Origin of the sequence: Rathayibacter sp. PhB152 (assembly GCF_003751395.1) — a bacterium.
Taxonomy (GTDB): Bacteria; Actinomycetota; Actinomycetes; order Actinomycetales; family Microbacteriaceae; genus Rathayibacter; species Rathayibacter festucae.
In genome coordinates this window covers 171,790-287,132 of sequence record NZ_RJUT01000003.1, presented here as the reverse complement: position 1 = coordinate 287,132, position 115,343 = coordinate 171,790, and the positions used below count along the sequence as shown (strand labels likewise).

The window sequence follows — 115,343 nt, the reverse complement described above, 5'->3', positions numbered from 1 at the left end:
GCCGTCGCGCCGGACGCTCGACATCACGTCGACCGTCCCCTCGTGGTCGAGGGCGCCGCCGATCGAGCTCGGCCGGCTGATCGTCGCGATCTCCTCGACGTCGCCCGGCGTGAAGGTGAGGCCGGAGTCGGAGGGCACCAGGCCCGCCGCGTTCGCGACCGCCGCCATCTCGATCGCGGCCTTCGTGCCGTCGCGGAACGAGGTGTGCATGTACGGATTGAGCTGGCCGGAGTCGGTCAGCTCCTTGCTGAACTCCCAGTTCTCCCAGACGTTGTCGGGGTTCATCTGGTGGTAGTGCTCGAGGTACTTGGCGCCCTTGCCGGCGCAGACGACGTCGAAGCCGCTGGTGCGGGCCCAGTCGACGAGCTCCATGATCAGGGCCGGCTGGTCGCCGTAGGCCATCGAGTAGACGATGCCCGCGGCCTCGGCGCGCTTGGCGAGCGCGGGGCCGGCCAGCGCGTCGGCCTCGACGGTGACCATGATGATGTGCTTGCCGGTCTCGATCGCCCGGAGCGCGTGGTGCACGCCGACGATCGGATTGCCGGTCGCCTCGACGATGACGTCGATGTCGTGCTCGAAGAGGACGGCGGCGTTGTCGACGATGGTGGTCGTCCGGTTCGCGAGTGCCTCGGGGATGTCGGCGGCCATCGCCTCGGCCGGCCAGTCGACCAGCTCGAAGGCGCCGCGAGCCCGCGCGACGTTGACGTCGGCGATGGCGACCACGTGGACGCCGGGGATGTTGCGCGCCTGCGAGAGGTACATGGTGCCGTAGCGCCCGGCACCGATCAGCCCGATGCGAATGGGGCGGCCCTCTCGTTCGCGATCGCCGAGGAGTTTGTACAGGTTCACGGTGGCCTCTCTGGTCCGGGGGCGCACGGACGCAGAGGGCCGCCTCGGGGGCGGAGGACGTCGTCGTCGTGCGCAGTCTTCGTGGGGGAAGTGCTGCTCGCCGGCCTCAGTGGAACCGGTACCAGTTTTGTACCAGCAACGATTAGAGTGTGTCAACAGCGGGCGCGGCGGCCCGGTCCGGCGCCGATACGATTGCCCGACAGCTGGGGAGGAACCGTGCAGAAAGCACCGACGATCCGCGACGTCGCGCGCAGTGCGGGCGTCTCGGTGTCCGTGGTGTCGCGCGTGCTCAACGACGGGACCGGCCCGGTCGCCGTCGACACCCGGCGCCGTGTGGTCGAGGCGATCGAGCAGCTCGGCTTCCGGCCGCGCGCCGCGGCCCGCGAGCTGAGCCACGGTCAGACCCTGTCCATCGGTCTGGTCCTGCCCGACCTCACGAACCCGTTCTTCGCCCGCCTGGCCGACAGCGTCGTCTGGGAGGCGCGCGCCCGCGGCGCCCAGGTCCTCCTGATGACGACGCAGGAGGACTCGCACGTCGAGGGCGAGTCGCTCACCAGCCTGCTCGACCGCTCGGTCGGCGGCGTCATCGCGACCCCGTCCGGCGAGAACCTCGAGAAGTGGTCACGGCTGCGCCGGGCCGGGATCGACGTCGTCTTCGTCGACCGCACCACCCCCGGTCTCGACGACGTCGACGTGGTCAGCATCGGCAACTCCGCCTCCGCCGCCCGGGCGACCGATCACCTCCTCGCGCTCGGCCACCGCCGGATCGCGATCGTCTCGGGGCCGCTGCGCACCTCGACCGGCCAGGCGCGCGTCGCCGGCTACCGCGCCGCCCTCTCCGCCGCCGGTCTGCCGATCGACGGGACGCTGATCCGCGAGGTCCCGTTCCGCGGCGACATCGGCGGCGAGGCCGTCGCCGCGCTGCTCGCGCTTCCGGAGCCGCCGACCGCCCTGATCGTCGCCAACACAGCGCAGGTGCGCAGCGCCGTGCACCGCCTGTTCCAGCTCGGCGTCGCGATCCCCGAGGCGCTCTCCGTGGTCGTCTTCGACGACAACCCGTGGAGCGAGCTCGTCACCCCGCCGCTCAGCGTCGTCCGCCAGCCGATCGACATGCTCGCCCGGCACAGCGTCGACCTGGTGCTGGCCCGGATGCAGGGCCGGATCCCCGACACTCCCCAGCACATCGAGGTCCAGGCCGACCTCGTCATCCGCTCCAGCTGCGCCGCCCCGGCGCAGCGCTGACTCCGCCCCACCACCCCTCCACGAAAGGCACTGCCATGTCCGACCCCGTCGTCGTCACCGCGATCTTCACCCCCGCCGAGGGCAAGCGCGACGCCCTCGTCGCCGCCCTCTCCCCCGCCATCGCCGAGGTCCACGGCGAGGAGGGCTGCGAGCTCTACGCGATCCACGACTCCCCCGACGGCACCATCGTCATGCTGGAGAAGTGGACCAGCGCCGAGGCCCTCGACGCCCACGGCGCCGGCGACCCCGTCGTCCGCCTGAACGCCGCCATCAAGGGCCTCGTCGCCGCGCCCCCGGTCGTCACCCGCCTCTCCCCGATCCCCGCCGGCACCGCCACCCAGGGCGCCCTCTAGCCCGGACCCTCGCCGACTCGCCCGAGAAGGCTAGTTCTCCACCCCGAGAACGCGCCTTCTCGGGCGACTCAGCGCCGCACCACCATCAGCTCGGACGGCCCACCGAGGCGCGCTCGATCAGGCGCGTCTCGAGCTCGAGCCGCGTCGCGCTCGAGGACAGCGGCCGGGCCGCGCGGTGCGCCTGGTGCAGCATCCGGAAGGCCGCGGCGCCCATCTGGGCGATCGGCTGCTGGATCGTGGTCAGCGGCGGCGTCGCCCACGCCGACTCCTGCACGTCGTCGAAGCCGATCACGCTGAGGTCGTCCGGGATGCGCAGGCCTGCCAGGTCGGCCGCGTCGTAGACGCCGAGCGCCATGGTGTCCGAGAGCGCGAAGAGCGCCGTGGGCCGGATCAGCGCGTCCGCCAGCATCGCGGAGGCGACGACCCGCGAGCGGTCGCGGTTCCAGCCGCCGTAGACCACGCGCTCCCGCGGCAGCGGCACCCCCGCGTCGCGCAGCGCCGTGCTGAAGCCGTCGAGCCGGGCGCTGCTGTAGAGCTGCCCGCGAGCGCCGGCGATCACGCCGATGCGGGTGTGGCCCTGCGCGAGCAGGTGCTCCGCCGCCATCCGGCCGCCGTCCCAGTTGGTCGCGCCGACGCTCGCCACGTCGGCGGGCGGGCGGGTGATCGGATCCACGATCACCACGGGCAGCTCGGCCGTGGTGAGCAGGTGCAGCTGCGCCGCCGTGACGTCCACGAGGACGACGATCGCGCCGAGGGACGAGCGGCGCAGGAGCCGGTTGACCCATTCCCCGTCGGGTCGCGCGCGGGTGAGCACCAGGTCGACGCCGGCCGCCGCGGCCTCCTCCTCGATTCCGCCGAGCACGGGCCCGATCCAGGTGCCGTCGAGGTGGCCGACCACGACGTCGACGATGTGCGCGACGTGCGGGTCCTCCGCCGGCGGGCGCAGCCGCGGCCGGCGCCGGTAACCGAGCTCGTGCGCGGCCTCCATCACCCGCAGCCGGGTCGCCTCGGAGACGTCGGTGCCGCCGCTCAGCACCTTGGAGACCGTCGGCACGCTCGTCCCCGCGCGCTCGGCGATGCGCGCCATCGTCGGCCGGGGAGCGGCACCGCTGTCGTCCATGCCCCCACTGTAGAGCAGAACGAGTTGCGAAACCCAGCCGCGAGACGACCGCTGCAAGACCCCGGATCCCGCCTTGCCCACGACTCTCCGCAGGTGCAGACTGGACACACACGGGCGGCAACGGCAACAGAGTTGCGCAACTACCGTTCGATGACGAACCGCGGAGCGATCCGCCGAGCACCCCGAGGACACCGATGACCGACCTCCCCCCGTCCACTCCCGCCAAGAGGGCGCTCGTCGTCCGCGGCGGCTGGGACGGCCACCAGCCCGTCGAGGCGACCGAGCTGTTCCTCCCCTTCCTCGCCGAGAACGGATTCGAGGTGCGCGTCGAGGAGTCGACCGCCGTCTACGCCGACGAGGACTACCTGCGCACCGTCGACCTGATCGTGCAGTCCAACACCATGACCTCGATCGAATGGCCCGAGTTCCTCGGCCTGCGCGCGGCCGTCGAGCGCGGCACCGGCCTGGCCGGCTGGCACGGCGGCATCGCCGACTCGTACCGCAACAACTCCGACTACCTGCAGCTGATCGGCGGCCAGTTCGTCTCGCACCCGGGCAAGCACCCGGACGAGCGCACCGGCGAGCAGTCGGACAACTACGTCCCGCACACGATCGAGATGACGGCCCTCGCGGCCGACCACCCGATCACCCAGGGCATCGGCGACTTCGACCTCACCACCGAGCAGTACTGGGTGCTGCACGACGACTACAACGACGTGCTCGCGACCACCACGCAGGCCGTCCGCGAGTGGGACCCGTGGCACCGCCCGATCACCTCCCCCGCCGTCTGGACCCGCCACTGGGGCGAGGGCCGCATCTTCGTCTCGACCCCGGGTCACCGCGTCGAGATCCTCCAGGACGCCAACGTCCGCACCATCATCGAGAGGGGACTGCTGTGGGCCTCCCGCTGAGAGTCGGCATCATCGGAGTCGGCAAGATCAGCGAGCAGTACCTCGCGAACCTCCCGACCTTCCCCGGCCTCCGCCTCGTCGCGGTCGCCGACCTGAACACCGCGCGAGCACAGGAGGTCGCCGACGAGCAGGGCGTCCGCGCCCTCTCGGTCGACGAGCTGATCGCCGACCCCGAGGTCGACGCGGTGCTCAACCTGACCATTCCCGCCGCGCACGTCGAGATCGGCACCCGCGCGCTGAAGGCCGGCAAGCACGTCTTCGCGGAGAAGCCGCTCGGCCTGAACCCCGCCGAGGCCGCTCCGATGCTCGACCTGGCCGAGGAGCTGGGCCTGCGCTTCGGCAGCGCCCCCGACACCGTGCTCGGCACCGGCGTGCAGACCGCGCGGCAGACGCTCGACTCCGGAGTGATCGGCACGCCGATCGCCGCGCAGGTGCACTGGGCCGCGCCCGGCCACGAGCGCTGGCACCCGGCACCGGAGTTCTACTACCAGCCCGGCGGCGGCCCGCTGCTGGACATGGGCCCGTACTACCTGACCGCGCTGGTGCACTTCTTCGGCCCCGTCGTCCGGGTCACCGGTCTCGCGACCCGCTCGGACCGCCCGCGCACCATCGAGTCCGGCCCGCGCGCCGGCACGCCGATCCCCGTCTCGATCGACACGCACATCAGCGCGCTGCTCGAGCACGAGAACGGCGTCACCTCGACCGTGATGGTCAGCTTCGAGGTCTGGCGCACCCGCGCGCCGAAGTTCGAGATCTTCGGGACGGAGGGCACCATCGCCGTCCCCGACCCGAACATGTTCTCCGACCCCGTCGAGGTCGCGGTGCGCGATGAGGACTGGCGGGTCGTCCCCGACTCCGCCGGCGTCGTCGACACCGGGCGCGGTGTCGGTCTCGCCGACATCGCCGAGGCGATCGAGGAGGACCGGCCGCACCGCGCCTCCGGCCGCCTCGGGCTGCACGTCCTCGAGATCATGGACGCGATCCTCCGCTCGAGCGCCGAGAAGGCGGTCGTCGAGATCGAGTCCAGGGTGGAGCGGCCCGAGCTGCTCCCGCTGCGGACCGCCGCCGGCGAGCCGGTCGGCGAGCCCGTCCGCGCCTGACTCCGCCCGCGCCCGCAGGCACCACCCGAATCGACCCGCGCCGGCCGCGACCTCTCCCTGGTCGCGGCCGGCGCGCCCCTTCCGAGGAGACCCCCGATGACAGCACCCCTCCGCGTCGCCATGATCGGCCACGCCTTCATGGGCCGCGCTCACGCCCAGGCCTGGCGGACCGCCCCGCGCTTCTTCGACCTGCCGCTGCAGCCCGAGCTCGCCGTGGTCGTCGGCCGCGACGAGGGCCGCGCGCGGGCCGCCGCCGAGAACTTCGGCGCGGCCGAGTCCTCGATCGACTGGCGAGCGGTGATCGCCCGCGACGACATCGACCTGATCGACATCTGCACCCCGGGCGACCAGCACGCCGAGATCGCGATCGCCGCCCTCGAGGCCGGCAAGCACGTGCTCTGCGAGAAGCCGCTCGCGCGCTCCGTCCCCGAGGCGCGGACGATGACGGAGGCGGCCGCCGCGGCGACCGGCTTCGCGATGTGCGGCTTCAGCTACCGCCGCACCCCGGCGCTCGCGCTCGCCAAGCGCTTCCTCGAGGAGGGCCGGCTCGGCGAGATCCGGCACGTCCGCGCGCAGTACCTGCAGGACTGGCTGAGCGACTCCGAGGGACCGCTGACCTGGCGCCTCGACAAGGAGAGGGCCGGCTCCGGCGCCCTCGGCGACATCGGCGCGCACAGCATCGACACCGCGCAGTGGCTCACCGGGCAGACGATCGACGGCGTCTCGGCGATGCTGCGCACCTTCGTCACCGAGCGCCCGGTCCTCTCCGCGCAGGCCGGCCTCGGCGGTCGCGCCGAGGAGGGCGCCGAGCGCGGCCCGGTCACCGTCGACGACGCCGCGCTGTTCACCGCGACGCTGAGCGGAGGCGCCGTCGGCGTCTTCGAGTCGACCCGCGTCGCCACCGGCCGGAAGAACGCCAACCGCATCGAGATCAACGGCGAGACGGGCTCGATCGCCTTCGACTTCGAGCGGCTGAACGAGCTCGAGTACTACGACGCCCGCGACCCCGAGGACGCCCAGGGCTTCCGCACCATCCAGGTGACGGAGCCGGTGCACCCCTACGCCGCCGCCTGGTGGCCGACCGGGCACGGGCTCGGCTACGAGCACGTCTTCAGCCACCAGGTCGTCGACCTCGTCACGGCGATCGCCGAGGGCGTCCAGCCCACGCCGTCGTTCGCCGACGCCCTGCAGGTGCAGCAGGTGCTCGACGCCGTCGAGCGCAGTGCCGCGGACGGCTCCCGCCTCACGGCCGTCGCCTGACCGGGCGTCACGACCGGGGCGTCCTGACGGAGGCGTCCTGACCGGGCCGTCCTGACGGAGGAGTCCCGACGGAGACGCCTCGACGGAGACGCCTCCGCGGGCGGTGGCTCACGGGTCACCGCCCGCGGAGGTGCTCGATCGAGACGGCCGTCGCGGCCGCTCGAGGGCCGTGCGTCCTGCCGCGTCGGCCCTCCTCCGATTCCCGACACCGCCGCGGGCCCCTTTCGGGGGGAGGGACGCCGGAGGACCCCGTAAACTGGGGACCTGGGGGATGACGACGGTCCCCCGAGTGGGGGAGTGCTGCAGTGGGGATCGGTTTCCGGACCGCAGGAGAGCTGCGCGTCCTCGCGGGTGCTCGCCTGCACCCCGTCGTGGGCCCGGCCCTCAGCCGCTCCCGCGACCGCTCCCGGCTCTCGGCCGGGCTGTCGATGCCCAGCGGGCCCGGTCTCGTCCGGCCCTCGCCGCTGGCGCAGCCGTGGGAGGCGCCGCTCATCCGCCTGATCCGCGCGGGCGCCCCCGCCGCCGAGCTGCACGAGGCGACCGCCGCCTCCCCCGAGGGCTCGAAGCTCGCCGCCGTGATCGAGCTGGTCCGCGACGCGCTGTCGCGCCGGGAGGACGACCGCGCCCTCCGCCTCGCCGGCTGGCTGGTGCGGATGCGCTACGACCCGTCCGCCGACCCGTTCCTCCGCCGCTACGGGATCGTCCTCACGGCCCACCTGCCGCTCAGCGCCGGACTCGACATCGACGTCCCGCTCGACGCGACCGCGCTGCGCCTGCTCTTCGCCGAGCTCGCCGCCGCGGACGACCCGGCCGGCGCCACGGCCGCCGTCGAGACGCTCCCGCCGTCGACACTGGCCGCCTCGACGCTCGCCTCGCTCTACTCCGCCCGGCGGCGCTGGGGCGACATGGCGCAGTTCTCGGCGCCGGTGGTCAACGTCGACGCCCCGTCCGCCGCGGTCCTCATCCGCCGCGGCGTCGCCCTGCGCGAGCTCGGCCTGATCGAGAGCGCCCTCGAGGCCTTCGACCGCGTGGTGCGCCCGAACGTCACGACCGCCCGCCCCGTCGAGCTGCGGATCGAGGCCCTCTACGAGCGGGCCAGCACCCACCTCGCCGACGGCCGGCGCGCCCCGGCCCGCCGCGACCTCGAGCGCGTCCTCGCCCAGTACCCCGAGAGCCCCGAGGCCCACGAGCTGATGGCCGCCGTCGGCCGCTGACCCGCCCGTCGTCGCCCCCCCACTCCTCAAAAGTTGCGGTAGTCGCCAGGGAGTACCGCAACTTCTGCTGAATGGACTGCCGTCGCCGGATCATGCGGGCGAGAAGCCCGCAGCGGGCAGCACCCCCTGCTGATCGAGTAGCCCGCGCAGCGGGCGTATCGAGATCCCCCCACCGCGGCAGCGGAAAGGGGCGCCCCCGTCACCGGGAACGCCCCTCCACCTCCGATCGACCGGCTCAGCCCTCGGCCTTCGAGGGCTTGCCCTCGGCGGGCAGCACCTCGACCGGGGTGTCGCGCGGATCCTCGCCCTCGGCCTGCGAGGGCTTGTCGGCCTGGTCGTCCGGGTCCTCGACGGGGCTCGGGGTCTGGTCGCTCATCGCAGTCCCTCCGGCTCGTCCGAGGTGGCGGACGGCTCGGGGTGCGCCTCGAACTCCATCCAGGCCCGGTCGAGCGAGGCCTGCGCCGAGGCGGGCTCGCTCGCGAAGTAGCCGTCGTAGATGGCGCGTCCGCCGTGCTCCGGCAGGTCGCCGCGGCCGGCGTAGGTCTTGGCGAGCTCGCCGACCTCGTCGTCCCTCTTCTCCTGGTCCCGCAACCACGCGGGGAAGGTCTGCGTCATGGTGACACCTCTCTCTCCTCCGTCCAGACAATCCCTCCGACCGGCGGGCTGCAAGCCCTTGCCCCGGGCGTTCGCCCGCCGCGATCAGGGGCCGCGAGCACTGCGAGGATTCCGGTATGGACAGCAGCGAGCACCCCCGTCGCCCCGACGTCACCAGCGTCGACATCGTCGGCGGCGCCGAGCCGCTCGCGGTCGGACTGCACGCGTACGACGAGGGCTGGCCGGCGGCGTTCCGCGAGCACCAGCGGCGGATCGCGCAGGCCCTCGCCGCGCTGGACGTCGCGATCGAGCACATCGGCTCGACGTCCGTGCCCGGCCTCGCGGCGAAGCCGATCATCGACATCGCCATCGTGGTCCCCGACATCACCGCGGAGGAGGACTACCTCGCCCCGCTGCTCGCGGCCGGGTACGCGCTGCGGGTCCGCGAGCCCGGGCACCGCCTCGTCCGCACCCCGGACCGCGACGTCCACGTGCACCTCTACGCCCGGGGCGACGCCGCGATCGAGGAGTACCTCCTCCTCCGCGACCACCTCCGCCGCGACGCGGCCGACCGCACCCTCTACGAGGCGACCAAGCGCTCGCTGATGGAGCGGAGCTGGGCCGACATGAACGCCTACTCGGACGCCAAGACCGAGGTGATCGAGGCCGTCAAGGCGCGGGCGCGAGCTGCACGCGGCGACACAGCGACGTCGGGCTCGACGCCGGCCTGAGCCCCGGTGCGTCGCCTCGCGCCGGTTCGCCGAACGGCGTTGCCCGCCGCGCCGCCGTCGCGTGAGGCTGGACGGATGCATGCCGACGAGTACGTGTCCCCCGAGGAGCTCCCCGAGCCGCCGACGCTGGACGTCGTGACGCGGTTCTTCCGAGGCCCGCTCTTCACCCTCACGCCGCAGCCGTCCCTGGAGGAGTGGGTGTCCTCGGCCTCGGCGCGCGATGCGGGCGGGGAGATCCTCTTCGACGAGGCCTCGATCGGCTACACCTTCTGGCGCAACCCGGACGACCACGACGACCCCGCGAATCTCGAGAAGCTCGACGGCGAGCCGGGGCCCTCGCCCGACGCCTCGCCGACGCATCCCGTGCCCGAGTGGATGGCGGAGATCGCCGCCCGGATGCCGTACCCCCAGCTCTGGGACGCGGTTCGGACGAGCGTGGCGGAGGAGCACTCGCCGTGGCAGAGCATCGAGTTCGCGCTCCTCGAGCACGTGAACCACATCCTGAGGAGCCGCCTCCGCAGCGAGCGCGCCGGTGGGAGCGACCCCGGCGAGCTCCTCGGCCCCGCGATGGACCTCGGCGTCGAGCACGGCGTCCCGCTCCTCCTCGACGGCCGCCCGGTCCCCGGCATCCGGATCGACACCGACCCGCACGTCCTCGGCGTCGGCGCCCACCTCGGCGACCGCTTCCTGACGGCCGTCGTCGACCGCGACCGCCTCCCCTTCCTCGACTTCACCTTCGTCACCCGCCACGCCCCCGCCTGAGCACCGTTGCTGGTCGAGTAGCCCGCGCAGCGGGCGTATCGAGACCCACCATCACCACGAGCCGAGTCCGCAGAACTCAGGCGCTGACGGGGTCGGGTCTCGATACGCCCCTGCGGGGCTACTCGACCAGCATGCTTCCGCCGAGCACCGCGTCGAGAGACCCGCCCCCCTTGCTGGTCGAGTAGCCCGCTCCGCGGGCGTATCGAGACCCGCCATCGCCGGACCGCCGCTCGCCTCCCCCGCCCACCGCCGCTTCGCGCCGGGTCACCGCCCGCCGTTGCGCCCGCCGCGCCGCCGCGGCACCCTCGGAGGATGTTCTACGACGAGAGCGCCCGCCTCGAGGACGTCCCGGTCCCGCCGACCCTCGACGAGGTGGCGCGCGCCTTCCCGGGCCCGCTGTACGGCTTCGTTCCTCAGCCGTCGCTCGAGCCGTGGACGTCCGGAACGGCGTCGAGCACCTCCGGCGGACGCGTCGAGATCGAGTCCGTGGCGATCGGCTACACGCTCTGGCTGAACCCGGACGACCACGACGACCCCGCCAACCTCGCGGAGCTCGACGACGAGCTGCGCGCCTCGCTCGACGCCCCACCGGTGCGCCCGCTGCCCGACTGGATGACCGCGATCACCGCCCGGATGCGCTACCCGTGGCTGTGGGAGGCGGTGCGGACGACCGTCGCGCATGAGCCCGCCCCGCCGTGGCACTCCGTCGAGAGCGTCCTCGTGGAGCACGTGAACCACATCCTGAGGAACCGGTTCCGCGACGAGCGGGTCCGCGGCGGCTTCCCGGGCGACCTGCTCGGCCCCGCGACCGAGAAGTGCGTCGAGCACGACGTCCCGCTCCTCCTCGACGGCCGCCCGGTCCCCGGCATCCGGATCGACACCGACGCGCACGTCCTCGGCGTCGGCGCCCACCTCGGCGACCGCGTCCTGACGGCCGTCGTCGAGCGCGACCGCCTCCCCCTCCTCGACCTCGCCTTCGCCACCCACCGCGCCCCCGCCTGATCTCCCCTGCTGGTCGAGCAGCCCGCGCAGCGGCCCCCCTCTTCGCTGGTCGAGTAGCCCGCGCAGCGGGCGTATCGAGACCCACCCTCTCCAGGAGCCACGTCTGCAGAACGCACGTGCCGACGGGGCCGGGTCTCGAGACGCCCCTGCGGGGCTACTCGACCAGCATGCTTCCGCTGAGCACTCCCGCGGGAGACCCGGCCCCGTCACTGGCGAGCCGCTCGCGCAGCGGGTCCTTCTGCCGGTCGAGTAGCCCGCGCAGCGGGCGTATCGAGACCCCTGACCAGCACCGTTCGGCCAGGGATTCCCGATCAGGGCGCCGCGAGGTGGAGCCGGTCGTCGCACCAGCTCGCGATCGCGGGGTCGTGGGTCGCGACGACCACGCTCGCGCCGTGACCGGCCAGCTCGGTCAGCACGTCGAGCACGGTCTCGCTGTTCTCGGCGTCGAGGGCGCCGGTCGGCTCGTCGGCGAGGACCAGGGTCGGGGTCTTGACCAGCAGCCGGGCGAGCGCGACCCGCTGCTGCTCGCCGCCGCTCAGCCGGGCGACGCGCTCGCGTCCCCGCCCCGCCAGGCCGACGCGCTCGAGCGCGCGCTCGAACCGGTCGCTGCGTCCGCGCCGCTCGCCGAGCGCGATCGCGAGGTTCTGCTCGACGGTCGCGGTGTCGACGAGGGCGTAGCTCTGGAAGAGGTAGCCGAGCCGGTCCCGCCGGAAGCGCCGGCGGCCGTGCGCCCGGAGCCGGGTCAGCTCCTCGCCGTCGACCTCGATGGAGCCCGAGTCGGGGGCGTCGAGGAGCCCGAGGCAGTTGAGGAGCGTCGACTTGCCGCTGCCGCTCGCGCCGGTGAGGGCGAGGGTGCTGCCGGAGGCGACGGTCACATCGAGCCCGCTCCACAGCGTGCGCCGGCCGTAGCCCTTGGCGAGGTGGGTGGCGAGGATCACGGGAGGCCTTTCCGTTCGGTCGGGATGAAGGAGTGGAGCAGGGAGCGCATCAGGTGTCGACGACGGGCGAGCGGCTCGCCCTCCGGTGGGCGAGGGCCAGGCACGCGAGGAGGAGCGCAGCGCTGGCCGCGACCACGCCGATGTCCAGCGCCGTCTGCTCGAGCAGGAAGTTCTCGGTGTCGACCGTGCCGAGGTCGATCACCGTGCGGACGTCCTTCGGATCGCGGAACCACTGCGGGATGACGGCGAGCGCCAGCGTCGCCGTCAGCAGCACACCCTCCAGCAGGAGCCCGCTGCGGTGCGCGGTGAGCGGTCCGAGCCCGGACAGTCGATGCACGAACGCCCGCTTGCGGTCCTTCTCCACCAGCACCACCGCCGCGACGAGACCGGTGAGCAGCACGACGATCCCGCCGCTCACGAAGCCGATCACGTTGATCGCGTGCGCACCGAGCGCCCGCCGGTACTGCTCGTTCGCCTGGTACGCCACTGGAGTGATGGAGGCCACGAAGTGGGAGAGACCGCCCATCTCGATCGCGGCCGGGAGTGCCGCGGGTTCGGTGAAGATCACTCCGCCCTGGGTGATCACCGCGACCAGCTCGGAGGCGGCGAGCACCCCGACCGATGGCAGAACGACGACGATCGGATCGACGAGCTCGGGCTCCGGGCGGAAGCTGTGCTCACCGGAGCCCAGGGTGACGAGGGCCTGCCCCGACGGCACGACGTGCTCCGCGATGGGAAGACCGACGGTCGCGGGTGCCGGATCCGAGACGCTCGACTGCGTGTCCTGCCAGGAGTGCAAGTCGGCCAGCACGGACAGCCGGTACTCAGCAGACGTGTCCTCCGGCTCGAGGACAGTGAGGACGCCGTCGGGGACCTCGGTCATCCGGCGCCCGTCGTCGCCGAGCACCTCGACCCTCCGGAGGTATCCCTCATTGACGAGCAGCACGTTTCCCTGGTCGCTGAGTCCCGGCGTGACGAAGATCACCCCTCCGGAGGCTTCCTGCGAGACGGCCAGATCGGCCAGTCGCCGATCAGCGGCGTGGTACTCGGACGGGCTCAAGTACCCGCCGATGCCAATCGTGACCGCGTCTTGCGCGACACTCCGGAGCTCGCGGCTGCGCCCCTCGATGTCGGCGACCCGGGCGCTCTGACCGAGCGCGGCGACGATCGCGAGGAGCACCAGCACCGCCGGGACCCGGACGGCGTAGACGCCGAGCAGCACCCACCAGCCGTCGATCTCGCCCTTCACCTGGTCGACGAGCCGGCGGCCGTCGGTGAGGGCGATCGCGAGGATCTGCGCGACGACCGCGGCGAGCAGGAGGAGCGCGAGCAGCCGACCGGACAGCGCGAGGACCGTCGGCAGCTGCGCGAGGCCGTTCAGAGCGGCCGTCGCGAGAGCGACCGCCGCCACTCCGCCGACGGAGAAGGTGACCACCGGGAGCGCGAGGAAGCGCCACTCCGCGAGCAGGATCGTCAGGACCCCCGCGCCGTGCAGTCGCTGCACCCCGTGCGCCCGGCTCCGCAGCAGCGTTCCCGCTCCGACCAGAACGATGACGGCGAGCAGCGCGACGGCGAGTGAGCGCATCAGATCGCCGTACTCGCGGTACGTGTCGACGTCGATGCCCGAGGCGTAGGGCGCGACCCGGCCCGACCAGCCGCCGTTCTCGATGACCGCGAGCACCGCCTCCGCATCCGCTCGATCACCCCCGACCAGCCAGGCTCCGCGCGGATCGAGCAGGCCGAGGTCCTGCAGCGGCGCGACCGTCGTCGTGATCGCGGTGTCGACAGCGCCGTAGCCGTCGCGGAGCAGCTCCGCCGCGGTCCCCTCGCCTGCGACGTAGAGGTGGCGCACGGTCGCCGGATCCACCGAATCCTCGACGTACCGGACGATGTCGACACCACGATCGTCCGCCAGCGCCGTGAGGTCACGGTAGACCTCGCTCGCGGAGACCCGGGGTGTCGCGTCCTGCGACACGACGAGCTGCCAGCCCCCGTTCCACACCGGGCCACGCGCATCGAACGCGCGAACGAACAGGACGGCGAGCACCGCCGCCAGGACGACGGCCAGCACATAGCCGAGGACCACGCTCTTGCTTCTCACAGCTCTCCCGCTGTCAGGGCGGGCGAGGCCGAAGCCCCGCCCGCCTATCGATCAGGATTCAGCAGACGTCGTAGTACGCGGAGTCGACCTCGAAGGTGCGAGCGGGTGCACTCACAGAAGCGTCTTTCCCGGGGTCCTTGCACTTCGTGCGGTGGTAATCGCCGTTGAACACTGTCGCCCGGTGCGACCGCGAGTCGTGCTGATACGACGACAGCACGGTCCCGCCGGTCGTCCCGTGGATCCACGTCCCTCCCTCCTCGGGGTGGGACACGGTGTACGCCGCCGCCACGGGCGCGATCAGCATCGCCCCCGTGAGGGCGAGTCCGGTGATGAAGGACCGGCGGGAGCCGGGTGCTCGGAAGGACATGGTGGGACCTCTCTGTGTTCGAACCGCGATCGCCGACGCCGGCGAGGCGGGCTGCGCTGCCGCAGCGAGGGAACCGTATGCCCGAACCCATACTGATCTGATCACATCGACGAGGCATCCGGACGACTCGGCGCGTTTGAGTGCCTGTGGAGGAGCCTCAACGCCTCCGCGCACCTCTCCGCACCCCGGCGACCGGCCGGGCAAGCGCATACCCACCCCCACCCCGCGCTCGGCGGCCGGAACCGCCCCCGCGCGGGAGTACCGTGACGCCATGACAGCGCAGGACGACATCGGTGCGGAGCAGGCGCCCGCGAAGGACTTCTCGCACGAGCAGGAGGGCTATCAGCACGGTCTGAAGCCCCGCCAGCTCCAGATGATCGCGATCGGCGGCGCGATCGGAACCGGCCTCTTCCTCGGCGCCGGCGGTCGCCTCAACTCCGCCGGCCCGGCCCTCGCGATCGCCTACCTCGTCGCCGGCGTCTTCGCCTTCTTCATCCTCCGCGCCCTCGGCGAGCTCGTCCTGCACCGCCCGTCGTCGGGATCGTTCATCTCCTACGCCCGCGAGTTCTACGGCGAGAAGTTCGCCTACGCCGCAGGCTGGATGTACTTCCTCAACTGGGCGATGACCTCGATCGTCGACACCACCGCCGTCGCCGTCTACCTCAAGTACTGGTCGGCCTTCACCGCGGCGCCGCAGTGGCTCCTCGCCCTGATCGCGCTGCTCGTCGTCCTCGCCGCGAACATGGTCGCGGTCAAGGTGTTCGGCGAGCTCGAGTTCTGGTTCGCGCTGATCAAGGTGACGGCGCTGGTCGCCTTCCTCGTCGTCGCGCTGATCTGGCTCGTCTTCGCCTTCCCGGTGCAGGCCGGCGGCGAGACCGTGCAGACCGGCGTCTCGATCCTCTCGGACAACGGCGGCATCCTGCCCAACGGACTGCTCCCCGCGGTCCTGGTGATGCAGGGCGTCGTCTTCGCCTACGCCGCGATCGAGCTGGTCGGCACCGCCTCCGGCGAGACGCAGGACACCGAGAAGGTGATCCCCCGCGCGATCAACTCGGTGATCTTCCGGATCGCGATCTTCTACGTCGGCTCGATCGTCCTGCTCTCGCTGCTGCTCCCCTACACCGCGTACAAGGAGGGCGAGAGCCCCTTCGTGACCTTCTTCTCCTCGATCGGCGGGCCCGAGGTCGGCACGATCGCCGGCTCGATCATGAACTTCGTGGTGCTCACCGCGGCGCTCTCCTCGCTCAACGCCGGCCTCTACTCGACCGGTCGCGCGCTGCACTCGATGGGGATGAACGGCTCCGCCCCGAAGTGGACCACGCGGATGTCGCGCGGCGGCGTCCCCTACGCGGGCATCCTGCTCACCGCGACCTTCACAGTGGCGGGCGTGGTGCTGAACTACTTCGTGCCGAGCCAGGCGTTCGAGATCGCACTGAACATCGCCAGCCTGGGCATCATCACGGCGTGGGGCACGATCATCCTCTGCCAGATGCGGCTGCGGCAGTGGGCGAAGAAGGGCCTCGCGAAGGAGCCGTCCTTCAAGCTCCCCGGCGCTCCGGTCACGTCCTGGCTGACCCTGGTCTTCCTGGCCGTGGTGCTCGTGCTGATGGCGATCGACTTCCCGGTCGGCACCCTCACCATCGCCTCGCTGGTGATCATCGTCCCGCTGCTGGTGGCCGGCTGGTTCCTGCAGCGCGGCCGCATCCTGCGGATCGCGGAGCTGCGCGACGGAGTGACGGGGCCGTTCCCGGTGACCGGTCGCGACCCGTCCGCCCAGGTCCGGCGCGACCGCGACGACGAGAGCTGAGGCCCACCGGACCGGCGCCCGGCCCGCGCGCCCACCGTTACTCTCGATCGCGCGGGCGCCCACGCGCCGGCGGAACGGGAGCGGCATGGCCACGGTGGACTCCGCGGAGCGGCGCGCGCGCCTGATCGAGCTGCTCGAGCGCGACGGCGCGATCCGCCTCGACGACGCGGCGACCGAGCTGGACGTCTCGACGATGACCGTCCGCCGCGACCTGGCCGACCTCGAGGCGGAGGGCCGGCTCAGCCGGGTCCGCGGCGGCGCGGTCGCCGCCCTCCGCCCGCGCCCCTTCGCCGAGCGCCTGGCCGCGGGCGCCGCCGCCAAGCGCGAGATCGCCCGCAAAGCCGTCGCCCTGCTGCCGGACTCGGGCGCGATCGCGGTCGACGCCTCCTCGACCGCCGGCACCCTGCTCGCCGCCGCCCCGGAGTCGCCGCGGCTGCTGATCGCCACCAACTCGCTGGAGAACCACGCCTCGGCCCGTGCCACCCGCGCCCGGGTCGTGCTGATCGGCGGCGAGCTGCAGGCCGAGACCGACAGCTTCGTCGGCCCGCTCGCCTGCGCCGGCGCGGCCGAGCTGCACTACGACCGCTTCTTCACCTCGGCGTCGGCCGTCACTCGCGCGGGTACCAGCGAGGTGACGCTCGAGGAGGCGCAGGTGAAGCGCGTGCTCGTCGCCGCCTCCGCCGAGACGGTGCTGCTGGTCGACTCCTCCAAGCTCGAACGCACGGCCCTCGCCCGCGCGCTCGACTGGGACGCGATCGCGGTGCTCGTGACCGAGCTCGACCCCGCCGACGAGCGACTCGACCCGTTCCGCGGCCTCGCCGACCTGCGCTGACGAGCATTGACCGGAACGAGTCGGCCTGTTAGCTTCTGTGATAGTTAACACACTCGTTCAATCAGACGGAGAAGTCATGGCAGCCTCGACCGCCGCAGAGCTCATCGCCCGCTCGAACCGCCTCGGGGCCGACCCGCGCAACACGAACTACGCGGGCGGCAACACCTCCGCGAAGGGCGTCGAGACCGATCCGGTCACCGGCGAGCCCGTCGAGCTGCTCTGGGTCAAGGGCTCCGGCGGCGACCTCGGCACCCTGAAGGAGTCGGGCCTCGCGGTCCTCCGCATGGACCGCCTCCGCGCGCTCGTGAACGTCTACCCCGGCGTCGACCGCGAGGACGAGATGGTCGCCGCGTTCGACTACACGCTGCACGGCAAGGGCGGCGCCGCCCCCTCGATCGACACCGCGATGCACGGCCTCGTCGACGCCGCGCACGTCGACCACCTGCACCCCGACTCCGGCATCGCCTTCGCGACCGCCGCCGACGGCGAGCGCCTCACCGCGGAGGCCTTCGGCGGCACCGTCGCCTGGGTCCCGTGGCGCCGCCCCGGCTTCCAGCTCGGCCTCGACATCGCCGCGATCAAGGAGGCGAACCCCGAGGTCATCGGCGCGATCCTCGGCGGCCACGGCATCACCGCCTGGGGCGACACCAGCGAGGAGGCGGAGGCGAACTCGCTCCGCATCATCGAGACCGCCAGCGCGTACATCGCCGAGCACGGACGCCCCGAGCCCTTCGGCCCCGCCCTCGACGGCTACGCCGCCCTGCCCGAGGAGGAGCGCCGCGCCAAGGCCGCCGCCCTCGCCGCCCACCTGCGCTCGATCGCCTCGCACGACCGCCCCCAGGTCGGCCACTTCACCGACTCCGCCGAGGTCCTCGACTTCCTCGCGAGCACCGAGCACCCCCGCCTGGCCGCGCTCGGCACCTCCTGCCCCGACCACTTCCTCCGCACCAAGGTGAAGCCGCTGCTCGTCGACCTGCCGGCCACGGCCACGGTCGAGGAGATCGTCGAGCGCCTCCCCGCGCTGCACGAGGCCTACCGCGCCGATTACCTGGCCTACTACGACGCGCACGCGACGCCCGAGAGCCCCGCGATCCGCGGCGCCGACCCGCTGATCGTGCTCGTGCCCGGCGTGGGCATGTTCTCCTACGGCGCGAACAAGCAGACCGCCCGCGTCGCCGGCGAGTTCTACGTCAACGCGATCAACGTGATGCGCGGCGCCGAGGCGATCTCGACCTACGCGCCGATCGACGAGGCCGAGAAGTTCCGCATCGAGTACTGGGCGCTCGAGGAGGCGAAGCTGCAGCGGATGCCGAAGCCCAAGCCCCTCGCCTCCCGCATCGCGCTGGTGACCGGCGCCGCCTCCGGCATCGGCAAGGCCATCGCCACCCGCCTCGCCGCCGAGGGCGCCTGCGTCGTCGTCGCCGACCTCGACCTCGCCAAGGCGCAGGCCGCGGCCGCCGAGCTCGGCTCGACCGACGTCGCGGTAGGAGTGGCGGCGAACGTCTCCGACGCCGCCGCCGTGAAGGCTGCGATCGACGCCACCGTCCTCGCCTTCGGCGGCCTGGACCTGGTCGTCAACAACGCCGGCCTCTCGCTCTCGAAGTCCCTCTTCGACACCACCGAGGCCGACTGGGACCTCCAGCACGACGTGATGGCGAAGGGCTCGTTCCTCGTCTCGCAGGCCGCGGCCCGCGTGCTCGTCGACCAGAAGCTCGGCGGCGACATCGTCTACATCTCCTCGAAGAACTCGGTCTTCGCCGGCCCGAACAACATCGCCTACTCCGCGACCAAGGCCGACCAGGCCCACCAGGTGCGCCTGCTGGCCGCCGAGCTCGGCGAGCACGGCATCAAGGTCAACGGCATCAACCCCGACGGCGTCGTCCGCGGCTCCGGCATCTTCGCCTCCGGCTGGGGCGCGAACCGCGCCAAGACCTACGGCATCGACGAGGAGGACCTGGGCGCGTTCTACGCCAAGCGCACCATCCTCAAGCGCGAGGTCGTCCCCGAGAACGTCGCCAACGCTGTCTTCGCCCTCTGCACTTCGGACTTCTCGCACACCACGGGGCTACACGTCCCGGTGGATGCGGGCGTGGCTGCGGCCTTCCTCCGATGACCGCGACCGAAGGAGTCCTCCGATGAAGGCCGTCGCGGCGGTCGACCTCGGCGCCACCAGCGGCCGCGTCATCCTCGGCTACGTCGGCCACGACGAGCTGCGGATGCGGCACGTCGCGCGCTTCCCGAACCAGCCGGTCCGCGTCCAGGAGGGCGCCGAGTCCGCGCTGCACTGGAACATCCTCGAGCTCCACCGCTCGCTCACCGCGGGACTCACCAACGCGCTCCGCGACGAGCCCGAGGTCGTCTCGATCGGCGTCGACTCCTGGGCCGTCGACTACGCCCTGCTGCGCCGGGGCCGGATGCTCGGCGCGCCGTACCACTACCGCGACGAGCGGACCGCGCGCGGCGTCGCCGACGTGCACGCGCGGATCGGCGCCGAGGAGCTCTACGCGCGCAACGGACTGCAGCACCTCCCCTTCAACACGCTGTTCCAGCTCGCCGCCGAGCGCGACGTGCTCGCCCTCGCCGACCAGGCGCTGCTCGTCCCGGACCTGATCGGCTACTGGCTGACCGGCGTCGCCGCGACCGAGATCACCAACGCCTCCACCACGGGTCTGCTCGACCCGCACACTCGCGCGTGGGACCACGAGCTCCTCACGCGCCTCGAACTGCCGCTCGGGATCCTCGCGCCCCTGATCGAGCCGGGCTCCCGGCTCGGCTCGCTCCTGCCCGCCGTCGCCGCCGAGCTCGGCGCCCCGGCCGGGCTCGGCGTCGTCGCCGTCGGCTCGCACGACACGGCCTCGGCCGTCGTCGCCGTGCCGGCCGCTGGCGAGGACTTCGCGTACATCTCCAGTGGCACCTGGTCGCTCGTCGGCGTCGAACTCGAGGAGCCGGTGGTCTCGCTGGAGGGTCGGGCCGCCAACTTCACCAACGAGGGCGGCGTCGACGGGCGGGTCCGATTCCTGAAGAACGTCTCGGGGCTGTGGCTGCTCTCCGAGTCGATCCGCACCTGGGAGCGCAGCACCGGCGAGCAGATCGACCTCGCCGAGCTGCTGCGCCAGGCCGCGGCGATCCGCGGACCGATCACGACCTTCGACCCCGCCGACGAGCGCTTCCTCGCCCCCGGCAACATGCCCGGCCGGATCGTCGAGTGGTGCGTCGAGCGCGGTCTCGCACAGCCGCGCACCCGGCCCGAGTTCGTCCGCTCGATCCTGGAGTCGCTCGCCGAGGCCTACGCGAGCACCCTCGCCGACGCCGTCCGACTGAGCGGCAAGCGGGTCCGCACGATCCACGTCGTCGGCGGCGGCTCGCAGAACGAGCTGCTCTGCCAGCTGACCGCCGACCGCACCGGGCTCCCGGTCGAGGCCGGCCCCAGCGAGGCCACGGCGATCGGGAACATCATCGTCCAGGCCCGCGCGCAGGGCCTCGTCTCCGGCTCGCTCGAGTCGCTGCGCGCGCTCGTCCGCCGGGCGTTCCCGCCGACGCGCTACGAACCCCGTCCCTCCTCCCCCGAGAAAGGCTGACCAGCATGGTCCAGCGCCAGTTCCCGAAGCCCGTCGAGCTGCTCGAGTACCTCAGCTTCAAGAAGCCCGAGCTCGACGGCCGCAAGCGCCGCCTCGACGCCGCCCTCACCATCGAGGACCTCCGCTCGATCGCGAAGCGCCGCACCCCGAAGGCCGCGTTCGACTACACCGACGGCTCCGCCGAGGGCGAGATCTCGATCGCCCGCGCCCGCCAGGCCTTCGAGGACGTCGAGTTCCACCCCCAGGTGCTCCGGGACGTCGCCGCCGTCGACACCACCGCGACCGTCCTCGGCGCGCCCTCCGCCATGCCGTTCGGGATCGCGCCCACCGGCTTCACCCGCCTGATGCAGACCGAGGGTGAGACCGCCGGAGCCGGAGCGGCCGCCGCCGCGGGCATCCCCTTCACCCTCTCCACGCTCGGCACCACCTCGATCGAGAACGTGAAGAAGGCGAACCCCCACGGCCGCAACTGGTTCCAGCTCTACGTCATGCGCGACCGCGAGATCTCCTACGGCCTCGTCGAGCGCGCCGCCAAGGCCGGCTACGAGACCCTCTTCTTCACCGTCGACACCCCCGTCGCCGGTGCGCGCCTGCGCGACAAGCGCAACGGCTTCTCCATCCCGCCCCAGCTCACCGTCGGCACCGTCCTCGACGCGCTGCCCCGCCCCTGGTGGTGGTTCGACTTCCTCACCACCCAGAAGCTCGAATTCGCCTCCCTCAGCGCGACCGGCGGCACCGTCGGCGACCTCCTCGACCTCGCCATGGACCCCACCATCAGCTTCGAGGACCTCAAGGTCATCCGCGAGATGTGGCCCGGCAAGCTCGTCATCAAGGGCGTGCAGAGCGTCGAGGACGCCCACAAGTTCGCCGACTTCGGCGTCGACGGCATCGTCCTCTCCAATCACGGCGGACGCCAGCTCGACCGCGCCCCCATCCCCTTCCACCTCCTCCCCGAGGTCGTCCGCGAGGTCGGCACCGACACCGAGGTGATGGTCGACACCGGCATCATGAACGGCGCCGACATCGTCTCCTCCATCGCCCTGGGAGCGAAGTTCACCCTCATCGGCCGCGCCTACCTCTACGGCCTCATGGCCGGCGGCCGCCAGGGCGTCGACCGCACCATCGCGATCCTCTCCGACCAGATCGTGCGCACCATGAAGCTCCTCGGCGCCCACTCCCTCGAGGAGCTCACCCCCGCCCACGTCACCCAGCTCGAGCGCCTCCAGCCCCGCCCCCGCGCCTGAGTCGGCACCTCCGGCACGCAGAACCGGCTCCGGCTCGCCACGATCCCCCGATCCGGCGAGCCGGAGCCGTTTCCACGTGCCGAGCCCCTGCGTGCTGGTCGAGCAACTGAAGCCACATGCTTTCCGAGTAGCCGCAGGCACCCTCATGCTGGTCGAGTAGCCGCCGCAGGCGGCGTATCGAGACCCACGTCCCCCAGCACGGTGGATCTCGATACGACCGCTCCGCGGTCTACTCGATCAACATGGAAGGGTCCGCGCCCCACCGTCATGCCTGCCAGCCGCCGCAGCCGCCCTCATGCTGGTCGAGCAGTCGCCGCAGGCGTCCTATCGAGACCCGCCGCACCCAGCCTCTTGCCAGGAACACCCGCAGCCCGCTACGGTCGACGAACGCCACCACGAAAGGAGCCGACCATGACGAACGCGCCGCACTTCACCACCGCCGGCTTCTTCGGCGCCCTCTCCGACTGACCGGTCGAGCATCCCGCTCGTCATCGTTCAGACGGTGACGGCGCAGAAGAAGCTCCCGGTCCCGCGGCACCGCCGCACGGACCGTCGTCCCGTTCCCGACCCGATCCCGGGTCCTGCGCGCCGCCCCTCCGGCGGCCGCTCCGCGCGCTCCGAGCGCGCTCCTCGCCGCGCCCACCAGGCGCTCTCCGGCGCGCCCGCGCGCCCGCCGCCCGGCATCGACCGGGCCCCGCACGAAGGACACCATCGTGAACACCGCAGCGACACTCGTCGCCCGCCTCCCCCGACCCCGACTCGCCCGCCTGCTCGACCGTCTCGCGCTCCGCGCTGGGATCGCCCTCGTGGCGTGGAGCACCCGGGAGCGCCGCCTCCCGCCCACCCACGCGGAGGTCACCGCCCTCCGCCACGAGCGCGCCGCCCTGCAGGACCGCGAGCGCCGCACCGCGCTCCAGCGCCTCCCGCGCTGACCCCGCCCAGCACGCAGAAGTTGCGGTAGTCGAACGCGACTACCGCAACTTCTGCGTGGTGGTCTTCAGCCCGGGCTCTGCCGTCACGGACTGCGCCCGCCGGCCCTTCGGCTACACCTTCTCGTCGAACAGGATCCGCGTCGGATCACCGTGCTGAGTCACCTCGGCGATCGTCACCTGATCGCCCGAGTCGACGTTCCCCACCGAGAAGATCACGCGATCTCCGTCGAAGCGCTCGAAGCCGCCCCCGAAGATGTACCCGGCCAGCGTCTGCGACTTCCACTTGTTGTTCACCCGGATGTCCACCCGCGTCCTGGAGTCGTAGAGCTCGCGCGCCATGCTGATCACCACCCTGTGATCCGCGAAGGACACCGTCACCTCCGCCGAGGCCGGAGAGGTCTGCGGCGACGGGGACGACTCCGCCGCGGGCGCGGGCGCGGGCGACGGTGAGGGGGCGGCAGGCACCGGAGCGGACACGGTCGTCGGAGCGGCCGACGCGGGCGCCGGAACGGCCTCGCCGAGCGTCCCGGCGAACAGCCTCTGCCGCCGGAGGGAGTCATCGAAGCCGGAGTCCAGCGTCCCGACGTACTCGGTGACCGCCATCCGGTCCCCGGGCTTCACGTCGGGGACGAGGAACGCCACCGGATCGCCGTCGGCGTGGGTGGTACTGAAGATCGTGCCGCGCGTCTGCTGGTTCTGGATCTGAGCGACGAACCTCCCCTCGACGATGACGACGATCCTCTTGTCGGAGCGGTAGAGGTCCTCGGGCAGCGACACCACTGCCCCGTCGGTCACGAGCGTCACGTCCACTGATGACGACTGCGCGGGCGTCGCCGCTTCCGGTGCGGGCTTCGCCGGCTCTGTCGCGGGCGCGGTCTCCGCCGCAGCGGTCGGCAGGGGACGGCCGGGAAGACGGACGTCCGGTCCCACCGCCTGCTGGGACGTGGACATGCCGGCCTCGCCGCGGTCGGACGGCGCGGCCGGGAGCTCCGTCGCGGACCGCCCCAGCAGTCCGAGGCCCGAGCCGCTCGACTCCTGGCCCTGGACGATCGAGGCGTCGCCCCGATCGAGCTCGGAGGCCAGCGCCGGCGACGCCGACAGCAGACCGAACAGGGTCGTCGCGGCCACGCAGGCCGCCACAGTGCGGGTGTTTCTCATGGATGTCCCTTTCCTCGATGCGACCAGCAGCGAAGGAGCGGCACGTCGAGGGACGGCCGCAGCTGGTCGCGACGAGACATTCTCACCTAGACGACTCGATGACCGTCGCCCGCTGGCGCGTACCGCTCGGGCACCGAACCGGCGGTGGATCCCGCGTACTCGGCGACCGCCCTGCGATCGCGGGCCCCGCCCACAACGCAGAAGTCGCGGTAGTCGAACGCGACTACCGCAACTTCTGCGTCATGAGCCGAGCGGCCTAGAGCTGCTGGTCGAACACCTCGGCCTTTCGGAGTGCGTCCTGGAACCCGAAGCCCAGCACGCCCTCGTACTCCCAGACCTCCAGTCGATCGCCGGGATTCACCCCGTCGATGAGGAAAGTCGTCTCCGCGTCCTCGGTCGACTTCGAGACCCCGGCCACCCCGCGGGCATCGTTCTGCCGCATCTCGGCGACGGGCTTACCGCCGACGACGACCACGAAGCGCCGATCCGACTCGACGATCGCGTCCGGCAGGGTCACCAGGGCACGACCGTCCGAGATCGACGCCTTCACGAACGTCGGCTCCGCCGGGGCGGGCGGGGCAGGCGCAGCCGGAGTGGCCGTCAGAACCTGGTCGAGCAGCTTCTCCTTGCGGTGGGCCGGATCGCGCGAGTCGTACCACGTGCCCTCGTACTCCCAGACCTCCAGGTGCTGACCCGGCGTCACCGTGCTGAACTCGAACAGCTTGGCGTCGCCCTCGCGCCACACCTTCACGGCCCCGTACGCCGCGTCGCCCTGGATCTCGCCGAGGTCCCTCCCTCCGGCGGAGACCACCAACCGCTTGTTCGTCCGGAGGACCTCATCGGGCACGGACAGCACGGCGTTCCCGTTCACCAGGGACACCGCCACGCCGGGCTTCTCGCCCACCTGCTGATCGAACAGCTTCGCGATCCGCTTGACGTCCTCCACCCCGAAGTCGAACGCTGTTCCCTCGTACTCCGAGACCTCCACCCGGCTGCCGGGCTTCACACCGAGGAGCTGCACCCGCGTCAGGTCACCGTCGGTCCGCTTGCTGCCGAGGAACATGGTTCTCCCGTCCTGGCCGCCGCCGATGAAGGTCTCCCCGCCGTAGCTCTGACCGACCTCCACCCCGTCGGCCCGGAACACGAGCCTCCTCTCCGCCGCGAAGACGGCGGTGGGCACGCTCACCACCGCGAAGCCGTCCTCGAACGACGCCGTCAGTCCCGACTCGAGCGGAGCGTCCGACGCCCGGAAGTCGGCCAGCTTCTTGATCCAATGGGCGTCGTCGACGTCGTCGCCCAGAGATCCCTCGAGCTGGAAGACCTCCAGCCGCTCACCCGCCTGCGCGGCACCGAACTCGACCTTCATCCGGCCGTCCAGCGCGTAGTACGACTTCCCGCCGAGGACGACACCGTTCTGAATCTGACCGAGGACCCTCTCCCCGGCGCGGACCATGAGCCACGTGTCCGACGAGGCGATCTCACCGGGGAGACTCACGATCACGTGACCGTCCACGAGGGATGCCGTCACGGTCGAACTCGCTGCAGGAGCGGACGTGGCGGGCGCAGCCGCGGACTGCGAGGCCCCGATCCCGGCTCGATCGGCTGGTGCGGCCATCGCCGGCGTCGCCGACAGCAGGCCGACCAGGGCGGTGGCGGCAGCGCAGGCCGCCAGAGTGCGCGTGCTTCTCATGGAATTCCCTTCCTTCAGTGCGACCGGCGACGACGAAGCGGCATCTTCTGGAGCAGCCCCGGCCGGTCACGAGGAGCCATTGTGTTCGGAGCGCACCGCACCCCCTCTCCCCCTGTCGCGCCGTGCGGCATGCCCGCCCCGCCCCGCTCGAGACCCCGGACGTCGCGCTGAGCCGCCCCCGCAACGCAGAAGTCGCGGTAGTCGAACGCGACTACCGCGACTTCTGCGTTCTCAGCCGGAGTCCCGGTGTCGGGCGAGAGTGCCTGCGGTGCGGGCTACGCCGCGGGAGCGGTCGGCGCGGTCGCCGGGAAGGCATCGCCGAGCTGCGCCGCGTAGACCCTCGTCCGGCGGAGGGTGTCGTCGAACCCGTCGTCCAACGATCCCGCGTACTCCGTGACCGCCATGCGATCACCGGGCTTCACCCCGGGGATGTAGAGGACCGTCCGCCCATCGACGACATCGGGGACCACCCTCACCACCCCACGAGTCCGCTTGTTCTGGATCTGAGCGACAGGCTTCCCCTCGACGATCACCACGAACCGCTTGTCCGTGCGGTAGAGGTCATCGGACACCGACACCAGCACCCCCTCGTCCGAGAGCGTCGCGATCACGAACGGCTGCTCCGCGATCGGCGCCACTCCGGGAGCGGTCTCGGTCGACTCCGTCGCAGCGGCGGGCTCGGCCGATGTGTCGGCGAGCGCGGGCTCGATCGGCGTCGGAGTCGGGGCCGGCACGGTCGGCACCTCCCGGGAGGGGAGACCGAGCTCGCGGACGTCCGGTCCGCCCGGCTGCCGGCTCGCGGACATGTCCGCCTCGCCGCGATCCGGCTGCACGGCCGGCACGTCCGTCACGGAGTCGCCGAGGAGTCCGAGACCGGCGCCGGGCGACTCCTCCCGCTGGACGACTCCTCCAGCACCGCCGTCGAGCGGGCCGGCCATCGCCGGAGTCGCGGACAGCAGCCCGAGCAGAGTGGTCGCAGCGACGCAGGCCGCTGCAGTGCGCGTGTTCCTCATGGAGATTCCCTTCGATGAAGGCGACCAGCATCGGAGAGGCAGCACGTCTCTGTCGGCTGCGGCCGGTCGCGACGAGACATTCTCACCTCGACGCACCTCCGGCCGCTCCCCTGTGACGCGGTACGTACGCGAGCTCACGGAGCCCTGGCCCGCGAGCCCCCGGATCACTCACCGCGCTCTCGTCCGCCTCGCGCTCCGCCTCGGGTCCCTAGAGCGTCACGGAGAACAACCTCCCCTTCGAGTTCTCCGCTGTCAGCGGGTCCGTGAGCTCCCCCTCGAACTCCCAGACGTCCAGCTGCTCACCGGGCTTCACATCGGGGATCTCGAACAGCCGATCCGTGCCCTCCTTCCACTCCCGGTCCACCCCGACGGCGGTGTCCCCCTTGATCTCGGCGCGGACGGTGGTGATGCCGACCACGAGCAACTGGTTCGCGGCGAGGAACTTCTCCGGCACCGAGACCACGGCCTTGCCGTCCACGAGAGTCGCCGTGATATCGGGACTGACCGCGACCTGCTGGTCGAACACCGTCTCCTCCCGGGGCTCGGTGTCCCGGCCGTGATCCAGTCGGCCGAAGTACCGCCGGATCTCCACACGGCCACCGTTCCTGCCCGCGTCGATCCGGAAGCGCGCCACTGCGTCCGGACCCTCCGTCGACAGGAGGTGGACGCCGCCGATCTGGCCGTCGGCACTGGTCTCGCCGATGTACTCCCCGTCGACGTAGAACACGTAGCGCTGCCCCGAGGAGAACCGCTCCATGGGCAGGGAGACGATCAACCTCCTGTCCGCTTCGAGCGTTGCCGAGAACCCGGGCGTCGGAGCCGGAGTCGACTCGGTCGGCACCTCCTGCACGGGCCGCGCGGGCAGAGGGGCGTCCGGTCCGCCGGGCTGCGGGGAGCCGAGCATGCCCGCGTCGCCCCGGTCGGGCCGCGCGGGCGCCGCGTCCGTCGCGAGGTGGCCGAGCAGTCCGAGGCCCGAGCCGCTCGACTCCTGGCCCTGGACGATCGAGGCGTCGCCCCGATCGAGCTCGGAGGCCAGCGCCGGCGTCGCCGAGAGCAGGCCGAACAGGGTCGTCGCGGCCACGCAGGCCGCCACAGTGCGGGTGTTTCTCATGGGTGTCCCTTTTCTCGATGCGACCAGCAGCGAAGGAGCGGCACGTCGAGGGACGGCCGCAGCTGGTCGTTATGAGACATACTCACCTAGACGACTCGACGATCCGTCCACCGTGGCGCGCCACGCACGCCCAGCCATCGAAGTGAGCCGACGGCAGGGCCCAGGCACAAGCCGGAGAAAGCAGTCGCTTACAGTCGCCGCACATATCGCTGAGTATCGTTCGGAGCGACACGGTCGTTCGGAACGGCACACTCGGAAGACACACGGAGGTCATCATGAAGAACCAGTCCTCGACCGGCGCGTTCGGCGCCGGCAACCCCGTCGACGGCATCTGGCAGGCGATGGAGCAGGCTCGCGCCGGCTTCGAGAAGCGCGTCGGCACCCGGGTCGGCCGCGGCGATGTCCGCGCCGCCGTCCTCGCCCTCCTCGCCGAGCAGCCGATGCACGGCTACCAGATCATCCACGAGATCGAGGAGCGCAGCAGCGGGAGCTGGAAGCCCAGCCCCGGCTCCGTCTACCCGACCCTGCAGCTGCTCGCGGATGAGGGCCTGATCGCCGCCGACGAGTCGAACGGCCGCAAGACCTACAGCCTCACCGACTCCGGTCGTGCGCAGGTCGCGGCCTCCGGCACCGGCACCCCGTGGTCGGAGTCCGACCAGGTCGACTTCGGCGCGCTGCCGAAGGCCGGCGTCGCTCTCGCCCAGGCCGCCGCGCAGGTCGGCCGCTCGGGCACCCCGGCTCAGATCCGGCAGGCCGTCTCCGAACTCGAGGACGTGCGCCGCCGCCTGTACGCGATCCTCGCGCAGGACTGACCCGGGTGGCGCCGGTCCGCCCGGGTCCTGCCGACCCGGGCCGCCGAGCCCGCAGCGACCAGCGTCGCTACCGCCGCATCCTGCGGTTCGCCTCCTGGCACCTCGCGGTGACCTGGTTCTTCGATCTGCTGCTGCCCCGCGTCGGGCTGACGGCGATCGCGCTGCGCACCCGCCCGCAGCGGATGCGGCGCTTCGCGCGCAGCTTCCACGTCCTGGCCGTCGACCTCGGCGGGCTGATGATCAAGGTGGGGCAGTTCATGTCGTCGCGCCTGGACGTCCTCCCGCCCGAGATCACCCGTGAGCTGGAGGGCCTCCAGGACGAGGTGCCGCCGGTCCCCTTCGCGCGCATCCGCGCGCTCGCCGAGGCCGAGCTGGGCATGACCCTCGCACGCGCCTACGCGGACGTCGACGAGTCGCCGGTGGCCGCGGCCTCGCTCGGGCAGGCGCACCGCGCGCGGCTCTCGCCGGTGGACGCGGCCGACTCCGGGCACGAGAACGCCGTCGTCAAGGTCCAGCGCCCCGGCATCGACGAGATCGTCGAGGTCGACCTCGCGGCGCTCCGGCGCATCGGCGGCTGGCTGACCCACGTGCGCCTCGTCTCCGATCGCGTCGACGCGCCCGCGCTCGTCGAGGAGTTCGCGGTCACCAGCCTCGAGGAGATCGACTACCTGCGCGAGGCCGCCAACTCGGTGCGCTTCGCCGCGGACTTCGCCGGTGACCCCCGCGTCGGCGTCCCGGACGTGATCTGGGAGCGCTCGACCCGCAAGGTGCTGACGCTGCAGGACGTCACCGCCATCAAGATCACCGACGCGGAGGGCCTCGCTGCCGCCGGAATCGACCCGCGCGACGTCGCCCCGGTGTTCGCCGCGGTCATGTTCGACCAGCTCTCCACCCACGGCTGGTTCCACGCCGACCCGCACCCGGGCAACGTCTTCGTCACACCCACCCCCGGCGGCGAGCTGCCCTGGCGGCTCACCTTCATCGACTTCGGGATGATGGGCGAGGTGCCGCCGACGACGCGGGCGGGCCTGCGCGCGATGCTGATCGCCGCCGCCTCCCGCGACGGCAAGGGGCTCGTCGACGCCGCGCGCAACGTCGGGGTGCTGCTCCCCTCCGCCGACTCCCGCGAGCTCGAGCGGGCGATGACCCAGCTCTTCGCGCGCTTCGGCGGCATGGGCTTCGCGGAGCTGCGCGAGGTCGACCCGCGCGAGTTCCGCGACTTCGCGATCCAGTTCGGCGACGTCGTGCGCTCGCTGCCGTTCCAGCTGCCCGAGAACTTCCTACTCATCATCCGGGCCATGTCGCTGACCTCCGGCGTGTGCAGCGCGCTCGACCCGGCGTTCAACCTCTGGGACTCGGTCGAGCCCTACGCGCAGCAGCTCATCCGGGAGGAGCGCGGGAACGTCGCGCAGGACGTGGGCCGGCAGGCGCTCGACACGCTCGGGCTGCTCGTCCGGCTGCCGCGACGCCTGGACGAGCTGGCGACGACCCTCGAGGACGGCACCCTCGCGGTCACCGTTCCGACGGTCGAGCGCCGGCTGAACCGGCTCGAGGGGACCGTGCGGCGGATCGTCTCCGCGGTGCTCTTCGCCGGGCTGCTCATCGCGGGCGCCGTCGTCCGGGCGGACGACACCGTGTTCGGCACGGTGCTGATGGCGGTGTCGGCACTGCCACTGCTGCACGCATTGTTCTCGCGCTCCCGCCTGCTCTGACCCGGTCGGCGACTGACCGATTCCCGCCAGGTCATCGCTCTCCGCCGATCAGTGGAGAGTCGGCCGGTCGAGGTCCACGGTGGAACCACGGTCACCCACCACCGGGCGCCCGATCAGGTCCGAGGAAAGGAGTTGTCATGATCTTCGCGTTGATCGCCTATCTCATCTCGATCTTCGACTAGTCCCGCCGCACCGGCCGCGGCCACCCGCACACGCACGGGTGACCGCGACCACGACGGGGGATGTGAATCCCGTCACCGCGGATCCCACCACCGCGGATCCCACCACCGCGGATCCCACCACCGCGGGCCTGAGCACCACGGAGGAGTCCCGGGATCGTCGAGCGTCAGCGCTCCGATCCGGGCGCGCTCAGCCGCTCCTCCAGCAGGCTGTGCTGTCCGTAGCGGGAGCCGAGCGACCCGCCGGGCGTGCCCCCGATCACCGCGACCCGCAGGGCGTCGCCGGGCTTCGCGGGCTTCATCCTCAGGAAGACCCGATCGCCCACGGACCAGCGGTCCGCGTAGTAGGCGGAACCGCAGTAGGTCTCGCCGATGTACTCGTCGTTCACCAGGACGACGATCCGGGTGCGCGTCCGGAAGAGCCCTGCCGACAGGTCGATCACCACATCCTGACCGTCCAGGTGGGCGTTGACGGTGGTGTCGACCTGATACACGGAGTAGTTCGTGGTGCAGAGGGTCGGGTCGGTCGCCGTCCCACCCGTGTCGCCCGCCGCCGTCGCCGGGGGCGCGGACGTGAGTCCGAGGAGTGCTGCGGCGATCACGCCGATGGTCGTGGTGCGGACGAGCTTCATCCTGTTCCTTTCGATCGGACTCTCGACCGGTCGGGGGAGGACGGCGGCCTCCCCTCGTCCCGGACGAGAGGGGGTCGTCCGATCCTGGCGGAGCGAGTGCTGAAGGACGTCGTCGCTGTCACGGACTGAGGTGTATGGCACAGAGCCTGCCCTCGGCGACCTCCCGACAGGGAGCCCCTCGGCGGCCACTCGAAGGGAAGCGATTCCGCCGCCCAGGACGAGAAGCGCCACGGACTTGAAGATGCCTCGGGGCGTCGGCGACAGTGGGCCCCGGTCATCGCGACCGCTCCCTCCGCCCCGCACCACGAAAGGAGACAGCCATGATGCCCACCGCCCTCGTTGCGATCTTCATCGCCTTCTTCGGCTCGCTCTAGCGAGTCGACCACGGGGACGCGCCTCTTCCGCCTGAGCAGTCGTCCCTCCCCGTCCTCGAGGCAGACCCCGCACGTCCCGTCCCGCCCGTTGAAAGGAGTCGATGTGCTGCTCGCATTCTTCGCTTACCTCATCGCCATTCTCGCCTAGCCCGGTGGCGCCACCGCGGTCGTGGTCCAGCACCGGAATCGGTGACGGGTCACGACCGCGGGGATCCCGGCATCGGGATCCCCCGGCCGCGCATTCCGTCCGCCGCGCATTCCGTCCGTTCTGACGAGAGGAGCTGACATGGCCTTCTTCGCCCTGGCATTCAGCTGGCTGTTCAACCTCTGACGTGGCGCTCCTTTGAGCGAAGAGCTCGAGGGACGACGACCACGACCCGACCGGCAGGGGGAGGCGGTCCTATCTCCCCGCCTCCCCCTGCCCCACCCCGCACTGCTGAGACCGCGGTCGCGCAGTCTCATGCGAGGACGATCACCTTCCCCGCGATCCGGCCCGCGGCCGCCTCGGCGTGGACCGCCGGCAGCTCGGCCAGCGGCACCCGGCGGGTGACCTCCACGGTCAGCTCCCCCGCGTCGACCAGGGCGACCAGCTCGGCGAGCCGCTCGCGGTTCGGGAGCACGAAGACCGTCGCGGCCCGCACGCCGCGGGTCTCGTCACCCGGAGTCGACAGGAAGGCCGTCGTGCTGACGACGGCCCCGCCGTCCCGCACCGCGGCGACGAGAGCGGCGAACCGCTCCGGCTCGAGCGGCGCCAGGTTGAGCAGCACGTCGACCTGCTCGCCGAGAGCACCGAGGAATTCGGTCGTCGTGTGGTCCACGATCTCGTCGGCCCCCGCCGCACGGACGGCGTCGATGCTGCGTGGACTGGCGGTCGCCACGACGTGCACGCCGGCGCGCTTCGCGAGCTGCACGGCGTACTTCCCGACCACCCCGCCCGCGCCGACGATGAGGACCCGCTGCCCGGCCACGAGCCGGCCGTCGTCGAACAGTGCCTGCCAGGCGGTGAGCGCCACCGACGGCAGCGCGGCCGCGTCGGCGAGCGGAAGGCTCGTCGGAGCGGCGACCACGGCCTCGGCCGGCGCCAGCACGTACTCGGCGGCTCCCCCGTCCCGCTCCATCGGCAGGAATGCGACGACCGGATCGCCCACCGCTACTCCTTCGACACCGTCGCCGACGGCATCCACCGTTCCGGACACGTCGTAGCCGGGCACGTGCGGGAGCTCGACCGGGATCGGCAGGAAGCCGGCGCGCATCCCCGCGTCGGCCGCGTTGAAGGCCGAGGCGGCGACCCGGAGCCGCACCTGCCCGGCGCCCGGAACCGGAACCGGGATGTCGTCCCGGACGAGGACCTCGGGTCCACCCACCTCGTGGAATCGCATTGCCTGCATGATCGTCTCCCTCTCGTAATTGCTTCCAATTCGAAGCACTGAGGCCACGCTAGCACTGCTTCCAATACGAAGCAACGATAGGATCGGAGGCATGACGAAGCCCGCCCTGACCGCGACCCAGCTCTCGGCCTATCTGGCCTTCACCGAGGTGGGCAGCCTGCTGCGGCCCGCGGTCGAGCAGCAGCTGCGCGAGGCGGGCGACCTCAGCTATCTGCAGTTCCAGCTGCTGGCGCGACTCGGCGACGCCCCGGGCGGTCGACAGCGGATGACCGACCTCGCCGATGGCGTCGTCCACAGCCGCAGCGGCCTCACCTACCAGGCGCAGCTGCTCGAGCAGCGGGGACTGGTCACCCGTTCCCCGTCGCCGGACGACGAGCGCAGCACGGTCGTCGCGCTCACCGGCGCCGGGCGCGACGTCCTGGCCGCCGTCTTCCCGGGGCACATCGCGACCGTGCACGGTCTGCTGTTCGCACCTCTCACCGACGCGGACGCGGGCGAGCTGGCGCGCATCCTGGGGCGGGTCGGTGAGCACCTGCGGGCGGCTCCGCCGAGGTCGGCGCGGCGCCGACGGCCGAGAGCAGCGCCGGCGCCCGAGGCGACCGGCGGGTCCTAGAGCAGGCCGGTCAGCACGCCGCCATCCGCGCGCAGGGCCGCACCGTTCGTCGCGGAGGCGCGCGGGCTGGCGAGGTAGGTCACGAGCGAGGCGATCTCGTCCGGCTCGAGGAAGCGCTCGACGAGCGAGGTCGCGTTGCCGCCGATGATCGCGGCGCGGAGGACGTCGACCGGGACGCCCTGCGCATCGGCGATGCTCTGGACGCTGCTCGCGACGCCGTCGGACCAGGTCGGGCCGCCGAGGACCGTGTTGACCGTGACTCCGGTGCCGCGGGTCAGCTTGGCCAGGCCGTTGCCGAGAGCCAGCATCCCCGCCTTGGTGACGCCGTAGTGCGTCATGTCTCCCGGCACATCGACGCCGGACTCGCTGCTGACGAAGACGATGCGACCCCAGCCCGACTCGAGCATCGGGTCGAGGACGTGCCGGGACAACCGGACTCCGCTCAGCACGTTCACCGTGAAGTAGCGCAGCCACTGCTCGTCGGCGATCGCCGCGAAAGGGGCGACCTCGAACAGGCCGACGTTGTTGATCAGGACGTCCACCCGGCCCAGGAGGCCCAGGAGCCGGTCCACCGACTCCGCGTCGGCGAAGTCGGCGGCGATCCCCGAGACGACGGCGCCCGGGACCTGCGCGCGAAGGCCCTCGACCGCTGCGCGGACTCCCGCCTCGCTGCGGCCGTTGACGACGACCTCGACGCCCTCCCGCAGCAGCGCGAGGGCGATGGCACGGCCGATGCCCTGCGTCGATCCGCTCACGAAGGCGCGCTTGCCGTCCAGTTCCAGGTCCATGCGGGTCCGTTCCTCTCCGTCGCAGCCGAATGCTTGCCTGGGAAACCATAGCCGAATCACTTTCCTGGTCAAGTGAAGTCCGGCTACGCTCGGGGGATGCCCGATCCCGATGACTCCCCGCTCAGCGGGGACGACCTCGCGGCCTGGAGCGCGCTCGCGACCCTCCTCGAGTGGCTTCCCGCAGCGCTCGACGCGCAGCTGCTGAAGGACTCCGGCCTCAGCCACTTCGAGTACGGCGTCCTCTACGCCCTGGCCGCCGCGCCGGAGCGGACCCTGCGGATGAGCGCGCTCGCCGGCTTCGCGAACAGCTCGCTGTCGCGACTGTCGCGGGCGGTCTCGCGACTGGAGAACCGCGGCTGGGTCGAGCGGCGGGCCGACCCCGAGGACGGTCGAACGACCCTCGCGACACTGACCGCGGCGGGACTCGCTCAGCAGGCGAGCGCGGCTCCGGGGCACGAGGCCCTGGTGCGCGACGTCGTCCTCGGACCACTCAGCGAGCGGCAGCGCCGGGAGCTGCGCGGGATCGCCACGACCATCGCCGGCGCGCTCCGCCCGGACGGCTCGTGGTCGGCGCCGCGGGGTGAGCCGTCGCGGGACGGCCGCGCCGCGGGGTGAGCCCTCGCGACGCGGCCGAACGGCAGCCCCACCGGGGCGTCACCAGGTGAACGTGTAGCCGGGAAGGTCGAAGACGCTCTGGTAGAACCACGCGACGGAGGGGTTGCCGGCGGGCATCTCCCCGGGGTAGCTCCGCTCCGCGAGGACCGCGCCCGAGGCGTCCTTCACCTGGAGGTCGACCTCGCGATCATCCCCCTGGAGGGTGGTCTGCCACGCGGGACCACCGGGCCGCAGGAGCGGGGACACCTCCTTGAAGGAGTCGCCGTTGCCCTGCTGGTAGCGCACCTCGAGGTACGCGGCGCTCGGAGCCTGCGGGGGGTTCGTGAAGGTCAGCGTCCTCTTGGGGGCCGGGGTCGCGGCCGGGTCGACCACCCGGTACTCGACGGTCCGCTCCTCGACCGGGACGAGTCGGTAGCCGGGCGTCTCGAGGTCACGCGCGGGTCCCGTCAGGAGCGCCGAGAGGTCGTGCGCGGGGGCCAGCGCGGCCGCGACCGGCCCGCCGCCCTCCGCCGGTGCCGCCGTCGCCGGGGCGGCGGACAGCCCTGCGAGCAAGGCCGCCGTCGAGCAGATCGCCGTCGTCTTCCAGAGTCTCATCGTGATCCCTTCTCTCGCCGCGCGCGGTGGCGGGGACCCGGACCACCGGGTCACCGCTCGCGGACCGTGAAGAGCACAGTCTGCGAGTGGCGCGCCGGATCTCCCTCGTCCGCGTCGGAGAACGATCGGGATGGCACGGAACGGTGCGACCGGCGTCCGATCGCCGGGCGCGTGGAGCACTCCCGGGCGGAGTCAGCTCACAACGATGCGGGTGAAGACGGTGCTCTCGTCGGGGGCCGCGTTCACGTAGGCGTAGCGGCGGGCGGTCGAGAAGGCGACGTGCTGCCCGGTCGCGAGCCGGAGGTCCGGCTCGCCCTCGCGCTCGAGCAGGAGCACACCCGCGGTGACGAGGAGGATCTCGTGCCAGCCGTCGGGGTCGGGCTGCGCCTGGTAGCGGTCGCCGGGGCCGAGGGTCCAGGTCCAGAGCTGCGCCTCGGCGCGGGCCGGAACGGAGGCGAGCAGGACGGCGACGCTCCCCGCGTCCTCGCCGCGCCAGGCCACCTCGTCGATCGCCGTGGGAACGGAGCCGGGAGCGGAGACGAGGGCGGTGAAGCTGGAGCCGAGCGCGCTCGCGAGGCGGTCGACGCCGGTGAGACTGATGTTCGCCTCGCCCGCCTCGACGTTGACGATCGTGCGCCGGCTGATGCCGGAGAGCTCGGCGAGCGCCGCCTGACTCAGCCCGGCCTCCAGCCGCGCCCGGCGGAGGTTGCTGCCGACGTGAGCGAGGACGGCGGAGGGCTCTGGCGTGCGCATCGTTCTGCACTCTATAGTGTGCAGAATGCTGCGCACCCGCCCTCTCTCGGCCGTCCGGTTCTCGCGACCCGAGTGGGCGCTGATCGGCATCACGGCACTCTGGGGCGGCACCTTCCTGGCGGTGCACGTGGCGATGCAGCACAGCGGTCCGCTCTTCTTCGTCGGGGTGCGGTTCCTGGCGGCGGGAGTCATCAGCGCGGTGGTCTTCCACCGATCGCTGCGCGGGATGCGGCGGATCGATCTCGGCGCGGGGGCCGCGATCGGGGTGATGATCGTCCTCGGCTACGGGCTGCAGACCTCCGGGCTGCAGACGATCCCGAGCAGCACCTCCGCCTTCCTCACGGCGCTCTACGTGCCACTGGTGCCGCTGCTGCAGTGGGTCGTGCTGCGGCGGAGGCCCGGCGTCTTCACCCTGGTCGGCGTCGGTCTGGCGTTCGTCGGACTGCTGCTGATCGCGGGGCCGCAGACGGGAGTGGGGCTGGGCCCGGGCGAGCTGGCGACGCTGATCAGCACCCTCCCGATCGCCGCCGAGATCATCCTGATCAGCGCCTTCGCCGGCCGGGTCGACCTGGGGCGGGTGACGGTCGTGCAGCTCCTGGTCGCCGGACTGCTCTCCTTCGCCGGCATGCCCTTCGCGGGGGAGGCGATCCCCGCGTTCTCCTGGGTCTGGCTGATCGCCGCCCTCGCCCTCGGGGCGAGCAGCTGCCTCATCCAGCTGACGATGAACTGGGCCCAGCGCTCCGTCTCGCCGACCCGCGCGACGATCATCTACTCCGCCGAGCCGGTCTGGGGCGGCGTGATCGGACGACTCGCCGGCGACCGGCTGCCGGCGCTCGCGCTGGCGGGGGCGGCGCTGATCGTCGCGGGGACGCTGGTGAGCGAGCTGCGGCCGCGGCGGGCGAGCGGGGACGCGGCGGAGGCGGACGCGCAGGCACCGGAGGGGGCACCGGAGGGGGCATCGGAGGGGGCCGGTCCTGCGCCGGAGCGGCTGGACCGCACCTCCGGCTCGTGAGAAGGCCTCCGGCTCGCCGGAATCCGCAGATTCCGCGTGCCGAACCCTGTTCCACGAGCCGAACCTCGCGCCTCCTGACCTCCGGCTCGCAGAAACATCCTGAGCTCGCCGGAATCCACCTCTTCCGCGTGCCGGACGCGGTTCCACGAGCCGGACCTCGGCCGCCACGGCTTCCGGCTCGCGAAAGTACCTTCGGCTCGTCGGAGCCCGCGGATTCGGCGAGCCGAACCCAGTTCCACGAGCCGAGCCTCCGGCGCGACGAGCTTCGGCTCGCAGGAACACCCGCGGCTCGCCGGAATCCGCGGATTCCGCGTGCCCTGCGCGGTTCCACGTGCCGGAGGTCGGACGCAGCGACCGCACGCCCGGCAGAGGCAGGCCAGCGAGCAGCCGGCCGGAACTGGCCGCGGCCCAGGAAGTTAGGTTAGGTTAACCTTCGCAACCCCGTCACCCCCTCCGAAGGATCGCCGTGCCCGTCTCCCGCATCCCCCTCCGCCGCACGCCTCTGCGCGTCTCCGCCGTCGCCGCACTCGGCCTCTCCGCCCTGCTGCTGACCGGCTGCTCCGCGGGGGCCGACGCCGCCGGCACCGACGGAGGCACCGACGCCGCCGCGACCGGCGCGGGCTTCCCCGTCACCGTCGAGCACGCGTTCGGCGAGACGACCGTCGAGTCGGCGGACCGCGTGGTCGCGACCAGCTGGACCAACCAGGACGTCGCGCTCGCCCTCGGCGTGACCCCGGTCGGCTTCGCGAAGGCCTCCTACGGCGACGAGGACGGCGACGGCCTGCTCGCCTGGACCAAGGAGGCGCTCGACGCGAGCGGCGCCGAGACGCCGACCCTCTTCGACGAGACCGACGGCGTGCCGTTCGAGGCGATCTCCGACCTCACCCCCGACGTGATCCTCTCCGCCTACTCCGGCCTCACGCAGCAGGACTACGACACCCTCAGCCAGATCGCCCCGACCGTCGCCTACCCCGGTCTGCCCTGGGCGACCACCTGGCAGGACTCCGCGAAGCTCGACGGCGATGCGCTCGGACTGGGCGACGAGGCCGAGGCGAAGGTCGCCGAGGTCGAGGGCGAGATCGACGCCGCCGTCGCCGCGAAGCCCTCGCTGGCCGGCAAGACCTTCACCTACGGCTGGTACGACCCGACCGACGCCAGCACCTTCACCTACTACACCGGCAACGACGCGCGCGTGAAGTTCGTCGAGGACCTCGGCCTCGAGCTCGCCCCGAGCGTCGTCTCGCTCACCGGCGACTCCGAGCTGTTCAGCGGCACCGTCAGCTCCGAGAACGCCGACCAGCTCGACGCCGACGTGCTCATCGTCTACGGCGACGACACCACCCTCGCGGCGCTGCAGGCCGACCCGCTGCTCTCCAAGATCCCCGCGGTCGCCCGCGGCTCGGTCTACGTCCTCACCGACGACTCCTCCGAGGCGATGGCGACCTCGTCGCCGAACCTGCTGAGCATCCCGTGGGTGCTCGACGAGTACACGACCGGCCTCGCGACCGCCGCCGACAAGGTGTCGTGACCGCCGAGGCCACGGCACCCCACCGGCGCCCCGGACGCGACGACACTCGCCTCCGGGGCGCCGGTGCGCGCTGGCGCGTCCCGGCGCTGATCGCCGTGCTCGCCGCGCTGGTCGTCGCGTCGGTGCTCTCGCTGGTCTACGGCTCGCGCGAGATCCCGCTCGGCGAGATCTGGCCGGCGCTCACCGCACCCGACCCGGACTCGATCGTCGACGCGGCGGTGCAGGGGCGCGTCCCGCGCACGGTCCTGGCGCTGCTCGTCGGCGCCGCGCTCGGGCTCGCCGGCGCGGTGATGCAGGGGATGACCCGCAACCCGCTCGCCGATCCGGGGATCCTGGGGCTGAACGCGGGCGCGTCCCTCGCGGTCGTGCTCGGGATCTCGACGGTCGGAGCGACGACGCTCCCCCAGTTCATCTGGCTCGCCTTCCTCGGCGCGGCGGCGGCGGGCGCCTTCGTCTACGCGGTCGCCTCGCTGGGTCGCGAGGGCGCCACTCCCCTCAAGCTCGCGCTCGCCGGCGCCGCGACCGCCGCGGCCCTCGCCTCGCTGATCAGCGCGGTGCTGCTCACCCAGGACGCGACGCTCAACCGCTTCCGGTTCTGGCAGGTCGGCGGGGTCGGCGGCGCCGAGTTCACGAGCATCGTCCAGGTCCTGCCGTTCCTCGCGGTCGGCGGTGCGCTCGCGATCGGCAGCGCCCGAGGGCTCGACGCGCTCGCGCTCGGCGACGACCTCGCGAAGGGGCTCGGCCGCCGCGTCGGCCGGACGCGCCTGGTGGCCGGGCTCGCCGCGGTGCTGCTCTGCGGAGCGGCGACCGCGATCGCGGGGCCGATCGGCTTCATCGGACTCACCGTCCCGCACCTCGCGCGGCGCATCACCGGGCCGTCGCACTCCTGGCTGCTCCCCTCCTCCGCACTGCTCGGCGCGCTGCTGCTGCTGGTCGCCGACGTGATCGGGCGGGTCGTCGCGCGACCGAGCGATGTGGAGGTGGGCATCGTCACCGCACTGATCGGGGCGCCGGTGCTGATCGCGATCGTGCGCCGCTCGAAGGTGCGGGCCCTGTGAGCGCCGCCCCGTCGCTCCGCTCTTCTGCGGGTGCTCCCCCGCTCGGCGTCGCCGCGGGCCGTCGCCGCCGAGCCCGCCGCACCGCGCTGGGCTGCACCGTGCTCGCGCTGGTCGCCCTCGCGCTCGCCGTCGTGTCGCTCACCGTCGGCAGCACCGTCTACTCGCCGCTCGAGGTGCTGCGGGTGATGCTCGGCGAGACCGTGCCGAGCGCCTCCTTCACCGTCGGCACGCTGCGGCTGCCGCGCACGCTCACCGCTGTGCTGGTCGGCCTCGGCTTCGGGATGGGCGGCGTGATCTTCCAGACGATGCTGCGGAACGCGCTCGCCAGCCCGGACATCATCGGCATCACCTCGGGTGCGAGCGCGGCGGCGGTCGTCGCGATCGCGTTCTTCGGACTCTCGGGAGGCGCGGTCTCGGTGATCGCGGTCGCAGCGGCCCTCGTCACGGCGCTGCTGATCGCCCGGCTCGCCGACGGCAGCGGCGTGATCGGCGCCCGGCTGATCCTGATCGGCATCGGGATCGCGGCGATGCTGCAGAGCGTCATCGCCTACGTGCAGACCCGCGCGCAGTTCGAGGACGTGCAGGAGTCGCTGCGCTGGCTGACCGGCAGCCTCAACTCCGCGTCGTGGGCGGGGGTGCCCGCGCTCGCGCTGTCGATGCTGGTGCTCGTGCCGCTCGCGCTGCTGCTGGCCGGACGACTCTCGATGCTGCAGCTCGGCGACGAGTCGGCGACCGCGCTGGGCGTGGACGTGCGGCGCAGCCGGCTGGGGCTCCTCGCGGTGGCCGTGTGCCTCGTCGCCGTCGCGACCGCGGCCACCGGGCCGATCGCGTTCGTCGCCTTCGTCTCCGGGCCGATCGCGCGGCGGCTCGTGCCGGACGCGCGCGTGCCGCTGATCCCGTCCGCGCTGGTCGGGATCGTCGTCGTGCTCGCGGCGGACCTGGTCGCGCAGCACGTCGCCGGGCTCGCCTTCTCGGGCGCCCGCTTCCCCGTCGGAGTGGTGACCGGTGCGCTCGGCGCGCCGTTCCTGCTCTGGCTCCTCGCCCGCCGCAACCGCACCGGAGGATCCCTGTGACCGCCCCGACCTCCCCCGTGGCCGCCGGTCATTCCACGCTGTCGGTCGACGGCGTGACGCTCGCCTACGACGAGCGGGTGGTCGTCGACGGGCTGTCGCTGACGGTGCCGACCGGGGCGATCAGCGTCATCGTCGGGGCGAACGCCTGCGGCAAGTCGACGCTGCTGCGCGCGATGGCGCGGCTGATCACGCCGAGCGCCGGGGCCGTGCTGCTGGACGGCGAGGCGATCCACCGGCTCCCGACGCGGCAGGTCGCGCAGCGGGTGGGGCTGCTGCCGCAGACGCCGATCGCGCCCGAGGGGATCGCCGTGGCGGACCTGGTGGCGCGGGGACGGTACCCGCACCGCGGCTGGTTTGGGCGGGGTGCGTCCGCGGACGACGACGCGATCGTGGAGGACGCCCTGCGCGCGACCGGGACGCTGGAGATCGCGGACCGGCCGATGGACGAGCTGTCCGGCGGGCAGCGGCAGCGGGTGTGGATCGCGCTGGCGCTGGCCCAGCGGACCGACGTGCTGCTGCTGGACGAGCCGACGACCTACCTCGACGTGTCGCACCAGGTCGAGGTGCTGGACCTGCTGACCGACCTCAACCGCGAGCGCGGCACGACGATCGTGATCGTGCTGCACGACCTGAACCTGGCGGCGCGCTACGCCGACCACCTCTTCGCGGTGCGCGCCGGTGCGCTGTACGCGTCGGGCACGCCGGCCGAGGTGGTGACCGCGGAGACGGTGCGCGCGGTCTTCGGCATGGAGTCGCGCGTGATCGCGGACCCGGTGTCCGGGACGCCGCTGGTGCTGCCGATCGGCCGGCACCACTCGGGGTGACGGGCCTCGAGACGCCCCTGCGGGGCTGCTCGACCAGCGTCTTGCGCCGAGGCGTCCTCGGACGGTCGAGGCGTCCCGGTGCTGCTGGACGTCTCGACCGTTGCAGGACGCCTCGGCGGAGTGCACTCCATGCTGATCGAGTAGGCCGCGCAGCGGGCGTATCGAGATCCACCGGTGCCGAACGGGCGGTCTGCAGACCAGCCGTCCTGACGACCGTGGGTCTGCTGCGCCCCTCCGGGCCGCTCGACCAGCATGCAGGGGTCGCTGCACGCCTCGGCGGGGTGCTGCCAGACTCTCCGGCGTGGAGATCGTGGAGCTCGGTACCGGCGTGTTCGGCACCGCCGCGTTCCGGCACCTGCTGTGGCTCGCGGTGGAGGTCGACGAGGCGGCGATAGACGCGATCATCGTGGACGAGCTGCCGGGCCTCCGCGTTCAGGGCGCGGTGGAGGGCGGAGCCGTCACGGCGTTCGTCGCCTACGAGGAGCGACCCGACGGGGTGCTGATCGACTACCTCGCCTCGGCCGAGTCGCAGCGCGGGACGGGGCTGGGCCGGGCACTCCTCGCGGAGATCGCCCACCTGCACCCGCACGCCGCGCTCCGCGCCCAGACCGACGACGACGCGATCGGCTTCTACCGGTCCCTCGGCTTCGCGGACTCGCCGGCGCCACCGGACCCGCGCTGGCCGGACCGACCCCGCTACGACTGCGTCCTCGCCGGGTGAGCTCCCTGCTGATCGAGCAGCCCGCGCAGCGTGGGTATCGAGATCCACCACCGTCAGAACGCGAGTATGCAGACCCGCCCTGCTGATGACGGCGGGTCTCGAGACGCCCCTGCGGGGCCACTCGACCAGCATGAGGGCGGCGAGACGTCCTCGGACGCTCGAGGCGTCCCGGTGCTGCTGGACGCCTCGACGGTTGCAGGACGCCTCGGCGGGGTGCACTCCATGCTGATCGAGCAGGCCGCGTAGCGGGCGCATCGAGATCCACCGGTGCCTAACGGGTGGTCCGCAGACCAGCCGCCCTGACGACGGCCGGTCTCGCTGCGCCCCTCCGGGGCCGCTCGACCAGCGTGCGGTGTGCGGTGGGAGCGGTTTCCTGGGGCGGGTGTCGGAGGCGTGTGGCACCCTCCTCCGAGGAGTCTGCAGGCGGCGGACGGAGCGGAGCGGCATGATCGAGCTGGACCTGAGCGGACGGACGGCCCTGGTGACGGGGTCGGGGCAGGGCATCGGACTGGCGATCGCCGTCGGGCTGGCGCGCGCCGGCGCCGAGGTGGTCGTCAACGCGCGGTCGGAGCGCTCGGTCCGGCGCGCGATCAAGGACGTGCGCGCGGCGGTGCCCGACGCCACCGTGCGCGGTGTGGCCGCCGACGTCTCGAGCGAGGCCGGGACGGCGAAGCTGCTCGAGTCCGTGCCGCGGGTGGACGTGCTGGTCAACAACCTCGGCATCTTCGGCAGCACCGAGCCGCTCGACATCACCGACGACGAGTGGCGCCGCTACTTCGAGGTCAACGTGCTCACCGGCGTCCGCCTCACCCGCGCCTACCTGCCCGCGATGACGGAGGCGGGCTGGGGCCGCGTCCTCTACATCGGCAGCGACTCCGCCGTCGTCACGCCGGCCGAGATGATCCACTACGGCGTCTCGAAGACCGCGCTGCTCGGCGTCTCCCGCGGCTTCGCGAAGGCCGCCGCCGGCACCGGCGTCACCGTCAACAGCGTGCTCGCCGGGCCGACCCACACCGGCGGCGTCGAGGACTTCGTCTACGAGCTCGTCGACCACTCCCTCCCCTGGGAGGAGGCGCAGCGCGAGTTCATGCGGCTGCACCGCCCGCAGTCGCTGCTCCAGCGCCTGATCGAGCCGGAGGAGATCGCCAACATGGTCGTCTACCTTTCATCGCCGCTCGCCTCGGCGACCACGGGCGCCGCGGTGCGGGTGGACGGCGGGTACATCGACGCGATCGTGCCGTGAGGTGCCGGGAGGTGCCGGGAGGCAGGGGCGTGAGCTGCGGCAGTGCCGGGCTCCCCTCCTCCGCCCACCGGCCCGGCCCCTCGACCCGGATCAGCACTCCCCGGATCGCCCTGCTTGAATGAGTCGATGACCTCCCGCGCCGACCACCTCGCCGACTTCGCCGAGTTCCTCACCGCCTCGCCCTCCTCCTTCCACGCCGCGGCGGAGACCGCGCGGCGGCTGGCGGCGGCGGGGTTCGAGTCCGTCGACGAGACCGCCGCGTGGCCCGCCGAGCCCGGGCGCTACTTCGTCCTCCGCGACGGCGCGGTCATCGCCTGGCACGTCCCGGCCGGGGCCACCGCGGTGACGCCGTTCCGCATCCTCGGCGCGCACACCGACTCCCCCGGCTTCAAGCTCAAGCCCCGGCCGACGGTCGAGTCGAAGGGCTGGCTGCAGGCCGGCGTCGAGGTCTACGGCGGACCGCTGCTCAACTCCTGGCTCGACCGCGAGCTCGAGCTGGCCGGGCGGATCGTCACCCGCGACGGCGCCGAGGTGCTCGTGCGCACCGGGCCGTTCCTGCGCATCCCGCAGCTCGCGATCCACCTCGACCGCGAGGCGAACGACGGCCTGAAGCTCGACCGGCACAAGCACACCGTCCCCGTCTACGGCCTGGGCGACGCGGACGGGAACGACCTGCTCGAGATCCTCGCTGCGAAGGCCGGGCTCGACGGCGCCGCCGACATCGTCGGCTACGACCTCATCACCGCGGACACCCAGCCGCCCGCTCGCTTCGGCCTCGACGACGCGCTCTTCGCGGCCGGGCGGATGGACGACCTCAGCTCGGTGCACGCGGGGCTCGTGGCGCTGCTCGCGGCGAGCAGCGGGGATGCGGACTCGGACTCGAACGCGGAGCCGGGGCACATCAGCATGCTCGCCGCCTTCGACCACGAGGAGCTCGGCTCGGCCAGCCGCTCCGGAGCGAGCGGTCCCTTCCTCGAGGACGTGCTCACCCGCATCGGCGCCGCGCTCGGCGCGGGTGTCGACGAGCGCGCCCGCGCGATGGCGCGGTCCTGGTGCCTCTCCGCCGACGCCGGCCACTCCGTGCACCCGAACTACCCGGAGAAGCACGACCCGGTGAACCAGCCGGTCGCCGGCAAGGGCCCGCTGCTCAAGATCAACGCCTCGCAGCGCTATGCGACCGACGCCCGCGGTGCGGCGCTCTGGGCCGGAGTGTGCGCCCGGGCGGGCGTGGAGTTCCAGGAGTTCGTCTCGAACAACACGGTCCCCTGCGGCTCCACGATCGGCCCGCTCACCGCGACCCGCCTCGGCATCTCGACCGTCGACGTCGGCGTGCCCCTGCTGTCGATGCACTCCGCGCGCGAGCTCGCCCACGTCGACGACCTCGTCGCCCTGACCCGCGCGATCGAGGCGTTCTTCGCCGCTGCCGACTGAGGCCGGCGGGTCGGCGGGCCGCCGTCTCGACGGGGCCGGATCTCGATACGCGCGCTGCGCGCGCTACTCGATCAGCAAGGAAGGGCGCTCCGCGCGCTACTCGATCAGCAGGGAGAGGCGCCCCGCGCGCTACCCGATCAGCAGGGAGAGGCGCCCCGCGCGCTACCCGATCAGCAGGGAGAGGCGCCCCGCGCGCTACCCGATCAGCAGGGAGGGGCGCCCGAGCACTGCTCGATCGGCAGCAGGGGGACTGCGCCCGCTGCTCGATCGGCATGCAAGGCGGCCTCTGCCTGATCATGCTGGTCGAGTAGCCCCGGAGGGGCGTCTCGAGACCCGCCGCCGCCGCGAGGGCGGCTCTGCAGACTCGACCTCTGATGCTGATGGCTCGCGCGACGCGCGCTGCTCGCCGCTCGATCAGCATGGGCCGAACCCCGCCCATTCGACGAGAAGTGTCGGTAAGGCTCGCGCAGAACAGCGTTTCTCGTCGAATGGACGCATCACCTCCGAGTGAGGACCGTCGCGGGCGGGTGATCAGCGGGCTCCCCAGGATCGCAACCCCCTTGTCGGGGTCCCCGGGTACGGGGTGGTCTGGGGCATGCGCGAAGTGAAGCTCGTCCGTCTCGTCAGCCGTCTCGAGAACGTCGCCGCCCTCGATCCGCTCGTCGACCGGGTCAAGAAGGTGGTCGACGCGGTCATCCGGCCGCAGCCCGTGCGGGACGTGCTGCACGGCGTCCCGATCGGGCACCCGGTGCATCCGCTGCTCGTGCTCGTGCCGACCGGCGCGTGGGTGTCGGCGGCGGTCCTCGATCTGCTGCCCGGCAACGAGCGCGCGGCGCGCACCCTCGTCGGCCTGGGGATCGTCAGCGTGCTGCCCACGGCCGCCGCCGGCTACACCGACTGGTCCGAGCTGCACGAGCAGCAGAAGCGCGTCGGGCTCGTCCACGCGGCGGCCAACGTCGCCGGGACCGTCCTCTACACCGCGTCCTTCGTCCAGCGCGTGCGCGGGCGGCGCACCAGCGGGAAGGTGCTCAGCGCGCTCGGCCTCGCCGTCGTCTCCGGCGGCGGCTACCTCGGCGGCCACCTCAGCTACCGCCAGGCGGCCGGCGCGAATCACACCGAGGACGTGCCGCACCGCTTCCCGACCGGCTGGCAGCCCCTCGGCCCGCTCGCCGAGCTGCCGCAGAACTCCCCCGTGAAGAGGACCGTCGCCGAGACCCCGCTGCTCGCCGTCCGCCGCGGCGACCGCGTCGACGTGCTCTCGAACGTCTGCAGCCACCTCTCCGGACCCCTCGACGAGGGCGAGTTCCGCGGCACCGGCGCCGATGCCTGCATCACCTGCCCCTGGCACGCGAGCGCCTTCTCGCTCGAGACCGGCGAGGTCGTCCGCGGCCCCGCCACCTCGCCCCAGCCGCGCTTCGAGACGCGCGTCACCGACGGCCTGGTGGAGGTGCTGCTGCCGCACGCGGGGTGAGCGCGACCCCCGCGGCGCCACGGTGCCGGCGGAGCAGCAGTGTCCGGGCGCTTCCCGCCCACGCCGGACCGTCCCGTCGAGCGACCCTGGCCGAGGACTCCTCGCCGCGGTCGTCCCGAATGGGCGCACAACGGGCTTCGGCTGCGCTCAGACCCCGTCGTCCGTCCACTCGCGGGCGGGCACGCGGGCGACCGGACGCGAAGAGGGCTGTGGGACGTGCCACGAGCCCGTTCCGGGTCCGCTCGCGCGCAAACCACGGCAGCTGCGGCGCTGGACGACGGCGGGTGCCCGACTCGGCGGTCAGCTCCGCTCCGCAGGTCCAGGCGCGCCTCCCTCGCTCCGCCGCTCCTCCGCCAGCGCTGCGAGCTGCTCGCGGCAGCGCGCCAGCAGCGCGTCCTTCTGCTGCTGCGGCTCCAGCGGGAACAGCTCGCCGGGGCGGGTCCAGTCGGCCGTGGCCGGGACCGCGGCCTCCACGTCGATCCACTCGGAGAAGGCCGTCATCAGGCGGTCGGCCTCGGCGCGGCGCCCGAGCGCCAGGAGCGCGCGGATCGCGGAGACCGTCTGCTCGTCGTAGCGCGGAGCCGTCACGGCGTCGCCGGTCAGCCCGGCCGCCGCCTCCCAGTCGTCGGCGGCGCCCGCGTCGTCGCCGAGGCGCGCACGCGCGGCACCGCGGCGGAGCAGCAGCCCGGCGGGGACGGCCGACAGCGGGCGCTCCTCGCCGAGGCAGGCGGGCGGCGCGAGAGCGGCGCAGAGGAAGGTCAGCGCGTCGGCGGGCGACGACGCATCGGCGAGCGCGATCATCGTCGCGTCCCAGACCTCGAGCACACGCCCTTCGGGGATCCGGCTCCCGGGGCCCTCCCCCTCCCCGAGCACCCGGCCCAGCAGCAGGCCCTGAGCGCGACCCGCGCGGCCGTCGGCGACCAGCAGCGCCGCGTACTCCAGGGTCAGATCGTCGCGTTCGAGGACGAGTGCCTCGTTCTCCTCGAGGAGGGCGAGCCGCCCCTCGTGCCCGAGGAGCACCCGGAGCCGGTCGTACTCGACGAGGAGCCCCGCGTCGTCCGGGGCGAGGTGCCGAGCGCGCTCGAGGTAGGCCAGCCCCGCCTCGGCGTCGCCGTAGGCAGTGCAGGAGGCCGCCCCCAGCGCGCGCAGCGCGGCCACCCGCACCCACGCCCTCGGGTCGTGGGCGGCGGCGGCCCACGAGGCAGCGAAGGCGTCCTCGACGCGGCCCACCGCGGCGTACCAGCCGCCGAGGAGGAAGCGGGCGGTGGTGTCCTCGGTGTCCGCCGCCTCCAGCGCCTCGACGTCCTCGAGGCGGACCGGGCGGCAGCCCTCGAGCGGCGCCTGCTGCGCGGTCCGCCGAGCGGCCCGCGCCTGGTCGGGCCGACCCTGCCGCTCGTGCAGCAGCGCGGCGTGGTAGTGCACCAGCGGCACCACCCCGGTCCGCTCGGAGGGGGTGCGCCGCGCGGCATCGGCTGCGAGCGCGAGGGCGAGCAGCCGCAGTGCGTCGTCCGGCAGGCCTGCGTCGCGGTACTCCAGCGCGACGTCGAGCAGCGCGTCGGCGTCGGCGTCGAGCGGGCGGCCGGCGAGGTCGCGCGCCCAGTGGTCGAGCGGATCGCGCGCGAGCACGCTCTCGAGCAGCGCCCTCGACTGCTGCGCCCGCCGGCCGCGCCGGAGCACGACGGCGAGCAGGACCGTCGCCGGCGCGTGCTGCCCGTCGATCGCGCGCACCTCGCGCAGCACGGCCTCGGCCTCCTCGAGACGGTCCGCCGCCAGAAGGAGCCGCCCGAGCGCGACACCGGACGCGACGCGCCAGGCCCTCGCCCTCCGCGCCGTGCTCAGAGCCTCGAGCGCCTCCTCCGGCCGTCCCTGCCGGGCGAGGAGCTCGCCCAGCCGGTGGTGCGCCTCGCCGTCGGCCGGCACCACGCCCAGAGAGGTCAGCCGCTCGATCGCGGAGCGGAGGTGGCCCTCCGCCTCGTCGAAGCGGGCCGCGACGGCGAGCGACCGCGCGAGCGCGACATGGCAGCGGGTGTCGCCGGGGTCCCGCCAGACCGCCTCCTCCCAGTAGTGCTCGGGCGCGCATCCGGAGCGCGGGCGCTCCTCGAGGTGCAGACCGAGGAGGAACAGCTCGTCGTTCGACGCGACGTCCTCCGGGGCGGGCGGAGGGGGCGGCGGCGCAGCGCTTCCCCTGGACGTTCCACTGGTACTGTCTGCGGGAATGGCAGCGCTGTCATCGAGCATGACGCCCAGTCAAGATGAGATCCGGGGCCGGGACGGAGGACGGAAACCGTGGAACTTCTGGACGGAACGCTGATGCGGTGCGCACGGACGCCGACGATCCTCGGCGCGGGCTTCCCTGGCGAGACGATGCACGTCCTGCCGCGACCCCGCGTGCGGGAGGCGCTGACGCAGCCGGGGACGTCGCACCTCCTGGTCACCGACTGCGGCCACTTCCCCGAGGCGCGCGGGCACGGGCGGGTGCGCACCAGCCCGATCGCGGACGCCGTCGTCCTGGTCTGCACCCGGGGCTCCGGCTGGTGCACGACGGCGGCGGGGACCTTCGCCGTGACCGCGGGGCAGATCGTCCTGCTGCCGCCCGGCGAGCCGCACGGCTACGGATCCGACGCCGCCGACCCGTGGACGCTGTGGTGGCTGCACCTCGCCGGCAGCGATCTGCCCGAGTTCCTGCAGGCCGCGCGCGCGACGGTCGATGCGCCGGTGCGCAGCCTGTCCGACGTCTACGCCGCGGTCGCGCTGATCTCGGCGGCGATCACGCACCTGGGCTGCGATTCGACGACGAACAGCCTGCTCGCCGCATCGGGCGCCGCCTGGCACCTGCTGGCGATCCTCGCCTCGGACCGCCCGCCCGGTGACGCGCGCAGCACCGCACTCGACCGGGCCGCGCAGTTCCTCCATGACCACCCCGCGGAGCGGATCGAGGTGGCGGAGCTCGCCTCGATGGCGTGCCTGAGCCCGTCGCACTTCGCGGCCCTCTTCCGGCGCCGCTTCGGGATGCCGGTGCTGCAGTACCGGACCGAGCTGCGGATGGCGCGGGCCCGCGAGCTGCTCGACATGACGGAGCGGCCGATCGCCGAGGTGGCCGCCGCCGCCGGCTACGAGGACTCCTTCTACTTCGCCCGGCAGTTCAAGCGGATCCACGGCCTGACTCCGCACGCGTACCGGACGCGGAACTGAGCGGAGCGAAACCGAGCGGCGCGGAGGCTAGCGGCGCGGAGGACAGCGTCGCGGGCCCGGACTCCCCGGACGCCAGGACGAGGCCGTTCAGCCGCCGCTGCAGCTCGACGTTCGACCAGCCCGGGTGCTGCGGTGCGGAGTTGGAGCCGACGAGCGTGCCCCAGTAGCCGAGGTCGATGCAGCGCTGGACGGCGTAGCCGGCGAGGACCTGACCGGCCGGCCCGTCCTCGAACTCCGCCTCCAGCGGCGTGTAGCCGATCCAGCCCTCGCCGACCACGGCGGGCACTCCGCGGCGGCGGGCCCAGGTCGCCACCGCGCGCAGCCGGACGTCGATCGCCTCCCGCATCGCGACCTCGTAGCGGCCGTAGTGCGAGGAGAGCCAGGCGTCCCAGGCGACCGGATCGACCCGGTCGTAGGCGTAGAACATGCTCGGGCTGATGCCGGTCGCCGCGAGCCGCCACGGTTCGACGGCGTGCGCCAGGGCGTCGAACTCGGGCGCCCCCTCGCGCAGCAGCGATCTCAGCTCGGCGCTCGGGAACGCCGGCGGCTCGGCCCGCACTCCCGCCCACTCCTCCAGCGCCGCGAGGACCCCGTAGACGTAGAAGTGCACGTGCGCGACCTGCGCGTTCTCCGGCACGGAGTCGAGGTCGAGGTACGGCGGGATCCCGTAGCAGACGGTCGACAGGACGTCCGGATGCTCCGCCTGCAGGATCTCCAGCGCGGCGGTCAGGTACGGCTTCTGCGCCCAGAAGGTGTCGAGCCCCTCCGCCGGCACCTCGCCGAGCCGGGACAGGTCGACCTCGTTGTGCACCTCGACGTAGGCGATGCGGTCGGCCAGCCCCTCGGCCTCGAGGAAGGCGATCAGCCGCGATTCGGCGCGGGCGAGAGCCTCGTGCCGCTCGGTCGGCGGGATCGCCGTCAGCATGTCGTGCCAGGACGAGTCGCTGAGGAACGCGGGGCTCTGCTGGTACTCCCAGGAGGAGACGATGACGAGCACGTCGTGCGCGGCCGCCTGGCGGAACAGCTCGACCAGGCGCGCCCGCAGGTCGAGCACGGCGCCGCCGACGGCGTCGTACCAGCGCGTGCCCCGGCCGATGTCGCCGCCCATGTTCGAGAAGCGCAGCTGCGAGCTGTCGATCGAGTGGTCGCCGAACAGCAGGAGCGGAGCCGCGCAGATCCGGACCGTGTTGCAGCCGCGCTCCACCGCCTCGTCGAACGCGCGCCCGAGGTCGTGGAAGGGCTCGCCCGGCATCGTCCGCGTGTACCAGGAGAAGTCCCAGAGCGAGAGGGTCAGCCGCGGCGGCAGGTGGGCGGGCGGAGGGGGTGAGCGGGTCGCGCGGGTCATGCCGGGTGCTCCTTCGGGCCGGAACGGTGCTCCCACGCTAGGCCTCGTGCCGCCCGACCCACACGGGCGATCCTCCGGAGAAGACTGGAGGATTCGCTGATCAGTCAGGAACCGCCACTCACGACCGGTCTCTGCCACCTGGACGATGGGACGGTCGGATGACCGGTGCGGTGCGAGCGCGCCGGTGCTCAGCCGCGCGGCGCCGCGACGGACCCGCCCGGGCGCCACGGCCCGCCGATGCGCTCCTGCAGCAGCGGCGCGGCCGGGTCGGCGAGGCGGGCGAGCAGCGCCTCCACCCCGCGGCGGCCGAGCGCGTGGCCCGGCGCGACGAGCAGATCGAGCGCGGGGTCGGCGAGGTCCGCGACGTCGGGGTCGGAGGCGAGCAGCACGATCGAGAGGTCTTCGGGCACCCGCACGCCGCGGTGGCGCAGCTCGTGCGCGAAGCCGACGGCCGCGCCGCCGTTGATCACCAGCACCGCCGTCGCCGTCTCCGGGTCGAGCGAGCGGGCCAGCGCGCGCCCGCCGGCGGGCGTCTCCTCGCAGTGCAGGAGCGCGGCGGCCAGTCCGCGGGCCGCGGCCGCCCGCTCGAACGCCTCCCGGGTCCGCGCGTAGGGGCCGAAGTCGGCGCCGCCCTCCGGCCCGAGCACGAGCGCGACCCGGCGGTGCCCCAGGGCGGTCAGGCGCTCGAGCGCCTCCTCGACCATGCCCTCGAAGTCGATGTCCACCCAGTCCAGCGACGAGGGGTCGCGGGTGCGGCCGAGCAGGGCGAACGGGGTGCCGGAGTCGCGCAGGACCGCCACCCGCTCGTCGTCCGAGGTCACCTGCATCAGCACGACGCCGTCGAGCAGCCCGTCGGCGCGCAGATCGGCGAGCTTCTCCGCGCCGCCGACCGTGGGCCAGAGCACGATCGAGTAGCCGCTCTCGGCGGCCGCCTCGGCGGCGCCGGCGAGGAACGTCGTCGCGGTGTTCAGCGGACGCGAGGGGACCAGCGGGTAGACGATCGCGATCATCATCGAGCGCCGTCGGGCCAGAGCGCGGGCGAGGGCGTGCGGGCGGTAGCCGAGCTCGCGCATCGCCTCGCGGACCCGGGCGGCGGTCTCGGGCGAGACCGGCTTGCTCGCGTTGACGACGAAGGAGACGGTCGCGATCGACACGCCCGCGCGGCGCGCGACGTCCTGCATGGTCGCCATCGCGCCTCCCTCCGCTCGACGCGCCCCGTCGCGGTTGACGCGGGGGCGCGGTGTCCCGCAGTCTAGGAGCACTCGCCGGTAAAGCGCTTAACCGCTGCGCCGGCGCACTCGACACCCTCCGACGAAGAAGGACCACCCGTGACCACACCCGCCGCTCCCCTCCGCGTCCTCGTCTGGGGCGAGAACCGCCACGAGCAGATCGAGGAGAAGGTCCGCGCGATCTACCCCGACGGCATGCACACGACGATCGCCGCCGGCATCACCGAGAACCTCGGCGAGCGCGCGACCGTCTCGACCACCACGCTCGACGAGCCCGAGCACGGCCTCACCGAGGAGGTCCTCGCCGGCACCGACGTGCTGGTCTGGTGGGGCCACATGGCGCACGATGCCGTCGCCGACGAGATCGTCGAGCGCGTGCAGCGCCACGTCCTCTCCGGCATGGGGCTCGTCGTGCTGCACTCCGGCCACTGGTCGAAGATCTTCGGGAAGCTGATGGGCACGACCTGCACGCTGCGCTGGCGCTCGGCCGAGGACCGCGAGATCGTCTGGACCGTCGATCCGACCCACCCCATCGCGCAGGGCGTACCGCATCCCTTCACGATCCCGCAGCAGGAGATGTACGGCGAGTTCTTCGACGTCCCCGCGCCCGACGAGCTGGTCTTCCTCTCCACCTTCTCCGGCGGCGAGGTGTTCCGCTCCGGGATGACCTGGAAGCGCGGCCACGGGAGGATCTTCTTCTTCTCGCCCGGTGACCAGGACTTCCCCGTCTACCACCACGCGGACGTCCGCCGCGTGATCGCGAACGGCGTCGAGTGGGCGCGCTCCGACCGCCCCGAGCGCCGCCTGCCCGTGCTGCAGCGCTACGAGTCCGGCGAGTTCTTCGCCGGCGAGGACTACCGCGGGGCGCTCGTCCGATGACCGTCCGTCTCGTCCAGGTCGGAGCGGGCGCCATGGGGCGCGCGTGGATCCGCACCATCCGCGACCACCCCGACGCCGAGCTGGTCGGCCTCGTCGACCTCGATGTCGCGCTCGCCGAGCGGGCCGCCGAGGAGGAGGGGGTCGGGCCGATCGCGGTCGGCGGCTCCGTCGCCGAGGTCGCCGCGCGCTCCGGCGCCGACGCGGTCGTCAACGTGACCGTGCCGCGCGCGCACCTCCCGGTGAGCAGCGAGGCGCTCTTCGCCGGGCTGCCGGTGCTGTCGGAGAAGCCGATCGCGCCGACGATCGCCGAGTCGCTGATCCTCGCCGCGACGAGCGAGGTCGCCGGGCGGCTGCTGATGACCAGCCAGTCGCGGCGCTACTACCCCGCGATCGCGGCGTTCCGCGAGCAGGTCGCCGGGCTCGGGGAGCTCGGCACGGCGTCGGTCCTCTTCGCGAAGGCGCCGCACTTCGGCGGCTTCCGCGAGGAGATGCCGCACGTGCTGCTGGTGGACATGGCGATCCACGCCTTCGACGCGGCGCGCTACGTCCTCGACCGCGACCCGGTCGCCGTCTACTGCGAGGAGTACAACCCGGCCTGGAGCTGGTACGCCGACGGCGCCGCGGCGAGCGCCGTCTTCGAGTTCGCCGGCGGCGTCCGCTTCAGCTACACCGGCAGCTGGTGCGCCGACGGGCTCGAGACGTCCTGGAACGGCGACTGGCGCGTGACCGGCGCGGGCGGCACCGCGCACTGGGACGGCGACGGCGCCCCCTCCTGGCAGGCGCGCGAGTCGGAGGCGGTGGAGACCGCGACGCTCGAGCCCGGCCCGCAGGAGATCGCCGGCTCGCTCGCCGAGTTCGTGCGCGTGCTGGGGACCGGCGCCGTGCCCTCGGGCGAGGTGCACGCGAACGTGCGGAGCCTCGCGATGGTCGAGGCCGCGGTCCGCTCCTCCGAGACGGGCGCGCGCGTCCGGATCGACGACGTGCTGGAGGAGGGCTACGCCGAGGCGCTCGCGCTGGCGCGCGACGAGCGCGTGCGCGCCGCCCTCGCGGGCTGGGGTTCGGCGGCGGCGGGCCTCGCGGCCCGCTGATGCGGCGGGCGAGGGCGCGCCGACCCATGCTGGTCGAGTAGCCGCGGCACGCGGCGTATCGAGACCCGGCGTCCTCAGCAGGAAGGGTCTGCAGACCACTGTTCTGACGCGGGTGGATCTCGATACGGCCGCTAGGCGGCCTACTCGATCAGCATGAACTTCCCCCACGTGCGCGTTGCATGCTGGTCGAGTAGGCGCGGCACTCGGCATATCGAGACCCCGCCGCCCCCGGGCGTTCGCCCGGCGGACACCTGGGCGCGCCGTCGCGTTCACCCCGAGAGGCCAGCGTGGGCGGGTTCCTTCGAAACCGCTCAGGAGACCCGTGCCCCGTCACTTCGCCCCCCGCCGCACCGCCGGCGCCGCGCTCACCCTCGTCCTCGCGAGCTGCACCGTCGGCGCCGCGCTGCCCGCCACCGCCGCCGCCGCCGGCGACTCCTTCTTCACCCGCGTCGCCACGGTGCCCGCGTACCTCAACGCCGCCGACCCGGCCGTCGACTCCGCCGTCGCCGAGATCTCCAGCGCCTCGCCCGACGGCCGCCTGGTCTACTCCACCGACTCCGCCGGCCAGCGGATCAACGTCCTCGACATCAGCGACCCGGATGCGCCGAAGCCCCTCGGCGGCGTCGGCGTCGGCGGCGAGCCCACCTCGGTCTACGCGACCGGCGAGTACGTGCTCGCGGTCGTCGACACCTCCGACGGCGACTTCGCGAACCCCTCCGGCCACGTCAGCGTGCTGCACGCGAGCGACCTCGCCCCGGTCGCGACGATCGAGCTCGGCGGCCAGCCCGACTCCATCGACGTCACCACCGCCGGCGACCTCGCCGTCATCGCGATCGAGAACCAGCGCGACGAGGAGTTCACCCCCGAGGGCGCCGAGGAGGGCGACCTCCCGCAGGCCCCCGCCGGCGAGCTCGTCGTCATGGACCTCACCGCCGACCCGTCCGCCTGGGTCGCCGAGCACATCGCGCTCACCGGCCTCGCGGGCCTCGACACCCCGAGCGACCCGGAGCCCGAGTACGTCTCGATCAACCCCGCCGACACCGCCGTCGCAGTGACCCTGCAGGAGAACAACGCCGTCGCGATCCTCGACCTGGCGACCCGCACCGTCACCGCGTCCTACTCGGCCGGCACCGCCTCCGTCTCCGGGATCGACACCCTCGACGACGACCACATCGCGCTGACCGACTCGATCACCGACGTCCCGCGCGAGCCCGACGCGATCGGCTGGGTCGGCGACGACCACGTCGCGATCGCGAACGAGGGCGACTGGAAGGGCGGCACCCGCGGCTGGTCGATCCTCGACGCGGCCTCCGGCGCCGTGGTCTGGGACGCCGGCAACACTTTCGACCACCTCGCCGTCAGCCTCGGCCTCTACCCCGACAAGCGCTCCGACGCGAAGGGCTCCGAGCCGGAGGGACTGCTCTCGGCGACCTTCGACGGCGTGCCCTACGTCTTCGTCGGCGCCGAACGCGCCAACTTCGTCGCGGTCTACGACGTCTCCGACCCCACCGCGCCGCGCCTCGTGCAGGCGCTGCCCTCCACGCCCGGTCCGGAGGGGCTGCTCGCCCTGCCCGAGCGCGACCTGCTGGTCGTCTCGAGCGAGACCGACGACGCCGAGGCCGCGGTCCGCGCGAGCGTGCAGCTCTACGCGCTCGGCGCCTCCTCCCCCGCCTTCCCGACCATCGCGTCGGCCGACGTCGACGGCTCGCCGCTGCCGTGGGGCGCACTCTCGGGCCTCTCGGGCGACCCGGCCGCCGCGGATCGTCTCTACGCCGTGAGCGACAGCGCCTACGCGCCGAGCACGGTCTACTCCGTCGACACCTCGGTCGTCCCGGCGCTGATCGACTCCACGCTCACCGTCACCGAGGCGGGAGAGCCCGCCGCCCTCGACCTCGAGGGCATCGCCGCGCGCGAGGACGGCGGCTTCTGGGCCGTGACCGAGGGCGCGACCGGTCCCGAGAACGCGCTGCTGCGCCTGGACGCCTCCGCCGCCGTGCTCGAGCGCATCGCGCTCCCCGCCGAGCTGGGCGACGCGCTCGGCTCGCAGGGCTTCGAGGGCGTCACGATCGAGGCTGGCGAGGGCGGCGAGATCGTCTGGACCGCACTGCAGCGGGAGGCGTCGACCGACGCCGACGGGATCGTCCGGATCGGCCGCTATGACGTCGCTGCAGGCAGCTGGAGCTTCTTCGGCTACCCGCTGGAGGCGCCGTCCGGCGCCGAGGGCGACTGGAACGGCCTCTCCGAGATCACGCTGACGCCCGCCGGGACCCTCGCGGTCATCGAGCGCGACAAGCGCAACGGACCGGACGCGGCGCTCAAGGCCGTGTACACGGTGCCGCTGCCGACCGGCCCGGGCGCCGCGATCGGCGAGGAGCTCCCCGTGCTGGAGAAGACGCTCGCCGTCGACGTCCTGCCCGCGCTCGAGGCCGGCAACGGCTGGACGCAGGAGAAGCTCGAGGGCCTGGGCATCACCGGCTCCGGCGAGGTCTTCGCGGTCACCGACAACGACGGCGTCGACGACGCGAACGGCGAGACGGTGCTCGCGTCGCTCGGCTCCGCGGCCGACGTGTTCGGAGCGGCGGTGACGCCGACCCCGGTGCCGACGACCGAGCCGACCGCGGTGCCGACGGCCGGACCGACCGCAGTGCCCACGACCGAGCCGACCGCTGCGCCCACCGCACAGCCCACGGCCGGACCCACGTCGCAGCCCACGGCCGCGCCGACGCACCCCGCCGGTGCCGTGCCGCCGCGGACGGGCTCGGGCTCCGGCTCGCTCGCCTCCACCGGCGTCGAGACCGGCTGGCTCTCGGCCGCCGCGCTGTCCCTCCTCGCCGGCGGAGCCCTCGTGCTCGGCCTCGCCCGGCGGCGCCGCACGGCGCGCTGACCGAAGCGGATCTCGATACGGCCGCTGCGCGCGGCTCCCCGTGCTGGTCGAGCAGCCGCGGCACGCGGCGTATCGAGACCCGCCGTCACCAGCAGGGCAGGTCTGCAGAGTCCACTCCTGGCATGGGTGGATCTCGATACGCCCGCTCCGCGCGCTACTCGATCAGCATGGGTGCCCGACCCCTCTCGCAGGAGCAGGCGCGGCACGCGGCTCCCCGTGCTGGACGAGCAGCCGCGGCACGCGGCGTATCGAGACCCGCCGTCACCAGCAGGGCGGGTCTGCAGACTCCACTCCTGGCATGGGTGGATCTCGATACGCCCGCTCCGCGCGCTACTCGATCAGCATGGTCGCGAGGGGACGCCGGTCACCCGAGGACGAGCGTCAGGCGGTGCGCGCCGGGCCAGAGCGCGTCCTTCGGCAGGACGTCCGGGCCGCAGGCGCGCGAGCCGAGGCCGTGCTGAGCGGCGTCGAGGAAGAGGTGCAGGCTGTCGGACGGCGGCAGCTCGTGCGGGTGCGCCGCGGCGCTCCGCTGCTGCGGGGTGTGGCGCGAGAGCTGGAAGCCCGGCCGGCGGCCCTGGGCGTCGGGGAGTGCCGTCACGCTGAGCGGCCCGAGCTCGAGCGAGCGCAGGTCGGAGCGGTGGCCGGACTCCTGTGGGCGGGCGTAGGCGACCTCGAGCGCATCGACTGCGGACGTGTACCGGCCGACCCGGGCCGCCGCGCGCGAGTCGGGGTAGGACTCGGCGGGACCGGTGCCGAACCACTCCACCGAGCCGTCGGCGAGCGAGCCGGGCAGGTCGAAGCGCAGCCCGACGCGGGGCCAGGTGCAGTCCCAGACTCCGAAGGGCACGATGTCGGCCCGGAGCAGGAGCCCGGTGTCGACCAGGGTCCACTCCAGCCGGGTCTCCACGCCGATGCCGGTGCCGGCGGCCATGCTGCGCAACCGGCGGACGAGTCCGCGCTCGCCGAACTCGACCGAGAGGGTGCGGTGCCGGAGGCGGTCGAGGCCGCGCTCGCGCCAGCGATCGGCGGAGGGTGGGACGTCCTCGTCGCCGCGGCCGTTCGTCAGCGCCGGGTCGGCGACCTCGTACGAGCCCTGGCCGTCGAGGCGGTCGTTCTCGGTCGGCGCGCGCCACAGCTCGAGGCGCGGGCCGGCCATCGGCAGGTCGGCGAGTGCGATCAGCGCTCCGTCCGCGGCGAAGCGGGCGCTGCCGAGAGCCGCCCCCTCCGCCGTCCTGCGGAGGCGGTCGGGCGTCGGTCGCGGGCGGGTGCTCGGGCGCGCCACGGACGCCTGCGCGGTGGCGACGACGTGTCCCGCCGCCGACCAGGCGGTCGCCGCGCGGCGCGTCGCCCGGACGGACAGCCAGCGCTCGGCGCCGGTGAGCGGTGGCGTCGGCAGCAGCAGCGGGACGTGCGAGCTTCCTCCGGCAGCGAGGGGCGCCACCTCGACGACGCCGTGGGCGACGGGCCGGCCGTCGTCCTCGAGCGTCCACTCGAACTCGAGATCGGCCGTGTCGAGGGTGTGCCGGCGGTTGCGGATCTCGAGGGTCCTCAGCGCGGGGTCGATCGCGAGCGCGACCTCGGCGGCGACCGCGGCGAACTCGGCGAGAGCCGGTGTCGGCGTTCCATCGGAGAGGACGAGGCCGTCCATGATGAAGATCCCGTCGTGCAGCTCCTCGCCGAAGTCGCCGCCGTAGCCGAAGAACTCGGTGCCGTCGGCGGTCCGGGTGCGCAGGCCGTGGTCGCGCCACTCCCAGACGAAGCCGCCGTGATGGCGCGGGTACCGGTCGACGAGGGCCTCGTAGTCGGCCAGCGCCCCCGGCCCGTTGCCCATCGCGTGCCCGTACTCGCACAGGAGGAAGGGCTTCGACCGCTGCCGAGCCCCTGCCGCGGGGCCGATCTCGTGCACCGGCATGGTCTGCTCGCCGCAGACGGAGTGGATCTCCTCGAGCGTCGGATACATCCGTGAGTAGAGGTCCGTGTAGGCGCCCTCGTAGTCGCCCTCGTAGTGGACCGGCCGCGTGCGGTCGCGCTCGTGCACCCAGGCGGCCATCGCCGCGAGGTTGCGGCCCGTTCCCGCTTCGTTGCCGAGCGACCAGACGACCACGCTGGGGTGGTTCTTGTCCCGCTCGACGGTCCGCTGCACGCGGTCGAGGAACGCGTCGCGCCAGGCCGGGTCGTCGGACGGGTTGCCCGCCCAGGAGACCTCCCAGAAGCCGTGCGTCTCGAGATCGCACTCGAGGACGACCCAGAAGCCCAGTTCGTCGGCGAGGTCGAGGAAGGACGGGTGCGGCGGCTGGTGCGCGGTCCGGATCGCGGTGATGCCGTGGCGCTTCATCAGCTCGAGGTCGGCGCGGGTCGCGGCGGCGTCGTGCACGCGCCCGCGGTCGGGGTGGGACTCGTGGCGGTTGACGCCGCGGAAGACGAGCGGGCGGCCGTTCGCGAGCAGGCGATCGCCCTCGATGCGGACGCTGCGGAATCCCAGGCGCAGGGAGACCGTCTCCTCCGGGGAGGCGATCGTGGTGTCGTACAGTCGCGGCGACTCCGCCGACCACGCCTCGACGCTCGGGACGGCGAGAGGAGCGACCTCGTCCGGGCCGTCCCAGACCTCGTGGATCCCGAGCTCCGGGACGCGGATCGTGATCGGGAAGGCGCCGGTCGGCACGACGGTCAGCTCGCCGCTGCCGCCGATCTCGTCGTAGGAGGCGGTGACGTCGACGTCGTCGAGGGCGAGGGCGGGACGGGCGAGCAGCGTCACCGAGCGGAAGATGCCGGCGAGCCACCACTGGTCCTGGTCCTCGAGGTAGCTGGCGGCCGAGAACTGGTGCACGCGCACGGCGAGGACGTTCTCGCCGGGGACGAGGTGCTCGGTGACGTCGAACTCGGTCGCGAGCCGGCTGCCGGTGAACCAGCCGATCTCCACGCCGTTCAGCCAGACGGTCGCCAGGGATTCGACGCCGTCGAAGCGCAGGAGCACCTTGGCGGCGCCGTCGAAGGCCGCCGGGAGTTCGAAGGACCGGCGGTGGTCGCCGGTCGGGTTCTCGTCGGGGACGTGCGGCGGATCGACCGGGAAGGGGTAGCGGATGTTCGTGTACACCGGCCGCCCGTGGCCCTCGAGCGCCCAGTGCGAGGGGACTCGGAGCGACTGCCAGCCGTCGGTGCTCGTCGAGGGATCGGCGAAGGAGGGCGGCGCTGCGACGCCGTCCCCGGGGTCGCCCGGCAGGAGCCGGAATGCCCAGTCGCCGTCGAGCGAGAGCGCCGGGGCGTCCGAGTGCAGCCAGGAGCGCGGGGCGAGGCGGGAGGAGGAGCCGGGGGCGGTGGTGCCGAGGTGGGGCATGGCGGTGCGAGGTCTCAGTTCTCGAGGGGGCGGCCGAGGGCGGCGTGGTCGGCGACGACGCTCACCCGCGGGTGGCGCTGCAGGGCGGAGGCGGGCAGTCGCGGATCGACCGCTCCGGTCAAGGCGGCCCGGAGGGCGCCGGCCTTGCCGGCCCCGCGGGCGAGGAGGAGGACGTGGCCGGCGTCCAGGATCGTGCCGATCCCCTGGGTGACCGCGCGGCTCGGCACCCGGTCGGGGTCGCCGCCGAAGTAGCGCGCGTTGTCGCGGCGGGTCGAGGCGGCGAGCTCGACGACCCGGGTCCGGCCGTTCAGCGGCGCTCCGGGCTCGTTGAAGCCGAGGTGTCCGTTGGAGCCGATACCGGCGAGCTGCAGGCCCGCTCCGCCGAGCTCGACGAGGCGGCGCTCGTGCTCACGCGCTGCGTCCTCGGCGCCGAGCCGGGCCGTCTCGGGGACGAGGACCCGGGCCGGGTCGATGCCGAGGGGCCCGGCGATCCGCTCGAGGACGTAGGCGCGGTAGCCCCGGGGGTCGCTCTCGTCGAGCCCGACGTACTCGTCGAGGGCGACGAGGGTGAGGCCCTCGGTCCGCAGCCCGTCGGCCCGGGCCCGCGCGAGCTGCTCGTAGACGGGCTCGGGTGAGGAGCCGGTGGCGACGCCGAGCACGCCGCAGGGGTTCGCGCGCACGAACTCGGTGACGATCGCGGCCGCGACCCGGCCGACGGACGCCGCATCGCACGCGTGCAGCAGGGTGCCTGCCGAGCGCGGGACGAGCGCCCGCTCGAGCAGCGCCGTCACTTCAGCGCCCCCTTCGCGATGTCGCCGATGAACTGCTTCGCGCCGAGGAGGAAGACGAACAGCAGCGGAACCACCGAGAGCAGCGCCCCGGCCATCACCATCCCGTAGTCCTGCCCGTGCGCGGTGTTGAGCTGGCTCATCGCGACCTGCAGGGTCAGGGTGTTGGGGTTGTTCAGCACGATCAGGGGCCAGAGGTAGTCGTTCCAGGCGGCGATGAAGGTGTAGACGCCGAGGAAGCCGAGCCCCGGCCGGATCAGCGGGAGGCAGACGGTGAGGTACTGCCGGAAGAAGCCCGCCCCGTCGATGACGGAGGCGTCGAGCAGCTCGTCGGGGACGCTCGAGAGGATGTACTGGCGCAGCCAGAAGATGCCGAACGCGTTGGCGGCCGCCGGCACGATCAGGGCCTGCAGCTGGCCGACCCAGCCGAGGTTGATCATCGTGATGAACTGCGGGATCACCGCGAGCTGCATCGGCAGCATGAACGTGCCGAGCAGCACTCCGAAGAGCAGACGGCGGAAGGGGAAGTCGAACTTAGCGAAGGTGAAGGCTGCGAGCGAGTCGAAGAACAGCACGAGCGCGGTCACCGAGATCGCGACCACGACGGTGTTCAGCAGCGAGCCGCCGAAGTCGATGGTCGTGAAGACCTTCTGGATGTTCGCGAGCAGCTGCGTCCCGGGGACGAGCACCGGCGGCGACTTGTAGATGTCGCTCGTCGAGTTGCTCGCCATCACGACCAGCCAGTAGAGGGGGAACAGCGAGACGACCGCTCCCGCCCCCAGCAGCACGTGCAGCACGACCCGCGACGGCGGGGTCGGGCGGCGCCGGCGGGTGCCCGCCTCCTGGTCGCGAGCCCGGCGGGAGGGGGCGGCGTCCGCGGTGCGGACGCGGCCGGGGTTCTCGGCGAGTGCGCTCATGAGCGGGATCCCTTCTCGCCGCGACCCGCGGCCCCGCGCCAGCTCAGCACGGTGATGATGACGACGAGGAGGAAGATCGCCCAGGCGATCGCCGCTCCGTAGCCGAAGCGGTTGTAGTTGAAGGCCTGCTGGTAGAAGTACAGGACCGTCGTGAGTCCGCCCTGGCCCGCTCCGCCGCTGTTCGGGTTCGTGATGCTCGAGGACGAGGTCAGCACCTGGGCCTCGGTGAAGCTCTGCAGTCCGGTGATCGTCGAGACCACGACCACGAAGATGATCGTCGGCCGCAGCAGCGGCAGGGTGATCGAGAAGAAGCTGCGGATCGCTCCGGCGCCGTCGATCTTCGCGGCCTCGTAGACCTCGCTGCCGATCGACTGCATGCCGGCGAGGAAGATGATCGCGTTGTAGCCGGTCCACTGGTAGGTGATCAGGATCGCGACCGTGATCTGGATGCCGAACGGCGTCGACAGCCAGCCGACCGCCGGCAGCCCGATCCCCTGCAGCGCCGCGTTCGCGAGGCCGAAGCGGTCGCCGAAGATCGAGCCGAACAGCACCGCCATGGCGACGACCGAGGTGATGTTCGGGACGAAGTAGGCGATGCGGTACACCGTCGTGAACTTCACCGCGGAGTTGAGCATCGCCGCGACGAGGATGGCGAAGAAGAGCATCGGCACGGTCGAGAGCAGGAAGATCACGAGCGTGTTGCGGATCGACAGCCAGAAGGTGGCGTCCGAGAGCAGCCGGGTGAAGTTGTCGGCGCCGACCCACTCGGCCGTGCCGAGGCCGTTCCAGTCCTGGAACGACAGCAGCAGCGAGTACACCATCGGGTAGAGCCCGAAGGCGAGGAAGAGCAGGAAGAACGGCGAGATGGCGACGTAGTACGGCCACACCTTCTTCCCGCGGCGGCGGGGGCGCGCCGGCCGGACGGGCGCGCCCGCCGCCAGGCCTGCCTGGGTCACGCGGCGCTCTCCAGGGCGGACTTCGCCGCGGCGACGGCGTCGTTCCACGCGGCCTCGGGATCCTTGTCCTGCGACTCGATGTTGGTGAGCTCCGTGTAGTAAGGAGCGGAGACCTGGTTGTCGAAGGGACCGGTGTAGGTCGTGGGCATCGAGTCGGTGGCCTGGGCGAAGACGTCGACGGTCGTCTGGCCGCCGAAGAACGCGTCGCCGCTGGTGAGGGCGGGCTGATCGAACGCGGCGGTCGAGGAGGGGAAGGCTCCGGTCTCGGTGTACGAGATCGCCTGGTTCTCCGGTTCGAGGAGGAACTCGATCACCTCGAGGGCGCCGGCGGAGTCCTCGGTGCCGGCGGGGATCGTCAGGAACGAGCCGCCGATGTTCGCCGGGCCGCCGGGCATCGGGGCGACGCGCCACGATCCGGAGGTCCCCGCGGCGGCGCCCTTGATGTCGGCCTGATACCAGGCCGCGCCGAGCAGGGTCGGCAGCGATCCCTCCGTGATGGCGGCGGCCCAGTCGGGGCTGCCGTCCTGGAGGCCGGCCGAGAGTCCGCGCTGGTGCGCGTCGACGGCGCGGGCCCAGGCCTGCTTGACCGGCTCGCTCTCGCCGAGGAACGCGCCGTCCTCGTCGACGAACTTCGTCGGGCTCTGGAACATCGACTTGCTGAAGACGTCGCCGAGCGAGACCTCGATGAAGGCGCCGTTCGCGGCCTTCAGCTTCTCACCGAACGCGAAGTAGTCGTCCCAGGTGGCGGTCGCCGCCGCGACGTCGGCCGGCTCGGAGGGCAGGCCGGCCGCCGCGAGGACGTCGGAGCGGTAGTACATCGCGGTCGGGCCGATATCGATCGGGAGTCCGAGGAGCTTGCCGTCGGGCGTCGTCGCCTCGGCAAGCTTCCAGTCCGGGAACTGCGCGAGCAGATCGGCCGAGACGAGGGGCTTCAGGTCCGTGAAGAGATCGGCCTGCTGAAGGAAGTAGGGCATGTCCTCCCCCTTGACGCCGGTGACGGCGGGCAGGCCGGAGCGTCCGGTGAAGGTGGTGACGAGCTTCTGCTTGAAGTCGCCGCCGATCACCGAGACGTCGATGCCGGCGTCGGGGAACTTCGTGACGGCCGAGGCGGTCACGGTGTCGCTCAGTCCGCCGGGCCAGATCCAGATCGCAGTCCCGGCCGAGGCGGAGCCTCCGGTCGAGCAGCCGGCGAGGAAGGAGGGCATGGCGAGGGCGGCGGCAGAGACGAGTCCGACGCGAAGCATCGTGCGACGGGTGGGCTGGATCATTCTGGCTCTCAATCGTGGGGGGTCGGCAGGGCGGCGAGCGTGGGGGTGAAGGGGTGGGGCTTCCCCTGCGCGAGTGCGTCGCGCAGGAAGTCGTAGCGGCCGGGTGCCGCGGCGTCCGGGTGGACGGCGAGCCAGGGCAGGAGCTCGTCGAGCCGGGGTGCGGCGGAGGCTCCGCCGGGGCGGGAGACGGTGACGGCAGCGACCAGGCAGGCGAAGTCGACCCGCTCGGCGAGCGACCACGGGGCCGTCGTCGCGACGGCGAGGGCGGCGCCGAAGACGTCGCCCGCCCCGGTGGAGTCGACCGCACGGATCCGCACGGTGGGGCGGACGACCTCCTCGCCGGCGCCGGAGTCGACGGCGATCACGCCCTCGGCGCCCATCGTCACCACGCTCAGCTCGACCCGCTCGGCCAGCGAGCACGCGGCCGCTCGCGCATCGTCGGCACGGGTGTAGGCCATCGCCTCGAGATCGTTGGGAAGGAAGGCGTAGCAGTCGGAGAGCTGGGCGAGGATCGCGGTGTCCCAGACGCCACTCTCGTCCCAGCCGACGTCGCCGAAGACGCGGGTACCGGCCGTGGAGGCGACGGAGAGCCAGCGCGAGCCGCCGGGCTCGAGGTGCGCAGTCGCGAGCGCCGCGCGGGGCGGTCCGGCGGAGAGCAGCTCGTCGGCGGTCAGCGGAGCGGGTGTCCCGCCGGTCACCAGCGCTCGATCGCCCGCCCAACCGAGCGACGCCGTCACGGGAAGCGACCAGCCGTCGACCTCCACGGCGCCGCCGAGGTCGATGCCCTCCGCGGCGAGCAGGTCGAGGCACAGGGCGCTCTGCCGGTCCGTCCCCACCGCGGCGACGACGCGAGTCGGGAACCCGAGCCGCGCTCCGACGATCGCGAAGTTCGCGATGCCGCCGGGAGTGATGCCGAAGTCGGGCGTCCAGATCTCCCGGCCGGGAGTGGGCGCCTCGGGCAGCGCCGCGTAGACGAGATCGAGGAACAGCTGGCCCACGGTCAGAAGACCGGTCTCAGGACGGCTGTCGATCATCCGGAATCCTCTCGATGGTGCGGATCCTGCGACGCGGTGTGCGAGGCAGGCCGCGACAGTGCACGACGGTGTGAGGAGTTTCTAGCACGGCATGATCGGTAAATGAAGACTTCTGCTTGGAAAACATTTGCGATTGAGCGATTTTGAGCGCTAGGGTCGTGGCGATGAAGGACACCAGAGATCTCGCCATCCTCGACCACCTCCGCGCCGCTCGAGCCGCGTCGGTCGCCGAGCTCGCGGACGCCGCGAAGACGAGCATCGCCACGATGCGCCGCGACCTGCAGCGGCTCGACGAGGCGGGGCTGCTCCGCCGCACCCACGGCGGCGCCGTCGTGCTCGACGCCGACGCGCCGTTCGCGGACGTCGAGCCCGTCAACCGCGACGCGAAGGAGCGGATCGCGGCGCACGTGGTGGCGGGAGTGGAGGACGGGCAGTCGCTCATCCTCGACATCGGCACGACCACGCTCCAGGTGGCGCGGATGCTGCACCACCGCAGGGTGACGATCATCACGCCGAGCCTGGCCGTCTACGAGACCCTGCGCGACGACCGCGAGGTCCACCTCATCCTCCTCCCGGGCGACTACGACCCGGTCTACCGCTCGGTCTCCGGCCACCTGACGACCGAGTGCCTGCGCTCGGTGCACGCCGACCACGCGCTCCTCGGAGTGAGCGGCATCGCCGACAACGGCGACCTGCGCGACACCACGATCGCCCAGGTCCCGATCAAGCGGGCGATGATGGACGCCTGCGACCGGGCGACGGTGCTGGCCGATTCCAGCAAGTTCCCCGGTCTGGGAATCGCGCGCATCGCGCCCGTCTCCTCCCTGACCGGCGTCATCACGGACGAGGTGCCGCCGGCGACGACCGCCGCCGCCCTCGCCGCCCAGGGTGTGGAGGTCACCGTCGCATGAAACTGGTCCTACTCGGCGGAGGCGGCTTCCGCGTCCCCCTCGTCTTCTCCGCCCTGGTGCGCGACCACGAGCCCGGCCGGGTCACCTCGGTCGCGCTGGTCGACACCGACCGCTCGAAGCTCGAGGTCACGGCGCGGATCCTCGCCGAGCAGAGCGCGCCGCACGCGGACGCCCCGGTCGTGTCGATCCACACCGACCTCGAGGAGGCGCTGCCCGGCGCCGACTTCGTCTTCTCGGCCATCCGCGTCGGCGGGATGACCGGCCGCTGGAGCGACGAGCGCATCGGGCTCTCGCACGGCGTGATCGGCCAGGAGACGGTCGGCTACGGCGGCATCTCCTACGCGCTGCGCACATTGCCCGTGGTGATGCGCCTGGCCGAGACGATCAAGCGGCTGGCCCCGGAGGCCTGGGTCATCAACTTCACCAACCCGGCGGGTGTGGTCACCGAGGCGATGTCGCAGGTGCTCGGCGACCGGGTCATCGGGATCTGCGACTCGCCGATCGGGCTCGCCCGGCGCGCGCTGGGCGCCCTCGGCGTGCAGTCGGCTGAGGCCCGGATCGAGTACGCGGGGCTGAACCACCTCGGCTGGGTCCGCAGCCTGGTCGTCGACGGCGTCGACCGCCTCCCGGAGCTGCTCGAGCAGCCCGAGCGCCTCGAGTCGTTCGAGGAGGGCCGCCTCTTCGGGGCGGACTGGATCCGGACCCTCGGAGTGCTGCCCAACGAGTACCTGCACTACTACTCCTTCACCCGCGAGGTCCTGCACGCCGACCAGCTCGCCCCGCGCTCGCGCGGCGGCTACCTGGTGGAGCAGCAGGGGCGCTTCTACGCCGAGGCCGCGCACTCCGCCCACAGCCCGCTCGCGCTCTGGGAGGCCTGCCGGCACGACCGCGAGCAGACCTACATGGCCTCGAACCGGCAGTCCGTCGGCATGGGCGAGCGCGACGAGGACGACCTGGTGTCGGGCGGCTACGAGGACGTCGCCATCGCCCTGATGCGCGGCATCGCGCACGACCAGAGCGCCCGGCTGATCCTCAACGTGCCCAACCGCGGCGTGCTCGATTTGCTCGACGACGAGGCCGTCGTCGAGGTGCCGTGCATCGTCGACGCGACGGGCGCGCACCCCGTGCCCGGGTCGAGCATCCCCGACTTCGGCCGCGGGCTCGTCACGAGCGTCAAGTACGTCGAGCGGCAGACCATCGAGGCCGCGCTCAGCGGCTCGCGCGCGGCGGCCGTCCGGGCCCTCGCCCACCACCCGCTGATCGACTCCGTCGGCATCGCGCGGGCCCTGCTCGAGGACGCGACCGCGACCTTCGGCGAGCTCGCGTACCTGCGCTGAGCAGCCCCTCCCCCCACACCCTCCCCGAAACGATCCCGAGGAATCCGTCGTGCACCAGAACCAGAAGCTCGTCGAGGAGCGCATCGCCCGCGTCCTGACCGAGCGCATCGTCCCCGCCGTCTACTCCGCGACGACCCCCGTGTCGCTGCGCTCGTGGACCGTCCCCGACGAGCCCGTCCCCGCCGCCGAGGCTCTCGCCGCCGAGTACACGCCCTTCGAGCTCGAGCAACCGTGGGGGCGCGCCTGGTCGACCTGGTGGTTCGAGGTCACCGGAGAGGTCCCCGCCGAGTGGGCGGGCCGCACCGTCGAGCTCGTGCTCGACCCGGGCTTCCAGGGCGACTGGCCCGGCAACCAGGCGGAGTGCCAGGTCTTCACGCCCGACGGCGTCCCCGTCAAGGGCATCCACCCGCGCAACATGTACGTGCGGATCGCCGAGGACGCGGTGGGCGGCGAGCCCGTGCACTTCTTCGTCGAAGCGGCGGCGAACCCGGACATCCTGGTGAACGAGTTCGTCCCGACGGCCTTCGGCGACAAGAGGACCGCGCCGCAGACGCCGATCTACCGCTTCCGCACCGCGCAGCTCGCGGTCTTCGAGCCCGAGGTCTGGGCGCTGCGCTTCGACATCGAGGTGCTCTACCAGCTGGTGAAGGAGCTGGCCGAAACCGATCCGCGCCGCCACGAGATCCTCCGTGCGCTCGAGCGCTCGCTCGACGTGCTGCGCCTGGACGACATCGTCGGCACCGCCGCGGCCGCGCGCGCCGAGCTCGCCGAGGTGCTCGCGAGCCCCGCGAACCCCTCCGCCCACGTGCTCAGCGGCATCGGCCACGCGCACATCGACAGCGCCTGGCTCTGGCCGATCCGCGAGACCAAGCGCAAGACCGGCCGCACCTTCTCGAACGTCCTCGAGCTCGCGAAGGACTACCCCGAGCTCCGCTTCGCCTGCTCCTCGGCCCAGCAGTACGCGTGGGTCAAGGAGCGCTACCCGAGCGTCTGGGAGGGGATCAAGGCGGCGATCGCCGACGGCACCTGGATCCCGGTCGGCTCGCAGTGGGTCGAGCCCGACGGCAACCTGCCCGGCGGCGAGGCGATGGTGCGCCAGATCACCCAGGGCATGCGCTTCTTCCACGACGAGCTCGACGTCGAGACGAAGGGCGTCTGGCTGCCCGACTCCTTCGGCTACACCGCCGCGTTCCCGCAGATCGCGCTCCTCGCCGGCCTCGAGTGGTTCCTCACGCAGAAGCTGTCCTGGAACCAGACCAACACCTTCCCGCACCACACCTTCTGGTGGGAGGGCATCGACGGCTCCCGGATCTTCACCCACTTCCCGCCGATCGACACCTACAACGCGACCCTCGAGGGCGAGGAGCTGCACCACGCGGTGCGCCAGTTCCGCGAGAAGGGCCGCGCGACCACCTCGCTCGTCCCGTTCGGCTACGGCGACGGCGGCGGCGGACCCATCCGCGAGATGATGGAGCGCCAGCGCCGCGTCGAGTCGCTCGAGGGCTCGCCCAAGGTCGTGATCGAGCACCCCGACGAGTTCTTCGCCCGCGCGCAGGCCGAGTACCCCGACGCCCCCGTCTGGGTCGGCGAGCTCTACCTCGAGCTGCACCGCGGCACCTTCACCTCGCACGCCCGCGAGAAGCGCGGCAACCGCGTCGCTGAGCACCGCCTCCGCGAGGCCGAGCTGTGGTGGGCCGCCGCGGCCGTGCAGGCCGGGGCCGAGTACCCCTACGCGGCGCTCGACCGGCTGTGGCAGGCGACCCTCCTGCAGCAGTTCCACGACATCCTGCCCGGCTCCTCGATCGCCTGGGTGCACCAGGAGAACGAGGCGGAGTACGCCGCGAACGCCGCGGAGCTCGACGCCCTCATCACGGCGGCGGTCGCCCTCGTCGCCCCCGCCGGCGCGGTCCTGAACACGGCCGACCACGAGCGCACCGGGCTCGTCGAATCCGCTGACGGCACCGCTCGCGCCCTCGTCCGGGTGCCCGGCAGCGGCATCGCGCCGCTGGTCGCGGTGGAGCCCGTCCACCCCGTCGAGAGCTCGGCGACGCGCCTCACGAACGGCCTCGTCGACGTCGTGATCGACGAGCGCGGACTGCTCACCTCGATCCGCGACCTCGTCGCCGACCGCGAGCTCGTGCCCGAGGGCCGCGCCGCCAACCTCCTCCAGCTGCACGAGGACCTCCCGAACGCGTGGGACGCCTGGGACATCGACGCGCACTACCGGCACAGCCGCACCGACCTCGTCGAGACCGAGTCGATCGAGCTCGTCGAGTCCGGGCCGCTCCGCGCCACGGTGCGCATCGTCCGCAGCTTTGGAGCCTCGCGCGTCGAGCAGTTCGTCTCGGTCGTCGCCGACGACCCGCGGGTGCACCTGCGCACCGAGGTCGACTGGGCCGAGGTCGAGAAGATGCTCAAGGTGACCTTCCCGCTGGTCGTGCACGCGCAGCACCACAGCGCCGAGATCCAGTACGGGCACGTCCGCCGCCCCACGCACACCAACACCTCGTGGGACGACGCGCGCTTCGAGGTCATGGCGCACCGCTGGGTGCACGTCGAGGAGCCCGGCTACGGCGTCGGCCTCACCAATGCCGGCAGCTACGGCCACGACATCACCCGCACCGTCGGCGTCACGGGCGAGGTCGAGACGGAGGTGCGCATCAGTCTGGTGCGCGCGGCCCGCTCTCCCGACCCGGAGCAGGACCTCGGCCACCACCGCTTCGACTACGCGCTGCACCCCGGCGCGAGCATCGAGGACGTCGTGGTCTCCGGCTACGAGCAGAACCTGCCGCTGCGCCTCGCGGCCGACGGCGAGTCGACCGCGCAGGCCTGGTCGCTGGTCGCCCTCGACGGCGGGACCGCGCACATCGAGAGCGTCAAGCTCGCCGACGACCGCTCGGGCGACGTCGTCGTGCGCCTCTACGAGGCGGCGGGCAGCCGCTCGAGCGCGACACTGACCACAGCGTTCGGCTTCTCGGCCGTCACCGAGGTCGACCTGCTCGAGCGGCCGCTGCGCGACGACATGCCGCGCGCCCGGTCCTTCGAGCAGGGCGACGCGTCCGTCACCCTGGGCCTCCGGCCGTTCCAGGTCGTGACGCTCCGCTTCGCCCGCTGATCGAGGACAGGAGGAGCGTCGTGATGCAGCGGCTCGCGCTCGACGCCGGCCAGAGCGGGGTGCGCGCGATCGTGGTGCGCGGCTCCGAGCGGCCGCGGATCGAGCTCGACCTCAGCCGTCACCGGGGGATCCGCACCGATCTCCCGGTGGCGGCGCAGCTCGCCGACGTCGTGCGCCGAGTCCATGCCGACGTCGGAGCGCTCGATGCGGTCGCCGTCGGCGCGACGGGCTTCGCCGGCACGGAGGACCTCCGCGATCTGCACGCGCTGTCGCACCTGGGCGTCCGCTCGGTCTCGATCGCGCACGACTCCGTGACGTCCTACCTCGGGGCGCTCGGCGCCGAGCAGGGCGCGGTCGTCGCCGCCGGGACCGGAGTGGTCACCCTCGCGGTCGGCGCGAGCTCCGTCGCCCGGGTCGACGGCTGGGGCAACATCATGGGCGACGCCGGCAGCGGCTACTGGTTCGGGCGGGCGGCGCTGACGGCCGCGCTGCGCTCCTACGACGGCCGCGGCCCGGCGACCGTCCTCCTCGACCGCGTCCGCGAGGAGTTCGGCGACGTCGAGGACGCCTACCTCCAGCTCCAGGCCGATCCGGGACACATCCGGCGGACGGCCTCGTTCTCGCGCTGGGTGACCGACGCCGAAGCGGACGGCGACGCGGTGGCGGCGGAGATCTGCCGGCGCGGGGCCGCCGAGCTCGCCCTCGCAGTGGCCGCTGGCCTCGCTCGCGTGGGGGCCGACACGGACAGCGCGCCGGCGGTCTGCGCGATCGGAGGGCTGTTCCAGTCCGACGCGATCACCCGCGCCTTCGTCGGCGAGCTGGAGCAGCGCCGTCCGTCGTTCCGGTCGACCGTCCCGCGCGGCGACGGGCTGACCGGCGCCGAGGAGCTGCTCGTCCTGCCCGCGGAGCACCCGCTGACCAGCCGGGTGACCACGCTCACCCTGGCCTGACGTCCGCCGCATACGGCCCCCTCACGCTGGTGGATCAGCCGCGGCGCAGCGTCTCGAGCGGCGAAGCCGCTCCGCGTCTCGGTGATGAGGGAGAGGACACGGCTGCGCCGCGTCATGGTGGTCGAGTAGCCCCGCAGGGGCGTATCGAGACCCGCCGTCGTCAGCGGGGCGGGTCTGCGGACTCCCCTTCCGACCGAGGTGGGTCTCGATACGGCCGCTCCGCGGCCTACTCGATCAGCAGGAGTCCTCCGATCGACTCGCGGTGGGCCTCGAGCATCAGGCGGACCCCCGTCCGCGTCCACTCGCCGTCCCCGACTCGCGCGAGTGGACGCGCAACGGGCGCTGCGCCTTCGCTGGGCCCCGTCCCGGGTCCACTCGAGGAGCGCTGCCGATCGAGCAGCCGCGGCACGCGGCATATCGAGCGGCAAAGCCGCTTCGCGTCTCGGTGGTGAGGAGAAGGACGCGGCTGTGCCCCGTCATGCTGGTCGAGTAGGCCCGAAGGGGCGTATCGAGACCCTCCCACCCCAAGGACGTCGGTCTCTTCCCCGCCCTGCGCTGGCGCCGAAGGCGCCCCCTCCGCTCGATACTCCCGCTGCGCGGCCCCCATGCTGGTCGAGTAGCCGCGGCACGCGGCGTATCGAGACCCACCGTTACCAGCAGGGCAGGCCTGCAGACTTCTCTTCGAGCGCGGGTGGATCTACTTGGAAGAGACGCCTGCGCACATGCTGGTCGAGTAGCCCCGTAGGGGCGTATCGAGACCCTCCCACCCCAACGACCTCGGTCTCTTCCCCGCCCTGCGCTGGCGCCGAAGGCGCCCCCTCCGCTCGATACGGCCGCTCCGCGGCCTACTCGATCAGCATGAGCGCGCGGCCCCCTTGCAGAGGCGCCCGCCGCCCGATCAGGTCGAGCAGCCGCGGCACGCGGCTTCCCCTGCTGGTCGAGCAGCCGCGGCACGCGACCTCTCGAGGCCGCAGCAGAACTGAGTACACTCGGTTCTTCAGCTCCGGGAGGTCCGATGTCGACTGCACTGCCCTCCGCGGTGCCCGGGCGCCGCGAGCGGAACAAGCTCGCCAAGCTGGAGCGCATCACCGCGGCCGCGAGCGAGCTGTTCGCCGAGCACGGGGTCGACGAGGTCACCACGCAGCAGATCGCCGAGCGCGCCGACATCGGCACCGGCACCCTCTTCCTCTACGCGAAGACGAAGAGCGAGCTGCTCCTGCTCGTGCAGAACGCGCACTACGCCGAGGCCCTCGAGCGCGGGCGGACCGCCGCCGCGGACGCCACCACCGTGCTCGACGCCGTCCTCGCGCTGGTCGCGCCGATCGTCGCCTGCAACCGCGCCCACGTCGGCAACGGCCGGGTCTACCTCCGCGAGATGGTCTTCGGCGACCCGGCGGAGCCGCACCACGCCGAGGCGCGCTCGATCGTCGGGCGGAGCGAGGAGGCGATCGCCGGGATCCTCGAGCGCGGCGGCGTCCAGGCGGCGGCGACAGTGGCCGGCGTCGTCTCCGCGGTCGTCTTCGTCACCCTCGCGGCGAGCGACGAGCCCGACGTCGCGGCGATCCTCCCCGCGATCCGCGCTCAGCTCGCTGCGGTCCTGCCGGCCTGACCGACAGCCCGGCCCGACCGCCAACCCGGCCCGACCGCCACCTCGGCCGCTGATCAGGGCCGCAGGAACTCCGCCGCGACGGGGGCGAACTCCTCCCAGTACTGGAAGATCCCGCCGTGCCCCGAGTTCGGGTACCTGATCAGTTCGGACCCCGCGATCCGGCGGTGCAGATCCTCGGACAGGACCGACGGCACCATGCGGTCGTGGTCGCCGTTGGCGATCAGGGTCGGCTGCGTGATGACGGACAGGTCCGACGGCGCGGAGCGGCCGAAGCGCTGGATCGCCTTCAGCTGGGTCGTGAAGGCCTTGGTGCTGACCGCGTCGTCGCGGTCGATGGTGCGCTCCTTCAGGCGGCCGACGAACTGCTTCGCGGCCTTCCTGCCGGCGGCGTCGCGCTCGAAGAAGAGGAACTCCTTGATGTCCGAGCGGGTGAGGACGGAGCGGACGAGGTCGAAGTAGGTGACCCCGACCACCTTGTCCATGTCCTTCCCGCCGCGGGGCCCGGTGCCGGTGAGCACGAGCCTGCGGACGAGCTCGGGGTGCTTCACGACGAGGTCCTGCGCGATCATCCCGCCCATCGAGAACGAGAAGACGTCGATCTTCTCGAGACCGAGGCCCCGGAGGAAGAGGTACGCGTCGTCGGCGGCCTCCTCGATCGTGCCCGGCACCGTGCCTCCGGAGGCTCCGACGCCCTGCTGGTCGAAGGCGATCACGTGCCGCCGCGCCGCGATCGCGTCGACGATGCGCGGGTCCCAGTTGTCGAGATTCGCGGCGAGGTGCCCGAAGAAGACGACGGGGACGCCCTCCTCCGGACCCAGCTCGCGGTAGGCGAAGGTCTTGCCCTGCGTGGTGACGCTCTTCGCGGGGGCGAGCGCGTACGAGGTGATGACGGGATCGGCGGTGCTCATGGTGTCTGCTCCTTCAGGGGAGGGTAGGCGGGAGGAGTGTCAGAGACCGAGGACGACGGTCTTGCCGCGGGCGCGGGAGGCTCCGAGGGAGGCGAGTGCGGCGGGCGTCTCGTGGAAGGGGAAGGTGGCACCGACGACCGGGCGGATCGCGCCGGCGTCGACGAGCTCGGCGATGCGGGTCAGCTGCTCGCCGCTCGACTCCATGAAGAGGAACTCGTAGTGGACGCCCAGCGAGCGGGCGCGGCGGCGGACCCCGAGGCTGAGGGCGGCGATCGCGACGCGGAGGACGGGGTTCAGCCCCTTCTTCTTCGCGAAGGCGGGGTCGGGCGGGCCGGAGATGCCCACGGCCCGGCCTCCCGGAGCCAGCACGCGCAGCGACTTCGCGAGGTTCTCGCCGCCGAGGCTGTCGAGGACGACGTCGTAGCCGGAGACCTCCTTCCCGAAGTCCCGGCTGCGGTAGTCGATGACCAGGTCGGCGCCGAGGTCGTGGAGGAAGCCGGACTGGGCCGCCGACGCGGTGGTCGCGACGAAGGCGCCGAGGTGCTTGGCCAGCTGGATCGCGACGGTGCCGACTCCGCCGGAGCCGGCATGGATGAGGACCTTCGATCCGGGGCCGACCTTCCCCTTCACGACGAGCGCCTGCCAGGCGGTCAGCGCCACCAGCGGGAGCGAGGCCGCCTCGGTGAGACCGATCGAGGACGGGGCCAGGGCCACGTCGGCCTCGTCGATCGCGATGCGCTCGGCGAAGGTCCCGATGCGGTGGTCGCGGGGGCGGGCGTAGACCGTGTCGCCGACGGCGAAGCCGCTGACCGCCGACCCGACGCGCAGGACGGTCCCGGCGACGTCGTGGCCGAGGACGAGCGGCGTCTTGTACGGGAGGATCGCCGTGAACTCGCCGAGGCGGATCTTCTCGTCGAGCTGGTTCAGCCCCGCGGCCGCCACCCTCACGAGGACGTCGCGCGGACCGACGACCGGCTCGGGGACGTCGGTCTCGTGCAGGGGCTGCTTGTACCTGTCGATCACGAACGCGCGCACGGGGACTCCTGGAGACGATCGGCGGCCCGACCGGATGTGGCGAGCGCACTCATTTCTGAGTGTACTCACTATCGACGACGTCGAGGCGAGCGGGTCAGCCCTTCACGGCCGAGCCGGCGACCGACTGCACGAAGTAGCGCTGGAAGATCAGGAACACGATCAGCACCGGCAGCACCAGCAGCGTGCCGAAGGCGAACGTCTGCCCCCAGTCGGGCGGGACCTGCGCCGAGAACACGCTCATCTCGAGGGGCAGCGGCCGGGCGGCCGGATCCGAGGTGACCAGCGAGGGCCAGAGGTACTGGCCCCAGGAGGAGAGGAAGGTCAGGATCGCGACGGTCGCGAAGACCGGGCGCGAGTTCGGGACGACGACGCGCACGAAGGTCCCCCAGGCGCCGAGGCCGTCGAGCCGGGCCGCCTCCTCCATGCTCTTGGGCACGTTGAGGAAGAACGTGTAGAAGAGGAAGACCGAGAACGCGTTGGCGATGAACGGGATCATCTGCACGAGGAGCGTGTCGCGCTGCCCCTGCAGCAGGGACATCAGCGGGATCGCGACCGACTCGAACGGCACGATGACGAGCAGCACGATCAGCAGGAACACCTTGTCGCGGCCCACCCACTCCAGCCGGGCGAAGGCGTAGCCGGCCAGAGAGTTGACGACGAGCCCCGCCACGACGATCACGAGCGAGATCACGAACGAGTTGGCGAAGAACTGCCAGAAGTGGCCGGTCGCATCCGAGCTCAGCGCCGTGAAGACGCTGGCGTAGTTGTCGAAGGAGAGGTTCGTCGGCAGGAAGCCGGCGAAGCCGTCGAGCACCTCCGCCGACGGCTTGAGGCTGCCGATCAGGAGGTAGTAGATCGGCGCGAACATGAGTGCCGCGGCGGCGATCATCACGACGTAGTCGCGGACGGTGCGCGCCGTGCGCGCGGTACGGGCGGTGCGATGCCCCGATGCTGTGCTCAACTCTCGCTCCCTTGGCGGAGGACCCGACGCTGGATCAGGGTGATGACGACGATGATCATGAAGAGGACCACCGAGATGGCGGACGCCCGCCCGAGGTTGCTCTCGCTGTAGATCGCCTGGGTCGCGTTGTAGAGCAGGGTCTGGGTGCCCTCCTCGTTGGCGCCGGCGGTGCGGATCAGAATGAAGACCTGGTCGTAGACGCGGAACGCCAGGATCGTCGTCAGCAGCGTGACGAAGATCAGCGTGTTGCGGATGCCCGGGACCGTGATGTGGACGAACTGCTGCCAGCCGTTCGCGCGGTCGAGCCGGGCCGCCTCGTAGCGCTCCTCTGGGATCTCCTGCAGTGCGGCGAGCAGGATCACCATCTGGAAGCCGACGCCCTGCCAGATCGAGAGCAGGATCACCGAGCCGAGCGCGGTCGCCGACGAGCCGAGCCAGTCGTGCGCCGGGACGAGCCCGCCGGTGAGGAAGGTGACGGAGGAGTTCAGCAGCCCGTCGCTGCTGCGATCGAGGATGAGCCGCCAGACGACCGCGACGAGGGCCATCGGGAAGACGACCGGCATGAAGAAGAAGGTGCGGAAGAAGCGCACGCCGGCGAGCTTGCGGTTCAGCAGCACGGCCAGCAGCAGCGCCAGGCCGGTCTGCACCGGGATCACGACGATCGCGAAGACGAGGTTGTTGACCAGCGAGCGCAGGAACGCCCCCGAGATCACCGGATCAGTGAAGAGCCGGATGTAGTTGGTGAGCCCCCAGAACTTCGCGGGGCGGGACTGGTCGACCTGGACGTTGTAGAGCGAGAGCACGATCGCCGCGACGAACGGGACGGCGACGAAGGCGATCAGTCCGAGGACCGCCGGGGCGGCCATGAGGGCGCCGTCGCGGGTGTCCTTCCAGCGGAAGCGGGGTCGGGCGCGGGTGAGAGCGACGGGTCGCATCGGCGTCGATACGGGTGAGGCCACGGTCGGAGTCCTTCGATTGTCGGCGTCGGTGCCGGACGGCAGGAGGGGGTGGGCGGGCGCCCGGCTGCGAGCGCCCGCCCGGATCGGCTACTTGTAGTCGTCGTTGTCCGCGAAGCTCTGGTCGATCGCGGTGGCCGCGTCGGTCAGGGACTCCTTCGGATCCGCGCCGCCCCAGACCGCGGCGAGGGCTCCGGAGAACTTCGCGGTGATCGTCGGGTAGCCGGCGGTGACGGGGCGGTAGACGGCGATGCAGTCGTCCGTGATCGCGTCCGCTGCGCAGGCGTTCGCGAGCTGCTGGCCCCAGAGGGCCAGCCCGCCGCCGTCCTGGTAGAGGGCGTCGGCGGCGAAGGCGGTCTTCGTCGCGGGCGGGGCGCCGTTGGCGGTGGTCATCGCGCCGACGTTCTGGTCATTCAGGAGGTAGTCCAGGAATGCTCCGGCCGCGTCGCCGTTCTTCGTGCCGGAGCCGATGCCCCAGGTCCAGGAGCCGGCGCCGGCCTTGGCGCCGTCGCCGAAGTCCGGCAGCGGCAGGGCGACGAGGTTCTCGCCGAGCGCCTCGGAGAAGGTCGGGTAGTTCCAGTGCCCGCCCCAGGCGACCGCGACCCGGCCGTCGACGAACGCGTTTCCGTCGGAGTTGGGGTCGGAGTAGTCCTTCCAGGACGCGAAGTCGGTCAGCGCCTGCACGCTGGCGTCCGAGTCCACGGCGCCGGCGGCCTTGCCGTCCTCGATCAGGTTGCCGCCCGCGGACTGGATGAGGGGCGCGAAGCCGTAGGTGCCCCACTCCCCCGACAGGCTGGCCTCGTTGAGGTCGATGGACTTGCCGGACGGGTTCGCCGCGGCGAGCGTCTTCAGCGCGGCCGAGAACTCATCGGCCGTCCAGGCCGTGTCGAACGAGGTGGGCACGCTGATCCCCGAGGCGTCGAGCAGGGTCTTGTTCCCGTAGAGGCCCATCGCGGAGTCGAACATCGCCAGCGCGTAGAGCTCATCGTCCGAGGTGCCCTCGGCGATGGAGCCGGGGGTGGCGTTGTCGATGGTCGCCTGGTCGACGAAGTCGCTGATCGGGGTGATCTTGTCGTTGTAGACGAAGCTCGCGAGCGTCGGCCCGTCGATCTCGAGCACGTCGGGGAGCTGGTCCTTCGGCGTGCTCGTGATCGTGGTGGTGTACGTGTCGCCGGAGATGATCCGCAGCTTCGCGGTCACCTCGTCCTGCGAGCTGTTGAAGCCGTCGACCGCGGCCTGCAGAGCGGCGTTCTCGCTGTCCTGACCCTGGTGCGCCCAGACGTTGATCTCTCCCGTGCCGTCGCCGGCGGCGGCGTCCGTGCCGCCACCGCCTCCGGCCGAGCAGCCGGTCATCGTGGCGATCGCCGTGGCGACCGCGACGGCGACCAGGGCGCCGCGACGGATGGTGCGTGTCTTTCTCATGATTCTCCTTGGTGCTGTGTGATCGCATCCGTCCTTGGATGCGCGGTGCAGGCTGAGTGGTGACGGCCGGGACGCGCCTGCGGGTCCCGACGAGATCGGGGGCCGCTAGAGCGCGGCGTCGGTGAGCTCGGCCGAGCCGAGGGCGATCGGGTCGACGATTCCGCCGAGGAAGACGCCGTTCTCGTCGGCGGTGCGGAACGCGAGGAACTGCCAGCGACCCGCGCGATCGCGGATGACGCGGCCCGAGTAGAGCGAGTCCTTCGTCAGGGGTCGTGCGCCGGAGAGGTCGTAGCACCGGGTCGGATCGTTCACCTCGACCGCCCAGGTGCCCGCTCGCGGGTGGGCGAGGGCGTGGGACGGCGTCATCGAGTCCTCCGTCGAGGAGAAGAGCAGCAGCCAGCGGCCGTCGACGAGCTCGACCTGCGGGACCTCCAGGTGCGCGAATCCGGCACCCGGGCGCGAGAGCGGCGGGCGCACCTCCCAGCTGACGAGGTCGGGCGAGACGGCGTGGCCGATCACTCCGCGGTCGTCGAGCGGCCCCTCCGTGGAGCGCGCCGTGACGAGCATGTGCCAGCCGTCGCCACTCGGGTCGCGGAAGACCCACGGGTCGCGCCAGGCCTCCTCCTTCCACTCGGAGGTGCCCCAGGTCTCGTACCAGCGCGGATCGGCGACGACGACCGGGCCGGGCTGCTTCTCCCAGCTGCGCAGGTCGGCGGACACGGCCACGCCGATGGTCTCGATGTTCGCGACGAGCGGCTCGGGGTGGAGGAAGCGCGAGCCGGTGTAGAACATCCGCCACAGCCCGTCGTCGCCGCGGACGACGCTCCCGGTCCAGGTGGCGGTCTCGTCGAACGCGCCGGCGGGACCCGGCGCGAAGGGCGAGCCTTCGAGCACGGTCCAGGACGAGAGGTTTGAGGAGACGGCGTGGCCGATGCGGGCGGCCCGGTGGCGGCGGCCCTCCTCGCCGAGCGAGGTCGGTGCGTGCAGGAAGAAGGCGTGGAACTCGTCGCCGTCGTCGGCCAGCCAGAAGTCCCAGACCCACGAGCCCTCGAGGGTCAGCATCCGAGCGCCTCCTCGGCGATGGTCGACCGCATGTGCATCCCTCTCCGTTGAACGAGTAGCGGTGCTAAACCGCTTGACTGGCGAAGTTATGCGGTTTAGCTTGCCAAGTCAATCGCTTTAGCAGAATCGATCTACGATGGGACGACCAGGAACGGCGGAGGGGGCGCGATGGCGCGGCAGCGAGTGACGATGGCCGACGTCGCGCGGAAGGCCGGCGTCTCGACGACCGCCGTCTCCCTCGTGCTGAACGACCGGCAGGGCACGCGCCTGTCCGAGGACGCGGCGAAGCGGGTGCGCGCCGCGGCCGACGAGCTCGGCTACCGGCCGAACCTCACCGCCCGGGCGCTGAGCACGCAGAAGTCGCGGATCATCGGCTTCATCTCGGAGCAGGTCACCGTCGACCGGCTCGCGAGCGGCCTCATCCGCGGGGCGCTGCGCGAGGCGAAGCGGCAGAACCACGTGCTCTTCATCGCCGAGACCGAGGGCGAGGCGGACGCCCTCGACGAGGCCGTCGACGCCCTCACCGACCGTCAGGTCGACGGCATCATCTACGCCGCGACCCGGCCGCACGCCCTCCGCCTGCCGGCCCGCGTGAGCGGCACGCCGGTGGTGATGCTGAACGCCGTCGCCGACGACCCCGAGGGCTCCCCCGGCGGGCCGCGACCCGATGCCGTGCTGGCCGACGAGCGCGCGGGAGCGGTCGACGTCGTCGATCTACTCCTCGACGCCGGCCACTCCGAGGGCGTCGTGATCGTCGGCCGCTCCGTCGACCAGCCCGACGACGAGTGGCTCAGCCTGGCCGTGCAGCGCCGGCTCGAGGGGATCTGGGAGTCGCTGGGCGCGCACGGGGTCCGCCCGATCGCCCAGCTGCCGTGCCGGCCGTGGTCGGTGAAGGCCGGCTACGAGGCGGTCCGCGACCTGCTCGCCGCAGGAGTCACGCCGCACGCCCTGATCTGCCTGAACGACCGGCTCTCGTTCGGCGCCTACCGCGCGCTCGGTGAGGCCGGTCTCCAGGTGGGGCGCGACGTCTCGGTGGTCTCGTTCGACGACGACGACATCGCGGTGTACCTGCACCCGATGCTCACCACCGCCGCCGCGCCCTTCGAGGAGATGGGCGCCCTCGCCGTCCGCCTCCTCCTCGACGACGACCGCGAGCCCGGCGAGCACCTCGTGCCGATGCCCACCCGCGTCCGCGACTCCGTCCACCTCACCCGCGCCCGCGCCGCCGAGCTGCAGCAGCAGAGCCCCGAGCCCGACTGGACCCGCTGACCGGCTGCCCGGCTGCCCGGCTGCCCGGCTGCGCGGCTGCCCGCGGAACCATGCTGGTCGAGTAGCCGCGCAGCGGCGTATCGAGACCCACCGTCCCCAGCAGGGCTGGCCTGCAGACTCCACTTCTGCCGCCGGTGGATCTCGATACGCCCGCTGCGCGGCCTACTCGATCAGCGGAGTGGGCCCTGCGAGACGGCCAGCACCTCCGGCACGCGGAAGCGCCTTCGTCTCACCGGAAGCCATGAATTCGACGAGCCCGACGTCATCTCACGAGCCGAAGCCGCGGGACCGGGACCTCCGGCACGCGGAAACACCTCCGGCTCGTCGAATCCGTGGATTCCGACGAGCCGGAGGTCGTTCCGCGTGCCGGAGGTGCGGCCCGGGGGTCAGCTGCCGGAGGGGGCGTCCGACTCCTCGGGGGTGGCGGTGTCGCTCGGGGCGGAGGGGGTCGCGCCGGCGTCCGGAGCGTCACCGGCGGCAGGGCCGGTGCCGGGGCGTGCGGGACCGGCGGGCGCCTCACCGGCGGCCGGCGGCGCGGGCGGGGTCGGGGCGGAGCCGTCGGCCGGGGGCGCCGGGAGCTCGCAGTCGCCCGAGGGGGCGGCCGGCGGGGTCGGCGGCGTCACGGCGTCGCCGTCCGCGGGCGCGGCGGGCGGAGTGGGGAGCACACCGTCGGCCGGCGGGGTCGCCGTCGCGCCGTCGGTGGGCGCGGCGGGAGGCGTGGGCGCCTCGCCGTCGGCAGAGGCAGCCGGAGGCGTCGGCGCCTCGCCGTCAGCGGGAGCGGCCGGAGGCGTCGGCGCCTCGCCGTCAGTAGGCGCAGCAGGCGGGGTGGGCATCGAGCCGTCCGCGGGAGGCGTGGGCGTCTCGCCCTCGGCCGGAGCGGCGGGCGGGGTCGGCGCCTCACCCTCGGCAGGCGCAGCCGGCGGCGTCGGCATCGTGCCGTCCGCACCGGGCGCCGGGGGCTTCGGCAGTCCGGCGCCCGCGGGTCCGCAGGCGGCCGGGCCGGTCGAGGCCGGTCCGGTGAGGGTCGGCGCGTCGCTGGAGTCCGGGGTCGGCGTCGCACTGGCCGTCGCGCTCGGCGTCGTCTCGATCGTGCTCGAGCTCGTCGAGCCGGAGGTGGGCGCGGAATCGGCGAAGGCGGCGGTCGAGCCGATCGCCGCGAAGCCGAGCGCGCCGGCCGCGATGCAGAGGGCGATCGTGCGGGTCCGGGGACGGCGCGGGCCGAAACCCTGGCCCTCAGTGCCCGAGCCCTGGGTTCCGGGGGTGCGGCTGTCGGGGGTCTTGCTCATGGGAGTCTCCTCGGTCCGGCCCGGTGCCGTTCCCGTTCGGGAGCGGTTGCGGCCGGTTCCATCTCAGATTCCGAGCCGAATCTGAAGCGGTCCTTAAGAACAGAGGCTCCCCAGCGGAGTGGCGGTCGACGCCGATCCGCGCCCCCTACGGTCGGAGCATGCTCCCCTCCGCCCGCGTGCTCCTCGTCGAGGACGACGACGCCATCCGCTCCTCCGTCGAGGCCGCCCTCCGCGGCGAGCGCTACACCGTGCGCGCCCTGCCGACCGGCGAGGACCTCGCCCGCGAGCTCGCCGACTTCGCGCCCGACCTGGTCGTGCTCGACTGGATGCTGCCCGGCCCGAGCGGCATCGTGCTCGCCGAGCGGGTCCGCCGCACCAGCGACGCGGCCGTGATCATGCTGACCGCGCGCGACGCCGTCGACGACCGGCTCCGCGGCTTCGACGAGGGCGTCGACGACTACGTGGTCAAGCCGTTCGTCCTCGCCGAGCTGGTCGCCCGAGTCACCGCGGTGCTCCGCCGGCGCGGCCGCGTCCCCTCGATCATCGAGATCGGCGACCTGGTCGTCGACCCCGACGCCGGACGCGCCCGCCGCGGCGGCGAGCCCCTCGACCTCACCGCGACCGAGTTCCGGCTGCTCGCGTTCCTCGCCGGAAGCCGCGGCCGCACGCTGACCAAGACGCAGATCCTCACCCAGGTCTGGGGCTACGACCACGTCGACCCGAACCTCGTCGAGGTGCACCTCAGCTCGCTCCGCAAGAAGATGGAGGCGCACGGCGACCGCCTCATCCACACCGTCCGCGGGCTCGGCTACCGGGTGGAGGCATGAGCGTCCCGGCAGGCACCGACGCCGCGGGCTCCGCCCCCGCAGGCGCCCCCACAGCACGCCCCGCCGCCGCCCCGCTGCGCACCGGCTCCCTGCGCCTGCGCACCGTGCTCGCCGTGCTCGCCCTGCTGGCGGTGCTGCTGCTGGCGCTGTCCGCGACGGTGCAGGTCGTGCTCGGCGAGCGCCTCCGCGACCAGATCGAGGAGCGGCTGGCCGATCGCGCCTCCGCCGCCGCGGCCCTCGTCGGCACGATCGCCGACGACGAGCTCGCCTCGCGGCTCTCGGCGCAGGGTGTCGCGGTGCGGATCCAGAGCCCCGACGGCGAGGAGGTCGTCGCCGGTCCGAGCCCCGAGCAGCTGCGTCAGGGGCCGGGAGCGGCGGACCAGCTGGGCGAGCCGCCGAGCCCGCCCGGCAGCACCGGCGCCACCGCTCCCACGCCCCGCGACGCGATCGTCACCGTCGCCTCGAGCAGCGTCTCCGGCGACGACGGCCTGATCACCCTGCAGTCCGTCCTCAGCGACGGCACCGTGCTGACCCTCAGCAGCGAGGCGGGCTCGGTCGGCTCGACCCTCGCGTCGCTGAACGGGATCCTGCTCGGCGCCTCGGCCGCGTTCCTCCTGCTCGCGGCCGGCGCCCTCGTCCTGGTGGTCCGCGCGACCCTGCGGCCGCTCGAGCGGATGACCACCGTCGCGCGCTCGATCGCGCACGGCGACCGCGGCCGGCGCCTGCGCCCCTCGCGGCCGGGCACCGAGCTCGGCCGCACGGCCACGGCGTTCGACGAGATGCTCGACGACCTCGAGCAGGCCGAGCAGTCCGCCCTGGCCGCCGAGCGCCGGATGCGCGCCTTCGTCTCGGACGCCGCGCACGAGCTGCGCACCCCGGTCGCCGGCATCCAGGCGGCGGCCGACGCCCTGGTCCGCGCCGACGGCTCCGAGGAGGAGCGCGAGCGGCTGTCGGTGCACGTGGTCCGCGAATCGCTGCGGGCCGGCCGGCTCATCCAGGACATGCTGCTGATGGCGCGGCTCGACGAGGGGCTCGCCCTGGACGCCCGGCCGCTGGACGCCGGCGCGGTGGCGGCCGCCGCGATCGAGCGGCAGCTGCTGCGCGACTCCGGCCCCGAGATCGTCCTGCACCGCGACCCCGCGGCGCCGCCCGTGCACGCCGACGCCGACCGGCTCGGTCAGATCGTCGGCAACCTGCTCGAGAACGCCGCCCGCTTCGCCCGTTCCCGGATCGACGTCACGCTCGCGCACGCCGACGGCCGGGTCACCGTGACGGTCGACGACGACGGCCCCGGCGTCCCCGAGGCCGACCGCGACCGCGTCTTCGACCGGCTCGTCCGCCTCGACGACGCCCGCAACCGCGCGGACGGCGGCTCTGGCCTCGGCCTGCCCATCGCCCGCGGCCTCGCGCGCGCCCTCGGCGGCGACCTGGTCTGCCTGCCCGGGGCCGCCGGAGCGCGCTTCCGCGTGATCCTGCCCGCCGGCTGAGGAAAGTCACCCTGCGGCGTGGGATCCCCCTGCGGCGTGGGACCCGCCTGCTGATCGAGTAGCCCGCGAAGCGGGCGTATCGAGATCCACCACCGCCAGAACAGGGATATTTGGACCCGCCCTGCTAGTCGCGGCGGGTCTCGATACGCCCCTGCGGGGCTGCTCGACCAGCATGAAGTGGCGCCGCCGCTGCCTTCCCGCACCACCAGCTGCGCTTCCCGGGCCGCAACCTGCTCTTCCTGCTGGCGCTCGCGACGATGATGATCCCGGTGCAGGCGATCATGGTCGCCCAGTTCAAGCTGGTCACCGGGCTGCAGATCTACGGCCCCTACTGGTCGGTGATCCTGCCGGGAGCGGCGGCCGCCTTCGGGATCTTCCTCGCCCGCCAGTTCTTCCTCTCCATCCCGGAGGAGTTGATCGAGGCTGCGCGGATCGACGGGGCCGGCCACCTGCGCGTGTTCCTGCAGATCGTCCTGCCGCTGAGCAAGCCGCTGATCGCGGTGCTGCCGATGGTGCTGCTGTTCCTCGCCTTCCAGCGCTACTTCGTCCAGGGCTTCGCCCGCAGCGGCATCCGCTGAGCGGGGCTGCGCACCCATGCTGATTGAGCAAGGCGGTCGCCCACTCATGCTGATCGAGTAGCCCGCGCAGCGGGCGTATCGAGATCCCCCACCCCCCGGAAGCCCGGCCTGCAGACCCGCTTGGCGGACAACGGCGGGTCTCGATGCGCCCCTGCGGGGCTACTCGACCAGCAGAGCCATGCTGATCGAGTAGCCCGCGCAGCGGGCGTATCGAGATCCCCCACCTCCGGAAGTCGAGTCCGCAGACCCACCCAGCCGGCACCGGCGGACCGTCGCCGGCCCCTCGGCCCGCCGCCTAGTCTGAGAGCGTCCGCCGCACGAACGAGGAGACCTGGGTGAACGTCCGCGAGCTGCTCGGCCACCCGGAGCTGCAGCTCACCCTGGTCGGCGGCGACGACGTGCAGCTGGCCCGTGCGATCTCGGGGACGTACACGATCGACCTGCCGGATCCGGGACGCTTCCTCTCCCCCGGCGACGTGGTGCTGACGAGCGCGCTCTGGACCTCCGGCCGGGAGAGCGTGGAGCGCTTCGTCGGCGGCGTCGCCGACCGCGGAGTCGTGGCCATCGTCGTCGGCCTGATCGCGGTCGGCTCGCTCCCGGAGGGGATGCTCGAGGTCTGCCGCCGGCACGGCATCGCCCTGCTGACGGTGGCGCCGGACGTGTCGTTCAAGACCATCGCGCAGACGGTCGCCGGAGTGATCGCGCAGGCCGACCTGCCGACCCTCGGCCGCGAGGCGCGGTTCGCCCGGCGCCTGCTCGCCGATCCCGCCCCGGGCGAGGGCGTGCAGGTCGCGCTGCGGGCCTTCTTCGAGGAGTTCGCGCACGGCAGCTGGGCCGTCGACCGCGCCGGCACCCTGGTCGCCTCCGCCGGCGGACTGCCCACGGCGGCCGACTACGGCGCCGCCTGGGAGGCCTCGCTCTCCTCCCCCGACAGCCGCTGGGAGGTCACCGAGCACGGCCGCTCGCTCTCCCGCCGGGCCCTCTTCTCCGCCGCCGGCGAGCGGCTCGGCGTGCTCGTCGTCACCGGCGATCAGCGCGGCTGGTCGGAGGAGACCGCGGACGGCGTCGAGCTGCTCGCCGGCGCGGTCGCCGGCCGGCTCGACCTCGCCCGCCAGCGCGAGCGCGCGTCGGCCGCTCCGCTGCTCGACCTGCTCCGGGCGCTCCTGCACGACGAGCTGCCCGAGTCCGAGACCGCCGTGCGGCTGCGGCTGCTCGGCTTCCGCCTCGGCGCGCCGCTCCGGGTGGTCGTCGCGCGCACCGACGACCCGTCGCTGCCGCCGGAGGCGCTGCTGCAGCCGCTGCACGCGGCCGCCGAGCGCGAGCATGCGCTGGCAGTGGGCGCGGTGCTCGACGGGGCCGCCGTGCTGCTGCTCGGCGATCCCGCGGACGAGAGGTCATCGCCCGGGCCCGCGCTGCGCTCCGCGGTCGAGGCGGCGCCGTGGCTGCTGCACGAGCGCCGGATCGCGATCGGCGTGGGCGATGCCTCGCGCGCCGTCGAACAGCTGGGGGTCTCACTCCTCGCGGCCCGGGAGCGCGCGAGCCGCGCTTCCTCCGACGAGCCCGTCTCGATCGTCGAGCACACGGTCCCCGTCTCCAGTGACGCCCTGCTCGAGCTGGTCGCCCCGCGCACCCGCGCGGCCTTCGCGCTCACCGTCCTCGGACCGCTCGTGCGCTACGACGACGAGCACCGCAGCGACATGGTCGAGACCCTGCGCGTCTTCCTCGAGAGCGGCGGCTCCTGGCGCCAGGCCGCCGACCGCCTGCACCTGCACGCCAGCACCCTCCGCTACCGGATGCAGCGGATCGAGGCGCTGACCGGCCGCGACCTCTCCGCGATGGCCGACCGCGTCGACCTGCACCTGGCGCTGCGCTTCCTGTAGCGGGCCGAGTGCTGCGGGAGGACACGGCCTGCGCCAGTCGACCGTGCCGCGTCAGCGTGCGCTGCGGGCGCCAGACCGTCCCGTCCGTGCCAGATGTTCGACGGCCGATGACGGGGATGCGAGCATTCGTCGTCTCATCTTCCATCCACTTCCGAGGAGCCTCCGTGCATCGTCGTCCCGACTCCCTTCGCCCGCGCCGCTGCGTCGGCACCCCGTTCACCGTCGCCGCCTCCCTCGCCCTGACCGTCGGGCTGCTCGGGTCCACCTCGGCGGCCCACGCCGCCGTGGCACCCCCGGCCACCCCGACGCCGACCGCGAGCGCGACCGCCGCTTCCGCCTCCCTGAGCGCGACCGCCCGCGGCGAGCTCGTCCTCAAGCCCGGCGAGAAGCCGGCCTCCGGCACACCGCTGAGGTGGACCATCACGGTCACCAATACAGGCGACGTCCCCCTCCACAACGTCGCCACCACTTTCAGCGCCGGACTGATCACCCTCCAGCCCGGCGAGAAGCACGACTTCATCGAGCAGGACCTCCTCACCCAGAACATCATCAGCAACGGCTACGCCCTCCTCACCACCCAAGCCACGGCACTCACCCCCACCGACACCGAGATCACCACCCCCATCACCGCCCGACACGACCTCCCCACCCCCGCGCCCGCACCCGCGCCCACGGCCATCCCCACGGCCACGCCGACGCCGACGCCCACACCGACGACACCTGTGCCCGCTCCGACGACACCGGCGCCCACCCCGACGACGCCGGCACCGACTCCGACACCCGCGCGGGGCGCCTCCCTGAGCGCGACCGCCCGCGGCGAGCTCCTTCTCAAGCCGGGCGAGAAGCCCCAGGTCGGCACGCAGGTGAAGTGGACGGTCACGGTCACGAACACCGGCACCGTCGGTCTCAAATACGTTGTCACTGACGGAGGTGACGAGGAAGTCGAGCTCAAGCCCGGCGACAAGCACGACTTCATCCGGAGTGACACCCTCACCCAGGCCAACCTGAACAACGGCTACATCCTCCTCTCCGGCTCCTCCTCCGGATGGACGTCCGATGGCGTCCGAGTCACCACCCCCTTGTCCGACCGGCTGGAGCTCTCCACACCGGTGCCGACCCCCTTCCCGACCACGCCGGCGCCCACTCCGACGACACCGGCGCCCACCCCGACCACACCGGCACCCGTCCCCGCCGGTGAGGGCGCCCTGACGGCGACCGTCCGCGGCGAGCTCGTGCTCAAGCCGGGCGAGAAGCCGGCGCTCGGCACCGAGGTGAAGTGGACCATCATCTTCACGAACACCGGCGACGTCCCCCTCGACGACGTCGCCAGTACGTTCGCAGGGCCCGGCCTCCATCTGGAACCCGGCCAGGGCCGCGAGTTCGCCTCGTCGACCACCCTCGACGAGAGGGAACTCGCGGACGGCTACGCCTACTTCGACGAGCTCGTCGGCGGCAGGACACCTGACGGGCAACCAGTCTCCACACGCGTCAGCGGCCGACTCGCCCTCTCCAGCCCGACGCCCGCACCCACCCCGACACCGGTGCTGAACCCCTTGGTGAAGGCGTCCGCCCACGGTGAGCTCGTCCTCCTACCCGGCGAGACCGCGAAGGTCGGAACCGAGGTGACGTGGACCATCACGGTCACCAACATCGGGAAAGTCCCCGTCCGCGACGTCACCGCCAAGCCCGACGGCGACAGCCTCGATCTCGAGCCCGGCAAGAGCGGCGAGCTGAAGACGTCGACCACCTTGACTCAAGGTGACCTCACCGACGGGTTCGCCGTCCTCAAGACGCTCCTCACCGCGAAGAGCCCCGAAGGTGTCGAGACAACGACCTTCCTCACCTCCAAGCTCACCTTCGCCGCCCCGGTTCCTCCGGCGCCCACGCCCTCGCCCACACCCACCTCGCCCGCACCTACCTCGACGCCCACCCCTCCGGGACCCACACCCACACCCACCACACCCGCACCTCCGTCGACGCCCACCCCGAGCCCGACCCCTGCGAGCCCCACACCGGCCACTCCGACGGCGGCTCCGGTCGCCCCGGGACCCGCACCCGCGACAGGCACCCCGGCAGCTGTCCTGCCCGCGACCGCCGGTACGACGGGCTCGACGGGCCCGATGGGCTCGACCGGATCCACCGGCTCAGCCGGCTCGGCCGGCTCGGCCGCGAAGAGCTCGACTGCGACGAGCCCGGCCGCCGCTGAGACATCGAAGCGCCGCCTCGCCGAGACCGGGTCCGACGCAGCGGGCGTGCTGTCCGCCGCTGGGATCCTCACCGCACTCGGCGCGATCGGCGTGCTCGTCGGCCGCCGTCGTCGCCGCACCCGTCCGGCCACCGACCGAGCCGGCCACTGACCGATCGCCGGTGACGTCGACGCCCTTCGACGCCACCGGCGATCCACCACGGCCCGGGCCCGCTTCTTCAGCGGACCCGGGCCGTTCCCGCGCTCACCGCACGATCGCCCCCACCGCGGGCGGGAAGATCGCGCAGCCCGTGACCGCCGAGCTCATCAGTCTCAAATCCATCGCCCGCGCCACGGTGCGCTGCGGATGCCAGACCGTCTCGCCCGTGCCAGATGTTCGACAGCCGATCCGGCTGGATGCGAGCATTCGTCGTCTGTTCTTCCATCCACTCCTGAGGAGCCTCCATGCATCGTCGTCCCGACTCCCTCCGCCCGCGCCGCTGCGCCGGCACCCCGCTCACCATCGCCGCCTCCCTCGCCCTGACCGTCGGGCTGCTCGGCTCCGCCACGGCCGCCCACGCCGCCGTGGCGCCGACGGCCACTCCGACCCCCACCGCGAGCGCGAGCGTCAACGCCCTCGGGTTGGAGGCGACCTCGACCGGCGAGCTCGTCCTCAAGCCCGGCGAGAAGCCGACGGTCGGCACCGAGGTGAAATGGACCATCACGGTCACCAACACCGGCGACGTCCCCCTCGACGACACCGCCTCGAGATTCGCTGGACCCGGCCTCCGTCTGGAACCCGGCCAGGCCCGCGAACTGACCTCGTCGACCACCCTCGATCAGGAGCGACTCGCGACCGGCTTCGCCAACCTCGATGATTTCGCCACGGCGACGAGACCTGACGGCGCACGAATCGCCACACGCATCAGCGGCCGCCTCGACCTCCCCAGCCCGAGTCCGACCACATCGGCACCCGTCCCAGCCGGTCAGGGCGTGCTCACGGCCACCGCCCGCGGCGAGCTCGTGCTCAAGCCCGGCGAGAAGCCGACGGTCGGCACCGAGGTGAAGTGGACCATCACCCTCACCAACACCGGCGACGTCCCCCTCGACGACGTCGCCTTCCCGATCGCGGGTTACCGCCTCGTCCTGGAGCCCGGCCAGGCCCGCGAACTGACATCGTCGACCACTCTCGACCAGAAGCTACTCGCAGCCGGCTACGAGGACCTCGATGTGTTCACCGGCGCAACGACACGTGACGGCGCACGAGTCTCCACACGCATCGGCGGCCTCCTCGTCCTCCCCAGCCCGACTCCGAGCCCGACCGCACCGGCACCCGCTTCGGCGCTTCCGGGCGCCTCGCCGGCCACTCCGGCGCTCGCCTCGGCCGCCCCGGTGCCGGCGACCTGATCAGGTACCCCTGCGTCCTTCGTACCTGCCCGCCCGGCTCGACCGCGAAGAGTTCGGCTGGCACGAGCTCCTCGGCCACGACGGCATCGAAGCGCCGCCTCGCAGAGACCGGTTCCGGCGTGGCGGGAGCGATGTCCGCCACCGGGATCCTCACCCTCGGCACGGTCGCCCTTCGACGCCACCGGTGATCGGGAACGGCCCGGGCCCGCGTCTCCATCGGACCCGGGCCGTTCCCGCGCTCCCCGCACGATCACCACTGCGCAGGCGGGAGGGTCGCACGACCTGTCACAGCGGAGCTCACCAGCCCGAGAACCATCGCCCGCGCCAGCGTGCGCTGTGAACGCCAGACCGTCTTGCCTGCGCCAGATGTTCGACGGCCGATGCGGGTGGATGCGAGCATTCGTCGTCTCGTCTTTCATCACCTCTCGAGGAGCCCCGTGCACCGTCGTCCCGACTCCCTCCGCCCGCGCCGCTGCGCCGGGACCCCGTTCACCGTCGCCGCCTCCCTCGCCCTGTCCGTCGGGCTGCTCGGCTCCGCCACGGCCGCCCACGCCGCCGTGGTGCCGACGGCCACCCCGACGCCGATCGCGAGCGCGACTGCGAAGGGCGCCGCTTTCAGCGCGACCGCAGTCGGCGAGCTCGTCCTCCCGCCGGGCGGGAAGCCGACGGTCGGCACCCAGGTGAAGTGGACCGTCACGGTGACCAACACCGGCGACGTCCCCCTCGACGACGTGGCCCGAACGATCGCGGGACCCGGCCGCCATCTGGAACCCGGCCAGGCCCTCGAGCTGACTTCGTCGACCACCCTCACGCAGAAGCAACTCACGGAGGGCTCCGCTGTCCTCGACGAGTTCACCGGCGCGAGGACACCCGACGGCGTCTCGGTCTACACACGCGTCCGCGGCCGACTGACTCTCCCCAACCCGACGCCCACACCGACCCCGACTCCGACCACGCCGGCGCCCACTCCGACGGCCCCGACCCCCACCCCGACCACACCGACGCCGGCCCCGACCACACCCACACCGACGCCGACGTCGGCCCCGACACCCGCGCGGGGCGCATCCTTGAGCGCGACCGCCCGCGGCGAACTCGTCCTCGAACCCGGCGAGAAGCCCCAGGTCGGCACCCAGGTGACGTGGACGGTCACGGTCACGAACACCGGCGACGTCCCCCTCGACGACGTCGCCACCGTCTTCGCCGAACCAGGCTTCCGCCTCGAACCCGGTCAGGCCCGCGAGGTGACCACGTCGACCACCCTCGACCAGAAGCAACTCGCGGACGGCTACGCCGACCTGGATGTGTTCGTCGACGCGACGACACCTCGCGGCGCATTGACCTACGCACACCTCAACGGCGAACTAGCCCTCCCCAGCCCGACACCCACGCCGACACCTCCCCCGACGCCCACTCCCACCCCGCCTGCACCCACCCCGACACCCACTCCCACCCCGCCTGCACCCACCCCGACCCCTCCGGGCCCCACGCCCGCACCGACACCGACGCCCACCCCGGCCTCCCAGGGCGCGCTGGAGGTGTCCGCCAGCGGCGAGCTCGTCCTCGCGCCCGGCGAGAACCCCGCGGTCGGCACCGAGGTCGAGTGGACCATCACGGTCACCAACACCCGCGCCGACACCGTCTACGACATCACCAGCAGGACCGCGGAGAACTTCTTCGACCTGCAGCCCGGCGAGACCGACGAGCTGACCGCCACGACCGAGCTCACCCAGGCCGACCTCACCAACGGCTACACCGTGCTCGACGACATCGTCGACGGACTCGACCTCTCCGGGGAGGAGATCGAACCGATCAGCACACCCGTCACCGCCCGACTCGCCCTCCCGACGCCCACGCCCACCCCGCCGGCGACGCCCACCCCTCCGGCGCCCACCCCTGCACCGGCACCCACCCCGGCACCGGAGCCCTCACCGACCACTCCGGCCCCCGTCGTGCCCGCAGCCGCCGGCACCACGGGCTCCACCACGAAGAGCTCGAACGCCGCCGAGGCGTCGAAGAACCGCCTCGCGGAGACCGGGTCCGACGCGGCCGGCGCGCTCTCCACCGCCGGGATCCTCACCGCCCTCGGCGCGCTCGGCGTGCTCGTCGGGCGTCGCCGCCGGCGCAACCGCTCCGCCCACTGACCGCTCGCCGGCAGAGTCGACGCCCTTCGACACCGCCGCCGAGCCACGACGGCCTGAACCCGCCCTTCCGGACGGGTTCAGGCCGTTCTCGCGTTCCCGGGTGCCTTGCCACCAGCAGAACCCGGCCGATCGGGCCCATGACCGGCCCCTCCTCGACGCCGACCTGCCCACTTCGACACAACTCCCGCCACTACTGCACATCAGCGCCATTACTCGCATCGGGCGCCTCCTTGACCACTTCACGCCACCGATGTGTCAACTCCTCCTCTCCGATGTGATCGTTTCCGAGCTTCACTCGATATTCGAATCACCACCGCCTAGGAGTTCGCATGACCCCCCGCCGCCACGACATCCAGGGACCCCGCCGGTCCCTCGGAGCACCGCTCAGCATCGCCGCCTCGCTCACCTTGAGCGCCTGCCTGCTCGGCTCCACCGCCCTCGTCGCCCACGCCGACGAGTCCACCGTGCCCGTCGTCTCCGAGACCACCGCTCAGGCCGTCGTCGTCGACACCATGTCGCAGCCCGTCGCCTCGGCGCCCGCCGCACTCGAGGCCGCGCCCGCCCCGGCTGCGCCCGCTCCGGCCGCGCAGACGTCCGCCCCGACGGCCGCTCCGGAGCCCGTCTCCCCGGACCCCGTCTCCCCCGCCGCCTCAGTGGCGCCCGCGGCGACTGCGCCCGAGGAAGCGACGATGCCGGTCGCCGCCGCCACCCCGGTGCCCGCCGTGCCCGCGACCGAGGCGCCGGTCGTCCCGGCCCCCGCACTCCAGGATGCGCCGGCCGACGCGCCCGCCGCCGCGACCGAGACGCCGGTCTCGACACCCCAGCAGCAGCCCACTCCGGCCGCGTCAGCAGCCACTCCGGTCGGCGTGACCGCGACGGTGAAGGGCGTCCTCGACCTCGAGCCCGGCGAGAAGCCCCACGTCGGAACCCCGGTCAAGTGGACCGTCACCCTCCACAACTCCACCTCCCAGGCCGTCGATGTCCTCACGGCGCTCCTGCACCTCGAGCCCGGCGAGAGCGGCGAGGTCGAGGACGACCTCGCACCCACGACCATCACCCAGGCCGACCTCGACGCCGGCCGCGTCGGTTACGCCAGCCGCTACGACGTCGTCTCCAGCGACGGCCGCCAGATCATCCGCGCGCAGGGCGCACTCGATCTGCCCGAGACCGCACCGACTCCGAGCACGACGCCGACCACCAGCCCCGCGCCGACCACCCCCGCACCCGCCCCCACTCCGACCACCACCGCGTCCGACCGGGCGACCGCCTCCGTCCGCGGCGTCCCCGACCTGAAGCCCGGCGAGAAGCCGACGGTCGGCACCACCGTGAAGTGGATCGTCACCTTCTTCCACCACAGCCCCGACACCGTGAAGATCGACGGAACCACCCTCGAGCTCACCCCCGGCCGCAGCGGCTACGTCGAGGACACCACCAAGCCGAGCACGATCACCCAGGCCGACCTGGACGCGGGCGTCGTGCGCTACGAGAGCGAGTTCGGCGTCGAGGCACCGGGAGGCCGCTACACGATCCCCGCGCGTGGCGAGCTGACCCTCCCGACGCCGGCCCCGGCTCCGGCCGCCGCCGAGCACCCCTCCCTCACCGGGAGGATCGCCGGCGAGTTCGTGCTCCCGGCCGGTGGACGGGTGCGGGTCGGCACGCCGGTGAAGTGGACCGCCACGCTCACCAACGCCGGCGACGTCGCCCTCTCCGACGTCCACGTCACCGATGCGGGAGAGCACACCGCCCTCGCCGTCGGCGAGACGAAGGACCTGACCTTCTACTCGACCGTCACCCGGAGGGACATCGTCCAGGGCTTCACCTTCGACACCTTCCACGCGACCGGCCGGACCCCGTCGGGCTCCAGCGTGGACCTCCGGCTGAACGACTCGCTCGACCTCACCTCCGACGAGGGACGCGTCGCCGTCATCACCACCGGCGCGTTCGAGCTGACGGCGGGCGAGCAGGTGAAGGCCGGCACCCGGGTGAGCTGGACCGTCACGGTCACGAACACCGCCGGAACGGACCTGCACGACCTCTCCGCCGACGGTGACGCCCACAGCGAGACGATCGCCGTCCTCACCCCGGGCGAGACCCGGCAGCTGCACCTCGAGACCACCGTCACGGCGCAGGACCTCGCGGAGAACCGCACCCTCCTCGTCGCCGACGTGGTCGGCCGCACCGGCGACGGCCCCTTCTCCGCCTCCGCCTCCGGCGAGCTCGCGATCGGCACCGAGCACCCGCGCCTCGAGGCGAGCTCCACCGGAGCGTTCGACCTCGAGCCGGGACAGCCCGTCACGGTCGGCTCGACGATCATCTGGACCGTCACGGTGAAGAACACCGGCGACGTGTCCTTCCTCGACCTCGACCAGCAGGGTCCCGGCAGCATCGCCGTCGGCGAGACGAAGGTCTACCAGGTGGTCGACGCCGTGACGCAGAAGGATCTGGACGCGGGAGTGGTGCGACGGGTCTCCACCGCCACGGGCATCCGGAAGGACCGCCCCGACTACACCTCCGCGCCCTACCTCGGCGTCCTCCTGATCCCGGCGGCCGTGGACGGACCCGCGACCGGTACGCCGACGCAGACGGAGACGAGCACCGGGACCACCACGGAGGCCGCGACCACCGGAGTAACCGCCTCCGCGACCGGGCCGACCGTCGGCGCGGCGACCGCCGACGAGGGCGCCCCGGCCGGCTTCGTGGCACTCGCCGGTGCCGCGGGCGCGCGTCCCGACGCAGCCGCAGGATCGGCGCCCAGCGCCCCGGCCGCGGCGAGCACGACTCCGCAGCGCAGGGGCGCCTCCGCAGCGCACCTCGCTCAGACCGGCGTCGACGCGTCGTCCGCGCTTCCGGCTGCCGGCGCCCTCGGGCTCCTCGGCGCGCTCGGCATGCTGCTCGGCGCCCGCCGCCGTCGCCACCGCACCGCCGACTGACGCACGGTCGGTCAGGCCCAGGGCCGGTGGCGTCGACTCGATTCGACGCCACCGGCCCTCGGTCGTCCTGCACCGCCAACGGTGTCGAAGACTGCCGGGCACCCGCTTCCGCGCCAGATATTCGCAGCCCTGGGAACACCTGTGTGAATCTTCCCGGAATCGTTTCGACCTCTCGCCGGTCCTTGCCCAGGAGTGCCCTTGACCCCCTCACGCCCCGACCCCCGAAGACCGCGCCGAACGCCCAGCACGCCCCTCAGCATCGCCGCGTCCGTCGCGCTGAGCGCCTGCCTGCTCGGAACGACCTCCGTCGCCGCCCACGCCGAAGGAGGCGCCGACGCCACGACCGCGGCACCGGCACAGGACGCCCCGTCGGTGCCCGCACTCCCGGCGCCCACGCCCTCGATCGCACCGGACGATGCCGCGCCGTCCGTCGGACCCGCTGCGCCCGAGGCCGCCCCGGCCGCCGCCTCCGCCGCACCGAGCGCCACCCCCGCCGTGCCGGACGCCGCTCCCTCCCCCGCTCCCCCGGCGCCGACGCCCGAGACCGCCCCGCCCGCGGCCGCTCTCGCTCCGGCCCCGGCCGCGGTCGACGTCACGACCCCGCCGAGCGTCACGGCCGCGCCGGAGGCACCGGTCCCCTCTCTCGCGCCATCGGCACCCGACGCGACGCCGACGCCGACGCTCGAGGCTCCTGCAGCCGCGTCGGAGACGCCCGCCGCCGCCGCCCAGCAGCAGCCCGCTCCGCCGCCGTCCGCGCCCATGACCGGGGACTCCCTGGTCAGCGCGACGGTGAGGGGGACGTTCGAGCTGAATCCGGGTGAGAAGCCGGTGGTCGGCACGAAGGTGAAGTGGATCATCACCTTCCGGAACAACGGCACGACCACCGCCGACGTCTACGGAACCCAGTTCTCCATCCCGGCGGGGCAGACCCGCGACGGTCGGGACGACGTGAAGGAGCAGACGGTCACCCAGGCCGATCTCGATGCCGGAGTGATGAGGTACGCGAACACCTGGGGCATCGTCACGCCGGCGGGCATGCACTGGATCCCCGTGCGCGGCGAGCTGCCCATCCCGGCGGAGAACCCCGCGCTCGAGGTCGTCTTCACACCGAGGTTCGAGCCGGCCCCGGGCCAGCCCGTCGTCCTCGGCACCGTGGTGGACTCGACCGTCACGGTGACCAACCGCGGGGAGGTGACCCTCCACGACATCACCGTCACCGGCACCACGCCGTTCAGCCTCGCGCCGGGCCAGCAGGCCGTTCTCGGCGTCAAGGACAAGGTCGACCACCTGGACGTGATCGCCGGCGAGTACCGCCGCGGCGAGGGCTACGTCACCGCGCGCACCCCGAGGGGCGCCGCATACAAGACCATCGCCCCCGTGAGGCTGCCGTTCCCGAAGCCGAACGTCGCCGGCGCGACGAGCACCGCCACGCCGGCTCCGGCCCCAGGTGCCGGCGCCGGAGGCTCCCCGGCGAGCGGCACGGCCGACGAGTCCTGGCGGTTCCGCGGCGAGTTCGTGCTGAAGCCCGGCGAGCAGGTGAAGGCCGGCACGAAGATCCGCTGGACCTCGACGCTGACCAACACCGGCCCCGACGACCTGCGGGACCTCGTCGCCGTGCGGGTGGGCGCGGCCCCCGGCAGCCCCGGCAGCACCAGCGAGAAGCTGGCCGTCCTCGCCAAGGGCCGGACCGCGCAGCTGCACCTCGAGTCCACCGTCACCGAGGACGACCTGGCGAGTGGCCTCGCCCACCTCGTCGTCGATGCGAAAGCGGTGACCGGCGGGAAGACGATCTCGGTCCGCAGCGACGCGACGCTCGCGATCCCCGCCGAGAACCCCCTCCTCGCCGTGACCGCCACGATCGCGCCCAGGCTCGCGCCGGGAGCGGCCCCCGTCGCCGGCACCGTCTTCGACGTGACCCTCACGATCGTCAACCGCGGCGACGTCACGCTCACCGACGTCCGGATCGACAAGCTGGTCCCGTTCACCCTCGCGCCGGGCGAGAGCGCCGTCCGGGTCCTCACGGGCGAGATCGAGGACTGGGACGTGGAAGCCGGCGAATACCGCCGCTCGGGCAACATGACGGCACGCACCCCCCGCGGTGTCGAGTACTTCTCCCCCGACATCGTCGTCGTGCTGCCGATCCCCACGAGCACGCCGTCCACTCCCGCACCCACCGGGACCCCCTCCACTCCCGCGCCCACCGGCACGCCGGCCACCGCCGTGCCCACCGGGACCGTGCCCACTTCCGCACCCACCGGCACGCCGTCGACCCCCGCACCCGTTCCGCCGACGTCCCCGGCCGCCACGGGGGACCACCTCGTGAGCGCGACGGCGAAGGGGACGCTCGAGCTGAAGCCGGGCGAGAAGCCGACGGTCGGCACGAAGGTGACGTGGATCGTCACCTTCCGCAACGACGGCCCTGTCGCGGTCACGGTCTCCGGATCCGGCCTCGTCATCCCACCGGGTGCGAGCCGCGACGGTCGGGACGTCACGTTCACTCGGACAGTCACCCAGGCCGATCTCGACGCCGGCAAGGTGTCGTACGCGTTCACCTGGGACCTCAGCTCGACGCAGGGCAGGTTCGCGCTCCCCGTGGTCGGCGAGCTCGCCCTGCCCGGGGGCCCGGCGGCGGCCGCCGAGCGGCCCGCCCTGGAGGTGACCTACGCCCCGTCGTTCCGGCTCGCACCCGGCGCACCGGTGACCCTCGGCACCGTGGTCGACGCGACCGTCACGCTGACCAACCGCGGCGACGTGGCACTGAACGACATCCGACTCGCCGGACTCCCCCCGTTCAGCCTCGCGCCGGGCCAGGTCAGCGTCCAGCGCCTCTCGGACACGATCTCGCTGTCGGACCTGACCGCGGGCGAGTACCGCCGCGTGGGCGGCTTCGCCACCGCACGGACGCCCCGGGGCGCCGAGTACCGGTCCACCCCCGCCACCATCGTCCTCGCGATCCCGAAGCCGGCCCCCACCGGCACGACTCCGGGCTCCGCGGGCGGCACAACGACCACGCCCACGACCACGCCCACGCCCACACCGACACCGACGCCCACGCCCACGATCTCCAGCCCGGCCGGCACCGCGACGCCCGCGCCCGGCACGACGGGGACCGCACCGGGTGCCACCGCCGGAGGACCGGCGGCCAACGGTCCGAGCGACGCGGCCTGGAGATTCCGGGGCGAGTTCGTGCTGAAGCCCGGCGAGCAGGTGACGGCCGGCACGAAGGTCCGCTGGACCTCGACGGTCACCAACACCGGCGCCGGCGACGTGCGGGACCTCGTCGCGGTCCGGGTGGGCGCCGCCCCCGGCAGCCCCGGCAGCACCAGTGAGAAGGCGGCGCTCGTCGCGCCCGGCGCAAGCGCCGAGCTGCACCTCGAGTCCACGGTCACGGAGGACGACCTCGCGAGCGGCCTCACCCACATCGTCGCCGACACCACCGCCGTGATCGGGGGCCGCCCCACGACGGTGCGCAGCGGCGCGCAGCTCGCGATCCCCGTCGAGCGCCCCCTCCTGGCGGTCACCACCACGAGCACCCCCAGGCTCGCACCGGGAGCAGCCGTCGCCGTGGGCACCATCGTCGACACGACCTTCACGATCGTCAACCGCGGTGACGTCGCGCTCACCGACGTCCGTGTCGACACACTGCCGCCGTTCACCCTCGCGCCGGGCGAGAGCGCGGTCCGCACCCTCGCGGGCCCTGTCCAGCAGTCGGATGTGGACGCGGGCGAGTACCGCCGCTCGGGCACCATCACCGCGACCACTCCACGCGGCGCCGCCTACACCTCCGACCTCCTCGTCACCGCCGTCCCGATCCCCCGGGGCAGCACCACCGGCGGCCCCGGCACCGCGCCGACACCCGCGCCCACCGGGACCCCCTCGACTCCCGCCCCGACCGGCACCCCGTCCATCCCCGCACCCACCGGCACGCCGTCGACCGTCGCGCCCACCGTGACCCCGTCAGGTCCTGTTCCCCCCGGCACGCCGTCCACTCCCACACCTACCGGCACCCCGTCCATCCCCGCGCCCATCGGGACCCCGTCGGCTCCGGCACCCACCGGCACGCCGACCACTCCCGCACCCACCAACACCCCGTCCATCCCCGCACCCATCGGGACCCCCTCCACTCCGGCACCCACCGGCACGCCGACCACTCCCGCACCCACCAACACCCCGTCCATCCCCGCACCCATCGGGACCCCCTCCACTCCCGCACCCACCGGTACGCCGACCACTCCCACACCCACTAACACCCCGTCCATCCCCGCACCCATCGGGACCCCCTCCACTCCCGCACCCACCGGCACCCCGTCCACTCCCACACCCACCAACACCCCGTCCATCCCCGCACCCATCGGGACCCCCTCCACTCCCGCACCCACCGGCACCCCGTCCACTCCCGCACCCACCAACACCCCGTCCATCCCCGCACCCATCGGGACCCCCTCCACTCCCGCACCCACCGGCACCCCGTCCACTCCCGCACCGACCGACACGCCGGCCACTCCCGCGCCCACCGGCACGCCGGCCACCCCGGCGCCCACCGGCACGCCGGGCACGGGCACGGGCGTACCGGCAACGGGCACGACCGGTGCCGGAACCACCGGGACGGGCACCCCCGCGACCGGGACCCCGGGAGCAGCCGGGACCGGCACGCCGGGCACGGGCACCACCGACGCCGGCACGACCGGCACGCGCCCGAGCACCGCCGGTCCGCGCACCACGGACACCGGCACCACCGGCACTCGCCCGACCGTCACCGGCACGACCGGGACCGCCACCCCGGGCGCCGTCGGCCCGGGAGCCGGCACGACGACCGGCACCATCGCCTCGGGGACGACCTCCTCGGGCGGCGCCGCTGCGGCGACCGCCGGGACGTCGGACGCCCGCACCACGGCGTCCGGCACCACCGCGTCGGCCTCCGGCACCACCGCGTCAGGCACCGGCACCACCACGTCAGGCACCGGCATCACCGGCACCACCCCGTCCGGCGCCGGCTCCGGCTCGCCCCACTCCGGTGTCACCGGCACGAGGCCGACGAAGGACGCCTCCGCCACCCGTCTCGCCGAGACCGGCGTCGATGCGGTGTCCGCGCTGCCCGCCGCCGGGGTCCTCGGCCTGCTCGGCGCGCTCGGCCTGCTCCTCGGCCGCCGTCGACGCGGGAACCGCGCCGCCGGCTGACCGCACGGGTCACCCTCGGAAACCGCACCGGACACGGAGAAGGGCGCGGGGCCAGCAGCCCCGCGCCCTTCCGTCGTCCCGTGCGTCAGCTCGCGGCGAGCGCGATCTCGTTCGGCGTGACCTCCAGCTCGGCGCTGGACAGCACCTTCCCGGTGGTCAGGTCGAGCGCGTGGACGCTCTTCGCGGCCGGGTCGGTGACGTAGGCGATGTCACCGGCGACCGTGATGGCGGGGTGCGGGTCCTGCCACTCGACGGGGCTCTCCCAGGCGTCCACGACGGGGTACGAGTCGGTGATCTCCCCGGTCTCCGGCTCGATCACGTGGACCGCTCCGTCGGAGCCGATCAGGTAGGCGAGGTCGCCCGGGCCGCGCGCGACGCCGCGGAAGGTGTACTCGACACCCTCGGGCAGGTCGACGACGTCGAGGGTCTTCGCCTCGGTGTCGATCAGCGCGAGGCGGTGCAGGAGGTAGCCCTCGGCGTCCTGGTCGTCCTTGTAGTCGCCGACGACGATCGGGCTGGTCTCGCTGACCCAGGCGTTGCCCATCCGGCCGTACGGCTGGTCGGGCGCCTCGAGCTTGGTGATCTCGCCGCCGTCGTAGACGAGGGCGCCGTTCTCGCAGCCGAAGACCACGACCTCGTTCTCGGCCGTGCCCTCGCCGTGCACGCCGGGGCACTGGTCGTTCGTGGCGACCACGGCGCCGGACGCGTCGCGCACCTCGATGCCGGTGCGGCCGTCGGCGGTGCCGACCGTGGTGAGGAAGGTGCCGTCCTCGAGGACGATCGACACCCCGTGGTGCGCCTGGACGCCCGGGATGGTCTCGACCTCGGGCACGCCCTCGGCGTCGGCCAGGTCCGCGGTCTCGATGACCGTCGTGTCGCTGGTCCCGTCGGCGTAGAGGATCGTCTTGCCGCCGTGGCGGACGACGTGCCCGGGGGTGTCGGCGGCGAAGACGACGTCGGTGAGCTCGGGCTCGCCGTCGGTGCCGGCGGCGGTGTCGAGGAGCTGGAAGCCCTCGCTCATGGTGACCATGACGTGCCGGCCGTCGCCCGCCGGGTTCAGGCGGGTGAACTCCTCGGAGTCCAGGTCGGCCACGGTCTCGAGAGTCTCGCCGTCGAGGACGAGGATGCCGCCCTCGTAGGCGACGGCGAGCCGGGTGCCGGCCGCGTCAGGTGCGGCGACGGCGGTCGGATCGGCCGCGGGGGCGCTGCTCGAGGAGCAGGCCGCGAGGGTCGCGATCGTGCCGAGGGCGAGCAGGCCGAGGCCGGCTCGGCGGAGGGGCGCTCGCCGGAGCGGCGCTCGGCGGAAGGGGCTGGTGCGCATGGGGATGTGGTTCTCCTGGTGCTGGTCGTGGGCGCTCACGGTGAGAGCCCGGTGGCGATGCGCTGCGTGTTCACGCGCATCATGCTGAGGTAGTCGGGTGCGCCGCCCTCGGGTCCCGTGAGGGACTCCGTGAACAGCTCGACCACCTCGACGCGGATGTCGGCCTCGCTCGCGAGCGCCTGGACCAGGCGGTCGGGAGACGAGGACTCCGCGAAGATCGTGGGGACACCGGTCTCCTCGACCGCCTCGACGAGGTCGGCGAGGTCGGAGGCGGACGGCGCCGCGAGGGTGGTGCCGCCGGGGATCACCGCTCCGACGACGTCGAAGTCGAAGCGGTCGGCGAGGTAGCCGAAGACGTGGTGGTTGGTGACGAGGGCGCGGCGCTCCTCCGGGATCGCGGCGAAGGCGGCCGTCATCTCGGCGTCGAGCGCCTCGAGCTCGGCGCGGTACGCGGCGGCGCTGCGCTCGAGGGCCTCGGGGTCCGCGCCGTCGAGCTCGGCCAGCACCGGCGCGAGCGCGTCGACGACGGCGATCATCCGCGCCGGGTCGGTCCAGAAGTGCGAGTCGGGGCTGCCCTCGGCGTCGCCGTCGGAGTAGTCGAGCACGTCGATCGCGTCGCCGGCGACGAAGGCCGGCACGTCCTCGGCGGCCGCGGCGTCGAGGTGCTGCTGCAGCCCCTCCTCCAGGCCCAGGCCGTTGGAGACGACGAGGTCGGCCGAGCGGAGTCGCGCCGCCTCCTGCGCGGAGATCTCGAAGGAGTGCGGGTCGGCGTTCGGCTTCATCAGCGTCACCACCTCGGCCTCCTCGCCGACGAGCCGCTCGACGACGTCGCCGAGGATGTTGGTCGAGACGATCACCAGCGGGCGGTCGTCGGCACCGGCCGAGCAGCCGGTGAGCGCGAGCAGCGCGACGGCGACCGCGGCGAGGGGTGCACGGCGTCGGGTGCGTCCCATGGTCAGCGTCCCGTCTCGGCGGTGAACGCCGGCTCGGTCGCCGTCTCGAAGCTGCGCGCGAGGCGGGCGTCGTCGGCGTAGTCGATCTCGTGCAGCCGCCGCTCGGCGGGCGCGCTGAGGTAGGCGCGCTGCTGGTCGGCGACGAGCGTCGGGGCGAGACCCGCGGCGAGCGACTCGGCCGCGAGGGGCTCGGTCTGGGCGAGCACCGCGCCGTCCGCGCCGTCGAGCACGAGCACGCGGCCGTCCTGCCCCAGCGCGAGCACGTGGTCGTCCTCGTCGTCGACGGCGGTCACCTGCGCGAGGGGCGCGGGAGCGGGGAGCAGCGACCACGAGCGGGCGCGGGTGTCGAGCAGCCAGATCCCCTCGCTCCCGGCGAGCCCGGCGACGGTCGGCCGGCCCTCGCGGTTCGCGAAGACGGTCGCGGCGGGCGCGGTCGTGGCCTCGGGGTAGGGGATCCGCTCGACGACGAGCTCCTCGCCGTCGACGGTGGCGAGCAGCGCGCCGTCCGCGCAGCCGATGACCGCGCCGACGCGGGTGGTGATCGTCCCCGCGGGCTGCGGGCACGCCTCGACGAGGCCGGTGCGCTCGCCGTCGGCCGTGTGCCCGACGACCGACGCCGACTCCCCCGCGTCCTCGGTGACGAGCGCGAACGAGCCGACCGGGACGACCATCCCGGGCCCCGGCTCGCCGTCCAGGCGGAACGACTCGCGGACCTCGCCCTTCGACAGCGCCTCGGTGTCGAGGAGCACCGCCTCACCCGACTCCGGGAAGAACAGCCCGGTACCGCCGGAGGTCGACAGGTTCGTGGTGGCGACGACCGCCTCCCCCTCACCCGCGACGGTGCCGAGCAGCGCCGGCTCGGCGCGGTAGTAGTGGAAGTGGTCGACGTGGTCCCAGGTCCAGATGCCGCTGTCGACGATCTCGACGCCGACGGCGGTCTGCACGAAGAGGTAGCGGCCGTCGGTCGTCATCGCGGACGGGGCGCCGATCGTGCCGAGCTCGGCGACGCTCTCGTCGAGGAGGTCGAGGTGCGAGACGGCGCCGGCCGGGTCGATCCAGGTGAGGCCGAGGGCGGGCTCGGCGAGCTCCGCGGCTCCCGAGATCGCACCGTGGCCCTCGCCGGTCGCGTCGTCCACCGGCGGGGCGGCGGGGTCGGCGGAGCAGGCCGCGAGGGCGAGGGCGCCCAGGAGGAGCGCCGGGGCGGTGCGGAGGGAGCGGGTGGAGCGGGAGAGCACGGGGTCCTTTCGGAGGGGGACGGTCAGGCGGGGACGGCGGCGGAGACCCGGCGCGGACGGCGCGAGGCGGTGGCAGCCCGCAGCGCCCAGGACAGCCCCGAGACGGCGAGGGCGGTGGCGGCGACGGAGGCGCCCGCGGCGGTCGCCGCGTACCAGGAGACGAGCAGCCCGACGAGCACGGAGAGCACGCCGAGCACGGCGGCGAGCGCCATCCGGGTCGGGATCCGCGTCGTCCAGTGGCCCGCGGCGACCGCGGGTGCGAGGAGCAGCCCGACGACGAGGAGCGAGCCGACGGCCTGGTACGAGGCGACGACCGCGAGGGTCACCAGGCCGACCAGCGCGGCCTGGGCCGAGCGCGGGCCGAGCCCGAGGACGGCGGCGATCCGCGGGTCGAGCGCGAGCGCCACCAGCGAGCGGTGGAACACCGCCGCCACCGCGAGCCCGACTCCGGCAGCGACGGCCAGCAGCACGAGATCGACCGGGGCGATGGCGAGGATGTCGCCGAACAGGATCGAGGTCGCGTCGGTCGCGAAGCTGCCGGAGTGGCTGATGATGATCACGCCGAGCGCGAGCATCGAGACGAAGAGCATGCCGATGCTGGTGTCGTACGACAGGCGGCCCCGGCGCTGCAGCGCCGCGATGCCGAGGCTCATCGCGACGGCGCTCGCCGCCCCGCCGACCAGCACGGGCGCGCCGAGCACGGTCGCCAGCGCGACGCCGGGGAGCATCCCGTGGGCGAGCGCCTCTCCGAGGAACGCCATGCCGCGGATCACGACCCAGGTTCCGACGACGCCGCAGAGGACGGCGACGAGGGCGCCGCCGACGAGGGCGCGCTGGAGGAAGTCGAGCGCGAACGGCTCGAGGATCCCGGAGAGGAGGGCTGGCATGGTGCCCGACCGTAACGGATAATGAGAACGATTATCAAACTGGTACGCTCGGGGTCGTGTCCAGCAGCCAGCAGTCCCCCGCCCGCGTCGGCCTCCGCGGGATCGGCGTCGACTTCGGCGAGCGGACTGCGCTGGACGGCGTCGATCTCGACGTGCCGCCGGGCACGCTCACCGTCGTCGCGGGGCCGAACGGCGCGGGCAAGTCGACGCTGCTCGAGGTGATCGCCGGCACCCGGCAGCCCTCCCGGGGAGTGCGCACGGTCTCGTCCGCGGTCGCCTTCGTCCCCCAGCGCACCGCCGTCTCGGACCGCCTCCCCGTCACCGTCCGCGACGTCGTGACGGTCGGCGTCTGGGGGCGCACCGGTCGCTGGCGCCGGGTCGGCGCAGACCTGCGCGCGGTGGTCGCCGCGGCGATGGAGCGGCTCGAGATCTCCGCACTCGCGGCCGAGCCGTTCGCCGTGCTGTCCGGCGGGCAGCGCCAGCGGACGCTGCTCGCGCAGGGACTGGCGCGCGGCGCGGACCTGCTCCTCCTGGACGAACCGACGACCGGGCTCGATGCGGCGAGCGCCGAGCGCATCCGCGAGATCCTGCGCGCCGAGGCGGAGCGCGGCGTCGCCGTCGTCTGCGTCTCGCACGACCCGGCCGTGATCGCGCTCGCCGACCGCGTCGTCTCGCTGGCCGACGGGCGCCTGCGGGGCGAGGGCGCCCTCGCCCACTGAGCCGGGTTCGGGGACGGCGGGTCTCGATACGCCCCCGGGGGCTACTCGACCGACATGCTCTCCATGCTGATCGAGTAGCCCGCGCAGCGGGCGTATCGAGATCCACCAGCGTCAGAAGTCGAGTCCGCAGACCGCCCTCTTGGGGACGGTGGGTCTCGATACGCCCCTGGCGGGGCTACTCGACCAACATGGAGGACGCCCCTGCAGGGCGGCGCGACCAGCATGGAAGGCGCTCCTCCCGGGCGGCTCCACCGGCAGGACGCGCGATCCATGCACGTCTGCTTGGATGAGCAGATGACCTGGAGGCGCCGATGACCGAGGATCTCGAACCCGCGGCCGAGCTCTTCAAGGTGCTCTCCTCCTCCTCACGGCTGCGCCTGCTCCGCGCGCTGGCGAGTGAGCGGTCGACCGTCGGGCACCTCGCCGAGACCACCGGGCTCTCGCAGCCCCTGGTCTCGCAGCACCTGCGCACTCTCCGGGCGGCCGGCCTGGTCGCCGTCGAGCGGATCGGGCGCGAGGCGCACTACTCCGTCGCCGACACCCACGTCAGCCACATCGTCGACGACGCCGTCCGGCACGCCCTCGAGGGCTGACCGCGGTCGGCGCCCGGCGCCCGGCCCTCAGCCCTGGCGCGCCTTGAACCGCGGGTTGAGCTTGTTGATGACGAAGACCCGGCCGCGGCGGCGCACCACCTGCGACCCCGGCATCGACTTCATGGACTTCAGCGAGTTGCGGACCTTCACGAGTGCTCCTTCTAGTTGATAACGATTATCGTTTAGAGTAGCTCGCCATGGACACTCCGCGCTCACTGCCCCGACCACCCGTCCTCGCCGTCACGCTGGTGAGCGCGACCGACGCCGCCGACAGCGCCCGGATCGCGCGGCAGCTGTCCGGCGGAGTCACGTCCGTCGAGAGCTTCGCCGTCGACCTCCCGGACTCGGACAGCGCGGAGTTCGCGGCGGAGCTGGCCGCCGAGCTGGCCCGCCAGGCCGACGACGGCGAGAGCGGCATCACCGCGATCTCGCTCGACCCGGTCGCCGACCCGATGGAGGTCGCCCTCGTCCTCGAGCACCTCTGCGTCCGGCGACTCCCCGGCGACACCCGGATCGGCGTCCTCGACGTCGTCGCCGTCACCTCGATCGACGAGGTGACCCGGGTGCTGCTCGGCGAGGCCGCGGAGCAGGGGCCGGAGCAGGAGCCGCCGCAGTGGGACCGCGCCGAACGGCTCGCGGCGCGCCTCGAGTTCGCCGGGCTGATCGTCCTGACCGACGGCGACGGCGCGGGAGTCTCGCCCGCCGTCGACCTGCTGCGGGCGCTCTCGCCCGGAGCGGAGATCCTCACCGAGCGCGACCTCGACCGCTACCGGCAGCGCCGCGCCGTCCTCACCCCGCAGCGCGCGCACCGCCTCGCCTCGGACCTCGGCTGGCAGCGGGCCCTCCGCGGAATCCCGGCCGACGCGGGATCGGTGACCACGTTCGTCTTCCGCGACCCCCTGCCGTTCCACCCCGGCCGCCTGAACACGGCGGTCGCCACCGACTTCGTCGCGCACCGGGTCGGCCGGATCCTCCGCTCCCGCGGCCTGGTCCGGCTCGCCAGCCGGGCGGATCGGGTCGCGAGCTGGTCCATCGCCGGCGACGTCCTGAGCCTGGACCCCACGGCGATCCGGAGCTGGAGCACCGACGCGCCCGTCGGCCAGGAGATCGTCTTCCTCGGTCGCGACCTCGACGTCGACGAGCTGACCCGGGTCCTGCACGGCTGCCTGCTCACGCCCCGCGAGATCCTCGCCGGCCCGGACCTCTGGCGCACCCTCGCCGACCCGTTCCCCCGCTGGGAGGACGAGCACCAGCACTGAGCCCTGGGGCGCCGGAACGCGCGCTTGCGCGACTGGACGCGAAACGGGCTCCGCCATCGCAGCAGACCCCGAGACGCGTCCACTCGACGCGCTCCGTGCGCGCGACTGGACCCGAACAGGGCTCGACGGCCGAGTCGGGCCCCGGTTCGCGTCCGCTCGCGCAGCCCGGACCCGCGGGTCAGCCCGCGTACGCGTCGATCCGGGCGAGCAGCTCCGCCTTCGACGCGTCGGACGCCCAGGACCCCAGCACCGAGTTGCGCGCCAGCTGCACCAGCTCGTCGCGGGTGAAGCCCGCGTCGGCGAGCGCCGCGTAGTTGTCGGCGATGTAGCCGCCGAAGTAGGCCGGGTCGTCGGAGTTGACCGTCACCCGCACGCCGCGCTCGAGCAGCGCGCGCATCTCGGGCGCCTTCGAGTCGCTCGAGACGAAGGAGTTGGAGAGCGGGCAGCAGGTCAGCGCGAGGCCGCGCTCGACCAGGACGTCGATCAGCTCGGGCGCCTCGACGACGTTCGTACCGTGATCGATCCGGTCCACGCCGATCTCCTCGAGCACCTGGCGCAGGTGCTCGACGCCGTTGGGCTGGTCGACGTCGCAGTGCATCGTCAGGCGCAGTCCGCCCTCGCGGGCCCGCGCGAAGACCTCGCGGAACTTCGCCGGCGGGTTGCCGCGCTCGTCCGAGTCCAGGCCCACGCCGACCAGGCGGTCGGCGAACGGCAGCGCGCGCTCGAGCGTCTCCGCCGCGCTCTCGGCCGAGAGATCGCGGAGGAAGCAGAGGATCAGCGCGGCGTCGACGCCCAGCTGCGCGGCGTCCTGCGCGGCGCGGTGGTAGCCGCCGATCACCGCCTCGAACGGCACGCCGCGCGAGGTGTGCGCCTGCGGATCGAAGAACGCCTCGACGCGGACGACCCCGTCCGCCGCGGCCCGGCGGAAGTACGCCGTCGCGAGGTCGTAGAAGTCCTGCTCCTCGCGCAGCACGTCCATCGCTGGGTAGTAGACGGCGAGGAAGGACGCGAGCGAGTCGAAGTCGTAGGCGAGCGCCTCGGGCACGGGCAGGCCGTTGCGCTCGGCGAGCTGCACGCGCAGCTCGGGCTCGAGCGTCCCCTCCAGGTGCACGTGCAGCTCGACCTTGGGCAGACCGAGGAGGAAGGAGTCGGAGGTCACGGGAGCCTTTCGTCAGTGCCGGCGGTGGGGCGTGCGGTGGTGCGTGCGGTCGGGAGCGGAGAGCAGGATCAGGGACGCGCCGCGATGAAGTCCAGCGCCACGAGCGGCCCCGGCAGCACCGCGCCGATCACGGTGCGGGCCGGTGGATCGACGGCGAACCGCGCTCCGTAGACCTCGGAGGCGGCGGCGAAGTCGCGCTCGAAGTCGCTGAGGATCATCGTGACCCGCACCACGTCGCCGAGGCCCAGACCGAACTCCGTGGCGAGCAGCCGCTCGATGTTGTCGAGGGCCGCGGTGGTCTGCGCGGTGATCCCCTCCGGGACCGTCCCCTCCGGCACCGAGCCGTCGCCGGGCGCGAACGGCCCGATCGCCGAGCCGTAGACGACGCCGTGCGCCTCGACGGCGTGGCTGTACGCGCCACGGGGAGCGCCGAGCGCCTCCGCGGTCACGAAGCGGCGGGTCGCGGTGGCGGTCATCGCGGCAGCTCCCCCGAGACGACGCGGCCGCGCGAGACGACGGCGACGATGCTCTCGGCGCGCAGGTCGTCGATGCTCTCCCACGGGCGGCCGCGCAGCACGACGAAGTCCGCGCCGAAGCCCGGAGCGAGACGGCCGACCTTCGCGCCGAGTCCGACGACCGCCGCGGCGTCCGAGGTCGCGGAGATCAGGGCGCGCTCGGAGCTCCAGCCGAACGACTGGCGCATCCGCCGCACCTCGTCGAGTTGCTCGCCCCAGTCCACGTACACGCCGTTCGCGTCGGTGCCGAGCACGAAGCGCACGCCCGCCTGGCCCGCGGCGAGGAAGCCCGCGTCGCGCACGGCGACCACGTCCTGCGCCTTGAGCGACGCCTCCGGCGACGACGGCGCCCGCCCGGCCGCGATCACGTCGTTGATGAAGAGGGTCGGCGCGACGGGCAGGTTCCGCTCGACGAGCGTGGCCCAGTGCTGCGGGCCGATCGCGGTGCCGTGCTCGATCGAGTCGACGCCGAGCGCGAGCGCCCGGTCGAGGCCGACCTCCGAGTGGGTGTGCGCGGCGACGGGCATCCCGAGCGCGTGCGCCTCGTCGATGGTCGCGGCGATCTCCTCGTCGGTCTGGTTCCGCCAGCCGACCTTGTCGCCCATCGAGAGCACGCCGCCGCTGGTGTAGATCTTGATGCCGTCCGCGCCGGCCCGCGCCCAGGTGCGCACCAGGCGGCGGCACTCGTCGGGGCTGTCGGCGACGCGGTCGCGGTGCGGGTAGTGCGGCGGCACGAAGAGGTCGCCGTGGCCGGCGGTCATGCCGACCGCGCCGTGCGTGACGATCCGCGGACCCTCCGCGATGCCCTGCTCGAACATCCGCGCCACGGTCATCTGCAGCTCGTCGGCGCCGAGGTCGCGCAGGGTGGTCACGCCCGCCCGCGCCGCCTTCCGCGCGTTGTTCGCGATGTGGAAGACGCGCTCCTCGCGCGGGGTGACCAGCGGCCAGGAGGCGAAGTCGGCCGTGCCGGCGCCGGAGTAGGCGCCGAGATGCACGTGGGTGTCCACGAGGCCGGGGATGATCGAGAACTCCCCCGATCCGTGCTCGGCGCTCGGGCCGTCGGCCGTCTCGACGGAGGCGATCGCGTCGCCGCTCCAGGCCAGGGTCGCCGTGCCGAGGGCGCGGGTGCCGTCCCAGACGGCGCCGGTGATGCTCGTGGTGGTGCTCATGTCCGTCCTCAGTTCTGTCCGCCGAAGCGGACGGCTGCCAGTCTCTCGCCGATCGCGACGACCGCGTAGGCGACGACTCCCAGCGCCGTGATCACCGCGAGCGACGCCCACAGCTCGTCGTAGCGGAACCCGGCGGAGGCGCGCTGCACCGCGCCGCCGAGCCCCTGCCCCGTCGCCAGCCACTCGGCCAGCATCGCGCCGCTCAGCGCGGAGGGCACCGCGACCTTGGCGGCCGCGAAGATCGCCGGCACCGCGGTCGGCAGCGCCACCTTGAGCAGCACGTCCAGCGGCGAGCCGCCGTAGACCGAGACCAGCTCGAAGGACTCGCGCGAGAGCGAGCGGAGGCCGAATCCGACCGTGACCAGCGCCGGGAAGAACACCGCGATCGCGCCGACGGTGGCGACGGCGCCGATCCCGTTGCCGATCGCCAGGGTCACCAGCGGCGTCACCACGATCAGCGGCATCGACTTCAGCAGCATCGCGATCGGCATCACCGTCGCCTCGAGCGAGCGGATCAGCACGAACAGCACCGCGATCGCCAGGGCGACCAGCAGGCCCGCGACGTAGCCGACGAGCGCGTCGACGGCCGTCACGCCGAGGTTGCCGAAGACGATCGCGCGGTTCTCCGCGGCGTCGGCCTCGACGAAGAGGTACTCGGCGACGTCGGTCGGCGTCTTGCCGAGCAGCGGCGAGATGTCCGTGATCGCGAGGAAGGCGTACCAGAACGCGAGCGCGAGGACCGCGGCGACGGCGAGCGGCACGAGCTCGCCGCGGACGATGCGGAGCACCATCCGGCCGGTGAGGTCGCTCGGCCGGCGGGCGGCGCGCGAGGAGGAGGACGGAGAGGAGGAGGACGGAGTGCGGGTGGCGGTGCTCATACGACGCCTCCCGTGCCGCGGGCGACCTCGACGCGAGCGCGGCGGCGGTTGGCGCGCGGCCGGCCGACGACCAGCGGCATCAGCCAGCGGCCGAGCGCCGCGATCAGCGCGTAGCCGATGATCGTGACCAGTCCGCTGGTGACGGCGAAGGCCCAGGCCCGCTCGACGTCCATCTGGCGCTGCGCGACCGCGAGGGCGACGCCGAGGCCGGTGGTCACTCCGCCGAGGTACTCGCCGAGCACGGCGCCGAGGATGGCCGCCGGCACGCCGACCTGCAGCGCGGTGATCGTCGCGGGCACGGCCGCGATGGCCTGCACCTTGACGATCTTCGCCCAGCGTCCGCCGCGGTAGGCGGAGACGAGGTCGAGCGCGGTGCGCGGGGCCGAGCGGACGCCGAGCAGCGCGCCGATCAGGGTGGTGAAGAAGACGAGCAGCGCCGCGAGGAAGATCGAGGTGGTGCGGCCGCCGAAGATCACCAGGATGACCGGGCCGACCGCGGTCAGCGGCAGGCAGTGGCTGATCACGCCGATCTGCTCGATCACGCGGTGGGTCCACGGCAGCAGCAGCGCGACGGCGGCCAGCGCCAGCGCCGCGAGATTGCCCCAGAGGTAGCCCTGGCCGGCGGCGAGCACGGTGTCGCCGACGTTGTGGAGGTAGAAGAGCGGCCCGTCGCGGACGAACGCGGCGATGATCGCGCCGGGGCTGGGCACGGCGCGGCTCTCGCGGTAGACGGTGTCGGCGAGGATCCACCAGACCGCCACGAAGACGGCGAGCCCGGCGAACACGCGCCAGTTGGTGCGGATCCAGGGCGTCACGCCTCGTCCTCCATCGCGACCCCGTGCTGCGAGAAGAGGATGTCGGTGATGCGGTCCTCGATCGCGTGGAACTCGGGGCTGCGCAGCATCTCGACGGTCCGCGGGCGCGGCAGGTCGATGTCGATCACCTCGACGATCCGGCCGGGACGCGGCGACATCACGGCCACGGTGTCCGAGAGCAGGATCGCCTCGGCGATGCCGTGGGTGACCATCAGCGTGGTCGCGGGGCGCGCCGTCCAGATCCGCTGCAGCTCCAGGTTGAGCCGCTGCCGGGTCATGTCGTCCAGGGCGCCGAACGGCTCGTCGAGCAGCAGCAGATCGGGCTGGACGACCAGCGCGCGGGCGATCGAGGCGCGCTGGCGCATGCCGCCGGAGAGCTGCGAGGGGTAGGCGTCCTCGAACCCGGTCAGCCCGACGAGGTCGAGCAGGTCCGGGATGCTGTCGCGCTTCGCCGCCTGCCGGGTCAGCTCCAGCGGCAGCCGGACGTTCGAGCGCACCGAGCGCCAGGGCAGCAGGGCCGAGTCCTGGAACGCGATGCCGAGCTCGGCCGAGCGCTTCGTGCCGAGCACGGGCGTGCCGTGGATCGAGACGGAGCCGGTGGTCGGCTTCTCCAGCCCGGCCAGCATCCGCAGGATCGTCGACTTGCCGCAGCCGGAGGGGCCGAGCAGCGAGAGGAAGGAGCCGCGCGGAGTGACGAGGTCGACCTCGGCGAGGGCCTGCACCGAGCGGCTGCCCAGGTCGAAGCGCTTGCTCAGGCCCGACAGGCGGATGCCCTCGTCCTGGATGGTGGTCGCTTGCTCGGTCAACTGCTCGTCCTCTCCGCGCGGTCCGTGGTGGTCGTGGCCGGGCCCTCCGCAGGGCCCGGCCAGGTCGAGGGTCAGCCCTCGAGCAGCTCCGGGTGCTCCTCGTAGACCTCGTCGATCAGCGTGGTGTCGAAGAGCTCGTCGGCGTCGAGCTCGATGCCGGTGAGGGCGAGCGAGGCGACCGACTCGTCCTGCAGCTGCGGCGTGATGGTGAGCAGGCCGTTGGCGTCGGTGTCGGGGGTGCTGATCAGCTCGGTCTGGGTGACCATGACCTGCGCCTGCTCCTCCACCTTGTAGTTCTGGTCGGCGGCGTAGTCGGCGACGACGGTCGCGGCGGTCGCGTCCGGGTCGGCGACGGCGTCCTGCCAGCCGCGGGCGACCGCGTAGAGCAGCGCCTTGACCTTCTCGCGGTCGTCGTCGATGCTCTCCTGCGCCACGACGATGGTCTCGCCGACCATCGGCAGGCCGGTGTCCGCGAGCAGGAACTGCTGCGCCGAGAAGCCGCGCTGGTTGAGTGTGTTGGCGCCGGCGGTCGCGTAGCCGATGTAGCCGTCGACCTGGCCGGTGGTGAGCAGGGTGGAGTCGGTGAGCGGCACGCGGGTGACGTCGTCCTCGTCGATCTCGTTCGCGGCGAGGAACGCACGCCAGACGAGGTCGTTGCTGTCGCTGACGCCGATGGTCTTGCCGACCATGTCCTCGGGGGTCTCGATCGGAGCGTCGGTCAGCGAGACGATCGCGAACGGGTTCTTCTGGTAGGTCGCGCCGACGATCTTCATCTCGGCGCCCTCGGAGATCGCGGGGCCGGTGATCAGCGGCGAGGAGACGCCGGCGAAGGCGGAGCCGCTCGCGATGGCGGTCTCGGCGCCGGTCGCGCCGGTGCCGCCGGGGGTGAGGGTGACGGAGTCGAAGCCCGCGTCGGCGAAGTAGCCGTTCGCGTCGGCGAGGTACTCGCCCGCGAACTCGACGTGGGGGACCCAGGAGAGCTGCATCGTGGCCTCGCCGAACGAGCCGGCGTCGTCGGACTCGGCGGCGTCGGAGCCGTTGGAGCAGGCGGCGAGCGTGGTGCCGGCCACGACGGCGACGGCGAGGACGCCGAGCACGGAGCGGAGGCGGGACCGGGACGGGGCGGTGCGGGGCATGCGGGCTCCAAGGGGCGTCGAGGGCGGGGGGTGGGGCGGACCCGATGGGGCGGACCCGGGGGAAGGCACGCGCCGAGGGGGCGGCGCTGACCCAGTCGACCGCAGTGGGCCACTCCACCGCGTCGTCGCACGGAGGATTTCCGCGCCGCGACGGCCCCGACTCCCCGATGCACGGACAAACCGTGTTGCAGTCAGGTTTCCAGCCTCGCATCCAGGCCGCCTCCTCCACGCATCATGGAGTCTTCGACGCCGTTCGCCGGCTACTCCTCCACTTCCTGCGGAGGGTCCTCGAGAGGAGAGCCGCCCTCTCTCTCATGCTGATCGAGTAGCCCGCACAGCGGGCGTATCGAGATCCCCCAGCTCCGGACGAGCAGCCTGCAGACCACCCCGCTGATGACGCCGGGTCTCGATACGCCCCTGCGGGGCTACTCGACCAGCAGGGGAGGGCAGCCGATCATGCTGACGTCGGGTCTCGATACGCCCCTCCGGGGCTACTCGACCCGCATGCAATGGCATGCCTGTTCCAACCGATCGCGCAGCGTGCGCGGCGGGCGACCCCTTCCTGCTGATCGAGCAGCCCGCGCAGCGGGCGCATCGAGATCCGCCGGCTCCAGACGAGCAGCCTGCAGACCACCCCGCTGACGACGCCGGGTCTCGATACTCCCCTGCGGGGCTACTCGACCGGCATGCAATGGCATGCCTGTTCCCGCCGATCGCGCAGCTTGCGCGGCGGGCGACCCCTTCCTGCTGATCGAGCAGCCCGCGCAGCGGGCGCATCGAGATCCGCCGGCTCCAGACGAGCAGCCTGCAGACCACCCCG

The 115,343-nt window shown here is 72.9% G+C and carries 95 protein-coding genes (1 of these 95 running past the window's edge); 50 read left to right on the top strand and 45 right to left on the bottom strand.

Features of this window, described 5'->3' with window-relative positions; genetic code table 11:
- Nucleotides 1-849, bottom strand: the 5' portion of a protein-coding gene (locus tag EDF36_RS08225; RefSeq protein WP_123446901.1) for an NAD(P)H-dependent oxidoreductase. 489 nt of this gene lie to the left of the window's left edge; the window shows 849 of its 1,338 coding nt (coding positions 1-849); its start codon is at nt 847-849; its stop codon lies off the left edge, out of view.
- A 216-nt stretch (nt 850-1,065) separates the two neighbouring features.
- Between EDF36_RS08225 and EDF36_RS08220 the strand changes: the two genes are divergently transcribed.
- Both EDF36_RS08220 and EDF36_RS08215 read left to right on the top strand, forming a co-directional pair.
- The gene (locus EDF36_RS08220) at nt 1,066-2,091 is read left to right on the top strand and encodes a LacI family DNA-binding transcriptional regulator (protein WP_123706476.1); all 1,026 of its coding nucleotides are present in this window, start codon (nt 1,066-1,068) and stop codon (nt 2,089-2,091) included.
- A 35-nt stretch (nt 2,092-2,126) separates the two neighbouring features.
- Nucleotides 2,127-2,444: a putative quinol monooxygenase gene (locus EDF36_RS08215; RefSeq protein ID WP_123446903.1), complete on the top strand. Its 318-nt coding sequence runs from the start codon at nt 2,127-2,129 to the stop codon at nt 2,442-2,444.
- A gap of 85 nt (nt 2,445-2,529) precedes the next feature.
- Here the strand turns inward: EDF36_RS08215 and EDF36_RS08210 are convergent, their stop codons facing one another.
- On the bottom strand, nt 2,530-3,564 hold the full coding sequence (locus EDF36_RS08210) for a LacI family DNA-binding transcriptional regulator (RefSeq protein WP_221181625.1): 1,035 nt from the start codon (nt 3,562-3,564) through the stop codon (nt 2,530-2,532).
- A gap of 194 nt (nt 3,565-3,758) precedes the next feature.
- On the opposite strand from EDF36_RS08210, the gene EDF36_RS08205 reads away from it, so the two are divergent.
- The 4 genes from EDF36_RS08205 to EDF36_RS08190 all read left to right on the top strand — a co-directional run bounded on the left by EDF36_RS08205 (nt 3,759) and on the right by EDF36_RS08190 (nt 8,049).
- Nucleotides 3,759-4,475, top strand: a complete 717-nt coding sequence (locus tag EDF36_RS08205) for a ThuA domain-containing protein (protein WP_123732623.1) — start codon at nt 3,759-3,761, stop codon at nt 4,473-4,475.
- Entirely contained in the window at nt 4,460-5,575 is a 1,116-nt protein-coding gene (locus EDF36_RS08200) for a Gfo/Idh/MocA family protein (protein ID WP_123732622.1), read from the top strand. The genes EDF36_RS08205 and EDF36_RS08200 overlap by 16 nt, the downstream gene beginning before the upstream one ends.
- Nucleotides 5,576-5,671: 96 nt before the next feature.
- Nucleotides 5,672-6,835 (top strand): Gfo/Idh/MocA family protein, encoded by a 1,164-nt coding sequence (locus EDF36_RS08195; protein ID WP_123706471.1) that lies wholly within the window; start codon nt 5,672-5,674, stop codon nt 6,833-6,835.
- Between the two features lie 305 nt (nt 6,836-7,140).
- Nucleotides 7,141-8,049, top strand: coding sequence for a tetratricopeptide repeat protein (locus EDF36_RS08190; RefSeq protein WP_123446910.1), 909 nt, complete (start codon nt 7,141-7,143; stop codon nt 8,047-8,049).
- 235 nt (nt 8,050-8,284) lie between these two features.
- Here the strand turns inward: EDF36_RS08190 and EDF36_RS21205 are convergent, their stop codons facing one another.
- Both EDF36_RS21205 and EDF36_RS08185 read right to left on the bottom strand, forming a co-directional pair.
- The gene (locus EDF36_RS21205) at nt 8,285-8,425 is read right to left on the bottom strand and encodes a hypothetical protein (protein ID WP_159421935.1); all 141 of its coding nucleotides are present in this window, start codon (nt 8,423-8,425) and stop codon (nt 8,285-8,287) included.
- Nucleotides 8,422-8,664: a hypothetical protein gene (locus EDF36_RS08185; RefSeq protein WP_123732621.1), complete on the bottom strand. Its 243-nt coding sequence runs from the start codon at nt 8,662-8,664 to the stop codon at nt 8,422-8,424. Before EDF36_RS08185 ends, EDF36_RS21205 begins: the two co-directional genes overlap by 4 nt.
- Nucleotides 8,665-8,780: 116 nt before the next feature.
- Here EDF36_RS08185 and EDF36_RS08180 point away from each other — a divergent pair, with 116 nt between their 5' ends.
- The 3 genes from EDF36_RS08180 to EDF36_RS08170 all read left to right on the top strand — a co-directional run bounded on the left by EDF36_RS08180 (nt 8,781) and on the right by EDF36_RS08170 (nt 11,138).
- The gene (locus tag EDF36_RS08180) at nt 8,781-9,374 is read left to right on the top strand and encodes a GrpB family protein (RefSeq protein ID WP_123732620.1); all 594 of its coding nucleotides are present in this window, start codon (nt 8,781-8,783) and stop codon (nt 9,372-9,374) included.
- Between the two features lie 75 nt (nt 9,375-9,449).
- A complete protein-coding gene (locus EDF36_RS08175; RefSeq protein WP_123732619.1) occupies nt 9,450-10,136 on the top strand; it encodes a hypothetical protein in 687 nt (228 codons plus the stop codon).
- Between the two features lie 312 nt (nt 10,137-10,448).
- Complete coding sequence (locus EDF36_RS08170; RefSeq protein ID WP_123732618.1) at nt 10,449-11,138, top strand: hypothetical protein; 690 nt, start codon at nt 10,449-10,451, stop codon at nt 11,136-11,138.
- A 311-nt stretch (nt 11,139-11,449) separates the two neighbouring features.
- On the opposite strand, the gene EDF36_RS08165 is transcribed toward EDF36_RS08170, so the two are convergent.
- The 3 genes from EDF36_RS08165 to EDF36_RS21200 all read right to left on the bottom strand — a co-directional run bounded on the left by EDF36_RS08165 (nt 11,450) and on the right by EDF36_RS21200 (nt 14,544).
- Nucleotides 11,450-12,076, bottom strand: a complete 627-nt coding sequence (locus EDF36_RS08165) for an ABC transporter ATP-binding protein (RefSeq protein WP_123732617.1) — start codon at nt 12,074-12,076, stop codon at nt 11,450-11,452.
- Between the two features lie 49 nt (nt 12,077-12,125).
- A complete protein-coding gene (locus EDF36_RS08160) occupies nt 12,126-14,162 on the bottom strand; it encodes a hypothetical protein (protein WP_123732616.1) in 2,037 nt (678 codons plus the stop codon).
- Nucleotides 14,163-14,235: 73 nt separating this feature from the next.
- On the bottom strand, nt 14,236-14,544 hold the full coding sequence (locus EDF36_RS21200) for a lactococcin 972 family bacteriocin (RefSeq protein WP_123736359.1): 309 nt from the start codon (nt 14,542-14,544) through the stop codon (nt 14,236-14,238).
- Nucleotides 14,545-14,815: 271 nt separating this feature from the next.
- On the opposite strand from EDF36_RS21200, the gene EDF36_RS08150 reads away from it, so the two are divergent.
- The 6 genes from EDF36_RS08150 (at nt 14,816) to EDF36_RS08125 (ending at nt 22,937) form a co-directional block, all read left to right on the top strand.
- Nucleotides 14,816-16,351 (top strand): amino acid permease, encoded by a 1,536-nt coding sequence (locus EDF36_RS08150; protein ID WP_123732614.1) that lies wholly within the window; start codon nt 14,816-14,818, stop codon nt 16,349-16,351.
- Nucleotides 16,352-16,436: 85 nt separating this feature from the next.
- Nucleotides 16,437-17,183, top strand: a complete 747-nt coding sequence (locus EDF36_RS08145) for a DeoR/GlpR family DNA-binding transcription regulator (protein ID WP_123732613.1) — start codon at nt 16,437-16,439, stop codon at nt 17,181-17,183.
- A 76-nt stretch (nt 17,184-17,259) separates the two neighbouring features.
- The gene (locus EDF36_RS08140) at nt 17,260-19,296 is read left to right on the top strand and encodes a bifunctional aldolase/short-chain dehydrogenase (RefSeq protein WP_123732612.1); all 2,037 of its coding nucleotides are present in this window, start codon (nt 17,260-17,262) and stop codon (nt 19,294-19,296) included.
- Nucleotides 19,297-19,318: 22 nt separating this feature from the next.
- Entirely contained in the window at nt 19,319-20,761 is a 1,443-nt protein-coding gene (locus tag EDF36_RS08135) for a rhamnulokinase family protein (protein WP_123732611.1), read from the top strand.
- A gap of 5 nt (nt 20,762-20,766) precedes the next feature.
- The gene (locus EDF36_RS08130) at nt 20,767-22,005 is read left to right on the top strand and encodes an alpha-hydroxy acid oxidase (protein ID WP_123446923.1); all 1,239 of its coding nucleotides are present in this window, start codon (nt 20,767-20,769) and stop codon (nt 22,003-22,005) included.
- A 713-nt stretch (nt 22,006-22,718) separates the two neighbouring features.
- Nucleotides 22,719-22,937, top strand: a complete 219-nt coding sequence (locus EDF36_RS08125) for a hypothetical protein (protein ID WP_123732610.1) — start codon at nt 22,719-22,721, stop codon at nt 22,935-22,937.
- A gap of 111 nt (nt 22,938-23,048) precedes the next feature.
- Here the strand turns inward: EDF36_RS08125 and EDF36_RS21195 are convergent, their stop codons facing one another.
- The 4 genes from EDF36_RS21195 to EDF36_RS08100 form a co-directional block, all read right to left on the bottom strand.
- Nucleotides 23,049-24,095: a hypothetical protein gene (locus EDF36_RS21195; RefSeq protein WP_185020411.1), complete on the bottom strand. Its 1,047-nt coding sequence runs from the start codon at nt 24,093-24,095 to the stop codon at nt 23,049-23,051.
- Between the two features lie 256 nt (nt 24,096-24,351).
- Nucleotides 24,352-25,623 (bottom strand): hypothetical protein, encoded by a 1,272-nt coding sequence (locus EDF36_RS08110; RefSeq protein ID WP_148059997.1) that lies wholly within the window; start codon nt 25,621-25,623, stop codon nt 24,352-24,354.
- A 437-nt stretch (nt 25,624-26,060) separates the two neighbouring features.
- Entirely contained in the window at nt 26,061-26,798 is a 738-nt protein-coding gene (locus EDF36_RS08105) for a hypothetical protein (RefSeq protein ID WP_123732607.1), read from the bottom strand.
- A 208-nt stretch (nt 26,799-27,006) separates the two neighbouring features.
- Entirely contained in the window at nt 27,007-27,909 is a 903-nt protein-coding gene (locus tag EDF36_RS08100; RefSeq protein WP_148059996.1) for a hypothetical protein, read from the bottom strand.
- A gap of 275 nt (nt 27,910-28,184) precedes the next feature.
- Here EDF36_RS08100 and EDF36_RS08095 point away from each other — a divergent pair, with 275 nt between their 5' ends.
- Nucleotides 28,185-28,721: a PadR family transcriptional regulator gene (locus EDF36_RS08095; RefSeq protein WP_123732605.1), complete on the top strand. Its 537-nt coding sequence runs from the start codon at nt 28,185-28,187 to the stop codon at nt 28,719-28,721.
- 5 nt (nt 28,722-28,726) lie between these two features.
- Nucleotides 28,727-30,433, top strand: coding sequence for an AarF/ABC1/UbiB kinase family protein (locus tag EDF36_RS08090; protein WP_123732604.1), 1,707 nt, complete (start codon nt 28,727-28,729; stop codon nt 30,431-30,433).
- A 346-nt stretch (nt 30,434-30,779) separates the two neighbouring features.
- Here EDF36_RS08090 and EDF36_RS08085 read toward each other — a convergent pair whose 3' ends face one another.
- Entirely contained in the window at nt 30,780-31,244 is a 465-nt protein-coding gene (locus EDF36_RS08085; protein ID WP_123706451.1) for a hypothetical protein, read from the bottom strand.
- An 832-nt stretch (nt 31,245-32,076) separates the two neighbouring features.
- On the bottom strand, nt 32,077-33,006 hold the full coding sequence (locus tag EDF36_RS08080) for an NADP-dependent oxidoreductase (RefSeq protein WP_123732603.1): 930 nt from the start codon (nt 33,004-33,006) through the stop codon (nt 32,077-32,079).
- A 91-nt stretch (nt 33,007-33,097) separates the two neighbouring features.
- Between EDF36_RS08080 and EDF36_RS08075 the strand changes: the two genes are divergently transcribed.
- Nucleotides 33,098-33,619: a MarR family winged helix-turn-helix transcriptional regulator gene (locus EDF36_RS08075; RefSeq protein WP_123732602.1), complete on the top strand. Its 522-nt coding sequence runs from the start codon at nt 33,098-33,100 to the stop codon at nt 33,617-33,619.
- Here EDF36_RS08075 and EDF36_RS08070 read toward each other — a convergent pair.
- The gene (locus EDF36_RS08070) at nt 33,616-34,407 is read right to left on the bottom strand and encodes an SDR family NAD(P)-dependent oxidoreductase (RefSeq protein WP_123732601.1); all 792 of its coding nucleotides are present in this window, start codon (nt 34,405-34,407) and stop codon (nt 33,616-33,618) included. The two genes, EDF36_RS08075 and EDF36_RS08070, sit on opposite strands and share 4 nt — an antisense overlap.
- A 96-nt stretch (nt 34,408-34,503) precedes the next feature.
- Between EDF36_RS08070 and EDF36_RS08065 the strand changes: the two genes are divergently transcribed.
- On the top strand, nt 34,504-35,022 hold the full coding sequence (locus EDF36_RS08065; RefSeq protein WP_123732872.1) for a MarR family winged helix-turn-helix transcriptional regulator: 519 nt from the start codon (nt 34,504-34,506) through the stop codon (nt 35,020-35,022).
- A 39-nt stretch (nt 35,023-35,061) separates the two neighbouring features.
- Here the strand turns inward: EDF36_RS08065 and EDF36_RS08060 are convergent, their stop codons facing one another.
- Nucleotides 35,062-35,616 (bottom strand): hypothetical protein, encoded by a 555-nt coding sequence (locus tag EDF36_RS08060; RefSeq protein ID WP_123732600.1) that lies wholly within the window; start codon nt 35,614-35,616, stop codon nt 35,062-35,064.
- Nucleotides 35,617-35,808: 192 nt separating this feature from the next.
- Nucleotides 35,809-36,369 carry a helix-turn-helix transcriptional regulator gene (locus EDF36_RS08055; protein ID WP_123732599.1) on the bottom strand — a complete coding sequence of 187 codons (561 nt, stop codon included), beginning with the start codon at nt 36,367-36,369 and terminating at the stop codon, nt 35,809-35,811.
- 25 nt (nt 36,370-36,394) lie between these two features.
- On the opposite strand from EDF36_RS08055, the gene EDF36_RS08050 reads away from it, so the two are divergent.
- The 9 genes from EDF36_RS08050 (at nt 36,395) to EDF36_RS08005 (ending at nt 46,730) form a co-directional block, all read left to right on the top strand.
- Nucleotides 36,395-37,381, top strand: coding sequence for a DMT family transporter (locus EDF36_RS08050; protein ID WP_123732598.1), 987 nt, complete (start codon nt 36,395-36,397; stop codon nt 37,379-37,381).
- Between the two features lie 466 nt (nt 37,382-37,847).
- The gene (locus EDF36_RS08045) at nt 37,848-38,909 is read left to right on the top strand and encodes an iron-siderophore ABC transporter substrate-binding protein (RefSeq protein WP_260300612.1); all 1,062 of its coding nucleotides are present in this window, start codon (nt 37,848-37,850) and stop codon (nt 38,907-38,909) included.
- Entirely contained in the window at nt 38,906-39,967 is a 1,062-nt protein-coding gene (locus EDF36_RS08040; protein ID WP_123732597.1) for an iron ABC transporter permease, read from the top strand. The genes EDF36_RS08045 and EDF36_RS08040 overlap by 4 nt, the downstream gene beginning before the upstream one ends.
- A complete protein-coding gene (locus EDF36_RS08035) occupies nt 39,964-41,040 on the top strand; it encodes an iron chelate uptake ABC transporter family permease subunit (RefSeq protein ID WP_123732596.1) in 1,077 nt (358 codons plus the stop codon). The genes EDF36_RS08040 and EDF36_RS08035 overlap by 4 nt, the downstream gene beginning before the upstream one ends.
- Nucleotides 41,037-41,864 (top strand): ABC transporter ATP-binding protein, encoded by an 828-nt coding sequence (locus EDF36_RS08030; RefSeq protein ID WP_311316375.1) that lies wholly within the window; start codon nt 41,037-41,039, stop codon nt 41,862-41,864. The genes EDF36_RS08035 and EDF36_RS08030 overlap by 4 nt, the downstream gene beginning before the upstream one ends.
- Before the next feature lie 301 nt (nt 41,865-42,165).
- Complete coding sequence (locus EDF36_RS08025; protein ID WP_123706441.1) at nt 42,166-42,585, top strand: GNAT family N-acetyltransferase; 420 nt, start codon at nt 42,166-42,168, stop codon at nt 42,583-42,585.
- Nucleotides 42,586-43,033: 448 nt separating this feature from the next.
- Nucleotides 43,034-43,828 carry an SDR family NAD(P)-dependent oxidoreductase gene (locus EDF36_RS08015; protein WP_123706525.1) on the top strand — a complete coding sequence of 265 codons (795 nt, stop codon included), beginning with the start codon at nt 43,034-43,036 and terminating at the stop codon, nt 43,826-43,828.
- Between the two features lie 126 nt (nt 43,829-43,954).
- Nucleotides 43,955-45,259, top strand: coding sequence for a M18 family aminopeptidase (locus EDF36_RS08010; protein WP_123732594.1), 1,305 nt, complete (start codon nt 43,955-43,957; stop codon nt 45,257-45,259).
- 595 nt (nt 45,260-45,854) lie between these two features.
- Nucleotides 45,855-46,730, top strand: coding sequence for a Rieske 2Fe-2S domain-containing protein (locus EDF36_RS08005; RefSeq protein ID WP_123732869.1), 876 nt, complete (start codon nt 45,855-45,857; stop codon nt 46,728-46,730).
- 300 nt (nt 46,731-47,030) lie between these two features.
- On the opposite strand, the gene EDF36_RS08000 is transcribed toward EDF36_RS08005, so the two are convergent.
- Entirely contained in the window at nt 47,031-48,968 is a 1,938-nt protein-coding gene (locus EDF36_RS08000; protein ID WP_123732593.1) for a tetratricopeptide repeat protein, read from the bottom strand.
- Between the two features lie 48 nt (nt 48,969-49,016).
- Here EDF36_RS08000 and EDF36_RS07995 point away from each other — a divergent pair, with 48 nt between their 5' ends.
- Nucleotides 49,017-49,922, top strand: a complete 906-nt coding sequence (locus EDF36_RS07995; protein WP_148059995.1) for an AraC family transcriptional regulator — start codon at nt 49,017-49,019, stop codon at nt 49,920-49,922.
- On the opposite strand, the gene EDF36_RS07990 is transcribed toward EDF36_RS07995, so the two are convergent.
- Together EDF36_RS07990 and EDF36_RS07985 are read right to left on the bottom strand one after the other, a co-directional pair.
- Nucleotides 49,873-51,267: a cellulase-like family protein gene (locus tag EDF36_RS07990; protein ID WP_123732591.1), complete on the bottom strand. Its 1,395-nt coding sequence runs from the start codon at nt 51,265-51,267 to the stop codon at nt 49,873-49,875. The two genes, EDF36_RS07995 and EDF36_RS07990, sit on opposite strands and share 50 nt — an antisense overlap.
- A gap of 188 nt (nt 51,268-51,455) precedes the next feature.
- Nucleotides 51,456-52,457 (bottom strand): LacI family DNA-binding transcriptional regulator, encoded by a 1,002-nt coding sequence (locus tag EDF36_RS07985; RefSeq protein WP_123732590.1) that lies wholly within the window; start codon nt 52,455-52,457, stop codon nt 51,456-51,458.
- 138 nt (nt 52,458-52,595) lie between these two features.
- Between EDF36_RS07985 and EDF36_RS07980 the strand changes: the two genes are divergently transcribed.
- The 3 genes from EDF36_RS07980 (at nt 52,596) to EDF36_RS07970 (ending at nt 57,347) form a co-directional block, all read left to right on the top strand.
- Nucleotides 52,596-53,375, top strand: a complete 780-nt coding sequence (locus tag EDF36_RS07980; RefSeq protein WP_123732589.1) for a ThuA domain-containing protein — start codon at nt 52,596-52,598, stop codon at nt 53,373-53,375.
- Nucleotides 53,372-54,463 (top strand): Gfo/Idh/MocA family protein, encoded by a 1,092-nt coding sequence (locus tag EDF36_RS07975; protein WP_123732588.1) that lies wholly within the window; start codon nt 53,372-53,374, stop codon nt 54,461-54,463. Before EDF36_RS07980 ends, EDF36_RS07975 begins: the two co-directional genes overlap by 4 nt.
- A gap of 322 nt (nt 54,464-54,785) precedes the next feature.
- The gene (locus EDF36_RS07970; protein WP_185020409.1) at nt 54,786-57,347 is read left to right on the top strand and encodes an esterase-like activity of phytase family protein; all 2,562 of its coding nucleotides are present in this window, start codon (nt 54,786-54,788) and stop codon (nt 57,345-57,347) included.
- 364 nt (nt 57,348-57,711) lie between these two features.
- On the opposite strand, the gene EDF36_RS07965 is transcribed toward EDF36_RS07970, so the two are convergent.
- The 6 genes from EDF36_RS07965 to EDF36_RS07940 are packed head-to-tail and all read right to left on the bottom strand — an operon-like array spanning nt 57,712 to nt 65,644.
- Complete coding sequence (locus EDF36_RS07965) at nt 57,712-60,681, bottom strand: glycoside hydrolase family 2 TIM barrel-domain containing protein (protein ID WP_123732587.1); 2,970 nt, start codon at nt 60,679-60,681, stop codon at nt 57,712-57,714.
- A gap of 14 nt (nt 60,682-60,695) precedes the next feature.
- Nucleotides 60,696-61,472 carry a glucosamine-6-phosphate deaminase gene (locus tag EDF36_RS07960; protein ID WP_260300597.1) on the bottom strand — a complete coding sequence of 259 codons (777 nt, stop codon included), beginning with the start codon at nt 61,470-61,472 and terminating at the stop codon, nt 60,696-60,698.
- Complete coding sequence (locus EDF36_RS07955) at nt 61,469-62,386, bottom strand: carbohydrate ABC transporter permease (protein ID WP_123706421.1); 918 nt, start codon at nt 62,384-62,386, stop codon at nt 61,469-61,471. Before EDF36_RS07955 ends, EDF36_RS07960 begins: the two co-directional genes overlap by 4 nt.
- Nucleotides 62,383-63,342 carry a carbohydrate ABC transporter permease gene (locus tag EDF36_RS07950; RefSeq protein WP_123706420.1) on the bottom strand — a complete coding sequence of 320 codons (960 nt, stop codon included), beginning with the start codon at nt 63,340-63,342 and terminating at the stop codon, nt 62,383-62,385. The genes EDF36_RS07955 and EDF36_RS07950 overlap by 4 nt, the downstream gene beginning before the upstream one ends.
- Nucleotides 63,339-64,610, bottom strand: a complete 1,272-nt coding sequence (locus tag EDF36_RS07945) for an ABC transporter substrate-binding protein (RefSeq protein WP_123706419.1) — start codon at nt 64,608-64,610, stop codon at nt 63,339-63,341. Before EDF36_RS07945 ends, EDF36_RS07950 begins: the two co-directional genes overlap by 4 nt.
- An 8-nt stretch (nt 64,611-64,618) precedes the next feature.
- Nucleotides 64,619-65,644, bottom strand: coding sequence for a carbohydrate kinase family protein (locus EDF36_RS07940; protein WP_123706418.1), 1,026 nt, complete (start codon nt 65,642-65,644; stop codon nt 64,619-64,621).
- Between the two features lie 164 nt (nt 65,645-65,808).
- On the opposite strand from EDF36_RS07940, the gene EDF36_RS07935 reads away from it, so the two are divergent.
- From EDF36_RS07935 to EDF36_RS07915, 5 genes are all read left to right on the top strand, one after another.
- Complete coding sequence (locus EDF36_RS07935; protein ID WP_123706522.1) at nt 65,809-66,555, top strand: DeoR/GlpR family DNA-binding transcription regulator; 747 nt, start codon at nt 65,809-65,811, stop codon at nt 66,553-66,555.
- Entirely contained in the window at nt 66,552-67,892 is a 1,341-nt protein-coding gene (locus tag EDF36_RS07930) for a 6-phospho-beta-glucosidase (RefSeq protein ID WP_123706417.1), read from the top strand. Before EDF36_RS07935 ends, EDF36_RS07930 begins: the two co-directional genes overlap by 4 nt.
- A 49-nt stretch (nt 67,893-67,941) precedes the next feature.
- Entirely contained in the window at nt 67,942-71,007 is a 3,066-nt protein-coding gene (locus EDF36_RS07925) for a glycoside hydrolase family 38 C-terminal domain-containing protein (protein WP_123732586.1), read from the top strand.
- Nucleotides 71,008-71,030: 23 nt separating this feature from the next.
- Nucleotides 71,031-71,957 (top strand): N-acetylglucosamine kinase, encoded by a 927-nt coding sequence (locus EDF36_RS07920; RefSeq protein ID WP_123706415.1) that lies wholly within the window; start codon nt 71,031-71,033, stop codon nt 71,955-71,957.
- 1,015 nt (nt 71,958-72,972) lie between these two features.
- On the top strand, nt 72,973-73,566 hold the full coding sequence (locus EDF36_RS07915) for a TetR/AcrR family transcriptional regulator (protein WP_123732585.1): 594 nt from the start codon (nt 72,973-72,975) through the stop codon (nt 73,564-73,566).
- Nucleotides 73,567-73,619: 53 nt separating this feature from the next.
- Here EDF36_RS07915 and EDF36_RS07910 read toward each other — a convergent pair whose 3' ends face one another.
- From EDF36_RS07910 to EDF36_RS07885, 6 genes are all read right to left on the bottom strand, one after another.
- Nucleotides 73,620-74,474, bottom strand: coding sequence for an alpha/beta fold hydrolase (locus EDF36_RS07910; RefSeq protein WP_123732584.1), 855 nt, complete (start codon nt 74,472-74,474; stop codon nt 73,620-73,622).
- Between the two features lie 39 nt (nt 74,475-74,513).
- The gene (locus tag EDF36_RS07905) at nt 74,514-75,509 is read right to left on the bottom strand and encodes an NADP-dependent oxidoreductase (RefSeq protein WP_123732583.1); all 996 of its coding nucleotides are present in this window, start codon (nt 75,507-75,509) and stop codon (nt 74,514-74,516) included.
- A 94-nt stretch (nt 75,510-75,603) separates the two neighbouring features.
- Entirely contained in the window at nt 75,604-76,470 is an 867-nt protein-coding gene (locus EDF36_RS07900) for a carbohydrate ABC transporter permease (RefSeq protein WP_260300591.1), read from the bottom strand.
- Nucleotides 76,467-77,429, bottom strand: coding sequence for a carbohydrate ABC transporter permease (locus tag EDF36_RS07895; protein ID WP_260300590.1), 963 nt, complete (start codon nt 77,427-77,429; stop codon nt 76,467-76,469). The genes EDF36_RS07900 and EDF36_RS07895 overlap by 4 nt, the downstream gene beginning before the upstream one ends.
- Nucleotides 77,430-77,516: 87 nt before the next feature.
- Complete coding sequence (locus EDF36_RS07890) at nt 77,517-78,848, bottom strand: extracellular solute-binding protein (protein WP_221181624.1); 1,332 nt, start codon at nt 78,846-78,848, stop codon at nt 77,517-77,519.
- A 105-nt stretch (nt 78,849-78,953) separates the two neighbouring features.
- Nucleotides 78,954-79,910 (bottom strand): glycosyl hydrolase family 32, encoded by a 957-nt coding sequence (locus EDF36_RS07885; protein WP_123706411.1) that lies wholly within the window; start codon nt 79,908-79,910, stop codon nt 78,954-78,956.
- A gap of 168 nt (nt 79,911-80,078) precedes the next feature.
- Between EDF36_RS07885 and EDF36_RS07880 the strand changes: the two genes are divergently transcribed.
- Nucleotides 80,079-81,179 carry a LacI family DNA-binding transcriptional regulator gene (locus EDF36_RS07880; RefSeq protein ID WP_123732582.1) on the top strand — a complete coding sequence of 367 codons (1,101 nt, stop codon included), beginning with the start codon at nt 80,079-80,081 and terminating at the stop codon, nt 81,177-81,179.
- 386 nt (nt 81,180-81,565) lie between these two features.
- Here the strand turns inward: EDF36_RS07880 and EDF36_RS07875 are convergent, their stop codons facing one another.
- Complete coding sequence (locus tag EDF36_RS07875; RefSeq protein ID WP_123732581.1) at nt 81,566-82,465, bottom strand: hypothetical protein; 900 nt, start codon at nt 82,463-82,465, stop codon at nt 81,566-81,568.
- 158 nt (nt 82,466-82,623) lie between these two features.
- On the opposite strand from EDF36_RS07875, the gene EDF36_RS07870 reads away from it, so the two are divergent.
- The 5 genes from EDF36_RS07870 (at nt 82,624) to EDF36_RS21190 (ending at nt 89,594) form a co-directional block, all read left to right on the top strand.
- A complete protein-coding gene (locus tag EDF36_RS07870; RefSeq protein WP_123732580.1) occupies nt 82,624-83,292 on the top strand; it encodes a response regulator transcription factor in 669 nt (222 codons plus the stop codon).
- Nucleotides 83,289-84,779: a HAMP domain-containing sensor histidine kinase gene (locus EDF36_RS07865; protein ID WP_123732579.1), complete on the top strand. Its 1,491-nt coding sequence runs from the start codon at nt 83,289-83,291 to the stop codon at nt 84,777-84,779. Before EDF36_RS07870 ends, EDF36_RS07865 begins: the two co-directional genes overlap by 4 nt.
- 209 nt (nt 84,780-84,988) lie before the next feature.
- On the top strand, nt 84,989-85,357 hold the full coding sequence (locus EDF36_RS07860; protein ID WP_123706406.1) for a carbohydrate ABC transporter permease: 369 nt from the start codon (nt 84,989-84,991) through the stop codon (nt 85,355-85,357).
- 335 nt (nt 85,358-85,692) lie between these two features.
- The gene (locus EDF36_RS07855) at nt 85,693-87,237 is read left to right on the top strand and encodes a PucR family transcriptional regulator (protein WP_123732578.1); all 1,545 of its coding nucleotides are present in this window, start codon (nt 85,693-85,695) and stop codon (nt 87,235-87,237) included.
- Between the two features lie 164 nt (nt 87,238-87,401).
- The gene (locus EDF36_RS21190; protein ID WP_185020408.1) at nt 87,402-89,594 is read left to right on the top strand and encodes an LPXTG cell wall anchor domain-containing protein; all 2,193 of its coding nucleotides are present in this window, start codon (nt 87,402-87,404) and stop codon (nt 89,592-89,594) included.
- A 93-nt stretch (nt 89,595-89,687) separates the two neighbouring features.
- Here the strand turns inward: EDF36_RS21190 and EDF36_RS21185 are convergent, their stop codons facing one another.
- Nucleotides 89,688-89,849, bottom strand: a complete 162-nt coding sequence (locus tag EDF36_RS21185; protein WP_185020407.1) for a hypothetical protein — start codon at nt 89,847-89,849, stop codon at nt 89,688-89,690.
- 38 nt (nt 89,850-89,887) lie between these two features.
- Between EDF36_RS21185 and EDF36_RS07840 the strand changes: the two genes are divergently transcribed.
- The 4 genes from EDF36_RS07840 (at nt 89,888) to EDF36_RS07815 (ending at nt 101,078) form a co-directional block, all read left to right on the top strand.
- Nucleotides 89,888-90,829 (top strand): hypothetical protein, encoded by a 942-nt coding sequence (locus tag EDF36_RS07840; RefSeq protein WP_123732577.1) that lies wholly within the window; start codon nt 89,888-89,890, stop codon nt 90,827-90,829.
- 437 nt (nt 90,830-91,266) lie between these two features.
- A complete protein-coding gene (locus tag EDF36_RS20890; protein ID WP_185020406.1) occupies nt 91,267-92,970 on the top strand; it encodes an LPXTG cell wall anchor domain-containing protein in 1,704 nt (567 codons plus the stop codon).
- Between the two features lie 329 nt (nt 92,971-93,299).
- Nucleotides 93,300-95,900, top strand: coding sequence for an LPXTG cell wall anchor domain-containing protein (locus EDF36_RS07820; RefSeq protein WP_123732576.1), 2,601 nt, complete (start codon nt 93,300-93,302; stop codon nt 95,898-95,900).
- Between the two features lie 198 nt (nt 95,901-96,098).
- Entirely contained in the window at nt 96,099-101,078 is a 4,980-nt protein-coding gene (locus EDF36_RS07815) for an LPXTG cell wall anchor domain-containing protein (protein WP_148059993.1), read from the top strand.
- A gap of 85 nt (nt 101,079-101,163) precedes the next feature.
- Here the strand turns inward: EDF36_RS07815 and aztD are convergent, their stop codons facing one another.
- The 4 genes from aztD to aztB are packed head-to-tail and all read right to left on the bottom strand — an operon-like array spanning nt 101,164 to nt 105,474.
- On the bottom strand, nt 101,164-102,399 hold the full coding sequence (aztD, locus tag EDF36_RS07810) for a zinc metallochaperone AztD (RefSeq protein WP_185020434.1): 1,236 nt from the start codon (nt 102,397-102,399) through the stop codon (nt 101,164-101,166).
- 35 nt (nt 102,400-102,434) lie between these two features.
- Complete coding sequence (aztC, locus tag EDF36_RS07805; RefSeq protein ID WP_123732574.1) at nt 102,435-103,352, bottom strand: zinc ABC transporter substrate-binding protein AztC; 918 nt, start codon at nt 103,350-103,352, stop codon at nt 102,435-102,437.
- A 2-nt stretch (nt 103,353-103,354) separates the two neighbouring features.
- The gene (locus EDF36_RS07800; RefSeq protein ID WP_123732573.1) at nt 103,355-104,587 is read right to left on the bottom strand and encodes an ABC transporter; all 1,233 of its coding nucleotides are present in this window, start codon (nt 104,585-104,587) and stop codon (nt 103,355-103,357) included.
- A gap of 23 nt (nt 104,588-104,610) precedes the next feature.
- Nucleotides 104,611-105,474, bottom strand: coding sequence for a zinc ABC transporter permease AztB (gene aztB / locus EDF36_RS07795; protein WP_123732572.1), 864 nt, complete (start codon nt 105,472-105,474; stop codon nt 104,611-104,613).
- Between the two features lie 56 nt (nt 105,475-105,530).
- Between aztB and aztA the strand changes: the two genes are divergently transcribed.
- On the top strand, nt 105,531-106,193 hold the full coding sequence (gene aztA, locus EDF36_RS07790) for a zinc ABC transporter ATP-binding protein AztA (protein ID WP_123732571.1): 663 nt from the start codon (nt 105,531-105,533) through the stop codon (nt 106,191-106,193).
- A 311-nt stretch (nt 106,194-106,504) separates the two neighbouring features.
- The gene (locus EDF36_RS07785) at nt 106,505-106,786 is read left to right on the top strand and encodes a helix-turn-helix transcriptional regulator (protein WP_123446984.1); all 282 of its coding nucleotides are present in this window, start codon (nt 106,505-106,507) and stop codon (nt 106,784-106,786) included.
- Between the two features lie 27 nt (nt 106,787-106,813).
- On the opposite strand, the gene ykgO is transcribed toward EDF36_RS07785, so the two are convergent.
- A complete protein-coding gene (gene ykgO / locus EDF36_RS07780) occupies nt 106,814-106,936 on the bottom strand; it encodes a type B 50S ribosomal protein L36 (RefSeq protein WP_123446985.1) in 123 nt (40 codons plus the stop codon).
- Between the two features lie 47 nt (nt 106,937-106,983).
- On the opposite strand from ykgO, the gene EDF36_RS07775 reads away from it, so the two are divergent.
- A complete protein-coding gene (locus tag EDF36_RS07775) occupies nt 106,984-108,045 on the top strand; it encodes a GTP-binding protein (RefSeq protein ID WP_123732570.1) in 1,062 nt (353 codons plus the stop codon).
- 178 nt (nt 108,046-108,223) lie between these two features.
- Here EDF36_RS07775 and add read toward each other — a convergent pair whose 3' ends face one another.
- From add to EDF36_RS07740, 7 genes are all read right to left on the bottom strand, one after another.
- On the bottom strand, nt 108,224-109,204 hold the full coding sequence (gene add, locus EDF36_RS07770; protein WP_123732569.1) for an adenosine deaminase: 981 nt from the start codon (nt 109,202-109,204) through the stop codon (nt 108,224-108,226).
- 68 nt (nt 109,205-109,272) lie between these two features.
- Nucleotides 109,273-109,680, bottom strand: coding sequence for a RidA family protein (locus EDF36_RS07765; protein WP_123706392.1), 408 nt, complete (start codon nt 109,678-109,680; stop codon nt 109,273-109,275).
- Nucleotides 109,677-110,888: an amidohydrolase family protein gene (locus EDF36_RS07760; protein ID WP_123732568.1), complete on the bottom strand. Its 1,212-nt coding sequence runs from the start codon at nt 110,886-110,888 to the stop codon at nt 109,677-109,679. The genes EDF36_RS07765 and EDF36_RS07760 overlap by 4 nt, the downstream gene beginning before the upstream one ends.
- Nucleotides 110,889-110,896: 8 nt before the next feature.
- The gene (locus tag EDF36_RS07755) at nt 110,897-111,766 is read right to left on the bottom strand and encodes an ABC transporter permease (RefSeq protein ID WP_123732567.1); all 870 of its coding nucleotides are present in this window, start codon (nt 111,764-111,766) and stop codon (nt 110,897-110,899) included.
- A complete protein-coding gene (locus EDF36_RS07750; protein WP_185020405.1) occupies nt 111,763-112,581 on the bottom strand; it encodes an ABC transporter permease in 819 nt (272 codons plus the stop codon). The genes EDF36_RS07755 and EDF36_RS07750 overlap by 4 nt, the downstream gene beginning before the upstream one ends.
- Nucleotides 112,578-113,387, bottom strand: a complete 810-nt coding sequence (locus tag EDF36_RS07745) for an ABC transporter ATP-binding protein (protein ID WP_123446992.1) — start codon at nt 113,385-113,387, stop codon at nt 112,578-112,580. The genes EDF36_RS07750 and EDF36_RS07745 overlap by 4 nt, the downstream gene beginning before the upstream one ends.
- 71 nt (nt 113,388-113,458) lie before the next feature.
- Nucleotides 113,459-114,523 carry an ABC transporter substrate-binding protein gene (locus tag EDF36_RS07740; protein WP_123732566.1) on the bottom strand — a complete coding sequence of 355 codons (1,065 nt, stop codon included), beginning with the start codon at nt 114,521-114,523 and terminating at the stop codon, nt 113,459-113,461.
- Nucleotides 114,524-115,343 lie beyond the last annotated feature (820 nt).

What these genes read in the sequence shown, in the direction of transcription:
- EDF36_RS08100 (WP_148059996.1), bottom strand. Translation starts at nt 27,909, where the DNA reads ATGAGAAACACCCGCACTGTGGCGGCCTGCGTGGCCGCGACGACCCTG.
- EDF36_RS07765 (WP_123706392.1), bottom strand. Translation starts at nt 109,680, where the DNA reads ATGACCGCCACCGCGACCCGCCGCTTCGTGACCGCGGAGGCGCTCGGC.
- EDF36_RS08180 (WP_123732620.1), top strand. Translation starts at nt 8,781, where the DNA reads ATGGACAGCAGCGAGCACCCCCGTCGCCCCGACGTCACCAGCGTCGAC.
- EDF36_RS07990 (WP_123732591.1), bottom strand. Translation starts at nt 51,267, where the DNA reads ATGACCCGCGCGACCCGCTCACCCCCTCCGCCCGCCCACCTGCCGCCG.
- EDF36_RS07965 (WP_123732587.1), bottom strand. Translation starts at nt 60,681, where the DNA reads ATGCCCCACCTCGGCACCACCGCCCCCGGCTCCTCCTCCCGCCTCGCC.
- EDF36_RS08085 (WP_123706451.1), bottom strand. Translation starts at nt 31,244, where the DNA reads ATGAAGCTCGTCCGCACCACGACCATCGGCGTGATCGCCGCAGCACTC.
- EDF36_RS07985 (WP_123732590.1), bottom strand. Translation starts at nt 52,457, where the DNA reads ATGGCGACCATGCAGGACGTCGCGCGCCGCGCGGGCGTGTCGATCGCG.
- EDF36_RS21195 (WP_185020411.1), bottom strand. Translation starts at nt 24,095, where the DNA reads ATGAGAAACACCCGCACTGTGGCGGCCTGCGTGGCCGCGACGACCCTG.
- EDF36_RS07885 (WP_123706411.1), bottom strand. Translation starts at nt 79,910, where the DNA reads ATGCTGACCCTCGAGGGCTCGTGGGTCTGGGACTTCTGGCTGGCCGAC.
- EDF36_RS08210 (WP_221181625.1), bottom strand. Translation starts at nt 3,564, where the DNA reads ATGGACGACAGCGGTGCCGCTCCCCGGCCGACGATGGCGCGCATCGCC.
- EDF36_RS07975 (WP_123732588.1), top strand. Translation starts at nt 53,372, where the DNA reads ATGACCGTCCGTCTCGTCCAGGTCGGAGCGGGCGCCATGGGGCGCGCG.
- EDF36_RS07740 (WP_123732566.1), bottom strand. Translation starts at nt 114,523, where the DNA reads ATGCCCCGCACCGCCCCGTCCCGGTCCCGCCTCCGCTCCGTGCTCGGC.
- EDF36_RS07875 (WP_123732581.1), bottom strand. Translation starts at nt 82,465, where the DNA reads ATGAGCAAGACCCCCGACAGCCGCACCCCCGGAACCCAGGGCTCGGGC.
- EDF36_RS08195 (WP_123706471.1), top strand. Translation starts at nt 5,672, where the DNA reads ATGACAGCACCCCTCCGCGTCGCCATGATCGGCCACGCCTTCATGGGC.
- EDF36_RS07920 (WP_123706415.1), top strand. Translation starts at nt 71,031, where the DNA reads ATGCAGCGGCTCGCGCTCGACGCCGGCCAGAGCGGGGTGCGCGCGATC.
- aztB (WP_123732572.1), bottom strand. Translation starts at nt 105,474, where the DNA reads ATGCCAGCCCTCCTCTCCGGGATCCTCGAGCCGTTCGCGCTCGACTTC.
- EDF36_RS08140 (WP_123732612.1), top strand. Translation starts at nt 17,260, where the DNA reads ATGGCAGCCTCGACCGCCGCAGAGCTCATCGCCCGCTCGAACCGCCTC.
- EDF36_RS08010 (WP_123732594.1), top strand. Translation starts at nt 43,955, where the DNA reads ATGACCTCCCGCGCCGACCACCTCGCCGACTTCGCCGAGTTCCTCACC.
- EDF36_RS08080 (WP_123732603.1), bottom strand. Translation starts at nt 33,006, where the DNA reads ATGCAGGCAATGCGATTCCACGAGGTGGGTGGACCCGAGGTCCTCGTC.
- EDF36_RS07910 (WP_123732584.1), bottom strand. Translation starts at nt 74,474, where the DNA reads ATGAGCACCGCCGATCCCGTCATCACCTCGTACGCGCTCGCCCCCGCG.
- EDF36_RS07935 (WP_123706522.1), top strand. Translation starts at nt 65,809, where the DNA reads ATGAAGGACACCAGAGATCTCGCCATCCTCGACCACCTCCGCGCCGCT.
- EDF36_RS08050 (WP_123732598.1), top strand. Translation starts at nt 36,395, where the DNA reads ATGCTGCGCACCCGCCCTCTCTCGGCCGTCCGGTTCTCGCGACCCGAG.
- EDF36_RS07880 (WP_123732582.1), top strand. Translation starts at nt 80,079, where the DNA reads ATGGCGCGGCAGCGAGTGACGATGGCCGACGTCGCGCGGAAGGCCGGC.
- EDF36_RS07915 (WP_123732585.1), top strand. Translation starts at nt 72,973, where the DNA reads ATGTCGACTGCACTGCCCTCCGCGGTGCCCGGGCGCCGCGAGCGGAAC.
- EDF36_RS08095 (WP_123732605.1), top strand. Translation starts at nt 28,185, where the DNA reads ATGAAGAACCAGTCCTCGACCGGCGCGTTCGGCGCCGGCAACCCCGTC.
- EDF36_RS08145 (WP_123732613.1), top strand. Translation starts at nt 16,437, where the DNA reads ATGGCCACGGTGGACTCCGCGGAGCGGCGCGCGCGCCTGATCGAGCTG.
- aztD (WP_185020434.1), bottom strand. Translation starts at nt 102,399, where the DNA reads ATGCGCACCAGCCCCTTCCGCCGAGCGCCGCTCCGGCGAGCGCCCCTC.
- EDF36_RS07955 (WP_123706421.1), bottom strand. Translation starts at nt 62,386, where the DNA reads ATGAGCGCACTCGCCGAGAACCCCGGCCGCGTCCGCACCGCGGACGCC.
- EDF36_RS07755 (WP_123732567.1), bottom strand. Translation starts at nt 111,766, where the DNA reads ATGAGCACCGCCACCCGCACTCCGTCCTCCTCCTCTCCGTCCTCCTCC.
- EDF36_RS08065 (WP_123732872.1), top strand. Translation starts at nt 34,504, where the DNA reads ATGCCCGATCCCGATGACTCCCCGCTCAGCGGGGACGACCTCGCGGCC.
- EDF36_RS08075 (WP_123732602.1), top strand. Translation starts at nt 33,098, where the DNA reads ATGACGAAGCCCGCCCTGACCGCGACCCAGCTCTCGGCCTATCTGGCC.
- EDF36_RS07760 (WP_123732568.1), bottom strand. Translation starts at nt 110,888, where the DNA reads ATGAGCACCACCACGAGCATCACCGGCGCCGTCTGGGACGGCACCCGC.
- aztC (WP_123732574.1), bottom strand. Translation starts at nt 103,352, where the DNA reads ATGGGACGCACCCGACGCCGTGCACCCCTCGCCGCGGTCGCCGTCGCG.
- EDF36_RS08055 (WP_123732599.1), bottom strand. Translation starts at nt 36,369, where the DNA reads ATGCGCACGCCAGAGCCCTCCGCCGTCCTCGCTCACGTCGGCAGCAAC.
- EDF36_RS07890 (WP_221181624.1), bottom strand. Translation starts at nt 78,848, where the DNA reads ATGAGAAAGACACGCACCATCCGTCGCGGCGCCCTGGTCGCCGTCGCG.
- EDF36_RS07820 (WP_123732576.1), top strand. Translation starts at nt 93,300, where the DNA reads ATGACCCCCCGCCGCCACGACATCCAGGGACCCCGCCGGTCCCTCGGA.
- EDF36_RS08105 (WP_123732607.1), bottom strand. Translation starts at nt 26,798, where the DNA reads ATGAGGAACACGCGCACTGCAGCGGCCTGCGTCGCTGCGACCACTCTG.
- EDF36_RS07870 (WP_123732580.1), top strand. Translation starts at nt 82,624, where the DNA reads ATGCTCCCCTCCGCCCGCGTGCTCCTCGTCGAGGACGACGACGCCATC.
- EDF36_RS08175 (WP_123732619.1), top strand. Translation starts at nt 9,450, where the DNA reads ATGCATGCCGACGAGTACGTGTCCCCCGAGGAGCTCCCCGAGCCGCCG.
- EDF36_RS07785 (WP_123446984.1), top strand. Translation starts at nt 106,505, where the DNA reads ATGACCGAGGATCTCGAACCCGCGGCCGAGCTCTTCAAGGTGCTCTCC.
- EDF36_RS21185 (WP_185020407.1), bottom strand. Translation starts at nt 89,849, where the DNA reads ATGCTCGCATCCAGCCGGATCGGCTGTCGAACATCTGGCACGGGCGAG.
- EDF36_RS21200 (WP_123736359.1), bottom strand. Translation starts at nt 14,544, where the DNA reads ATGTCCTTCCGAGCACCCGGCTCCCGCCGGTCCTTCATCACCGGACTC.
- EDF36_RS08070 (WP_123732601.1), bottom strand. Translation starts at nt 34,407, where the DNA reads ATGGACCTGGAACTGGACGGCAAGCGCGCCTTCGTGAGCGGATCGACG.
- EDF36_RS07940 (WP_123706418.1), bottom strand. Translation starts at nt 65,644, where the DNA reads ATGATCGACAGCCGTCCTGAGACCGGTCTTCTGACCGTGGGCCAGCTG.
- EDF36_RS08135 (WP_123732611.1), top strand. Translation starts at nt 19,319, where the DNA reads ATGAAGGCCGTCGCGGCGGTCGACCTCGGCGCCACCAGCGGCCGCGTC.
- EDF36_RS08150 (WP_123732614.1), top strand. Translation starts at nt 14,816, where the DNA reads ATGACAGCGCAGGACGACATCGGTGCGGAGCAGGCGCCCGCGAAGGAC.
- EDF36_RS08170 (WP_123732618.1), top strand. Translation starts at nt 10,449, where the DNA reads ATGTTCTACGACGAGAGCGCCCGCCTCGAGGACGTCCCGGTCCCGCCG.
- EDF36_RS07945 (WP_123706419.1), bottom strand. Translation starts at nt 64,610, where the DNA reads ATGATCCAGCCCACCCGTCGCACGATGCTTCGCGTCGGACTCGTCTCT.
- EDF36_RS08000 (WP_123732593.1), bottom strand. Translation starts at nt 48,968, where the DNA reads ATGCTCGATGACAGCGCTGCCATTCCCGCAGACAGTACCAGTGGAACG.
- EDF36_RS21205 (WP_159421935.1), bottom strand. Translation starts at nt 8,425, where the DNA reads ATGAGCGACCAGACCCCGAGCCCCGTCGAGGACCCGGACGACCAGGCC.
- EDF36_RS08185 (WP_123732621.1), bottom strand. Translation starts at nt 8,664, where the DNA reads ATGACGCAGACCTTCCCCGCGTGGTTGCGGGACCAGGAGAAGAGGGAC.
- EDF36_RS08130 (WP_123446923.1), top strand. Translation starts at nt 20,767, where the DNA reads ATGGTCCAGCGCCAGTTCCCGAAGCCCGTCGAGCTGCTCGAGTACCTC.
- EDF36_RS08005 (WP_123732869.1), top strand. Translation starts at nt 45,855, where the DNA reads ATGCGCGAAGTGAAGCTCGTCCGTCTCGTCAGCCGTCTCGAGAACGTC.
- EDF36_RS08060 (WP_123732600.1), bottom strand. Translation starts at nt 35,616, where the DNA reads ATGAGACTCTGGAAGACGACGGCGATCTGCTCGACGGCGGCCTTGCTC.
- EDF36_RS07775 (WP_123732570.1), top strand. Translation starts at nt 106,984, where the DNA reads ATGGACACTCCGCGCTCACTGCCCCGACCACCCGTCCTCGCCGTCACG.
- EDF36_RS07930 (WP_123706417.1), top strand. Translation starts at nt 66,552, where the DNA reads ATGAAACTGGTCCTACTCGGCGGAGGCGGCTTCCGCGTCCCCCTCGTC.
- EDF36_RS08215 (WP_123446903.1), top strand. Translation starts at nt 2,127, where the DNA reads ATGTCCGACCCCGTCGTCGTCACCGCGATCTTCACCCCCGCCGAGGGC.
- EDF36_RS08205 (WP_123732623.1), top strand. Translation starts at nt 3,759, where the DNA reads ATGACCGACCTCCCCCCGTCCACTCCCGCCAAGAGGGCGCTCGTCGTC.
- EDF36_RS07840 (WP_123732577.1), top strand. Translation starts at nt 89,888, where the DNA reads ATGCATCGTCGTCCCGACTCCCTCCGCCCGCGCCGCTGCGCCGGCACC.
- EDF36_RS07865 (WP_123732579.1), top strand. Translation starts at nt 83,289, where the DNA reads ATGAGCGTCCCGGCAGGCACCGACGCCGCGGGCTCCGCCCCCGCAGGC.